Raw genomic sequence first — 115,343 nt, 5'->3', positions numbered from 1 at the left:
TAGAAACGGAAGAATTGTCTCTTGCAAGGTAGATAGTTCAAGCTCCTAATTTTCAAAGGGTGAAGGTTAACCTTCACCCTTTATTTTTTGCCTGTTTGGGATACTCACTGATGAAAAGTTTCCCTGCAGGCTGTGGATACAGATATCGTTTAAGCGAAAGGTTTTGATCGGTTTCAAGGTCTCCACAGCAATCGCTACAATATAGATCAGCACACCAAGGTTTAGCCATGTCACAAACGTTAGAACTTAATCCCGAAAACGTAGAAACAGTATTAGATGAGCTCCGTCCTTACCTAATGGCAGACGGTGGCAATGTTGAATTGGTTGAAGTCGAAGGTCCTGTGGTTAAGCTACGTCTGCAAGGAGCCTGTGGATCTTGCCCCAGTTCTGCCATGACTTTAAAGATGGGAATCGAGCGCAAACTCAGAGACACCATCCCTGAGATTTCTGAGGTTGAGCAGGTCTTTTAATGAACCGCTAACTTGAATAAAACCGGGGGCCTGTTGCATCAACAGGCCCCTTTTGATTAGGCGGCAGGTCCCACCGCTTCAATCGCAGCTTCTAATGCGATCGCAACGTGAGTCCAGTGAGTCCCTCCCTGACAGAAGACAATATAGGGTTCTCGCAACGGCCCATCCGCAGAGAGTTCTGAGGTACTGCCATCAATAAAAGTCCCCCCTGCCATGACTAAATTACTGTCATAACCCGGCATCGGGGCGGGCATCGGATCGAGATAAGACCCCACAGGGGAATATTGCTGAAAAGCCCGGCAAAAAGCCACCAATTTTTCCGCCGATCCTAGCTTTACCGCCTGGATCACATCTCGACGAGGCTCTTCAGGTAAGGGATTAACGGGATATCCCAGCTCTTGAAACACATGGGCTACCAAATGATTGCCTTTCATCGCTTCCCCTACCATTTGGGGTGCTAAAAACAACCCTTGAAACATCAGCCGAGTTTGATCCAAGGTCGCCCCACCAGCTGAGCCAATCCCCGGCGAGGTTAATCGGCAAGCTGCTGCTTCTACTAGATCACGACGCCCGGCAATATATCCTCCTGCTGTGACAATGGTGCCCCCCGGATTTTTGATCAGGGAACCCGCCATCAGATCAGCGCCTACAGCTGTAGGCTCCCGATCTTCAATAAATTCCCCATAGCAGTTGTCGACAAAACAAATGGTATTCGGGTTTTGAGCTTTGACCCGGTCCACGATTTTGCCAATCTCTTCAATGCTCAAACTGGGTCGCCAGCTATACCCACAGGATCGTTGAATGAGGACGAGACGAGTTTGGGGCTGAATACTGGTTTCTAAGGCCTGCCAATCGATGGTTCCGGTTGGCGTTAACTCAAGTTGCCGATACTCTACCCCAAAATCTTTTAGGGAGCCTTGTCCTTCTCCGCGGATGCCAATGACTTCTTCTAAGGTGTCGTAGGGTGCCCCTGCTACGGACAGCATTTGGTCTCCGGGGCGCAATACGCCAAACAGGGCAGTTGCGATCGCATGGGTGCCCGATACAAACTGAACCCGCACTAGGGCAGCTTCTGCGCCCATGACTTCTGCGTATACCTGATCCAGAACTTCCCGGCCTAAATCGTCATGACCGTAACCCGATACACTAGCAAAATGATGGGGACCCAAGCGGTAATTATGAAAAGATTTTAATATTTGTGTTAAGTTTTTCTTGACTTGAGTGTCAATCTTAGAAAAGATGAGAGACATTGCCTGTTCGGCTGCCTCTAGCTGTGTAAGGGGGTTTCATAGAGCAACTTTTTCTTTACAACGTACAGCCACTAAAGGTTTAATTTTTATCGTTGTGGACGTACAAAGCTGGTTTAGGCGGAGATTAGGCAAGTATAAGAATCCTATATAAGGTTTACCCTTGTTTTCTTGTCGAAATATTCATTTACAAAGAGACTAAATGACTATCGCAACAACACCGCCATCACAGCTTAAGCGTGATTGGACCTTTATTGTGGTCCTCGTCGCTATTCATGTAGGAGCACTGTTTGCCTTCGTACCCAGCAACTTCAGCTGGTCAGTCGTGGGATTTGCCGTATTTTTTCACTGGGTCACGGGTGGACTCGGTATCACCCTGGGTTGGCATCGAATGCTCACCCACCGCAGTTTTAAAACCCCGAAATGGTTGGAGTATTTTCTCGTCTTTTGTGGGTCCTTGGCCTGTGAAGGAGGCGTGATCTGGTGGGTTGGACTCCATCGTAATCACCATATGAACTCTGATACGGAGCTGGACCAGCACAACTCCCGTAATGGTTTCTGGTGGAGTCATATGGGCTGGATGATTCATGAAATCCCAGCAGAGGCAGAAATTGAAAAACTGACGAAAGACATCAACACTGATCCCTTTTATCGGTTTTTAGATGACTATTTCTTCCCCATGCAAATCGTCTTTGGAGTATTGCTGTACTTCGTTGGCGGTTGGCCTTTAGTGGTCTGGGGTATTTTTGTCCGCTTGGTATTGGTCTATCACTGCACTTGGTTTGTGAATAGCGCCACCCATAAGTTTGGCTATAAAACCTATGAGTCTGATGATCAATCTACCAACTGCTGGTGGGTTGCCCTCCTGACCTATGGTGAAGGCTGGCATAATAATCACCATGCCTTTCCTCAATCTGCTCGCCATGGCTTGCAATGGTGGGAAATTGACACCACTTGGATGATGGTCAGTCTGCTCAAGACTCTGGGCTTAGCGGATAAAGTCCGTCTTCCTAGTTCGCAACAGATTGCGGCCAATGATGGTGCCTAGACCCATTTAGGGACACCCATAAATTTGTAAAGAAACCCTGCCTGCTGGTGGGGTTTCTTTGCTTGAGGCCTAGGAAGCAACACGATAAGCTGAGGGCAGACGTTAGTTAGGGTTCGGGACAGCATGAAAGCTCAAGTCTTTCGAGGAGTCAATCAACTCAGTTACGAAGAAGTCCCTAAACCAGATATCGGTAAGGATGAGGTCCTGGTCCAAGTCAAAGTGGTGGGGCTTTGTCAGTCTGACATTAAAAAAATTCGCTATCCCCTCTACGAACCACCCCGTATCTTTGGTCATGAAACAGCGGGTGAGATTGCCGCAGTGGGCTCTGAAGTTAAGGGCTGGCACGTCGGTCAACGGGTAGTTGTGCTGCACCATATTCCCTGCATGCACTGTGAGTATTGTCTCAATGACAACTTTTCCATGTGCGAGGTGTATAAAAATATCACAACTACGGCAGGATTTAGCCCGAGCGGGGGTGGCTTTGCCGAATACGTGAAGGTTCCGGGGCATATCGTCACCCGTGGCGGCCTAGTCGAGATTCCCAAGGATATTTCTTTTGAGCAAGCCAGCTTTGTTGAACCCACCAACTGTTGTTTGAAGGCCGTCACCAAAGCAGGTATCAAGCCGGGGCAAACGGTTTTGATTACAGGTGCGGGTCCCATTGGCTTAATGTTTGTAATGCTGGTCAACTATGTCGGGGGCCGAGCCATTACAACTGACCTCTTGCCCACCCGAATTGAAAAAGCAAAGCAGGTGGGGGCGGCAGCGGCCTTTGACGCCCGCGATCCGGACCTAGCCACTAAGATTCAAGATCTGACGAATGGCATGGGAGTGGATGTTAGTTTGCTGGCAGTGCCCAGTGATAAGGCCTTTTTTCAAGCCCTCGACTGCACCCGCAAGGGAGGAAAAATTCTGTTTTTCGCCGAATTTCCAGATGAAGTCGAGATTCCCATTAATCCCAACGTCTTGTATCGCCGCGAAATCGATCTGATTGGCAGCTATAGCTCTTCTTTTCGATTACAAAAACAATCGGCGGACATTATTTTCAACAAGCGAATTGACGTCGATGCCCTAGTTAGCGATCGCTATCCGCTCCAGGACTTAGCGAATGCAGTAGAGCAAGCTGTTTCCCCTGGGCCTGAGACCTACAAGATTTTAATTTATCCCTAAGGAGCATTTAACTGGAGCAAAGGGACCACCAAGCGATACGATCAGGATTGCTGAATCACTGTACTCCCTTCTATGCCTTCTGCTCATATTATTGGTCTTGGCCGCTCCGGTATCGCGGCTGCTCGTCTGTTGCGCCGTGAAGGGTGGCAGGTTGATGTTAGTGATGCAGGCCAATCTGAAGGGTTAGTGAAAACTCAGCAGACTTTAGCTGCAGAAGATATCTCTGTCCATTTAAATCTGAAATTTTCCCTGGCTGCCTTGGCCGAACTGGATCTGGACCGCCCTGATCGAATTGTGGTCAGCCCCGGTGTACCTTGGCAACTTCCTGCTTTAGAGGAAGCGAGATCCCAAGGAATTGAAACGTTTGGAGAACTAGAACTTGCCTGGCGATACCTGCAGCAATATCCCTGGATTGGGATTACAGGGACCAACGGTAAAACAACCACAACTGCGATTGTCGAAGCGATTTTTAAGGCGGCGGGGCTGCGAGCACCCGCCTGCGGCAATATTGGCTATAGTGCCTGTGAGCTGGCCCTAGCGGGTGAGCCACTGGATTGGGTGATTGCGGAGGTCAGTAGTTACCAAATTGAATCTTCACCCACTCTAGCCCCCACCATTGGGGTGTGGACGACCTTCTCTCCCGATCATCTTGAGCGCCATGGCACGGTTGAGTGCTATCGCGAAATTAAGGCCCTACTCCTCAATCAGTCCAAACAAAAAATTCTCAACGGTGATGATCAGGGCTTGATCAAAGGATTGCCTTGGCGATGGTCCGATGCCTATTGGACAAGTAGCCACGGCCCAAGCCTACCCAATGGCTGTAATGGTCAACGCTGCCCCGTGCCCCATATTTTTATTGAGGAGGGATGGGTGAAGGTGGAAGGTAAGCCGATTGTTGCTGTTGAATCAATGCGAATGTTGGGGGCTCATAATCAGCAAAATCTATTGCTGGCGGTGGCGGTTGCTCATTTAGCTGGGATTGGGAAAGATGCGATCGCAACTGCCGTATCCACTTTTCCCGGTGTGGCCCATCGTCTAGAACATATCTGTACCTGGCAGGGTGTGGACTTTATCAATGACAGTAAGGCCACCAATTATGAAGCTGCCCAAACTGGACTGGCTGCGGTCAACTATCCTGCCATTCTGATCGCGGGTGGAGAAGCCAAGGTCGGTGACGATCAGGCGTGGCTGCAAACCATTCAGGCTCAAGCTGCCAAGGTGCTGTTGATTGGCAGTGCCGCCGATGACTTTAGCCAGCGTCTTAAGGCTATCGGATATGACGATTATGAAATTGTAGAAACGATGGACAAAGCGGTGACTAGATCTGCTGAATTGGCCCCTTCTTTGCAAGCAAAAAGTGTGCTCTTATCGCCTGCCTGTGCTAGCTTTGACCAATATCGAAATTTTGAGAAACGAGGCGATCATTTTCGTCAATTATGCCAAGATCTCTTGCAATAATCTCTGCTTTACAGGCCGTTCACTTCAAGTTTGCATATCGGCTTTCGTAATATGTAGTCCGCTTGGAAGACATCTGCATCCTAGCTATGCTTAGCCTGTCCAGGTTTCCTTGATTTAACATAAAAACTACCTCCATGCATATAATGTATGTATGGAGGCAGAATGGGACCCGAATAAGGCAGCTATCAATCAGCAAAAGCATGGTGTGCACTTTTCCGATGCTGAGGCCGTCTTGTTTGATCCAAATGCACTTTCGTTTGAAGATACAACGGCCCAAGGCGAGCAACGATTTGTTGTGATTGGCATGGATCATCTCTGGCGATTGTTGGTTGTCGTCTATACGCATCGCGGGAATCGTGTTCGCCTAATTTCTGCCCGCTCTGCTACGCGCTCTGAGAGAAAGAACTATGAAAGCGGAATATGATTTCAGTCAAGCTAAACGAGGGGCTGTTATTCCCCAAGGAGGCAAAACTCGCATCACAATTTATATTGATGACGATGTGTTAGCAACTTTTCGAGAACGGAGTGAAGCTGCTGGTAAAGGCTACCAAACTATCATGAATGAGGCTTTACGGCAGTATCTAGGCAAAGAGAAGCAGCCTTTAGATGAAGAAACGCTCCGCCGCGTGATTCAAGAAGAAATACGAGCAGCGAAATAGGCAAAGCTTGTCACATATGTTCTAATACCAAGCTGTGCCTGAAGATGTAACTCTCAAACTCGTGAAACCCAATACTGAGTTGGCTTAGCAAATAATCAAAATTACACTCTTAGGTGCTAATTGGTATAAGGCAATCTGGTTGTGTATATAGTGAACTGGCTATACAGGATGTAGGATGTTCAACTGCCGTATCCACTTTCCCTGGTGTGGCCCATCGCCTAGAGCATATCTGTACCTGGCAGGGTGTGGACTTTATCAATGACAGTAAGGCCACCAATTATGAAGCTGCCCAAACTGGACTGGCTGCGGTCAACTATCCTGCCATTCTGATCGCGGGTGGGGAAGCCAAGGTCGGTGACGATCAGCCGACATTCAGCAGTTACTAACCATCAAGGGATAATTTTGAGGTTGTCCCTCAACGCAAGTCCATGTATTCACCTCAAGAGATAGACGTTCAGGATATTGACCATCTCGGTATTATTGCCGGTATCGTCGATGAGATCGGCATTGTCGAAATAGTGGATCGATTATTAGGTACTCACGAGCAAGAGAATGTTAGTTGTGGTCAAGTTGTCAAAGCCCTGATTCTAAATGGTATGGGCTTTTTGAGTGCTCCATTGTACTTATTTAGTGAGTTTTTCGAAAGCAAAGCAACCGAGCACTTACTCGGTCAAGGTGTACTGCCAGAGCACCTCAACGATACCCGTATCGGTCGAGTCCTCGACAAGCTCTATGCCTATGGTGTGACCCAGATATTTATCCATGTGGCAATGGCAGTCGTTCAGAAATTCGATGTAGCTCTAAGGTGTGCGCATCTAGATGCGACAAGCCTTAGTGTTGAGGGGCAATACTTAGATAAACCACAGGTTGAGGCGTCAGACGAATCCCCCTCTGCACCTGAGTCCCCCTCCCCTGCACTGGCTGAGTCAGAGGAGCCGATACCCGTGAAAATCACCTACGGCTACTCACGGGACAATCGTCGTGATCTCAAGCAGTTTGTATTGAACCTACTGGTGAGTGGGGACGGGGGTATTCCTTTATTTTTACAAGTGGGCAACGGTAATGATGCGGACAAAAGTACGTTTGTGCCTATCATCCATGAATTTAAGCAACAGTGGAGTCAGCAACAGCCAGAGGTGATTGTTGCTGATAGTGCCCTCTACAGTGCCGACAATCTGCAAGCATTAGGAAGTACATCTTGGATTAGCCGAGTTCCAGCAAGTTCAACGGCAGCCCAAGACTTACTACAAGGGCTGCCGGGTTCACAGTTTCACCCTAGTGCTCTCAACGGCTATAGCTTTGTCGAAGTATGTAGTACCTATGGAGAGATTCAACAACGGTGGCTGGTGGTTGAAAGTAAAGCTCGCAGAGACTCTGGACTCAAACAAGTGCAAAAGCGGATTGATCAGGCGTTTAGCCAAAAAACTACTGCACTTAAAACCCTCTGCAAACAGACCTTCTTGTGCCCTGCAGATGCTTTAGCTGCAGCCCAAGATTTTGGCAAAATCCTCAGGTATCACACCCTTGACGATCTCAAAATCCATAAAAAACCTCATTATCCAAAGGCTGGACGACCGACAAAAGCAACGGTTGTGACTCACTACACCTATTCTATTGAGGCTACCTTAACCCTCAATGAGCCAGTCATCGAACGCTATCGGCGGCAAGCAGGTCGTTTCATCTTAGCCACCAATCTCTTGGAACAAGAGCAATGGAGCAATGATGATATTCTGCGCGAGTATAAGAACCAGCAGGCGTGTGAAGGAGGCTTTCGCTTTATCAAAGATCCACTCTTCTTTGCCTCTAGTGTTTTCCTGAAGACACCTCGGCGTATCGCTGCCTTAGCCATGATCATGGCCTTGTGTTTGATGGTCTACAGCTTAGGACAACGACAGTTAAGAAATGCACTAGAACAAGTACAAACAACTCTCCCTAATCAGAAGGGGAAACAAACTACGAAACCTACGTTACGTTGGATTCTCCAATGCTTTCAGGCCGTCCATTTAGTTTGGCTTGATGGTGCCAAGCATCTCATCAAGCTCAACAGCAGGCAGCAACTTATCTTGCCGTTCCTTGGGAAGGGCTGTAAAAAATATTATCTGCTCTGCTAGCTAGCCTGCTGAATGTAGGATCAGGCGTGGCTGCAAACTATTCAGGCTCAAGCTGCCAAGGTGCTGTTGATTGGCAGTGCCGCCGATGATTTTAGCCAGCGCCTTAAGGCTATCGGATATGGCGATTACGAAATTGTAGAAACGATGGACAAAGCGGTGACTAGATCTGCTGAATTGGCCCCTTCTTTGCAAGCAAAAAGTGTGCTCTTATCGCCTGCCTGTGCTAGCTTTGACCAATATCGAAATTTCGAGAAACGAGGCGATCATTCTCGTCAATTATGCCAAGATCTGCTGTACCAGTAACCACAACGGTTACGTGCAAGGAGTTGTGATATGGCAATGTTCGTGCACCTCGCATCTGAAAATGATATTGCATCGATTAAGCGTGTTGGTATCAAACCATGTCGCAGTACGGATGAGTATCCTGGCGGTGTCTTTGCGATGCCCGTGACACCAGAGTTCTACATTTCCCATCAATGGCTACGTGAGTTGAAACGGCGCGGGCATAGCACAATCTCAGGTGTGTACTTTCGGATTCCCGATGATGAATTAGTGCTTGTTGGTCACTACAGTCAACACCATGTTGAAGTTACTGCTGATAAAGCGATCGATATCATCATGCACGCGGAAAATTCGGAAGGATATCAGGTCTATATCCCTCGCAAAATTGAAAAGAACGAGATCCATCGGGTAAAGTCACTACCGCAAGTTGTGGGTTGGCGGTATCAGCCAGACTCCCATAAGAAATGGTACTGCGGTTGTCTTGTGTGTGTTCCAATTGGCTCAATCAAAGGAAAACGGAAGCGTGATGTGTGGGAATCATCTCAATCCTGATCTCAAAATTGTCGTATAGCCAGACGTGACTCCCGACCGGTAAATCATTGACGTCGTTTGAATCTTGAATGTTAGGCATCATAGGCGTTATACAATCAAGAACTAATTTTTAACTATGAGAATCGCATCTGCGCCTAATGTTGAAGTTCCGGCAATTCTCGCATTAGAGTCAATGGGGTTCATCGTTGCTTCGCGAATTGTGAACGCCGATCATAAGATGGTCTGGACAGCCACTGGCAAAGGTGATGAGTATGCCGCAGAGGACCCATTGTCACTACTTGGCCTCGTGAAATTACTCGAAGTCTGTGGAGACAATTGGCAGGCATCTGACAATGACATCGCTAAATACCTCTCGATGCTGGAAGGGGATGTCTAAAGAGCAGTTGTACTGGAGCCGTATAGCCTGCGGCTTATGTTGTTCAACCCTATTCATTGCGCCCCAGTGAACGAGGACGTTATTTTTCCATAGTTATGAGTTCTAACGATTTTGCGTTTGTTCATCTTGACAAAAATCCTGCCAGGATTTTCCCACTGTCATGGGATGAGGTAAAAAATGAAGAGTTAAACGGCAAGTTGCCTTGGAACGATTTTAGAAACTGGCTTCTTTTTCAAGGAGGGAGAGGTAATGACAGTGTAGTTGTCGTGGACTATGGTGAAAATGGTTCTATCTATTATCAACTAAGTGAAGAATGTATCTTTCTTGATAATCATGCAGCATTAATAGAAGTTCTGAAAGCGTATCGCTTCTTGCTGACAATTTATGAAAATGCATATGTATTCAGTTTTGAAGGGGGCACCTATGAAAATGAGAAATCTTTGACTGATTGGGTTGATGCTATTTAATTTCTAGTTTTTTGAAATGGGTTGAGGGACGCTCATTTCTGGCTTCATGTGGGGATATATCAATTTTTTCTTGTACTCTTGATGCCTCCTGTTAGGCTGCTACCACAAACGCACATTCACCAGTCCGACTTTCATAAACAAATGCCTTCACCAACATCTTGCGAATTCGTTCCGTATCTCAGCATCAACGACGCTCAAAAGGCGGTCGAATTCTACACTGACGTTTTTGGCGTTGCTCCGTACCTTTTACTCAACATGCCGGATGGTCATGTGATGCACTGCGAATTTCGCATTGGTAATGCTCGGTTTTTCCTGAGTGAAGAACTGCCAGAACATGGTGGAACGCCAAGTCCAAAAAGCCTTGGGGGGACAACCATGGCGATTCATTTATACGTCGATGATTGTGATGCAATGGTCAAAACTATGAGAAATAGTGGTTCAGAAGTTTTAATGGACCCCACTGATGTTTTCTGGGGCGAGCGGTTTGCCCGTGTTCGTGATCCATTCGGCCACGAATGGGGAATTACTACTCAACTCCGTGAAATGTCGCCCAAGGAAATCGAGGAAGCAGCTAAGCAAATGTTTGAGGGGATATCTGAGTAGTTGGCCAGATATCTTCTCAAACCAAACTTCGATGTAATTCACTAAAGATTGAACTAAGACTCAAGCACCCACAATATTTAGGTCATGCCACTGTCCATCGCAAATCAGGAGACATGAAGAATGCCTAGCTTTGAATATAAGACCATTAAGCTTGCGACCACGGGTGTCTTCAAACGCAACTTTGACGAGGTTAAACTGGATGAATATATGAACCAACTGGGTGCTGAAGGGTGGGAACTGGTAAGTGCCTTTGATATCAACAGGCACCAGGGCGGCTCCCAGGATGTTGTTGCCATATTCAAGCGACAGCAATGACACCGGTTGCAAGATTTTCCTTCCTTGCATTGCCGATGCATCGTAATTGGTTGCGTCAGTTGCTGAACTGATCGGTTGAGAATTGCTTGAAAATCAATGCAAGTTGCTCACAGAGCAGTGGCAATGATGCTTAGACAGAGATCAAGAAACAGAAAAACTTCGCATTACATGACGCCAGATCAAAAGAAACACGTGATTTATATCGATGTGGATGACACTCTCATCCGTACATTTGGCTCAAAACAGATCCCAATGCCCCTATCCATAGAATATGTACGTCGGATGTCGGGTGCTGGTCACGAACTATTTTGCTGGAGCCGTGGTGGTGGAGAATATGCTCGTAAGATTGCAATATCGCTAGGTATCGACGATTGCTTCACGGCGTTCTTACCCAAGCCAAGTGTCGTATTTGATGATCGTGGTAAGAAACTGTTGGACCATTGTGAATTCGTTTTACCAGGAAATGTCTCCAGCTATTAGCAGTGCTGTTTTAATACGGTTGCACATTGCTTAGATCGAGCCTTCAACGAAAGTCAGGGAGTGAGACCACAGATTTCTTAATCAGTGACTTCCAACGCCTCAGTGATGATTAACTTAATTGTGTTGTTCAATTGCTAAGAGTAAAGAGATTGCAATATTTATGACGAAGCTATGATCCCTGCTTTGTCCTTATTTTTAAGGTTTTACCTTAAGGATGGGTAGTAGTTTATTGCCCATCTATACATGGCTTTGTTATCGGGGCATTATGGTTTATCAATTGTGGGTTTCCCCTGCGTTTCATTTTCTGTTTGTGGGGATTGGCTTTTGTTTGGCCTGGGGGATTGTGGGGTTGGTACTTTGGAATATTGGATCTGCGATCGCATACAGTATCCGAGTCTCAAATCGGATGCATCAAATTCCCTGTAGTAACTGTCAATATTTCACAAACGAGTATCGTCTCAAATGTTCGGTCCATCCTGATACTGCTTTATCAGAGAAGGCGATTGATTGTAGAGACTTTGCTGCACCGCCTACTTTGACTCTAGATATCCAAGATATATAAGTACATGGCGAATGAGGATGGCACGATAATCGTTTCTTGGCCACACGAGTCCTATCCGAACTGGACTCAGGATGTGTGGATACAGCTTAGATCTGCTATCCCTATCCTGAAACAATATGGATTAACGCATAAAGCCACGAATTCAAGCACTTTTTTGCTGTGGGAAGGAAACAGGCAAAGTGCTGAAGCTCTTGCCGAGGTGCTTGAGCATGCTCATCCTCTTCTGAACGTTGAATTTGAGCTTGAATAGCCCTTGAAGTATTGAATGGTGTTTTCAATACCCCCGTTCGAATGGTTTGCTGAGTGGCGTTGTCACTTCTAGGCCAGCGCAGAAGAGCCTAAATCAGGAGGCACATCCTGCCAACGGCCAGGACCAACGGCCCGAAGGGCTTCAGACAAAGCGATATCTTCTGTATATAAGGCTTTACCCACAATTGCGCCCGTCACCCCGATAGCCTCTAAAGCCAGCAAATTTAGTAAGTCTGTAATTGAGCTGACGCCACCAGAGGCAATCACCGGAATCGTAATTGCCTCAGCCATTTCTCGCAGCATCGGAATATTGGGACCTTTCATCGTTCCATCCCGCTGAATATCCGTGTAAATAATTGCAGCCGCCCCCGCTGTTACCATGCGTTTGGCCAAATCTATCGCCAGAATCTCAGACGTCTCTAACCAGCCTCGGGTGGCTACTCGGCCTTCTCGGGCATCAATGCCCACCACAATCTGATCGGGGAATTCTTGGCATAGCTCCTGAACTAGATCAGGGTTCTCGATGGCTATCGTACCTAAAATACCTCTTTTTACACCTAAATTTAGAAGTTGGGTGACACGGTTGCGATCGCGCAAGCCTCCCCCCACTTGCACCGGAATCTCTAAAGCCTCCACCACCGCGGCAATGGTGTCTAAATTCACGGGCTGTCCCGTCTTGGCGCCATCCAAATCCACTAAATGCAGCCATTGGGCTCCTTGAGCTTCCCAAGCCTTGGCAACTTCAACTGGGTTTTCAGAAAAAACTTGGGATTGGTCATAGTCCCCTTGATACAGACGAACACATCGCCCCTTTAACAAGTCAATAGCAGGGATAACATCCATAAACCGTTTACCTTTCAGTTGCCAAATTTTAGTGAATCACTCTGTATCGATCCAATCCCAACGTCACTTCAAACCCTGAACTGCTGGCTTTAATTGGGTCTCAGATATGGTGCTACAAAGTCTATGAACCGAATTTTACCTCTTTCTATTGAAGCAGGTTTGAGAGCGTTTTTGCCTACTTCATAAAAGATCAAAGTCAAGCCAAAACCCTATTCCACTCTCGACTTGTTGGACCTCAAACTACAGATCTCTCAGGCTTCAGGAACTCCAGGATCACATTTTGGTCATGATAATTGGGTATTCTTAAGATTGGAAAGGTATAAATCCTAGAGTTATGAGTTCAATAACATCACAGACCAACAACAATGGATGGAGCTGTTTAATCGGAAGTTGTGCGGCTGTGCTGTTGAGCGCATTACCTTCTGGGGCTGCAGAACAGGTTGTATTTAAATATGGCCCCATTGCTCGCTCGATTCCCGTTAGTTCCCTACGCCAATTAGCGGATACAGGCCGTGCTCCTGCCGATCTAAAAGTATATTTAGAGCTAGCAGAACAAGAACCCGCAAAAGTAAGCGAGATTCTCACCCGCCCCTTTGCCGTCAGTTCTACTCAGCTCGATCAATTACTCAATACCCCCTTCGGTGATGCCATGCTGGATGAAGCAGGGGAAATCATGTCTCCTCCTTCAAAGCAAGCGAGTCGTCAGGCCATTCGCTCTGCATTGGTTCTAGACGCTAGCCGAGATGGAGAAATTACCATCCTAGATACCCTTGAGAGCTATCCCACTAGCACCGTTGAAGTAGATGGTGAGCGGTTGATGGCAGCCTACCAAAAATATGGCCCTATGATTGCCAAGGGTAAGCAATTTGCCCCGGCCATTGGAGCCGCTAGCCCCTTGTTAAAAGAAGCCGCTCCTCTATTAGAAGATGCAGGTCCCCTCTTAAAAGAAGCGGGTCCTATCTTAAAACAAGCTCAACCCTATATTCAGCAATCTGGAATCCTCGATATTCTCTCAGATACCATTCGCTCCTTCATGGAATAAGTTGAACCGTTATAGAAAGCGCTTTCATAACAGTCTTTCTCAGCGGTAATGATCGGCATTTGTGGCCCTCATGCAGGTTTTGGTTGGGCCGGAGACCCGTGGAGTAGGGGTCTCTACCCAACACCTGCACCGAAATATGTCAGAATGTAAACAAAGATCTGCCGAGTGAGCGACATCATTGCTAGCAGTACACCTATTTATTGGTTGTGTTCAATTTTTAAGTGTACATTCAACCTTGGTTTGCCCTCATCAAATTTACTAACTCTTTCTAAGGGTCTATTCAGATCTACTGCCTATAATCTGTTTGACAAGAGCGAGGGATATGCATGGTGCTTTCTAAAGGGTTCGAGGTAGAACTGTATACGGGAAAACCCTCAGGTGAGATTGTTGGTCTCTCCGATCGGATTGTTGCCGATTTAGATGGGTTTGTTCGAGAACCTGACAGTCGTAACGTGGAGTATACGACTGCCCCAGCTCATCATTACGATCCCCTTCTTTGTGATCTACTCAAACCCCGCCTCCAGCTTCGCCAATATTTGCAAAGCTTGGGCGACTACACTCTGATTCCGGGCAGTACCCTAGCCCTTGGAGATCATGAGAATTTTTACCGGTCTGATCCCAAGAACCCTTACCATTCCTATATTGAGCAGACCTACGGTACGAGCGTTGTGACCGCCAGTATTCATATCAATATTGGCATTCCCGACATCGAGCAGCTTTTCCGGGCTTGCCGCCTTGTTCGGATGGAAGCTCCGCTGTTTTTGGCCTTGAGTGCCTCTTCTCCCTTTTTAGGAAATCAAGTGACGGGACATCATTCTTCCCGTTGGGCGGTCTTCCCTAAAACCCCTGCTCAGGTGCCTCTATTTACCAGTCACCAGCATTTTATTGATTGGACCGAGTCACAATTGCTACAAGGCACGATGCAGAATGTACGTCATCTGTGGAGTTCTGTGCGCCCCAACGGTAATCGTCGTCCCTATGACTTGAATCGCCTGGAGATGAGAATTTGTGATCTCGTCACTCATCCCATTCATTTGTTAGCCATTACAGCGCTGCTAGAAGCTCGAATTCTCCAGCTGCTAGATGATCCCCAGCTTGATCCTTTAATCGGTAGCAACTTCAGGACAGATCCCGAACATCTATGTGCCCTGGCAGATGCCAATGAAATCGCTGCTGCAACCCATAGCTTGGATGCTGAATTGACCCATTGGCAAGATGGTCGCAAAATTCTGGCTCGGGACTGGATTGAAGAGCTGTATACCGAAGCTTGGCCGACGGCAAAACAATCGGGATTTAGCTGTTTCCTGACTCCAATTCGCGAAATTTTGGACCAGGGAAATGAGGCTCAACAGTGGTTGAGGCAGTATCACCAGGGGCAGTCGATTCAGTCTGTGATGCAGGATGCGATCGCAAATATGTCCCAAACAGAGATTGATCTGCGCAACAAATTATGTGAGCCTGTAGCGGTATAGCGAGTCCATCAGCAGACGTCTACAACATGCTCCGGGTTGTCCTTGTTTATCCTGAGATCCCTCCCAATACAGGCAATATTGCTCGCACTTGTGCTGCAACACAAACTGAGCTGCATTTAGTTGAGCCTCTAGGATTTGAAATATCAGATCGCTATCTGAAGCGGGCAGGACTAGACTATTGGCCCTTTGTGAACCTTCAAACCCACACTTCCTGGGACGCCTTTGAGCAGGTGCGGCAGCAACAAGGTGGGCGTTCCATTAGCTTCAGTAAATCTGGAACTCATAGCTACTTGCAATTTCAGTTTTGCGAGAATGATTGGCTGATCTTTGGCAGTGAATCCAGTGGTTTACCCCCAGATGTTTTGCAGGACAGCTTTGCCGTTCTTCGCATTCCTATGGCTAATCAACAGGTCAGAAGTTTGAATCTTTCGGTCAGTGCTGCTGTAGGGCTGTTTGAAGCTCGAAGACAGCTAGCGTTAATGACTTAACCTTGAGGCTTTAAAGTCAGTTTTGCGGTAGGCATAGGGCATGCCACCCTTGATTCTGGCAGATTCAAATAACTAGAGTAGGATAGACGAAATATTTTTTCCTCTAATCGACGAATAAGTATTTTTTAATACGTGAGTTTAATTTGGACAGATATCTGTATCTAGATTCAAAACTGAACGAATTTCAAACCGTTTGCTAGCTCCTCTATGTGTTTTTTACGGAGGTATTAGTCACCCTTCAATGAGTTTATATAAGAATTCAGTAGTATCACGCAGGATATACGGGTAGACTCCTGGGCAGATTAATGGAAGCCACTTTATCAGCTCATACCGTTGCTTTCTATTCACTCAGTCATTGTGAACAACGTGAGAGGCTTTTGCTGAACACTCTGAGCGAATGTATTTATTAATACTGTTTGCTGGCCATGGGCAAGGTTCTAATTCAAGCAGGTTAAGCATGCTCCTACTCAAAACTTGTCTATTTTTGAGAAGCAAGGTATTTTTACCTAATACGATTCTTCGCCCGTGACTCTCACTCGAACATTTAAGAACAATGTTATGAGATAATTAAGAGCTTATATTCCAACTCTCAAACGCAGTTCTACACACAGTTCCGTTTCTGCATTATCAGAGACACACTACGCATCTAGGAGGTCCTCATTGAAACGAGAAATTCCGCAGAAGATTGATATCACTTCGTCAGGGGTATCAACTCTCCTTCGTCGAACTCGTTCTGCCAGTGTTCTAGGTTTGATCACGGTCAGTGCCATCGGCGGACTAACAACTGAGCAGACAGCTGTAGCTGCTGTTTCTTCTGCTCATCAAAAAATATCCACCCATACGTCTGTGCAGTTGCCGGACCTGATCGGTTCTCCTCGATATAAGCTATCGGCTTATTCAAACCAGAACCTCTCCAAATCCTCCAGGCTATTTCAACAACGAACTTTGCAGCGTTCATCCTCAGCACTCATTGCATCTGAGCCAAACCTAGGGACTCGGCCCACGACATTGTTGACCCCTAAATCGGTGGGTTCCCTAGCACTTAAATCTGCGCCTCTGGAGTCTGAAGGATCCTCTAAATCATTGGTGTCTAAGGCAGGCGTCTCTTTCACCCAGAGTACCTTGGTCGGGGTTTCTCAGGAGTTGGCTGACGAGCTGATGGCTCCCTTGACCTCTAAAAATCTGTTAGAAGTCATAGATATTCTCGACCTTGACAATATTGAGGAGAGCTTAGAACTCAGCGCATCAGCCATCCTAGAGGTTGAGCCTCTACTGTTGGCTGAATTGCCCAGTCAATCCCTGCTTGATTTAGATGAGCTTCTGCCTTCATCAGATCAGTCTGATGTTGAGTTGAGCGCAGCCTCTATTGCCAACCCATTAGATTTGTCTTCTACCCTTGAGAGCAATACCCAAGCGATTGATTCGCTGGATTCCTCAACCCTGGCAAAAGATAGTACTGAGGAAACAACGGAGGCAGTAGACTCAACAACCGCTTTGGCAGTCCTCCCCGATATCGATTTATCTCAAACGATTATCCCGAACGAGCAAAATTCAGCTCTCATCGATTCGGGAGCGATTGTTCATCAAGTCAAGCCGGGAGAAACCTTAGACGATATCTCTCGTCTCTACCAGGTTTCAGCGACGGAAATTACTAAGGCGAACCGTATTAGTGATCCTGCCTCTATCGGCCCCAAAACTAAGCTACGCATTCCTGCCCATCAATCCCTTTCCTTATCGTTAACGACGGTTCAGGACATTGTTGCTCTCAATGATTCTGAGACAGAGAATAAGCCTAGTGATTTGTTGGGGGAAGGTGAGAAGGCAACAGTTGCAACGTCCAAAGAGCCTAAAGCAACCCAGGACGAAACCCCATCCCTCTCGACTAAAGCCTCTCCACCTGTAGCCATTTTACCGATTCAATCGACTCCAAGTCCGAAGTTGAAGAGTGATGCGACTCAAATTGCGACTCGTAACCTGTTGCCTCAGGTCCCTAGTTTAGAGTTACCCCCTTTATCTTCTGTCGATCGCTATTTACCTAGCCAGATGTTGCCGGGGCCCCAAAAATATTTGTGGCCTGCTAAAGGCGTTCTAACCTCTGGGTTTGGTTGGCGTTGGGGACGACCCCATCGTGGTATTGATATTGCTGCCCCTGTAGGGACACCTGTGATTGCTTCTGCACCGGGTATTGTGACCACTGCGGGCTGGAATCGCTGGGGATATGGCAATCTTGTTGAGATCCGTCACCCCGATGGTAGTTTGACGTTATATGCCCATAACCACCGCATTAAAACGCGCGTAGGACAATCTGTTTACCAAGGTCAACAGATTGCTGAGATGGGGAGCACTGGACTGAGTACTGGCCCTCATACTCATTTTGAACTGCATTCTGCTGGTAAAGGCGCGATTAACCCCGTCCCCTTCCTCAGAAAGCTATAGGTTCTAGAATTCATAAGACATCAAGAAGGCCGTAAGAGATCTCTTACGGCCTTCTTGATATCTTGATTAAGTTAGTCTTCGCTTTTACCTAGAGCGCTTCCCTATTAAGCAGACTAGCAATGCTGTAATGGGAATGCTTAAGAGCAATCTCAGGTGATGCAATTGCAACACCTGAGATTGCAGCTCTGGTTTAGGCAGTTACAGTTTTCTTGGTTGTAGCATCCAACTCACCCTTGGCATATTTGACAGCAAAAATGTCTAGGGGCTGTTGCTTAATCTTGCTGGCCTGTCCAGAAGTACCAAAAGACTCATAACGAGCTAAGCAAACTTGCTTCATGTACTTGATGGAAGGCTTCAGGAAATGACGGGGGTCAAAGTTGCTAGGATCTTTGAATGCGGCTTCCCGAATAGCTGCTGTAATGGCTAAACGATTGTCGGTGTCGATATTGACCTTACGAACACCGCTCTTGATTCCTTTTTGGATTTCCTCTACAGGAACACCATAGGTTTCAGGGATTTTGCCACCGTTTGCATTGATCATATCAATCCACTCTTGAGGCACAGAAGATGATCCGTGCATCACCAAGTGAGTGTTGGGCAAGCGGCTGTGAATTTCTTCAATGCGGCTAATGGCTAGGATTTCACCGGTGGGCTTACGAGAAAACTTATAAGCACCGTGGCTAGTGCCAATGGCAACGGCTAGGGCATCTACTTGAGTCTGCTCAACAAACTCAACGGCTTCGTCGGGGTCAGTGAGTAGCTGGTCGCGGCTGAGAGTTCCTTCAAAACCATGACCATCTTCCTTGTCGCCTTGACCGGTTTCCAAGGAACCTAAGCAACCCAGCTCACCTTCAACGCTGACGCCGATGGCATGAGCGACTTGCACAACGTTACGAGTAACATCAACGTTGTACTCAAAGCTGGCAGGGGTTTTAGCATCTGCTTCCAAGGAGCCATCCATCATGACGCTGGTAAACCCATTTTTCATGGCGGAATAGCATGTGGTAGGGCTATTACCATGGTCTTGGTGCATGGCGATAGGAATATGAGGGTAGGACTCAACCGCAGCTGTAATTAAGTGGCGGAGAAAGTGCTCACCCGCATAGCTACGAGCACCACGAGAAGCTTGCAAGATGACAGGGCTATCTGCCTCTTCTGCAGCTTGCATAATGGAGATGATTTGCTCCATGTTATTTACGTTGTATGCCGGAATGCCGTAGCCGTTTTCAGCGGCATGATCGAGCAAAAGACGCATTGGTACGAGCGCCATAGTTGATCCTCCTAAATGTTGGTCATCGATAAAAAGCGAAAACTGCGCCGAATTCTTACGCTAATCTTTAGATATCCTACCCTGTCTAGCGGGTTGTCCGGTAGCTTAATCTTAAGTCTGGGGTATCGAATTCATAAAAATGGGTCGCCCGGGATTCGAACCCGGAACTAATCGGTTAAAAGCCGAGTACTCTACCGTTGAGTTAGCGACCCCTCTGAGGCCCATGTATCCTAACACAGGAACCCACCCTAACATAACTTGGGACTAGATGTGCAGAGGGAGGCATATTGCAGTCTTTATCTATCACCTGCAGATAACATTTTAAGACTACATGGGCCTGCTAAATGGGGCAAAAGAGTGGGGCAATGGTCCCAAAACCAGCATTTCCTACAGTCGCTCTCACAATAGCGTAAACTAAGGGCTGGCAGTGTTTGAGTAGACCTACATTTTAGAACCTATACAGTAGGGGGTCACTTTTTCTGTGGCTGCCTAATGATTGGATTGCCAGCACTACAGGGCGTATATCTAAAGAGGATCGGGCTTGACTGAAAATGCTGATTCCAGATTACAAGTGGTTTCTCGCAGGGAATTGCGAGAGCTGGTGCGATCTCAACTTTTGATGCTGTTAGAGCAAGGGAATTTGCAAGGTGCTAAAGCTCTGCTCGTTCCGGTTCAGCCTGCAGACATTGCTGAAGCGATTGAAGAGTTACCCGAAGCCCAACAGGCTATTGCCTTTCGTCTTTTGTCCAAGAATGAAGCCATTGAGGTGTATGAGAACCTCAATTCCAATGTTCAGCAATCCCTAGTCGAAGAATTTAAGCGGCAAGACGTCTTAGACATTGTGGATAAGATGTCCCCAGATGATCGAGCCCGTCTGTTTGATGAGCTGCCAGCTAAGGTTGTGAGCCGTTTGCTGGGGCAGCTTAGCCCGATTGAACGGCAGGCTACCGCTTTTCTGTTGGGATATGAGGCAGGAACAGCGGGGCGGATTATGACGCCGGAGTATGTGTCCTTAAAAGAGAACTTAAATGTCTTTCAGGCATTGGAACGCATTCGGAGTCTAGCTCGGTTTACAGAAACGGTTTATTACCTGTATGTGGTGGATATTGCCCGCCACCTGACGGGAATTATTTCTTTGCGGGATTTGGTGACCGCCCAACCAGAGCAGACTATTGGTGAGATCATGACCCGAGATGTGGTGTCTGTGAGTACGGATACCGACCAGGAAGAGGTGGCCCGCACGATCCAACGCTATGATTTTCTAGCGATGCCGGTTGTAGATCGGGAAGAGCGCCTCGTCGGTATTGTCACCGTTGATGATGTTATCGATATTTTTGAAGAAGAAACTACTGAAGATATCTACCGGATGGGAGGGGTGCAATCTGGGGGAGATGATTATTTTCAGACGGATTTACTCACGGTTGCCCGTAGACGGGTGGTGTGGCTATTGGTTTTGCTGTTGACGAACACAGGCACAACTGCAGTGATTCATAGCCAGGAAGATATGCTCAAGAAGGTTGTGGCTCTGTCTAGTTTTATCCCATTGTTAATCGGGACTGGAGGCAATGTAGGTGCCCAGTCTTCAACGGTGGTTATTCGCAGTCTGAATGTGGATCAGCCCCAGGCCAATCATCCGCTATGGGTGATTCAGCGGGAGGCCTCGGCGGGTGCCATTTTAGGCCTAATGTTGGGGGCTATTGTGGTGATTTGGGCCTATTTTCTACAAGGGAGTTTAGCGGTTGCGATCGCAGTCGGTATCAGTCTGATCGCCATCTCGATTTTGGCCTCCGTTGCCGGATCAGCTTTGCCCTTTGTATTTAGGGCGATTGGGTTTGACCCGGCCTTGATGTCAGCACCGTTTATTACCACCGCAGTAGACGTGTTGGGTGTGTTTATCTACTTTGCGGTGGCTCGGTTTATTTTGGAGAGAACTTAAGTCATCCAGGGATGGCTTAACCTCTTTCAGGACGGTCGATTCTCTTAAGACCTAAAATCCAGAACATCCGCCGTTCTACCTCCATTAATTGGCCTGGAATGCTTATGCCAGCGTTGGTTTGGCCCCTTAGACTCTGATGGAGTTGGGCCAGAACTTCCAGCTCGCGAGCCATCACACTAATATCTGGTTCGTCTAAATATAAGCTTTCCAAAACATGATTGAGATCAGATTTCGCATCGGCAATAATCCCTGCTCCTTCAACAATAAAGGACTGTAGTTCACCAGAATAGGTCGCTAGCAGCTTGCGAATGTAATAACAGGTTGTTGTGGTTACATCATTACTGATGCGCTCAGTCGTCGTGGGAGTGGAATAGGTTGTAATCATGGTCATCATCCTTTTTTCAGTGCACGACACTAAGTTGATAACGTATCAACGGTCTGCCAAAAGAATTGAGCATCTAGCTCGGCTTGGGGGGCCATCAGAAACTGGCAACGTTTGCCCTTTGCTTGCCACCAATTCGGCTCAATGACCTCAAAATCACGGTTGACTAAGCCACTAAAAAAGCCAGCGATAATTCCTCCATAGAAGGCGCAATCAGGATGGCGTTCGTCCTGCTTGAGGGTGATGTGAGAGGTGCTCAGTACCTCTAGATAAATATAGGTATCGGATGATTGGGTAGCATCAATCAGTAATTGACCATAATGGGCCAAATAAGACTGGGACCACCAGTCACTTAATACGAGTAGTTGTTCTGGCAACAGATATCGTTGGGTGGGTAAGGCTAATGCGGCAAAATGCTGATGTTCTTGCTGGCCAAGTTCCGTTCCTAACTGATAGGCTTCTTTAGCGGTCAAACCACTTGGAATGACAACTCCCACAGCACTTTGAGCACAATGGTGCTGAGGGGCTTGCTGGAGCAGTTGATTCAGCTGACAGGCAAGACCATTTAACTCTAATAATTGATGGGCATAATCTTCCTGGGTTCCAGATGAGGAAAACAGGAAACTTTTGTTTAAGAGTGATACATATAAATCTGGTTGTGCAATCGAGACATTCGTCGAGTCTGATGCTTGAAAAGTAGCTAGTGTCATAATTCCCCCTATAAAGCCAGCAGATTGCTTTAATGTGCGTTGTCAAACGAAAAGTCACTTAGGTGTGACCTATTCCTAATATATTTGGGGAGAGTAAAGAGAAAAGGGAGAAAGCGGGAAGAAAGCGGGAAGATTTACTGAATCGGCTGCATCCGGTAGCCAACGCCCCGAATTGTTTCGATGAACGTCTTGGGTGCGCCAGCTTCGGTTAGTTTTTGCCGTAACCCTTTGATATGGGCTTTGACGGTTTCTTCGCCAGGGGGATCTTCTAAATCCCAAAGATGACTGATAATAATTTTGCGACTGAGTACCCGCAAGCCACTGCGCAAAAATAGTTCTAGCAGCGAAAATTCCGTGGGGGTTAACTTAACGGGTTGACTGGCATAGGTTACTTCATGGTTTAAGGGATGCAAACAAAGCTCGCCCCAATATAACAAGGGGGAAGGCGTTGCTTTTCCGCGCCTCAGGACGGCACGAATCCGAGCCAACAACTCTGGTAAATCAACGGGTTTAACGAGATAGTCGTCAGCTCCTGCGTCTAAACCCAAAACTTTATCGGTACTGGCATCTCGGGCTGTCATCATCAAGATAGGGATGGTGTAGCCATGGGCACGTAACCGCTGGCATAGCCCCAAGCCATCGAGTTTTGGCAGCATGCAATCGAGCAGGATAATGCCATATTCTGATTCCGTTGCTTGATACCAACCGGCTTCTCCATCATGGACGACATCGACGATATAGCCAGAATCTTCCAGGGCCTCGGCAAAAACGGCTGCCAATGGATAGTCATCTTCTACTAGTAAAAGTCTCATGTCCCCCCTACTATTACGGCTTAAGCTACGGTCTGTCTGAACAGTGGATCAGCTTGGTGCAGATTGGTATGGATCGGCAATCGTACTGTAAACGTGGTGCCAGAAGTCTTGCTTACAAATGAAAGATTACCGCCATGCAGATCAACACATTTTTTGACGATAGCTAATCCCAAGCCCGATCCTTCGATCTCACCGACATTATCACCCCGATGAAAGGCTTCAAATAATTGGGGTTGATTGGCTTTGGGAATACCAATGCCTTGATCGATGATGATTAATTCAATTTGGTCTAAATCTTGCCTTAATTTGACCTGCACCCACTGCTCTGGAGCTGAATACTTGAGAGCGTTTGCCAGCAAATTGTTCAGGATGGACTGGAACAGATCAGGATCTAGGGCGGTTTCAGCAGATAGCCCCGTATAGGCACATCGAATTCTGGGAAGTCCTCCATGGGAGGTTTGCTGAGTATCCAGGATGCGATCGCACATCGTTTTCACACAAACGGGTCGTGGATTGAACTCCCTATGTTGCGCTTCTAACCGGGCAATATCCAAGATATCCGCCAACATCTTTTTCAAATATTGAGCGCTCGTATGGATGCGCTCAATATTCCGTTGTTGCTTGGTGTCTAGGGTCTGGGATTCAGAACTTTCTAGAATCTGAGCTGCCATCAGAATCACACTCAAAGGCGTCCGAAATTCATGGGAAGCCATAGAAAAGAATCGGAGTTTAAGCTCACTTAACTCTTGTTCCTGTTCTAAAGCGCGTTGCATGGCTTCCATTTTCTGCCGCTCGGTCATGTCTCTGGCATTGACCACAATGCCAGAAAATCCGGTGGTATCAGAAAACTGCTGGGCGATCGCTTCTAAAGTACACCAGTGTCCCTCTTGATGTTGCCAACGGATTTCTAGAGGAACGGCAACTTTGCTTGGAGTTGCTAGTACCTCTGCTAATAATTGAGTCACATTAGACTGATCTTGTGGATGGAGTAAATTCACGAGGGATTGTCCATTCAAATCGGTGGGGAAGTATCCCAGATTCCTTTCTACAGAGGGGCTAGAGTAATGAACGATTCCCTGTGGATCGAGTAAAAGGATCAGATCAGACGCATTTTCAATCATGGCTCGAAAGCGACTTTCACTATGTCGCAATGCTTGTTCGGCGTTTTGGCGTTCCTGGATCTGCTTCTCTAACGTTACGGTAACGGCGGTCAGTTCGGCGGTCCGTTCTTGCACCCGTTGCTCCAAAGCGGCATTGAGGGATTCTATTTCTGCCTTGGCAAACTGAATTTCTAGCTGGTTGCGGATCCGGGCGCAGACCTCAGCCATCTCAAAGGGTTTAGAGACATAATCCACGCCACCCACTGCAAATGCTTTAACTTTATCCTCGGTGTCATTGAGAGAACTAATAAAGATCACTGGGATATCCCGAGTGGTCGGATGTTGTTTTAATTGGGTGCAAATATCATATCCAGTCATATCCGGCAAAATGATATCTAACAAAATTAGATCAGGGATCGATGCTTTTATCGCTCTGAGTGCAATTGCCCCATTAATGGCTCGTCGGACTTTATAGTTTTGTTCTGCCAACATTCCAGCTAAGACATTTAGGTTGTCCACGTTGTCATCAACAATCAAAATATTCGCAGTGCTATTTTTCATTGTTCGCGATTTAATCTATTGAAGTTTGTGTCTCCCATATTGTTGGCAATAATAGAGATACTTGCACGGCTAAAGGAACAAACCAGCTTGGATTCTTTCAAGGGTTAGCTAATGCTTTACTGATCTTAAAAAAAAATAGGTAGATATTCCTCCGTATCTTTACTAGAGTTCTCTCCCGTTAAGTGTGCTCCTTTCCCTATCTAGGGTAGAGACTAAAAAAGAAATAAAATATCTGGTTTTGTGAAATATTGCTGGTATAAGACGGTTCTGAATTTAGCTCTTGACGTGGATTTTGATAGGCCTAAATCTTTTGTTGGTAATTCTTTGCAAGTTTGATGTCGGTTATTCAGTCGGTAAGGAAAGATATTTTAAATGGACAAAATAGAGATAAGGATTGTTATAGATTTTCGGATCTGAACTGTATTGAAGATCGGACAAATGATATTAGTGATTTTTGATTTGAAGAGCTGCTTGAGCTAGGTTTACGATTTGATCGAACTGCAGATTTTGGAATAATTTCGTTAAATGTGTGGCTAAGTAAGGATAGTCAGATGTAATCTCTACAAACTGCTGACTCATTTGCTCTTCATCTAGTTCAATGGCTGCTTGGTGGAGTTTAACTAACCACTGTTTGGGGAGTTGGGATAATTGATACTCAATATTTCCCTGGTTCATATTCTGAGAACTAGAGGTATGTAAAGTATTGATATCTTGAGGGCATTCATCATATAGATATTGAATATTTAGATGCTGAGCGAGTACTTCAAAAAGAACACTTTGTTGGTAAGGCTTTCGCAGAAAATCATCACAGCCCGCTTCATAACATTCCTGTTTTGTATCTTCAAAAACACTGGCAGTGAGGGCAATGATAATCGTGTTGTTGAGGGGAGATTTTACCGATGAGCCGGTGATGGTATCTGGAGAGACCTCGGTATTGCTATCAGATACGGTTTGATGTTCTAAAGTGCGAATGGTTTGCGTTGCGTCATATCCATTCATAATGGGCATCTGCCAATCCATCAAAATGACATGGGGATGCCAAGTTTGCCAGCAGGCAACGGCTTGTTGACCATTTACCACTGATTGCACTTCAAACCCGACAGAGGTCATTAAATCAATCACAATCTGGGCATTTTCTGGATTGTCTTCTACGACGAGCATACGAATGTGAGGGTGTCCTGGCGCTAGACTCAGCACCATGGGGACATCTAAGTGATCCACCGATTTAGCCTGGGTTGCCATTACAGGCACCTGGATCTGGACCGTAGTTCCTTGTTCCTCCTTGCTATCAATGAGGATGTTGCCGCCCATCAGCTCAATACAATGTTGGCAAATGGCTAAGCCTAGCCCGGCTCCTTCTGAAGAATTTCGCCCAGCTGAAGCTTGGGTAAATGTTTCAAACAGATTGCCCATTTCAGATTCAGAAATACCGACCCCCGTATCTTCCACATCAATGCAGAGATAGATATTGGGTTGATTTTCTTCGGCCACGGGGGCATCGTCAAGGGTGGGAATTAAATCGGGGGATAGTAACTTTTGGGTATATACCTTAAGAGCAACACTCCCTTGTTCAGTGAACTTGAGGGCATTTGTTAATACATTGATCAAGACTTGCCGCAGTCGACTTTCATCGGTACGAATATAAGGTGGCAAATCCAGGGCTTTATCAACCATTAACGTCAACCCCTTCGATTCCACCTTGAGCAAAAACATTTCTTGGATAGAATCCAATAAATTCATCAAGTCACAGTTCTTGACGTTGAGTGAGACCCGCCCTGCCTCAATTTTGGACATTTCCAAAACATCGTTAATGAGATTCAATAAATGAGAACCACTGCGATTAATTGAGGTAAGGGTTTGTTTTTGCTTGGGAGTTAAATTTTGATCTCGATTGAGAAGCTGGCTAAATCCCAAGATGGCATTGAGGGGAGTCCGTAATTCATGACTCATATTGGCTAAAAAAGCACTTTTGGCCCGATTCGCTGATTCTGCCTTATCCTTGGACATTTGGAGTTGATGCATTAATTCTGCTTGTTGCAAGGCCACACCTAATTGATCGCCAACTCGTCGCAGAAGACTCTGTTCAATGTCGTCCCATTGGTGTGGCGTTTGCTGGCAAGTGACTAACAAGCCCCAAAATCGGTCACCAATAAAGACGGGAACGAGCATATATGCACGAATCTGGAATTGTGCAAGGAAGACTAAGTGTCCTTGGGCGTGGTGTTGCTGATCAATATCAGTCACTAAAGGGATACAGTCTCTGGCATTGTCTGGGGCTGCGTTTAAGTAGACGTCTAGCCAGAGGCTAGCCCCCTTGCCCTCGGCTAAGGGTGTTAGGTGAGCATTGGAAGATTCTAAAAATAATTCCCCCGTCTCTTCAGGGGAATAGGTGTAGACAGCAACGCGATCGCATTTTAGAAACTGCCGAATATCCCGGGTCGTAGCCTTGAAAATATCCTCAATATCGAGATTTTGGTGAATATTTTGAATAATTTGGGTGATGTTCCGCTCATACTGGGCTAACCATGCCTCGCGCTCTTTTTGAGCCTCCACTTGGTTCAGGGCACTTTGTAACTGCTTAGATTTTTCTAGGGCTTGCTCATGCAACTCCGCTTGTTTCAGGGCCACACTGAGCTGATCGGCTAACTTTTGGATGAAATCAATTTCTACAGATTTCCATACCCGAGGTCGTGAACATTGATGAATACATAACAGTCCCCATAGTTTATCTCCTTGGAGCAAAGGGACCACTAACGTCGCTCGGACCTGAAAGCGCTCATAAATCTGGATATGACAGTCACTCAGCCCGGCATCATAGACATCAGCTACTGCAAATACCCGCCCCAACTGATATTTGGTGGCATAATTTTCGCCAAAACTATCATCTTGAACCCGTGCAGCCACCGCAGAGTAATAGACAGGAATGACCTTCTCTGCGACAAAAACACCCTGTTTATAGTCTGTGGCCGGATCGAATTGAAAGATAGCGACTCGATCGACTTGTAGTAAGGTTTGAACTTTATCAACTGCAACTTGAAAAATTGTAGTTGTATCAAGACTTTGGCGAATCTCATGGGTGACCTCTGCCAACAAAATGGCTTGCTGTAATTGCATTTTGAGTTGGGTTGCAGTTGGAAGAGTAAGGTCACTATTTTCTACATTCAATGGTTCTATCGTGGTTTCTTTGGAAGAGTTAGGGATACGAGGAGGTTCAGTTTCAGGAATAATCATTCAAAATAACTCCACCTGCAAGATAATGCTAGACAGGTAATAGATCTCTATAGAAAATAGTGCCCAAAAAAATTTTGAGATACTTATCTCTATTCGAAAACAATATTTTCAAGCGAGGGTCTTATTGAGACCTTATATTGAAAGAAATTTATACTATCTCTAGAAAAAAATTCACTGGTTCTATCTCTGAAATTTCATTCATAAATGAAATTTCAAGTTCCCTAGAAATTGCGTCATGACTATTAAGAAATAGGGGAGCGAAACTCCCAAATAATCTAATCGAGCATGGTGCCATCGGGCATAATTACACGCTCTAGGGTAGCATTTTGCAAATTAACATCTGTTAGATCTGCATCGGTTAAGTTAGTGCCTCGCAAAACGGCCCAGCTTAAGTTGGCTCCCTGTAACTTGGCCCCTTGTAAATCAGTTCCCTGTAACTTAGCCCCTTGAAGATTGGCATTCGTTAAATCTGCATGGCGCAACTGGGCGCTCGTGAGGTTTGCATGGCTCAAACTCGATTTTCTGAGATTACACCATACAAAATTGGCTTCTTGTAAGTCTGCTAAGGTCAAATTAATCCCCGGCAACGCTTCATCCTTGAGGTTGATGCGAGCAAAGTTGCGCTCACCTGCTTCGTACTTTGCTGTTATATCAAGGGCGATTTCACTCGGTAACGGCGCTGCATCAGGTAAAGGAGTAACCGGATGGCTTGCCCCTTCACCACTGCTGTTAGTCGTGGGTTGAGACGTTATAGCTTGAGCATCTAGAATCAGCAAATCTAAAGCCACTTCTTCCATCCAAAACGGCAGCTCTTGACCGAGTTTCTGGCCATAAATAGTCACTGCAGTTAATTCAGGCAATCGTAATTGACTCAAATAATCTCGTAACAGTGGCACCACAATGGACTGCTCAGGGATCTCTGAAGACTCTATGCTGAGCTGTAGCAAATTATTTTTGAAATCAATTTCAGCGACCTTCACGGCCTGTTCAGCTAGCTTTTGATCAATGAGTGTGGTCAGAGCTTCAAGATCACGCTGTTGAGCCAGTTGCACTAATTGGTCTTGATAACTGAATTGAGGAGTTTGGGCCGTTTCTGCCGGCTCATAGTCTTTAGACGCCTGACTTTCATCTGATACTTGGTTTAAAGATTTGAGATTCATAAGGTCTGCACAATTGCACTCATTTTTCTGACTTGTGAAAATAAATCAGTCTGTTTATATAGACAAAATTTTCTCAACAAGAAAATAATGACATCATCAATCTTTGATGGATGTCCCGTGGTGAAACCAAGTTGGTTCAGTCAAACTACTCCCCTGGTTCTCTGAATGCTGAACTTGGCTGTGATTTTGGACAAGATAGCATGTTTTATTGTCTATCAAGCTTTTTGCGGTGCCTCAATACATCTATTCTGATCTTGAGTCACCATACTGAAAAAAGATAACCTGAAATTTAGTTGTCGTCTTCAAATTAGGTTTTGATCCAAAAAAACATGAGAAGTATGCCAGCACCTGCTATCTAGCTTGTTGATGGGGACCAATCACTATCCTTATTTACAATAAGAAAATTTATATTAAGCCCAATGTAAAGGACTCTATATTTTTGGATCACTTCTTACAAAAAAAGCTGCCTTTGTAGGCAGCTTTTTTTGTAAACTGTTCTGACTTCAGCCTAGAACTATTGTCTAGACATCGTAGTACAAGGACAACTCATAGGGATGAGGACGTAACCGCATGGGGTTGACCTCATTATCGAGTTTGTACTCAATCCAGTTCTCAATGAAGTCTTTGGTAAATACACCGGAATCGACCAGAAAGCTATGATCATTTTGCAATGCTTCTAAGGCTTCTAAAAGGGAACCCGGTGTAGAAGGAATCTTGGCTAGCTCTTCAGGACTGAGATCATAAATGTCTACATCTAAGGAGCTGCCTGGATCAATTTGGTTTTTAATCCCATCAATACCCGCACAAAGCATAGCAGCAAAGGCTAGGTATGGGTTACAAGTGGCATCTGGACAACGGAATTCTAGACGCTTTGCTTTGGGATTGGGACCCGAAAGCGGAATTCGGATGGATGCAGAGCGATTACCTTGAGAGTAGGCCAAGTTGACGGGAGCTTCAAATCCAGGAACCAATCGCTTATAGGAGTTGGTTGTGGGATTTGTCAGTGCTAATAATGCTGGTGCATGTTTGAGGATGCCACCGATGTAATGCAACGCCATCTGGCTCAGGTTGGCATAGCTATCTCCCCAGAATAGAGGCTGTCCTGATTTCCAAATAGACTGGTGGGTATGCATTCCAGACCCGTTGTCGTTGAACAAGGGCTTGGGCATGAAGGTGGCTGATTTGCCATATTTCTTGGCAACGTTCTTGACGCAATACTTATAGATCATCAAGCTGTCTCCCGACTCGATGATCGGTTGAAACTTGATGCCCAGTTCACATTGGCCGCCAGTGGCAACTTCGTGGTGGTGTTTTTCAATGGGCACCCCGCACTTGGCCATCGTCAAGAGCATTTCCGTCCGCATATCTTGCAGGGTATCGGTGGGAGCAACGGGGAAATAGCCTTCCTTATAGCGAGGCTTATAGCCTAAGTTGCCGCCTTCCTCAATGGCTCCAGAGTTCCAACGACCTTCTTTGGTATCTACATAGTAGTAAGCAGAATTTTCAGTTTGGTCAAAGCGAACATCTTCGAAGATGAAGAATTCAGCTTCAGGGCCAAAGAATGCGGTATCGCCAATTCCTGTGCTAGCTAGATAATCCAATGCTTTTTGAGCAATGGAGCGAGGACAGCGATCGTAAGGTTCTTTGGTACGAGGCTCTTGAATGCTACAAATCATGCTGAGCGTTGGCTCTTCCATGAACGGATCGATCCAAGCTGTATTCGGATCGGGCACCATAGCCATGTCCGATTCATTGATGGCTTTCCACCCCCGGATACTAGAACCATCAAAGGCAACACCGTCGGTGAAGCTACTTTCGTCAATTTGATCCTGATAAAGGGTCAGGTGTTGCCAAATACCTGGCATATCAATGAATTTGAGATCAACGACTTGGATATTGTCGTTTTTAATCCAATTCAGAATGTCCTGGGGGGATTGGGCCATGGATTACTCCTTAACAGTAAATAGCAAGCTCAAGGGCATTCCCTGGGGTAGAGATGTTACCAAGCTCATAAAAAGTGGTCAAACAAAAAATGCTCAGGGTGAGTCAAGCCAAGGATTTAGCCTAATATCCTAAAAGACTAGATCACAGGAATTTTGTATCAAAAAATACAGTTTTGTTTCTCCCTGCTTTTTGTTCAAGAAAGAAACTCCAGAATTGCCATTAACACAATGGATGAGCATTTCTAAAGTCTTGCTTTAATTTTTTTATGCCGTCAGGAAAATTAATTTTTACCGAGCCCACCAAAATCTGACCCGATCCAAATATATTGGGTGGGGTTCCATACGGGCTAGAGACATGTTGCTGCGAGGCTGAGCTTAAGGAGTCAGGTGCATACCCCGATTAGAGAACCTTATGGGTATGGGAATGCTGTTTGACATTGTCTTCGGTGCTGACTGCGCGATCTGCATTGAGCATTCGCTTCCGCTCTGTGGAGAAGTTGAAGTCTGTTTTCACAGCTCCTGGTGCTAGGTGTGCTTGGGCAACAGGGCGTGACCGATAGCTGCGGGCTGTTGCTTGGAGGCGAAAAGAAAACTCATCACAGAATTGGGCTTCAGCTGGAAATCCTGAAGGTGCATGAGGTGTTTCATTTGACCAAGCTGCTCCTACTGTGGTTGCTACTGCCATTTCGTAGGAGGTAGGAATTCCTTTGAGGATCGCTTCTAGGGCAGCGGAGGGAATCGGCTCTACAATTTTGACGGGATGCAGCTTATTGTCTTTTTTGACAAAGCAGGTCGCTAGACCGATGACAACATAATCATCAGCAGCAACTTCATTGGCAGAGGAAGTTTCAGTGGTCATAGAAAATCTTAAAAAATTGCGACAGAAATTTTACTAAGTAGCCTTATTTTATGGGCTTCTGGGTCGGAATCCATTGGATGTCATTGAACGTAATCAAGCCGGTCTCCTATCGCGCTGCCGACGAACCTCGTAGAGGAGAAGCGCTGCTGCGATCGCAGCATTTAAGGACTCCACCCCAGGAGCAATGGGGATATTGACCTGGTGATCGGCCAAATCCAAAACAGGCTGGGATAAGCCTGCTCCTTCATTCCCAATCAAGATCAAGGTCGGTCGTCGATAATCCACCTGCCAAAAGGTCTGGGATGCATCGGGAACGGTGGCAATGAGCTGGATGCCCTGCCGTTGATACTCTTGTAAGGCGGTGATGAAGGTATCCGTTGCCCACTTAGGAAGATGAAACCAGGCTCCGGCTGAGGCCCGCAATACTTTGGGACTTTCAAGAGCTGCACACTGTTGATTCAACAACAGCCCTTCCACCTGAGTCGCCACAGACGTTCGAATTAAAGTCCCCAAATTTCCAGGATCTTGAATGGTTTCTAGGGCTAATCCTAAGGTCTGAATGGGCAAAGATGTCGTTGCTGGCTTACTGACTACGGCCACCACTCCATCTGGATGTACAGTTGTCGCGGTGGCTTGCAATACCTCTGGACTAACCTGCTCTAATCGAGCCGCGTGGTCTTGAATCTGCTGCCATAATTGGGGATATTTGGCTTGCCATCTAGCCGTATAGCAGACAATCTCAAAAGACCAATGTTGCTCCCAGGCAGACTGGAGTAAATGGGTGCCTTCTAGCAGCAGCTTGCCCTGCTGGCGACGATGTTTAACTTGCTGCAACTTCCGCATTTGTTTAATCAGCGGATTTTGCAAGCTTGTAATCATGGTGTGTATCCAATGCGGAACCCGGGACTTGAACCCGGATGTCTTTGCAGACACTAGGACCTGAACCTAGCGCGTCTACCAATTCCGCCAGTTCCGCTGGCTGTGCATTAACTGCGATTCACTATCATTCAACACATTATGGCAATCCGTCAACTCTATTCCACGAAAACCTGAATAAAGCCTATTCAGTAGGTCTATAGTTTCAAATCCTTTGCTACCCGATGGGCACAGGCAAACCCCGAAAATGCAACGGCGTTTAAGCCCTGGCCTGGAAAGGTACTATCCCCGACGCAGTATAAGCCTGGAATGGCAGTGCGGTTAAAGGGCATGCCCACTAGCCCCCAGAGTTGACGGCTGGGGATGGGGCCATAGGTACCATCCTGACGGCCGAGAAAGCGACGGTGGGTGCGAGGTGTGCCCACTTCCATATGGTGAATGTGCTGGCCTAGATTGGGGATGATTTGCTGTAATCGGGTAATGAGTGTCTGAGCAGCCTCTTGTTTTTGGGTGTGGTATTGGGTTTGCGATCGCACCTGCCAAGCCTTGACCCAACTCGGTGTAAAGGCATGGACAATATGATGCCCAGGTGGAGCTAAAGAAGGGTCGAGCAGGGTGGGGATAGATACAAAGACCGTCGCTCCAGGTTCAGCCATCTCATCCCAGTTGTTCAACAAAATATGATGACAGTCTAGGTCTGCAGGGAGTGCCTCTGCTTTAACCCCCAAATGCAGACTCAAAAAGCTGGGAGATTTTGTGTAGCGTTGTCGCCACTTTTTTTCTGCTGGCGGAACTTCATCTAATAAATTGCCAAAGGTGTCCCAGCGGGTGGCGTTAGAAATAATCTGCTTGCCGCGATAGGTTTCTCCCGTGGCTAGCTGAACCCCAACGGCTGTTCCCTGCTCCAACACAATTTTATTGACCCGAGCCCGATAGCGAATCTGGCTCCCGGCTGCCTCTAACCCTTCAACCAACTTGAGGGCAATTTGACCCACGCCACCCTTGGGATAATTCACCCCGCCATAATGGCGATCGGAAAAGACCATGCCAGCATTGATCATCGGCGTTTGGGCTGCTGGTACTACTGACCAGCAATAACACTCCATATCAATAAAGTTGAGAAGAATAGGGTCTTTGATATACCGCCGAGCATAGTCTCCTACATTACGGGGTAAATACTGCAATAGCCGAAAGCAGCTGCCCGGATGGTGCCAAAAAGACCGGGCTAAGTAACCCAATTCTTCTAAAGACAGTAACTCCATACTGTTGAGACTATTAAAAATTTGCCAGCAGGTGTCGTAAAACTGACGAATGCCACGGCGCTCATGGGGGAAAAGTGAAATCAACTCTTGCAAATACTTCTCATAGTCTCGGTGCACCTTGAGATCTAAGTTTTGGGGGAGATGGTAGTGGATTTGGACGGGGGTCAGGAAGGGTCTCAAGGTGCTGATCAACGGCGGCTAAGGCCCTGGTTAACAAGTTGGTCGTACCGCGATCACCGAACCCAAAAATCATGGAAGCCCCAACATCAAACCGATAGCCATTACGCTCAAAGTAACCCGCACTTCCTCCTGGAATGAGGTAGCGTTCCAAAACCAATACCTTTGCCCCTTTAGCAGCTAATTGCGTAGCTGTTACTAAGCCTCCGATCCCTGAGCCAATAACAATGGCATCATAGGCCTGATTAGGAACGTTATTTAAGGAAGATGGCATGGGCAAAGGTCAGGAAAATATGGGGAGTTGTCTCTTTCATTATCCTGCCTGCAAGAGAAACTTATCTAGATTTTTATTGCTGTTGTAGACCCTCAAAAAAAATGGAACCAAGCTGCGCTAACGCCTTGGCCCCACCTGCCGAATCCTCTGAGAGGAGAACACATGAATAAATATAGAACAGTTAATCACTAATTGCAATTAATTCTCAATAAATTTTTGAAGGTCTGTGCTTCAGTACCTATTGCAACGGATTAAAAAGCGTATGATAGTTCAGGTTCGAGAACGAACTGCTTTGCTCCCAACCTGCTTTAGTAACCATATGGCGCTTCAACTTCGGGTATATGTTCCTCCTCATCCTTTAATTAAGCATTGGTTGGCGGTGGCCCGCGATCGTAATACACCTGGGGTGATGTTTCGGACCGCGATGACAGAGCTAGGGCGATGGCTAACTTATGAAGCCATGCGGGAATGGTTCCCTTTGATTGAAACGACTGTGGAGACGCCCCTAGGGCCTGCCGCCGCTGCTGTGATCAATCCTGAACTGCCAGTCGCTGTTGTTCCCATTCTTAGGGCCGGACTGACGTTATTGGATGGGGCACAAAGTGTTATCCCTAGAGCCGCTACTTATCACTTGGGGTTAGCTCGCGATGAAGAAACCCTCCAACCTCACTGTTATTTGAATAAACTTCCGGATCAGTTTCTGCCCCAGACTCGTATTTTGATCACAGAGCCGATGCTAGCCACGGGGGGGTCGATTATGACCACCATGCAGGAACTCACCCAGCGCCAAGCCGATCCAGAATTGGTTCGGATTATCTCCGTCGTGGCAGCCCCCCCAGCGCTTAAACAATTGGGTGAAAACTATCCGAGTTTACAAATCTATACTGCGACCATTGATGAAGGCTTGAACGAGCAAGGGTTCATTGTTCCTGGGTTAGGAGATGCGGGCGATCGCGCCTTTGAAACTGCTTAGGTGAATTTAGAGCATGTTGGGTATCCCCATGGTGGAGGATTGCCGTTCAAGAGGATCGGCAATCTCGCAATCTCACCGTATACCCTGACTACAAATCATCCGCTAAACTGATGGATATCAGTATCGATCTACTTGTACGGCTAACCCCACATATATCACCATGGCAGCAACCGAAATTACAGCATTAATTGCTAGCAGTCTCGCAACATTTTTACAAATTTACTTTGCTCTATTAATCATTCGGATTTTGCTAAGTTGGTTCCCCAATATTGATTGGAGTAGTGCACCCTTTTCGGTTTTGAGTCAGCTTACTGATCCCTATCTCAATATTTTTCGTTCCATCATTCCGCCTTTAGGTGGAATCGACTTTTCTCCGATCTTAGCAATCTTTCTATTGCAGTTCTTACAGCAAGCTATGACTGGGATTGCTTTGTAAAACAGCTTGATAAGCCTCCGTTCTTCTGGCAAGAGGAGGATGCTGTATCATGTTGAAAAATCTATAGGTCTACTAAATACCCTGAGTTCTAGATAAGGTGAACTCAGGGTATTTGAGTTAAAGTCTAAATCTCAACTAGCGGACTTTGGCGGTAAAACCGCTTGCCTTGAACTTCTCAAGTTTTAAGGGCGTTACTAGAGCATCGGGCACACTCACTCTGAGCTCAAATGTGCCTTCTCCAGGGTCAACAATATCAATGGCTCCCAGCCGTCCCCGGTTCTCCATGGCAGGGTTGTTGTTTGCATCAAAGATGCGGCCAAATACGTCTGCATCCATCACAGGTTTACCGGATTTGTTGACCGTTGTCCCTGAAATGATAAAACAGTTGGCCAATTGCATGATGGGACCGCCACTGGTTACCGTTCCCTTGCCAACATCAGGGGAACATTCAGCGTAGGTCAGATCCTTGAGCTCAATTTGGGTTACTGCAAGGGCAGGTGGGCTGATAAAACTGCTGATGAGCAATGCAAACGCCACACAGAAACAGGCAAACTTGACACGTAAAGACATAGTGGTTGATTTCATCTGATTAATCATTGAAAACGGTTTGGCTAACTATCTGTCCCAGTGCATTTGCTTGGCTCCCACTTGTGGTGGGCAATGGTGTTGGATCGAACGCTCGCAAAACAGCAAATAGAACAGAGGTAGACACATATAGTATCTACCTCCAGCATTCTATCGTTATCTGTAGTTGTAATTGAGTACAGCCCTAAGTAAGGCCAACAGGATAGAAGAGAGAGTTGATGTACTTACGACCCTGCACAGGGATCTGCCTTAGCGGCACAGGGATCTTCTTTTGCAGCACAGGGATCGCCTTTGGCAGCGCAGGGGTCATCTTTCGCAGCACAGGGATCGCCTGATTTCGCAGCACAAGGATCTGTTGTTTCAGTGGTTTCGGCGCCGTTCTTCTCTTTAGCAGCACAGGGATTAGCGCAACCGATCACCAGGCCACCAACACTTAGTAAAGAAACGGTGGCAACCATTGCCATATATTTAACTTTCATTGATACTCTCCATGATGGATTAATCTTCGGTGCAACTAAAATTGCCTAATTAATTGTTGCATTAAATGGAAATTTGGCTGAAATAGGACGTTCTTTTGGCGAACCTTTCATAAGATCCACATATACATTCTTGATTGAGACTGACCAATCTGAAATTTTGCTGAGAAAGAGATGGGGATTAGTTAAGAAAGTGATTTTTCAGGGATTGAAGTATTTTAAACAGTGACTTTAAGTTCTGTTTTGGCCGACGTTACTGGATTCTCAGGGAAAATTTATTGAGTGGTCAGGACGATATCATCTGTTCAACTTTAAACTTGAGATAGGGCTGTACGTTAGTTCCCTTGATGAGATGAAACCCTATGCAATTTAGACTCCTTCAGTATGGAAGTTTGTTGGCATTTGTGTTTGTGGCAGGCTGTAGTTCAACCTCCCAAACCAGTGAGGAAAATCAACCTGTAGAAGTCATTAAATTGACTCAAACGGGCTGTCAATTTTTGGAAACAGAATCTGAAGATTTTAAATTCAAAACAACACAGGCTGACGACTGTAAGAAGTTGAATGGTGAAACTTTAGAACAACGCCAATCCAGTTTTAAACCTTTGACCCTAAAGCCTGGGAAGTATGTGTTTGAAGTTACGAACCGAGATGTACCTTATGAACTGGGTTTCTATCTGCGAGGGGAAGGGATCAACCAAGTTACCCTGCCTAAAGTCAGTGGCGGTGACCTCAATCAAGGACAAACCCAAGCCTATGAGATTACGCTAAAACCGGGAAACTACGTTTTTAGTTGTCCTCTGAACCCTACGCCTGACTATCCAGTCATTGTTCAATAGCTTTGAATCCACTTTGTAGAACATCAAGATGGTAGATCAAGATTGGTTCGTAACGGATGATGGCCAAGTGCAACCTTGGTCCCATCAGTCCTTGCCACAGAAAAGAGCTCAAACTTACAGACTGTATCGATTTCTGACGGAAGTCGAAGATATCCTGGCGGCAATGGATCAGGATCAGGAGCGACTACAGGCTATCCATCCCCTTGTTCGGGAGCTGCTGACAGACTCGGCCTGGTTGCAGTTTGAAGTTCAGCCTCCTGACCCTGAACGAGGTTGGTCCGTCACCATGCTTTACGATGAACCGAATTTTCCGCTGACGGTACAAACGGTGGTTTGGTTGCCGGGGCAAATGTCGCCGATTCATAATCATGCTACTTGGGGGGTGGTGGCTTTGGTCAGTGGCCAAGAGAAAAATACGTTCTGGCAGCGTACCCCGTCCGATGGCCATCCCCACAAGATTGAGGCTGCAGGTGAGTTGATTTTGAACCCTGGCGATACGATTAGCGTCATGCCTGAGGCCATTCACTGCGTGGAAGCTTTAGGTGATGAACCGACGGTTACATTTAATCTTTACGGGCTGACGGATTATCAAACCCGGTACAACTTTGATCCGGTTTCCCATACCGCCAAGTTATTTTGAAGGACGGCTAGCGTGGGTGCATTTCCGATCAAATCTTCCCTTCGTAAGGGATGGCGAAACTTCTCTCCCCAGTTGCGCCAAGCTGTTAATCCTAAGTCACTCCAGTTTCGGCTGACGGCTAGTATTGCTGGCCTGATTGCTGTGGGACTGACCAGCGTTGCTTTATGGACTAGCTGGAAGATGCAGCGGATTTTGATTTCTAGCCACAAGCAAAAAATTGTTGATATTGGCGATCGGATCGCAGATGATGTGGTGCTCTATCAACAAGATGAAATGTTTACGGTGCAGAAGAGTATCGAAAAAGCGATTAACAATCGGTCTGGACGTAATTTATTGCTCTGGGTGAACGATGCTCAGGGAACCTTAGTGGCGACTTCCGACAATATGTCAGGTCCAGCGTGGCAACGGTTTGAAAGTCCTAGCACCTTGGCAACGGCTTTTCGAGACAGCATCGTACCGAAGGTCTACCACATCCAAGGGCGAGATTTTGTAGCTTGCCATAGCCCCTTAAGGGTGAGAAATCAGCCATTAGGAACGCTCTTTGTGGCCCAGGATATTACTGAGGATCAACGTAAGTTTGTTGCTAGTGTGCAGTCCCTGGCCCTGGCCAGTGTAGTTGCTATTGTCTTGATTACTCTAGCTTTAACTTGGTATGTGAATCGGTCGTTACGCCCCCTTTGCGAAATGGGCTTAATGACCAAAGCCATTTCACCCGATGATTTAGGGGGGACGAAGGTCGAAATTGACAATGCTCCCAGCGAAATCCAAGAACTAGCAGAGACCTTCAATATGATGTTGGATCGCTTGTCAGAGGCTTGGCAAGAGCAGCAGCACACTACAGAACGACAGCGGGAGTTTGTGAGCAATGTTTCCCATGAACTACGAACGCCCCTCACGATCGTCCGGGGCTATTTGCAAAGTATTCAACGCCGGGGCGATAACCTGACTGAAATGCAGCGGGAAGCGTTAGAAATCTCTACGGCTGAGGCTGACCTCACGATTCGGTTATTGCAAGATTTGCTCTGTTTAGCCCGAGCTGATGATGGGTATATGCCTTATCATCTGGAGACGTTGATTCTGAATGATGTGGCGGTAGAAGTCGTTAATATGGCAGAAAAGTTTAATCATCGTCAGATTGAGTTGGAGTCTGAGTCTCCTTTAATTCCCGTGTTTGCCGACGCGGATCGCCTCCAACAGGTATTGGTAAACTTGGTGGAAAATGCGATTAAATATTCAGCAACTACGGAACCTGTCACTGTGAAGCTAGAACAACGAGAGGATTCAGCTTTGATTCATGTGTGCGATCGCGGCGATGGTATCCCTCTCAAGCAGCAATCCCGCATTTTTGAACGTTTTTATCGATTAGATGAAGCCCGAGCCCGCTGTACAGGTGGTGTTGGTCTGGGCCTATCCTTAGTCAAGACCTTCACCGAAGGCATGGGAGGGCAAGTCAGTGTCCTTTCTGCAGAGGGTGAAGGCAGCACATTCACCGTGACGTTACCCATATCTCCTGAAGCAAAAATATGACAGCACATATTCTCCTGGTTGAAGACGAAACCAAATTGGCTCAATTTGTTGAGATGGAACTGACCCATGAGGGGTATCAGGTTACCGTAGCCAATGATGGGATTGGGGGACTCACGGCAGCTCGGGAGTCCCAACCGGATTTGATTCTCCTGGACTGGATGTTGCCAGGGTTCTCTGGCGTTGAAGTCTGCCGCCGTCTGCGGGCGACCGGGGATAAGGTGCCCGTTATTTTATTGACCGCCAAAGATGAAATTAGCGATCGGGTCGAAGGGTTGGATGCCGGGGCGGATGACTATATGGTGAAGCCCTTTAGCATTGAGGAGCTGTTAGCTAGAGTTCGTGCCCATTTGCGGCGAACCCAAGAAGAAGATCCAGATGTCCTAGAATTCTCGAACCTGTCCCTCAATCAGCGGACCCGTGAGATCTTTCGAGGGGAGCGGTCGATTGAATTAACCGCCAAAGAGTTTGATTTGCTGGTGTATTTGATGATGCATCCGCGCCAGGTATTGACCCGCGATCGCATCCTAGAACAGGTCTGGGGGTATGACTTTATGGGTGATTCCAATATCATCGAAGTTTATATTCGCTACCTTCGCCTTAAGCTCGAAGAGAACCAGGAAAAGCGGTTGATTCAGACGGTCCGGGGCGTTGGCTACGTGATGAGAGAGTGAGTCACTATTGCTCTTGTAAACGTAAAGTCCAATGAAGGGATATGCCCTTAACTTGATCCCGTGATTGCTCACCCCTTAGGATGAGGCTCAGTTATCGATCTTCTGGACTGGAGTATGATGCTGCAGTCTGATCCTTACCTTAAGCCGACAAATTCCTATGGGACTCTTTGATCAAATCCTTAGCGCTATTGATAACCCAGCGTTACAAGCTAATACCGGCCAATTGGGCAATATCCTGAATACAGTGCAGCAGCTCAGCCAGCAACCAGGCATGAACAATAGCTCCACTGAAGCAGTGATGTCTTTGCTAGGCAATCACGTCCGTTCTGCATTAAAGTCTCAATCTGCAGACCAAGCCCAAGCTCTCGTCAATCAATACGGCGGTACTAATGCCAACGGGGCTGCGGTCAATGCCCTGTTTTCTGGCGGACAACAACAGCAAATTGCCCAAGAAATTTCTCAGCGGACGGGTTTAAGTAGCAGCGTTATTCAAGGACTTTTGCCTGTACTCGTTCCCATCGTGTTGAATTTGCTTCATAGCGGTTCTTCCCAAGCTAATCCAAACCAGGGTTCTAATCCCGTCTTAAATCAGTTTTTAGACAGTGATGGGGACGGTGATGTCGATGTTGCCGATGCCCTGCGCTTAGCCGGAAACTTCTTAGGCCAGCGTTAGCCTTTTACAAAACCTCAATCTCCCTCTGCACTATGGCAAAACTTGAGATCAAACACCTCAATAAAACCTACAACCCCAAAGTTGTTCCCGTTAAGGACCTCAGCCTAGCTGTAGAGGATGGTGAGTTCTTGACATTGCTAGGCCCTTCTGGCTGTGGCAAATCTACTACTCTGCGCCTGATTGCGGGGTTGGAACAACCCACCCGAGGGGATGTGGTGATTGGACCTGATGTGGTTACTCATAAGAGTGCCGGGGACCGAGATATTGCCATGGTGTTTCAAAGCTATGCGCTCTATCCCCATATGAATGTCTACGACAATATTGCGTCAGGGTTGAAGCTGCGCAAAATGTCTAGCAATGATATTCAGCAGCGGGTGGCTGAAGCTAGCCGCGTCCTCAACCTCGATGACTTAATGCGGCGTAAACCCGGACAACTCTCGGGGGGACAACGACAGCGGGTGGCCCTAGGTCGCGCCTTAGTTCGCAATCCTGCAGTGTTTTTGTTAGATGAACCCTTAAGTAATCTGGATGCTCTGCTGCGAGAGCAGGTGCGGGCGGAACTCAAGCAGTTATTTGAGAAGCAAAAAGCCCCGGTTGTCTATGTCACCCATGATCAGACAGAAGCCATGACGCTTTCATCTAAGGTAGCGGTGCTCTACCAAGGAGATTTACAGCAGCTCGATCCACCTCAACAAATTTATTCTCGGCCTGCCAACCAGTTTGTGGCTGGGTTTATTGGTAGCCCCCAGATGAATCTGTTAACCCTCAGGTGTGAGAATCAATCAGCCATTTTGGGGGCTACTCGGATTCCTCTACCGAGTAGCGCTGGGAGTCCTCGGGAAATTGTCTTAGGGATTCGACCTGAACATACCCGACTAGCTACATCAGGGGATGCCACCACAGTTACAGGCCAAGTCTTCCTGGTAGAGAATTTGGGGATGAGTAATCTTTTGAGTATTAAAGTCCAGGGCGGTGAAGAGACGATACGGGCTTTGTTACCTACCGATCAAACCTGGTCAGGAGAAACTATTTCGGTGGCATTACCCACCAATCAACTGCATTGGTTTGATGTGCGATCGCAACTGCGATTGGAATAGCTATCAAGATTGGTTGAACGAGAGATTAGAGCAATAAAGAAGAGAGCATGTCGCTGGTTTAGAGAGAAGTAACATGCTCTCTTCTTTAAATTGCAGCTTGTAGAATCTATGCTTGAAAAACTAAATGGTTCAGTCTGTTTTACCCAAACATTTTTTTGATTGATAGACCCGTCAGTATATTTTTTGTTGACTGAAAATATGCGCCATCGAATAGAGGGATCAAAGGGGCTTTAACTTGAGTATGACTGTCCCCTCATAAAGCCCAATCATTGGATGGTAAAACTGTTCACCCATAACAACTATTATTTAGCCACTGGATGATAATAGAGCTAAATAGCCAGTCCTCGCCTTATTTGTTGGGGAGTTTGAACCCTAGAGTCCTTGAATGGGGACTTACAGCCTATTATGTCTATATAATAGAGACAATGAATGGTGAGGGGACATTCGATTGGCAACTGAACTAGATGTTGAAAGAAAAGCTGGCGACGAAGGTGAGCGTAAGTACTGCTGGCAATGCGACTTTGTGACACGAATGCACATGACAAAGTGCATTGTTTGTGGAGCGCCACTGTACGACAAGCCTAAACATAAACGTATTACTCAACCTCAAAATACTTTGCCATCTGACGACAAAACTAAGCGACCGAACAAGAAAACAACGGTTCTCCTGAGTTTTTTACTCTTTGCCGGGGCGGTAAGTGCTGCGATCGCATTGATCAGTCCTTGGAAGCGAGCAACTGAGCCAGTTGTCAGTCCTGGCCCTGCGAATATCGAGGTCTTAGGCGATACGTTCTTAGGCTACAGTACCCTTTGGGATCAGGACTTCCAGAAAAAGCTCAAAGATGCTGAAATTACCATCGGATATTCGGATGAGCTAGATCAGAAAACGCGAGCCCAAAAGCTCTCCAGCGGCGAAGTTGATTTTATGGTGACGACCATCAATCAACTGTTTGAGACCCCCAGTACGGGCAAAATCATTGCCATGTGGGATTGGACCCGTGGAGCTGATCGTCTTGTCCTCAATAACAAGCAATTTCCCCAAGTCACTACGATTCAAGGGTTGAATCGTGCGGCCACCCAAGCTGCACAGCAGGGAGAACTCCTATCTATTATTTTTGCGGGCAATACCCCTAGCGAATATCTCAGTATTCTGCTGGCGGATAAGTCTCCAGAGTTTGCGTTGGAAAAATTCAACATCATTCGTGTGGATGATTCATCGACGGCATGGCAGCGGTTTCAGAATCCTCAACCTGGAGAAAATATCGTCGCTGGAATTTTTTGGGAGCCTTATGTCACTCAGGCGAGTCGAGCTGGATATATTCCTTCTCTATCTTCTGCCCATGTTCAACGATCGATTGTTGATGTGGTGGTGGCGTCTCCCCAAGTCCTAGCGGATCACCCTGGTAAAGTTCAACAGTTTGTAAATGCCTACTACGAGCATATTTCGCGACGTTCTATTGATAAAACGGCTTGGCGACAGCAGTTTGAGAATTTAGGGGGATTGACTTCATCAGAATCCTTGAACTTTTTGCAAGGCGTATACTTTTTTGAGGTCAACTGTGCCAATCATTGGATGAATGGCCCGACGAAGTTGCTTCGTCAGCGTCTCAATTACACGAAACAGGTGCTATACGGCAGTGGTCGTCTGACTGCAACGCCAAATAGCGTGGATCAGCTTTATGATGGCCGCTTTGTGGCTGAACTCGCAACGTCAGATGCGGCTGCTAGCTGTCCCGCATCCCAAGCAACTGCTCCACCGATTGCACCTAAGCCTAACTCTGCACCCTCTGCTCCGGCTGAAAAGACCCAGGCAAAGGCAACGGCCACAACGCAAACAACCATTGCCATTCAGTTTGAAGTGGGGGCAGCTCAACTGAATGATCCAGCCAAAAAGGCATTGGATCAGGTTTTGGATACAGCCAATCCCAACGATACGGTGCGAATTAATGCCACCTTTGTGGATGCCAGTAGTGCTAGAGCTTTGGCTTTGTTGAAAAGTCGGGCAACTGCGGTGGAACAATATGTTGCGGATAGACTGCCTACGGCGAGTATTCAGACGACTTTGAATTCTGGTGGGACTGAAAGCCCAAATGTTAGGGTCTCGATTGGCAAAGGATTAACCCCTTAACCCGTTCTGGCGTTAGCATTTGAATGAGACAACCCTAAGGCCTTACTAGCAACAATGGCAGATTATGACGTCCTCGTGATTGGTAGCGGTATTGGGGGGCTGATTGCTGGCAGTTTGTTGGCCCGATACGGTAAACGGGTATTGATTTGTGAGAGCCATGCGATTCCGGGTGGGGCTGCCCATGGATTTCAACGCCAAGGCTTTCATTTTGATACTGGTCCTTCCTTTTATTGTGGCCTGAGTGACCCTCAGAGCTTGAATCCGGTGCGCCAAGTGTTGCAGGTTTTAGGCGAAACGGTAGATGCGATCGCATATGATCCTCTCGGCTACTATCACTTCCCCGAAGACGATCCGGCAGGGCATTTAGCAGATGGCTTCCCCATCTATGGCGATGCTCAAAAATACCGAGAAGCCATCGCTCAAATTACCCCTGATGGCGCCCGTCAACTCCAGAAACTGGAACAAAAATTTCTGGCCCTATTTGCGCCTCTCAAGCAAATTCCCCTCCTTACCCTACGCAGTAACTGGACCTTGATTCCCTGGCTGATTCGGCATCAGCCGATGGCCTTAGCCCAGTTATTGCCTCAGCTCCGCAATATCCAGAGTTCTGCTGGGGCAATGCTTAATCGAACCGTGAGCGATCCTTGGGTGCGTCGCTTGTTCGATTTGGAATGCTTTCTACTTTCAGGGCTTACAGCCCAAGACACCGTTGCTCCAGAAATGGCATTTATGTTTGGGGAACGGTCCGGTTCCACCATTGATTATCCCGTGGGCGGCAGTCCTGCGATTATCCAAGCCCTGATTCGAGGTCTCAAAAAGTGGGGAGGAGAACTTCGCCTGAAGACCCATGTGGACCAAATTTTAGTTCAAGGTGGAACCGTTCAGGGGATTCAGCTGAAGAATGGAGAACGCCTAACTGCCCCAATCGTTATTTCTAATGCCACGGTTTGGGACACCTTCAATCAGCTTCTCAAACCTGAGCATGTACCATCTGCCTATCGACGACAATCCTTGGCAACTCCTGCCGTTGATAGCTTTATGCATCTCCATGTGGGGATTCAGTCGGAGGGGCTAGCGGACCTTCCTGGACATCATGTGGTGATTCATAGCAATCAACAGCCCATCACTCATCCTGGCAATACCTGTATGGTGTCTATTCCTTCAGTTTGGGATGCATCCTTAGCGCCCCAAGGACATCATGTGATTCATACCTATACTCTGGAACCCTTTGCCCCTTGGGAACGGGTGGAGGATTATGATCGGCTCAAGCAGGAGCGGGCACAGTCCCTCTATCGAGCCTTAGAAATAGTGATACCGGATGTGCGATCGCGCATCACTCTAGAACTCATTGGCACCCCTCTTACCCATCGCCACTATCTCCGTCGCCATCAGGGCACCTATGGTCCTGCCATTCCCGCAGGCAAGGGAACCTTCCCCAGCTGCCATACACCCATATCAGGGCTGTATCGAGTCGGGGATTCAACCATGCCTGGGATTGGTGTTCCTGCAGTGGCGGCCTCCGGTATCCTCTGTGCCAATACTCTAGTTTCTCCACAGCAGATTCAGGATTTGCTAAAAACGGTTGCTTGAAGTGCTTGAAATGAAAAGCACCTAGAGTTAAGGACTAATAATGATACCGACAGGCAATAATTGTCAGATAGTGATCATCAATGGCATAGACTAATCGATGGGTCTCATCTATGCGTCGAGACCAAAATCCCGATAGATTTTCTCGTAAAGCCTCAGGTTTACCAATGCCTTTAAATGGCTGATTGTTCGTAGCCTGAATGAGCTTATTGATCCGCTTCAGCGTTTTTTTATCCTGTCCTTGCCAGTAGAGATAGTCGTTCCAGGCAGCATCTGTCCAGGCCAATTTGCGACTACTCATCCAAGAGGTCTTGCTCAGTCACTTGTCCCTGTCGATATTGGGCAATGGATTGTTCTAGGTGAGCTGCATTGGCGGGTGACTTTAACAAATGAACGGTTTCTAGCAAGCTATTAAAAGACTCCAGAGACATCAACACTGCATCATCAGCATCTCGTCGAGTGATGATCGTGTAGTCGGCATCATCAACGACTCGATCGAAGACAGCTTTCAGTTTGCTGCGGGCTTCACTGAAGGAAATGATGTTCATATTCTCTTGTACTACTTACTGTACAAGTATAGCCGATCAGACAAGTGAGGTTGTCATAGACTCTACTGGGCTTGGCCTTTGAGAATAACAGTCTGATCCTGAAAATTCAGATCCTTAATTTGGAGCTGTCCCAACTGGAGATTTACGGGGCTGTCTAAGAGATTGGTTGGAAGATTGATGCGATCGCGGATATCTCCATAGGAAAATCGAACATTGCCCACGACTAACCTGGCATCTTCTCCTAGGACCACTTTCCCCTGTTGGACCTGGGGCTTGCCCTCCACTCCCACATAGATTTCCTTATCTTGTAAAACCGGGAAACTTTGCAGTAATCCCTTGACCGTTGCCTGATACTCAGATGGCAACTGGTCTAGGGGAAGTGTCGATGTATCCACCACAATCCCGGTTTGGAGCTGGCCCGCTTCAATTTTGGTATTCATCGCTTTTACTGAGGTAATCACTTTAGGACTACGAGCCTGGGCTGGGAGTGATGTGACCACAAACTGATTGAATTCTTGGGCCGTTAATTGCACCTCAGGTGTTTGGGAGGCGGTGGTGCTGAGGACTCGATCTACTTTTTGGTGCAGGCCAAAGGCTAAGCTCTCTATTTCAGCAGGGTCATCGATTTGGGTGGGCAGTAATGTGGAGGGGGCTGTTTCCGGTGTTGATTCACGGGTATACCAATCGGGGAGATGGGTGACCTGTTGCCAGGTATAGGCCAACCAGCCGCCACCTCCTAGTAGCAACAAGAAGGCGACCAGTCCTATCTTTTTAAGCATGCAAACCTACTTCAAACCTGAGCCTAGCTGAACACTTGGCTCCCCCATTCCAAGACCAACGCTCTATGACGCTGAATGCCTCCTAAGAGTTTCAGTTAGATTTTTGACCATAGCAATATGAGACATATCTGCCTGGATAAAAGGTTCTCCCTGCCGTTCGAATCCAAATTGTTCGTAAAACGATGCCGACGGAGCTTGGGCATAAAGAATCGCCGTGGCAAATCCCTGTTGTTGGACATACTGCAGGACTGAGGTTGTAATCGCTTTGCCAATTCCCTGCTGACGAAATCCCTGCAATACCGCTACCCGTTCAATTTTAGCTTGGGTTCCATCTCCATAGGCTCTGACACGGGCAATGCCGACGGGTTGCTGTTGCCAATAGGCAATAAAGTGATCGGCGGTTGCATCTTCTCCATCCATATCCAGTTCAGGATCGATGTTTTGCTCAATGTGAAACACTTGCTGCCGAATTAGAAAGATATCGCCAGCATAGTCTGTATAAGGGGTCTGTCTAACCTCCAAATTAGAACCCAATGATGCATCGATAGTCATTGCCAATCCATAAATAGACCTTGGCTCTAACTATAATCTGCATATCACAGACTTGAACTAAAGCGTTTCCGCCAGTATTTTAACCGCGGGCTAATGAGCTGCATATCCATAGCCACCTGCTCCCATACATTGAACCAGCCCCGAGCCCCCTCTCGTTGCTTTTTGGCTAAGGATAGTTCAATGTAGGCGTCCATAAGGGCATCAAACTCTCCAATATGGAAGCTATCGCGGGACAAAAAAGAGTGCAACAGGACCTCGGCAGCTTCCACTTCGTGGTTCTGTAGATGTAGCTTAGCCATCGCCGCACTCGCAAACAGATAGTCTGGGTATCGATCGACAATTTCATAAATGAGAGCATTGGTTTCATCCTCACGATCTTGCTGGCTAAGAGCCATCGCCAGATTATTCATCAGATCAGGAGAGTCTGGCTCTATGGCTAACGCTTGCTTTAAGAGAGTTTCAGCCTCAATCGCTGGCTCTTTGCTATTTGCTCTTAGAAGATAGATAGCCTCTTCCAACAAATTTTTTACCCGCTTAGTATGTTTAACGAGGGGGTCAGTATGGAATTGATAAGCCAACAGCATTATTTCGCGCCATTCTCCTTCAATCCAAAGCGTTACTTTATCTTTAGGGATTAACTTGGCTTGAGCTGCTAAATTAGCAGCCCGATTACGCATTGCATCTGTACCGTTCTGACTAAGGGCAAACACCTTCACCATCTCCAGCAATTCTGGTGTTTTGACTTGTTCGGCTATCGTGAGTATGAATTCCTGCCCCTGGGGGCCTCCGCGCTCTAATACTCTGGGTAGAGTAGACATCACCTTTGGATGATGTTTTAGAAATCTCTCAAAATTAGCAACTAGCTTGTCCGCCTTTTTAGACTTTAATCCAGCGTCAAGGGTTTGCTGTAACTCGTGCATCTCTTGGGGATTGATCCACTGCTCCCATTGAAAGGGCCAAGCTCCATTACGCTGGCCAATGGGGTTACGAATATTGTCTAGATTCTCTTTAGCAATGTCATGATCGTCATAGTCATTCACTGCAATTTTCCATTGAGAAATCGCCTGCTCAACCTTACCTTTTCGAGCAAGGGCGACTGCTGATAGGTGATAGAACAACATACTAGAAGGCGACTCTTCCACTGTCGCAGCTTGAGCTTGTTCCCAAACTTCAACCACACCATCATCATCAGTGAGATAGGTCAGTCCTTCTACCTTTTTTGTCCATCCATCCCAAGCACTGGCAGAACTTGCTTTGAGTTGATCGCCATAGGATTTTGCAGTATCAAGCTTCCCAGCGATAACCAAAAAATGAATCAAATTAGAAAGGGCATGAACGTTGTTAGGCTCGAAGTCTAATACGCCTTGAGCAGTGGTAATGGCACCTTCGATATCTCTTTGCATCCAACTGATTAAACTGAGGTTATTTCTAGCAGAGATAAAAGTGGGATTCTTCTCTAGAACTTGCTCTTCAGCCTCACGCGCTTCTTCATAATCACCTTGTTCCATATAGGCTTGGCCTTGTTCGTGGAGCATGGCTACAGCCCAATCATCCTTAGACGTTAAGCCTATTTCTGCTAACAGATCTTGAAATTCTGGCTCTAATAGCTCAATGGTTTGTCTGGCTTGAGTGGCAAGTTCGTGATCAGGATCTAGTTCAAGTGCCTGATGAAAGGTATGTAATGCCATTAAAGGATGCTTGTTTTTTAGATATGCGCTTGCCAACATATAGGAATTGCTGGCACTAGGAGCAATGGTGTAGAGACCTTCGCAAGCTTTTTGAAAAATCTTCATTTCGCCTGTTTCTAAGCTGGCATCGACTAGAAGTTCCCACACCCATTTTTCTTGGGGGGATGATTGGCAAAGGGGATACAAAGTCCGACAGACTTCAGGCCACTCCTCTTTTCTGGCATGAGTTTTTGCTCGTTTTAGCGCACCGACCGGATTATTGGCACCAAACCCAAGATTTGCCGACTGTGATGTGGGCTTTTTGCGTTTAACCATGGTGTTATTGAGAACCTCGGCTATGAATCAGGGTTGCAGTCAGTTTATCCCAGGAATTTGGCTTTACTCAGTCGCTTTATCAAGCATTAATTAGAAACTGGGATGGAGAGATCGAGTAAGGAGTTTACTCGGGAAACCGATTATCTTGGGGCGGTTCTCCGCAACTATTCTGCACCAGACATCTTGATGAGGGTAGGATTTCTCTCCATACTGTATAGGGTTTTCAGGATTTTCGATCATGGGTTGGGTATTGCATATTGGATATAACGAACAAACAAAGCGGTTGTTTCCGCTTCACTGATAACAGCCAATGCGAGGTACAAAACTATGATGATTCGTTACTGGAACCCGATCGAAGAAGCTGATGCTATCCGTCACCAGCTTGATCGCCTTTTTGAAGAAATAGTGGATGCGGATACGTCCACCGTTAATTGGTCCCCTGCCATTGAAGTTTGGGATAAGGGCAATGCACTCATTCTCAAAGCCTTCTTGCCAGGTGTTAAGGCCGATGATTTGGATATTCAGGTGACTCGAAAATCCATCTCACTGTCCGGCCAGCGTCATGCCGAAGAGTTGCCAGACGGCACTAAACACCTCTATTCCGACATCCGGTATGGACAATTCCATCGAGCCACTAAGCTCCCGGTTGAGGTTCAAAATACTAAGGTTGAGGCCTCCTTTGACCAAGGTATTCTCACCCTCACCCTGCCAAAAGCCGAAGCCGAACAAAATAAAGTGGTGAAGGTCAACCTTGCGGGAGCGACTGAGTCACCGGCCATAGATACAGCTGACAACGTTTAATGACTTAACCGCCAGCTCTCTCTTGGGTCTAACGGGTTAACCCTGGACCGAATTCTGGTAATGCCTACTGTCCTTGAGGAGCATTGTTGCTCCTCAAGGATTTTTTTAGGAGCTGATTTCGCTGCAGTTCATTGGGGGGATGCCATGCCATCAGGTAAACATTCATGAGGAAGTGCTCCTGAGCTAGGTATAAATTCTCATTATCTGTTATGACTGACTTACGATCTGAACGTTCTTGTCATGTTTCTGGGAACCACAATAGAAACAACCGTTGTCCGAGTGGTTGATGGAGATACCATTCGGGTGCAGTTACCCCATCTTGAACAAGAGAAGTCCCTGCGTTTACTCAATCTGGAAACTGAAGAATCCAACTCGGGCAGCAATAAGATCATTACGCCCTGGGGGCAACAGGCCAAAGAACGAGCTGAGCAATTTTTTCAGCCTAATGATCGCGTAACTCTGGAATATCCTGGGACTGAATCGCCGGAGATTTGCCATCGACGCTATCAAGACAACTATGGCCGTCCCCTTTTGCTGATTCATAAACAGGGGGTGGATTATCAAGAAGTGATGATTCGAGAAGGATATAGCCCCTATTTCAATAAATATGGCAATGCTGTGTTTTCTGAATATCATCAGCGCTATCAGCAGGCAGAACGGGACGCTCAGGAGGCTAATTTGGGGGTTTGGGACCAATTAGCAGCTAATGGAGAGAATATTCATAATTATGCAGCTTTAGGCATTTGGTGGAGCCTCAGAGCTGAAATTGTTGATGGGTTTCGTCACTATAAAGCTCACCAGTCAGACTTACTCAACTCCCGGTTAGATTTTGAGGAGATTGTGGCTAGAGCCCAGTACCAGGAGAAGGTTGTGGTGTTTACGGAGTTGCGATCGCTAAGACGTATCACCGCCACAAGTGCCCGGATCGAGATTGGTTCGGTCAAACAGCCCTTCAGTTTATATCTCCCCAATACAGAATCTCCGGGAGGCAAAGCGGTGGTTAATCTGCTCAACAATCGATACTTCAGTACCGAGAATGCTCCCAAACGGAGTTATGCCTATGTGGCTGGACAACTGCGAATGTTCAACAAAAATCCCCAAATCACTATTAAATCAACGGCCCAGATTATGGATGAACCCGCTTTGTCTGCCATACCACTTCTGAAACAAGCGGATAAGTTAGCCTCTGCCTAATATGGGATCTGATAGGGATGGGTGAAACGTTACCCGTTGATGAGTTGGAAGCCTGAGATAGCAACATCTATGAACTCACTGATCCAGCGCCAGATTGCCTTTAATCTCAGCAGCAGCAATGCATGGGACGCCTTTGCAGATCATCGGAGTCAAGTAACGTCCCTGCTAAAGCATGGTTCGGACCTGTCTCGTCTGTGTATTTTAGGTGCTGGCAATTGTAATGACCTGGATTTGATGACCCTTATCCAATTCCACCAAGATATTCATCTAGTAGATATTGATATGGATGCCTTAGCACAGGGGGTAGCCAAACAAAATCTTGCGGATCATGCTCATATCCATCTGCACGGTGGTATTGATTTAACCGGGATGATCGAGCAGATGTCCTACTGGTCCCCCAACTCTGCTCTCACAGAGACAGATATTGTTGCTTGTATCGATGCTTCGGCTCACTGCCTTGCGCCACTTCCAGGCCCGTTTGAGGTAGTGGCCTCAACTTGCCTATTGAGTCAGTTGATCAAAATTGTTGTGGATACGATTGGCGAAAACCATCCCCAATTTGTGGAGGTGATTCAAGCGATTCGCTTGGGGCATTTGCGCTTGCTGATGCAACTTATAGTTCTCGGTGGTTTGGGGGTGCTGATTACAGATGTGGTTTCTTCTGATTCCTATCCACCATTGGCCTCTGTTCCCGCCCAAGATCTGAGCCAGGTGCTAGTGCAGCTAGTTCGATAGGGTAATTTCTTTCATGGTGTGAACCCTGCTGCAATCGTCAATCTCTTTCGTCAAGATCCCGTGTTAAGCCAGCAGGTGGCTAGCTTGGACCCTATTGGCCCTTGGCGCTGGAATTTCGGTCCACGTCACTATGCCGTCATTGCCGTGAAGATTCAAAAAAGATGATACTCACCCCTCTTCTGGAATGAGCCGATCATAAACATCTTCTTTGAGAAAGCACGCTGGTTGTCGAGGGATGGTGCAATGCCTCGGATAGCTTTAACCCAGTTCAGCCAAAGCTTGCTGGACGGTTTGCAGTGCTTTATCTACCTCTGCCCCACTCACCACTAGAGGAGGAACGAAGCGGATAACTTTAGGGCCTGCAGGAACGAGTAGTAAACCCGCTGCCATTGCGGCTTTAATCACCTCTATCGATGTGAGTTCAACCTCAGCTTTGAGAACTAGGCCATTAATCAGTCCCCAGCCGCGAACCTCAGCAATCAAGTTGGGATATTGAGACTTAAGCGTATGTAGTCCTGCCCGTAACTGTTCTCCTCGTTGGGCAGAATTTTCTAGCAGATTTTCAGTTTCTAACGTATCGAGAACGGCTAGGGCTGCAGCACATGCAAAGGGATTGCCGCCGAAGGTGCTGGCATGATCTCCTGGCTGTAAAACACTGCAAAATTCTTTGCTGAGCAGGGCACCAATCGGAATGCCACCTGCCAACCCTTTCGCTAGAGTAAAAACATCAGGTTCAATGCCCAAATTTTGATAACCCCAGAGTTTCCCTGTCCGGCCTACACCGACTTGCACCTCATCCAGAATGAGCAAGATGCCAGTTTCATCACAGATCTGGCGTACTCCTTGGAAGTACGCTTGTTGGCCGGGGCGCACACCCCCTTCCCCCTGCAAGGGCTCCAGGAGGATAGCTGCAACTTGGCGTTGGCCCTGATCTAGCGTTGCGATTTTATCCTTGAGGGCTGCTAAATCGTTAAAGGGTACATACTCAAATCCAGGTACCAGGGGATCAAAATTCTTTTGGTACTTCGGCTGTGCTGTTGCAGTAATCGTGGCTAGAGTCCGACCATGGAAACTCGCATCCGCCGTCAAAATCACGGGCTGCTCAATATTGAGAACCGTATGGGCATACTTCCGAGCCAGCTTAATCGCTCCTTCGTTGGCCTCTGCCCCTGAATTACAGAAAAAGGCACGATCAGCACAGGAATGTTGGGTGAGCCAGTGGGCTAGATCTCCCTGGGGGGGGATGTAATACAGATTAGAGACATGATGGAGGGTTTTGATTTGAGCTGTTACTGCTGCCACTAGGGCGGGATGAGCATGGCCCAAGGTGCAGGTGGCAATCCCGGCGACAAAATCTAGATACTCGCGTCCGTCTGTGTCCCAAACGTGACAGCCTTGTCCTCGCTCCAGGGCGATGGGGAAACGACCATAGGTGGTCATTACATCCTGATCAAAGTTGGCAGCACTAAAGGAATGGGCTGATACCGCAGATGGATCTTGAGCAAGGTTCGTGGGGCTCACAAGCACTCCTGCACGGACGAAAGGTTGACTTACATTGTAGAGGCAGACTTTTGTAAATTGCGATCCAATCCAGCTTTGACCCAATTAATGCAGGCTAATTCACTGGCAAAAATCTTAGGGGCGGCAATATTATTCAGCCGGGTGGGTGGGTAATGATCGTAAAAGAACTTGTCTGCGATCGCAGAAATGATCACAAGGTTTTGTTTGTAGATATAGCGCTGCTTGAAGTAGTCCATGGTGGGAATAGCGGACACCTCCGCCTCTAAATGTTCCCGGGCAATATCCAAAATGCCTTCTATGCGGCTGGAGTGAAGGCCCGCTGGATTATTGGTCCGATGCCATTCACTGCGGCTTCCCAGTTCAGACAACAAGCGATAGGCATAGATTGGGGTTTGGGCAATCTCACTATAGATATAAGGAATGATCAAATGTCCGCGATAGACCACGGACTGTTCATACATAAGGCGTCGAGGGGAAATCATCAGGGCGATTATTGGGTAAGGGCTTTCCAGAATTGCTGCATATTGTCCAATAAAGAAGGCTTACGGACATCTTCCGTAGCCATGAGAGGAGCTAGAATCTGACCAATCCGTTCTCCTGAAGGCCGATTCTCCTCTGATGCCAGAAGTTGGTACTCGCTACCTTCTTCTTCCCCCTCGGCCCACCAAACTTGCCAATCAGAGGGATAGGCGCGAATCACGGCCCCTCGTTCTAATGGCAAAAAAAGAATAACAAGAGTCAATATTATTTAGAAATCGCTCTCTTAGGCTCCGACCCGCCATGCCAATCCCGACAATTGAAACATCTTCTAGCTTGGGATTGAACAAAATGCAGACGCGATCTCCGGCCTGACTACAAATTTTCTCCACCTTGCCCACTTCTACGGGGGTAGGTGCAATAAAGACAAAGGCTTCATTCTCGGGTTGAACGGGCTCTAGTAATTCTTCAATCCCTCGCAACTCGTAGGTAATATCTTGCCATTGATGACGAGCTAAAGCGGCTGCCCCGGTATCGGAGAAAAAGACTTTGACGTTCTCCCCTAAATCGGGCAGTTGGCTGAGATATTGCTGGGCCACAGGTAAGGGCTTGAGTTCAGGGATGGCAATATCAATCTTTAGCAGGGTTTTGTGATCTGCGATCGCAGCCTTCGTTGCCTCAATGGCTTGGGATATTGACGTTTCCAAAGAATCGGGAAAGACCATTTGAACTTCTCACCGGAACAATAGACTCAGTTGATCTGAGGGCAATCCTCAAGGCCACAATGCGTCCCTAACTATTCTTACCTATAACTCCCCTCAAACCAAATCTGTCGAGTCAAGTATCGTTCGATTACTGAATCCTTGATATGTTCAGATCATGACCATAGCCTGTTCAAACTTGGCAGATTACCTGTGCAAATTTTAGTGACTGGTCTTCATCGTTCTGGTACTAGTGCGACTTCAAGACTGTTGGCTACCATGACTCATCTCAGCTTGCTGGACGATCCGCAATGGGCGATCTTCCAGCCGCAAATGGCGAAAGCCTATCGGCAGGTCAACCAATATCACCAAGAACTGACGCAATTTGACATCGTCAAATGTCCCCGGATGGGAGAGTGCCTAGATTGCATCCTGGAAGATTTCCCCCAAACTCAAGTTGTGTTCTTGGTTCGCGATCCGAGGGATGTTTACTGCTCCATTGCCGAAGCCCAAAGATCTTCAGACTCAACCGTGACGACGATGGCGGATAATCAGCGCTTTGGCCCCCATGAGTATCTATGGCAGGGTGTCGCCCTAGCCTTTCAAGCTTATGCTCAGCAAGCATTGCAGGCCCTCAACCGTGCCCCAGAACGGCTGACCCTCCTTAACTATGTCGAGATTTACCAGCATCCTCAACAAACCCTGCAAGGGCTTTGTCATCACCTTGGCCTGACGATCCACATACCTAACATCGCCTCCTTAGCGGGGCAACAATTAGGACCGACTCGAAATAAGCGTCAGAGCGATTTATCCATTAAAGGGTCGAATCGATGGCAGCAAGAACTCGATCCTGTAGAGGCAGATGATATTTTCGAGCTGTGTGGAGATGACTTTAAGACCCTGCTTACCCACTGCCGTAAATTCTCATCATGATCTTGGCCTCGACAACCTCAGATCAGGGCTAGCGGAACCTGCCACTCATACCAATTAGCATCTAAGAGTGTAATTCTAATTATTTGCTAAGCCAACTCAGTATTGGGTTTCACGAGTTTGAGAGTTACACCTTCAGGCACAGCTTGGTATCAGTGCAATTCTTGAATTGGGTATTTTCATGAACAAGGGGACAGTCCGAATGGGTTTCTTGCATCGTTTTGCATTTTCAGCCACCAGCATTGTGCTGTTGTCCTTAGGTAGCCCCACCCTTGCCCAATCTCAAGACTTCACCAAAGTTGAGATCAAGACGGTCCCTGTAGAAGAAGGGGTCTATATGTTGCTGGGAGAAGGTGGCAATATTGGGGTGTCTACCGGAGAAGATGGTGTCTTTCTGATCGACGATCAATTTGCCCCTTTAACCGCCAAGATTCAGGCCGCTCTTGATCAAATCACAGATAAACCGGTGCGATTCTTGCTGAATACCCACTGGCATTTTGATCACACAGGCGGTAACGAAAATTTCGGCAAAGCTGGGGTCGTTATTATTGCCCATAACCATGTCCGAGAACGCTTAAAAACCGATCAGTTTCTCAAGGTTTTTGACCGTAAGATTCCTGCTTCTCCCGCCGCTGCCCTTCCGATCATTACCTTTGGCGATACGGTGACTTTTCACCTTAATGGTCAGACGATTCATGCCTTTCATGTCGAACAGGCTCATACGGATGGTGATTCCGTGATTCACTTTCGAGAAGCTAATGTGATTCATGTCGGAGATGTCTATTTCAACGGTATCTATCCTTTTATCGATACGGAACATGGGGGATCTCTCGATGGCATGATTGAGGCCACTGAGCGTATTTTAGCGATCGCAGACCGCGATACCAAGATTATTCCAGGCCATGGTCCCCTCTCTAATCGGGCTGAATTGGTGACCTATCGGCGGATGCTACTGGATGTGCGATCGCGCACCCGTACTGCGATTCAAACAGGCATAACCTTAACCGACTTTATTGCCAGCAAACCCACCGCTGACTACGACAAAACCTGGGGGAAAGGATTTTTACCGCCCCAAAAATTCCTCACCATCGTTTATCAAGACTTAGCTGCAAGGTCGACCCCCTAGCTTGAGATTGACCTCGCAGTCTTTAGAGCCTATAACTCAGCGTAAGATCGTTCAATCAACCTTCGGGCTAAGGTTTGCACCCCTGTATGCTCGTAGTATTTGGCGGAAATATCCAGAAAAGCCCCTAGATAATCAAGCTTGCTTTGGGATCCCTCAATAAATCGAGATAGTCCATCCACAACCCCACCCTGGGTAATTCCCTTATCGGCTACAAACTTGTCCATCCAGCCTTTGCTGGACTCGAAACTCTCGGTCATAAAGGCCAGCTTGCCCTTAGAGTTATCCCCTGGAATGGCATCTTTAACCCCTTTAAAGGTGCGGTTGTTGTCTAAGTCCGATGGCCCCATGCCCTTAATGCTGGACAACACCTTGGTCGAAAATTCCGCTCCTAAAGGAATGACGCCATCAAAGGAAACCAAAGCCGCCATTCGCATGATCGATTCGCCACTATAGTCTCCCAAGGATTTGAGAAAATCCCCCAGACTATCCCCCGGAATACCATTGATATGGCAGAACGCCACAATCTCAGTCACTAATTTGACACTCAGATCAATGGTCTGGGCTTTTTCTGGCTTAGGAGTAATATTTTTCAAAAACCCTAAAAAATGTATCCTGCCCCAGTCGATTGGCGAGGGCAGCGGTTCCCAACATGCCTGATGCCGAGTCTACAGACTGGTACAACCATAGGGCTCGCTGATAGCCCTCTCCCTTGTCATTAAACAAAGTGATTGCCCGCTCACCAATGGCCTGAACCATCGCCGGATCCGTCTCTCCGGTGACGGCTTTGATGGTTTGATCAAAGCCCACTAAGTTGTCCCATTGCCCTGGCACAAACTTATCTAGGGACTTGAGGGCCATCACGGTGATTCCCCCTTTGGGCAGCTTATCCACTAATTCATAAATTTTCTTACTCATGACTGGCTCCTCAATATCTGCCAACACTATTTTGGATAAGGACTTGGTCTACTTTATGTAGTCAAGATGACTCTGGACGCCAACTTAAGCGGCTGGCTGCAGCACTGGGTTAAGTGCGGGGGGCACATTTAGCTTAGGAGCCTGCTTAGTATCAGAACTCTTATTGGCCGTCACTTCTAGTTCAGCTAATCCTTGCAGATCAAACTTCTGCAACCAGTCCACCCGATCTGCTTGGGAAAATGATGTATCTTTCGACAGGACTTTGACCTGGTAGCGACCATTAACTAGCAAGCCGGTCGTGGTTGTGCCCTGATTAACACTGGGATAACCCGCAATCTTGTCTGTCGCTGAGCTGTATTTGGTCACCGCTGCAGGCAAGCTGATGGTGTCATTAATACTGAGGGTGGCCAACGTGGCCCCATCTTTATTTAATTTGTAAGCAGCAAACCCCTTCTTTTCTTGGGCTGGAACAACATCAAAGTCTCCTTCACTCTTGGGAAAAAATTGATTGAATGTGCCACCTTTTTGAGCCTCTTTACTAACAGCTGCAGGCTTTCCAAAACCGGTCGTGTCTTTTTGGACTTGGTCATATTTATCAGGGGTAGATGAACAAGCAGTTACTAGAAATATCAAGCCGACAAGCATAGGAGCAAGTCGTCTCAACCACCGAGTGGGGAGCATTAGAGACCTCCATAAATAAGTAGTGTCGTTAGGATATCTGTTGCATTGTCCAGGAGAAGACCGACAACTTGCTAGGTTGTCTTACGAAAATTAATACCGTGAACAGCCACGAATCCTAGCTTTGAGCGGCTCTTAAGAGTCTTTTTTTCTTGATTTCTAGCTCTAAAGCTATAAAAAATAGGGATTTTAGCTTCTATCTCTTCAAGTAAAGGATGTAGGTTTGATTATTGTTTTGCAGAAATAAAATTATCTCTTATTTCTTTCCTTCGAATCTCATTTTTTGGGGAACAAATTTCCCTAAAAAATGCAACAATAATTATTCAAGCTAATTTTGTTTTAATATTTAGACAAATTAGTTTATAAAGTTTTGTAGAGGATCGATCTGATCCCTTACTTTCCAGCTTGGTCTTTTGATGATCATTGCTGTTCTCGTTCAGTAGCGTTTTGTGTGTCCTAATGAAAACCAAGTGTCTATCAATCGTTAGCCTATTTCTATTGGCTACTACTAGCATTGCTTCCGCTCAAACCAGTGGCTCTGAAGCTCCTGCTGAATTAAGCCCAGCAATCATGAAAGTCCTCTGTAAGCACTTTCCCCTTAACTCTCGGTGTACGGGTGAGGCTGCTCCTGCTGCCGTTGAGGAGACTGCCCCTGCTGAAGCAATGGATTCTGAAGCACCTAGTGCAGAAATGGAAGACTCCTCTGATGCCAGCGCGGCAGAAGGCACCATTGTTGAAGTTGCCAGTGCGAATGACTCCTTCAAAACGTTAGTCGCAGCCATCAAAGCTGCAGAATTAGCAGAAACTCTATCGGGCGAAGGGCCATTTACGGTTTTTGCACCGACTGAAGAAGCTTTTGCAGCTTTGCCTCCTGGAACAGTGGATACTCTACTGAAGCCAGAGAACAAAGAAACGCTGATTAAAATCTTGACTTATCACGTTGTACCGGCGAAGGCAGTCTCAACGGATTTAGAATCTGGAGATGTGACAACAGTTGCGGGTGATCCTGTGAAAGTAACGGTTGAATCCGGTGCAGTCACGGTTAACAACGCCAATGTTGTTCAGGCTGATGTGATGGGTAGCAATGGGGTTATCCACGTGATTGACAAGGTTTTGCTTCCTCCTGATCTCTAAGGTGAGTCCTAGGCTCAATCTCTAAATCTCGAATCAAGTCATTGATGATAAAAAGGCTGGGATCTTCACCCAGCCTTTTTGGTTGAAATTTTCCGGATTGCAAGGTCGAACTGGCGAATATCTGGATCACAATATTTCCCACATTTCCGAGGGTTAAAGTTTGAGTTCCAAAAACTCATAATAATTTTGTATTTGTATCTTTGTAGCTTGCTATAAGATTGTAGCCATAGATGTTTTAGACTGCCCGGAAAATACCTTGTCATTCTCAGCCGACGATTTTGCCAAAGCACTGTCCCAGCACGATTATTCTTTTGAAGTGGGACAAATAGTGCAGGGAAAAACTGTTAATTACGACAGTGATGGTGCCTATATAGATATCGGGGGTAAAGCCACTGCTTTTCTCCCTAGCCAAGAGGCCTCTCTTCGTAAACAATTCTCTCTGGAAGAAATAGTTCCCTTAGAGGAAGAGCGTGAGTTTTTGATCATCAAAGGCCAAGATGCCAATGGTCAAGTAACGTTGTCGATTCGTCGTTTGGAACTGAAGCATCTCTGGACAAAATTATTAGAGTTGCAATCTCAAGATCAAAGTATTCAGGTCACGATTACAGGGGTCAACAAAGGTGGTGTAACTGCTGATGTTGAAGGACTACGGGGATTTATCCCTCGGTCTCACCTGTTAGACCGAGATAATTTAGAGGGACAAATTGGTAGTCAATTGACGGTCACCTTTCTAGAAGTGGATTCCGAACGGAAAAAGCTGGTGTTGTCGAATCGGATGGCCGAACAATCCAGTCGTATTGGCGAATTGGAAATTGGGCAATTGGTTAGTGGTACGGTATCTGACCTCAAGCCGTTTGGTGCCTTTATTAAACTCCAAGGGCTGACCGGTTTACTGCACATCAAAGAAGTGAGTCAGAACTTTGTCCCTAATCTCAGTTCAGTTCTTAAGATTGGGGAACCGATCAAAGCCATTGTTTTGGATCTTGACCCAGGACGGGGGCGAGTGTCTCTATCTACGAAAGTGTTGGAAAATCGCCCAGGAGAAATAGTAGATAGCTTGGAAGAAGTGATGGCAGAGGCCGAAATTAGGGCTAATCGCTATCTTGAAAAAATGCGCCAGCAATAAATTTTCTGTCTGTTCTCCTTGGTCTGGCTGAAACTAGGGCATCCTAGCTAATGTCTTCAGTTGATGCCCCTTTAATCTATGGCTGAGAATATACCGAATGATGCTGGCGGAGCTGCCTATGGACAGGGCTTTACCAGCAGTCATCGCATCCACTCTGTGCTGACGGCTGGGAATGTCGTGACGGTCGCCATTCAGCTTTTTCGAGAAAAAAGCGATGATTACATCACAACCAGTTTACAGTCCTATCTCTGGCTTTTTTTGACAGGTTTGGGAGCCTCCTTCTGTGCAGGTATAGGGTCTGTTATTGGCCAAACGATTGGGTTGTCTAATTGGACAGAACTTGGGATTTTGTCACTACTGTTTACTCTGCCGCTGTTGGCTTTTGGCCGGGGTCGTAAGACGGCTATCGGTGGCGTCCTCTCCCAGCTTGTTTTCAATAAACTGGTCAGCCGTAGTGAAACGAAGGAAGACATTCAAAAAAGGCTCTTCCCCCGGATATGGACATTCTTTCGAGGAGAAGTGCTGTTCTGGTTGGCCTTGGCAGGAATATATTTTGTCTTGGCTTTTATTCTCGGGCTGATCCTGAGAGTCTTTTTTTCGTCTATCCGCGACCCGGATTTTTTTGATTTCTTCACCCTGTCGGAGCAAGATTTTTCTTCGGTTCTACTGACTCTGATTACGGTTATTGTTCTATTCTTATTACTCTATATTGGGCTCTTCTTATTTTTTTAGTTATTTTATCGCTCGGTTGTGGCTATTTGATGTTGTCATTGCCTTCGAAAATGTCTCTGCCCGAGAGGCGATTCGACGGAGCTGGCAACTGACCCAAAGGCAGGGGTGGCAATCTCTATCCGTCGTCATAATCTGTGGATTGCTATTAATCCCTCCTTTCTCGATGAGTATGTTCTTGTCTATTTTTAGTGTCTTCGCAATTTTATTTATTATGATTGCGGCTTTTCCGGTTTATCAAGCAATCAAAGCAGTCATTTATTACGATTTACGCAGTCGTAATGAGGGATTAACGTTTGATCTGGATATTACTGCGACGAATCCTCAGAACCATTTGCGGCGCGTTATGTTGCAAACCCCAGAAAGTATTGAGCTAGATTTAGCATTAGGAGGCATTGGTAGTCGAACCTTGGCCTGGGCCATTGATCAGCTATTGCTATGGGTGGGCATTTGCCTGTTTTGGTACTTTGGCTCGATTTTGTATCTCTCTATCTTGCTCCCCGTTCTGACCAATGCCAGTGCTGCATTTGATCAGGGTGAACTAAACCAATGGATTGAAGCCATTGCTACCTTTTTGACGTTTGCTTTATCCAATTGCTATTTCATCGCCTTTGAAACCTTATGGCAGGGACAAACGCCGGGCAAACGTATCGCCAAAATTCGAGTTGTGCGGGATACGGGGCAGCCGGTTGGTATCAAAGAAAGTAGTATTCGCAGTTTGTTGAATAGTATTGATGTTTTCTTTTTCTTTGTAGGTGTCATTCTGATTACGGTGACCCAATCAGAAAAACGCCTAGGAGATTTAGTGGCGGGTACTTTAGTGGTTCAGGATCAGCAACAGGGTGCTAATGAGACTCAACAACTCTTTGATTTCTCGCCCATTTCATCCCAGCTGGCTACAGAGTTGGTTACAAATCCTCAGCTCAAAACGATAACGCCTGATCAATTTCTGACGCTGCGAGATTTTCTAGGATATCGATCGCAACTGGTATCCCGGATGCGATCGCAAGTCACTACCAAACTTGCCGATCAAATTCGGACCCTTCTGGGGCAAAACAACCAGCCCCTCGCTTTAGGCCTCGATGATTTGGAATTAGTCGAAGCCACCTACTTGGCTTGTCAACAAGCCAACCAGTCCTAGGCGATTCCGCTGCGATCAACCTTAGAAGCCTTACTTTTTACCTTTGCCTCGTTTGACGATCTCTAACTCGGGTAGGCGAAACGTGACAATCTTGGTCCAGTTTCCCCCATCAAAAATAACGGCTGCCTGACCATCTGCAACCCGTTGGACCTGGCCTTCAAATCCAAAATAGGTATCACCCGTATTCACAACGCGAACTGCTGAACCGGGCAAAATCATGGCGCTCATTCGTTTTAGACCTTAACTGCATCACACTAGCTTTTTTATCATAATGGACTAATTCCCCTTCAAGTCGCAGAAGAGCCCGTTAAAATCTGCGTTTTTTCCGGTGATTGGCCACCGATTCTACTAAACCTATGGCAATAAAGTTTGTCAGTAGGGCTGAACGACCATAACTCAGCCAAGGCAAAGGAATCCCCGTCACAGGGGCCAGACCGATGGTCATACTAATGTTCACAAAGACTTGAAAAATAACCATCGACAGCACACCGATGGCGATTAAAGAACCAAAATCGTCTTCAGCATTCAAAGCCACAAAAATCAGGCGGATACATAACAGCCAAATGGCGGCTATCAGAGCTAAACTGCCGACAAAGCCAAATTGCTCCCCCACCGCCGAAAAAATGAAGTCGGTATGTTGCTCGGGGATAAAACTTAACCCCGTCTGCGTTCCTTGATCTAGCCCTCGCCCCCAAAGCTGTCCTGAGCCAATGGCAATCCGAGACTGAATCAGGTGATAGCCTCCCCCCAAGGGATCTTGTTCAGGATCTAGAAACAGAATGATCCGAGCTTTTTGATATTCCTGAAGAAACCCCCACGCGACTCGGCCCAACACGCCAGAGCCTAAATTAATCAACAAGGCGCCCATTCCCCCGATCATCCGGAAGGGAATACTGAGCCAACCGATAAACGCAATCGAAACCAACCAAATAGCCCAAATTATCCATAGCCAATGGGAGGTTGGGGGAATATTGAATAAAATTCCAGAGATTAGCGGTGAAAATAGGAGAACAATCCAACCCAAATTGGCATTGGCCCAATACATCATGCCTAGGGTAATGGCCGCAAACACCAAAGATGTTCCTAGGTCGGGCTGAACCAGTACTAACGCCCAAGGAATAAAAGTAATAGCCAGAATCTGGAGGACTGAAGATAGCTTAGTGGCGGGACGATGGTGGAGTAGGGCAGCTAAAGAGATAATGACTCCAATTTTGGCAAATTCAGACGGTTGAACATTAAAACCGGCCACGGAGATCCATCTTTGAGCTCCCAATTCGCTGGTTCCTATAGCGATAACGGCGACCAACGATAAATTTGTCACCGCATAAATGAGCCAGTGTAAACTCAATAGAATTTGATAGGGCCAAGTGGCAATCGTCATGGCAATAGCCACCCCAATGGCCCCAATCGTCCAATGCTGGAGCCAGTCTGTCCAACCTTGGGTTGCTTGGGTACTCCGAATCAAAATGCCGCCAAAAACCGTTAACCCAATCGCTAACAGCAGTAACCAACGGTCGATATTATCCCAAGGCTGAATCCAGGTTCGCCATGGAAACCATTTGCGCAGAGTTTTATTGATCAGCATGGAAGAATCGAAGCTTAAAGGCTGGATAAAAAAGAGTGGTCTAACAACTTAAGTCAAAGCTGCAACCGAAACCTTCGCCGCAACATCCGTTGCAATCTTCTTGAAAGCTAGGGCAGAGGCAGATGAGCCACTGAGGACAATCGGCTTTCCTTGATCTCCACCTTCGCGCACCGGAATCTCTAGGGGAACACAGCCAATTAAAGGAACACCTAATTCCTGCGCTATCTTTTCACCGCCCCCAGAGCCAAAAATATCGTATTGGGTTTCAGGCCGATCGGGAGGGATAAAGTAACTCATATTTTCTACGACTCCCAATATGGGCACACCCAACTGTTGAAACATTTTTAGTCCCTTGCGGGCATCGAGAAGGGCAACATTTTGGGGGGTACTGACAATCACCACCCCTGCCATTGGCACTGCTTGGGCTAGGGTGAGTTGAGCATCCCCTGTGCCGGGGGGTAAATCGATAATCAGATAGTCTAAGTTTCCCCAATCCACCTGATAGAGAAATTGGCGAATAATGCCGTTCAACATGGGACCCCGCCAAATGACGGGCTGATCTTTGTCGATCAAAAAACCCATGGAAACGAGTTTGATACCCTGTGCGATCGCAGGCTCCATCACATCACCATGAGCCTCTTTGCGGACCTCAACTACAGCATCTTCTAAGCCCAACATAGTAGGCACATTGGGACCATAAATATCGGCATCAATCATGCCAACACTCGCGCCTGACTGGGCCAAGGCCGCGGCAATATTCACGGCAACGGTGCTTTTGCCCACCCCACCTTTACCGCTAGAAACCGCAATAATATTTTTGACCCCAGGCACCCCTGTGCGATCAGGAACACTCTTTTGCTGGGGCGTTTCTGCTGTGACTTCAACTTCTACAGACTCAATGCCCGGTAATGTCTGCACGGCTTTCTTACAGTCGTCAACAATCATCTCGCGCAGTGGGCAAGCAGGAGTGGTCAGGACCAAGGTAAAGGTTGCGATGCCATTCTCAACTTTCACATTGCGGATCATATTCAGATCCACCAGGCTCTTTTGGAGTTCAGGATCTTGAACAGGTTGCAAGACCTCCAAAATTTTTGCGGCTGAAGGGGCTATCGTGTCGGGCATAGTGTTCTTTATCAGAGTGTCTTATCGGTTCTTACTGTATCAACTTTGGAGGAATACCTTCATCCTCAAGAGATGACTGCACCGTCAGTGGCCAGCCGCTAGCAACAGCGTTGCTTCCTCCTTCACCATCAGATTGAATCTGAGCTATGTCAGAAATTTAAGCTTAGAAACGGCTAGGACCCTAAAAGTCAAAGCAAGTATTCTTCCGAGCGGGTAGATAGCCAGAAACAGACTGCAACGTCTCATTCTCTGCTGCTTCTGCTAATCTTTGGGCCACTTTCTCTGCATGTCTCTGCATCATTGACCATACTAAGGGGGATAACCAGCCTCGCATCATCACTGAATAAGAGACACAGGTGCCACAAATGCTGGATTCTACCCGATACACCACTCGTTCCTCAACCCCTGGTAACGCAATAATGCGGAAACTAACGAGTTCCCCTGGATTGACCCGCTCAACAAAAATTCGAAACGGTAAGGGCACCATGCGACTCACCGCCTGATAGATCAAACCGGGCTTTGGCACTAAACCATAAGGAACATTGGTGCTGGTAATTAGAGGATGCCAAGATACATCTGCTAAATCAACCACTTTTCGCCAAATCGAGTCCACGGATGCCGAGCTAATGGTTTCGTAGCTTTTTACCAAGGACCAGCTGGGTTGGCGTCGCTTCCAGACGTTGAACTTAAGCAACCAGTGAGGAGTCAAAACAGCTCTCCTAGGGTGTTGATGAACATGGGATTGGGGGAGTTTTTATCAAAGCTCAATGACCTGAGTTGACCTGAAGACGACGACTCATTCGTCCTAAACTCATCCTATCGGGATCCGAGTTGAGATGCTAGTTCAGTCAATCTATCTAGTAAATGATTAGGAATTAGCTTATCCCCATCCTTATAAAGACAGTTGCGAATTTAACTATTTTCCAAAGAAAATTTAGTCTTTGGTTGAGCCAAAGCCCAGCTGCTCGGCTAGCTTTTGGCTCAATGATATTCCTAGACAATTTTCATTGAATGCTGCTAACGGCCGAAGTCGTGGCAGACAACTTCTCAAATGTTAGCCAAAAGGGGAAAATTTATTAATCGTAACAATCCTAGTTTTCTCTAGATCAGGATGAATTGAACTCCTGGCTGTTGATGGATTGGCAATAAATTGCTTGCCGCCCTAAGTCCTGCAATGTCTGAGTAATACTCTGAAGGCTCAATATTGAGTATTTTTTCTCAGGCCTTCCAAATCTGGTAGTGATTAATATGACTCAGCTTTAACACCGATCAGGATGGTGTTTACATGGCCCAGGTATCAATACCTAAGACAAACCTCAGTTCCTGCTCCAGCTTGAATAGTCAAGATGAAATGGTTATCTGGATATCCCGGATTTGAAGGCTAAATCTAAACCCTTAGCTTGATTGGTCTATGTCTATTGCATTGAGCTGAGCATTTAGCGCTTACTAAGAGTCGTTGACCTTAGCCCATATATATTGGGCCATCGAAGGTGCCATAGGGTTGAAATTTGGTTCGGTTCTGTAAACAAGATGGCGGTTTGAGTATTATTTGTCTGTTGTTCTTATTTTTATAAAAAAATATAAGCATATATAAATTTATTAGCTAAATAACTTCTGATGCCCTTCATAAGGTCTTTTATGTTTCTATAAATCTCAATAAAATCTAAAAAATAATCTTTTAATTGATTTTTTTGAGACTTTAGCGCCTTCCCAATTGTCTGGATATGCTCAATAATTCATACAGAGCTTCAGTTAATAAATTTGGCGTTTGCTACTGACTGGATAGAAAACATTCGGTGCTCGCTGCTTCAATCACAACCATAGGAGAATACCCACTGTGAAACTTGCAGTTTACGGAAAAGGCGGAATCGGTAAATCTACAACCAGTTGCAACATTTCGGTTGCCTTAGCCAAGCGAGGCAAGAAGGTTCTACAAATTGGCTGTGACCCTAAGCATGACAGCACCTTCACTTTGACTGGTTTCTTGATTCCGACAATCATTGACACACTGCAAGAGAAGGATTACCACTACGAAGATGTCTGGCCTGAGGATGTTATTTACAAAGGCTATGGTGGTGTCGACTGTGTAGAAGCAGGGGGTCCTCCAGCGGGCGCGGGCTGCGGCGGCTATGTCGTTGGAGAGACCGTCAAACTCCTCAAAGAACTCAATGCTTTTGATGAATATGATGTCATTCTGTTTGACGTCTTAGGTGACGTGGTTTGCGGCGGATTTGCTGCTCCCCTTAACTATGCGGACTACTGCATGATCGTCACTGACAATGGTTTTGATGCTTTATTCGCAGCTAACCGGATTGCAGCTTCTGTTCGTGAGAAGGCTCGCACTCATCCCCTTCGTCTTGCAGGACTGATCGGCAACCGCACCTCTAAGCGTGACCTAATCGACAAATATATCGATCATGTCCCCATGCCTGTGCTAGAAATCTTGCCTTTGATTGAGGACATTCGTGTATCTCGTGTTAAAGGTAAAACAATGTTTGAGATGGCAGAAAGCGATCCATCTCTCGCACCTGTTTGTGATTACTATCTCAATATTGCCGACCAAATCTTGGCTGGACCTGAAGGCGTTGTTCCTGAAGATGCCCCCGATCGCGAACTCTTTGCGCTGCTATCTGACTTCTATCTCAATCCTGCTGAACCTAATAAGAAGACTGAGGAAGAAGAGCTGGATCTGATGATGGTTTAATCTCCATCTAACTAATCACTGTGGGCTGTGATGGCTTGCAGTGATCTTGTTTCTCCCCTAAATAGCTGCCGAACTGAGAAAAGGATTTAATAACTATGACGCGTGCTGACACTCAACCACAAGCTCTCGATTTTGAGTGCGAAACTGGGAATTACCATACTTTTTGTCCCATTAGCTGCGTAGCCTGGCTCTATCAAAAAATTGAAGATAGCTTCTTCCTTGTGATTGGCACCAAAACCTGCGGCTATTTCTTGCAAAATGCCATGGGTGTGATGATTTTTGCTGAGCCTCGCTATGCTATGGCAGAGCTAGAAGAAGGGGATATTTCCGCCCAGCTCAATGACTATGAAGAACTGAAGCGGTTGTGCGTGCAGATTAAACGCGATCGTAATCCCAGCGTCATTGTTTGGATTGGCACCTGCACCACTGAGATCATCAAAATGGACCTCGAAGGTCTAGCACCTCGCCTGGAATCCGAAATTGATATTCCCATCGTGGTGGCTCGGGCTAATGGTCTGGACTATGCCTTTACCCAAGGGGAGGACACCGTCCTCGCTGCAATGGCCCATCGCTGTCCCAAGGGTAATGCAGTGGTCGAGGAATCAGAAAAACAAGAGCGTGGCAACGCTATTACCTCGCTGCTCAATTTCGGCAAGAAAAAAGAAGACGTTGTCGCCGAAGAATCGGAATACCATGACCATGCTCCGCTGGTTATGTTTGGCTCTCTTCCTGATCCAGTGGTGACCCAGCTGACTCTAGAGTTGAAGAAGCAAGGAATTAAAGTCAATGGCTGGCTACCCGCTAAGCGATTTACAGAATTGCCCGTCATTGATGAAGGTTACTATGTGGCAGGTGTTAATCCTTTCCTCAGTCGTACTGCGACAACCTTAATGCGACGACGCAAGTGTAAGCTCGTTGGTGCACCATTCCCCATTGGTCCTGATGGGACCCGTGCTTGGATTGAAAAAATATGCTCAGTGCTGGACGTTGAGCCTAAAGGTTTGGCGGAGCGCGAAGCTAAAATTTGGGCAAACCTAGAAGACTATCTTGAGATTATCCGTGGGAAATCTGTCTTTTTTATGGGAGATAACTTACTGGAAGTTTCCCTGGCCCGCTTTTTAATTCGCTGTGGCATGACCTGCCCCGAAATTGGCATCCCCTACATGGATAAGCGCTATCAAGCTGCAGAGCTGAAGTTCTTAGAAAAGACCTGTATTGACATGGGTGTGCCCATGCCCAAGATTGTCGAGAAGCCTGACAACTACAATCAGGTCCAGCGCATCTATGAACAGGATATTGATTTGGTGATTACCGGAATGGCCCATGCCAATCCACTGGAAGCTCGGGGCATTAATACCAAGTGGTCTGTTGAGTTTACCTTTGCTCAAATTCATGGGTTTACGAATGCCCGCGACATCCTAGAGCTAGTTACCCGTCCATTGCGTCGGAACAACTCTCTCAAGGATTTAGGGTGGGATAAGCTCGTTAAGGAAGAAGCTAAAGTTTAGAATCCTTCCCTTTACTGCCATAGCAAAAGCCCTCTGCAATTCTGCAGAGGGCTTTTGCTATGGCGACGAATACTTGACTGAGCTGAGATAAACAAGAAAAGAGCCAGATGCGTAGGTTCTTATCTAGCCATCGTAGATAAAAGGCGATCTGACAGATTAAACGTATATCTGCAAAGGGAGAAGACTAGGCAGCCTTCTCCTTGCTATTGGCTTAAAGTCTATACTGACTTGACATTCACAGCGCAAGGACCTTTCCGGCCTTCGCCTACTTCAAATTCAACCGTTTGGCCCTCTGCTAAAGATTCTTCACTTAGTGCTGAGTGGTGTACAAATAGATCCCCACCACTTTCTTGTTCGATAAAACCATATCCTTTTTGGGCGTCGAACCACTTCACTTTACCTTTTGCCATTATTTCCTCTTTAGTTACCCGATGTTGTATTTATCCCTTCTCAAGAAGTACGAATCTTCTTCAATATTGGCTATGGGGTTCGACACTGAGTCATTCCATAGGATCAGAGACTCAGCACATTATAGGAGAAAAAACTCGTACACAGTGGTATAGACGGAATAAATGTCTATGTTTATCAGTTCTTTCTTGATTTTTTTATGAATCGTCAGCGTTTTTTGATGTTGGTTGCAGCAATTATACTCATTGCAATCTCTTGGTTCGGAGTTTTTAAAGCCCGCTCAGGACTGGTGGTTCGTTCCTTGACGGCGAATGATATCCCCATGATTTTCATCGCGCCTAAAAATAGTGATCCGGTACCTGGCGTTTTAATTGCCCATGGCTTTGCCGGGTCTAAGCAACTGATGCTGGGGTATGGTTACACCTTTGCCCAAGCAGGCTATGGCAGTCTTTTGTGGGATTTTAGTGGACATGGTGCTAATCCTGCCCCGTTGAATATGGAGACCCTACAGCCGGATTTAGAGGTTGCCTATCAGGCCCTACTCGAACAGCCAGAAGTGGATCCAGAACGACTGGCGATTCTGGGACATTCCATGGGGAGTAGTGCGGTGATGACGGCCAGTATCGAACAACGCGATCGCTTCGACGCTACCATTGCCGTCTCACCCACCCGTGCAGGGGTGACTGCTGACAAACCCGCCAACTTACAGCTCCAAGTGGGGAGTGGAGAAGGTCAATTTGTCGAGAGTGCTCGCAAACTGCTGCAAACTGCCGGAGGAAACAATCAAAACCTAGTTGAGGGTAAGGGAAGAAAGCTGATTGTTGTACCTAAGGTTGAACACATCACCATCTTGTTTAGTGATATTAGCCACCAAAGTGCTCTGCAGTGGTTAAATCAAACCTTTAGCCAATTGAAGACCAGCAGCTATATGGACCGACGGATAGGCTGGTACGGCTTACACCTAATCGGCGGTTTGATGGCCCTTGCCGCCATTGTCCCTAGTGTTGCGGCTCCAGCAACTCCAATCACATCCCTTAAGCCTTGGCAAAACTGGGGAGGATTACTAGCTACGCCCCTAGCCGCTACTGCTGGCGTACGCTTTATCAGTCAGGGAGTAGAGTTGGAAAATTTGGTTGGACTAAAAGTAGGGGGAGCTTTAGGCATCTGGTTTTTGTTGGGTGGTTTGTTTTGGCTAGGGGTGCAAGGTCTATGGCCTGCTAGAACACGCTGGCACGGTCACTTTTCCCCATCTAAAACCGTAGGGATAGGATTGCTGGTGTTTATTCTCTTATGGTTTGCCTTTGGGGCAATGGCTCAAGTCGTCTGGGTGCAATGGTGGTTAATCCCTGCCCGCTTGCAGCTATGGCCGATATTGTCTCTGGCCTGTTTACCTTGGTTCTTGGCCTCAGGTATTGCCCAACAAGAGATTGGGATAGGCAAGCGTATTTTATGGTGGCTAGGCCAGACCATTGTGTTGATTGCAGGATTAGTGTGGACGATTAGCCTGGTTCCCCAATTGGGATTTGTTTTTTTGCTGTTACCTGTCTTCCCCATCTTTTTTGGCATCCTCTCTTTTGTGGCCGCTTACGTGAAGGATGCTTGGAGTTATGGAATTGGCAGTGCATTGTTTTTTGGCTGGTCTTTGGCAGCTGCGTTCCCGCTGGTTGCATAAGGTCCGCTGACTTTTGCTTAAATTCCTAGAGTTGTTTTGTGTAACGGGGCTGAGCGGAGCCGAAGCCCTCGATTGGTTCAAGATAATGTTGTTTTAAGGCTGTTTCTTCGCCTTTTACCCTAGGGCAACATCTAAATACATCATGACTACAAAACCTAGCATGATGCCGAGAGTCCCTTCCTGTTGAATGCCTTTGCGGCTGGTTTCAGGGATAATCTCATCGCTAATCACAAACAACATGGCTCCTGCCGCAAAGGCCATTGCCCAGGGTAAAAGGGGTTGGGCCAGACTGATAATACTGGCACCAACGATACCGCCTATAGGTTCAACTAGGCCTGTGAGAAATGCTACTCCTAGGGCGTAGAGAGATGAGTAGTTAAGCGACCGCAGAGCGATGGCCACCACGAGTCCTTCTGGCATATTTTGCAAGCCTATGCCAATGGCAAGGGCGATGCCGCTGGATAAGGAGCCTCCACTAAACCCCACTCCTACTGCCATTCCTTCTGGGAAATTGTGCAGGGTGATGGCGACCACAAATAGCCAGATGCGAGCCATGTTAGAGGTTGACGGGCCTTCCTGACCTTTGAAGAAGTGCTCGTGGGGGAAATTATTGTGGGCCAGCCACAGGAAGCCACCTCCCAGCAAAATGCCCAACACCATGATTAAAGCTGCCTGGGTTTCGGTATTGCCTTGGCCCACTGCTAGGTCTGTTCCCGGCACGATGAGGGAAAAGGCAGTGGCTGCTAACATGACGCCACCGCCAAAGCCGAGAAAAATACCTTGCAGGCGGTCTGTCAGAGTTTTAACGAATAATACGGGCAATGCACCGATACCTGTTGCCAGTCCAGCCACTAAGCTAGCGACTGACCCCACCACGATCAGATTCATTCAGCGTCAAGCTCCAAAGGTTATGGCATTCGGGATTACCCTTGGTACAATTCCATCACTTTAGAGATGGGCATTCGGGATAATGCAGCCAAGGTAAGAGGTGAGGTATGGCCTCGAGCTAAATGTTCCGCACCTGCACAAGCGATCATAGCGGCATTGTCTGTACAAAGAGATAGGGGCGGAAACAGGACTTGTAAGCTTTTGTCTTCGGCAGCTGCTAATAAATGTTGCCGTAGGGCACTATTGGCGGCCACGCCACCGCCCACTGTAATGGTTGATAAACCATGGTCTACGGCACATTTGATGGTTCGTCGAGTCAGCCCTTGAGCAACGGTCTGTTGAAAGCTGGCTGCAATATTCGCAACGGGCACGTCTTCCCCTTCCTGCCGCAAGGATTCTACTAAGCGCAGAACGGCTGTTTTTAAGCCGCTAAAGCTGGAGTCATAGGGATGAAAGCCCCCTTCTGGTAGCGAAATTTTTCCTTCAGGTAGGGCAAAAGCTTTAGGATTGCCTGACTTGGAAATGTGATCAATGGCAGGTCCACCGGGATATCCCAGACCCAGCAGGCGAGCCACTTTATCAAAGGCTTCTCCAGCTGCGTCATCTCGGGTTTGACCTAGGGTATGGTACTGGCCACAGTCTTCCACCTTAATCAAGCTGGTATGGCCACCAGATACTAGTAGGCAAAGAAAAGGAGGGACTAAATCAGGATTCTGAAGATAGGACGCATGAATGTGCCCTTCTAAATGGTGAATCCCAATGAGGGGTTTATGGTGCAGTAGGACCAAGGTTTTGGCTGCGGTTAATCCAACTAGCAGAGCTCCCACCAGCCCAGGGGCACAAGTGACAGCGATACCATCAATGTCTAGCCAATCTATATTGGCTTGGGACAAGGCTTTGCTAACGACATCATTGATGGATTCCACATGGTGGCGGGAGGCGACCTCTGGTACTACACCGCCATAGGGCCGATGAATTTCGATTTGGGACGCAACAATATTACTTAAAATGTGACGTTTTTTTACAACTGCAGCGGCAGTTTCATCACAACTCGTTTCAATTGCTAAAACTGTTGCCATAAACTGGTAACTTTTTGATGGTGTATGCGTGTATTTAGGGGCTTCAATGCTTTACCAAGACCCTACTCAAAGAGTATGATGGCTTCTTAAGTCTATGCGTCTACGCTGGCAAAAAGTTAATGCTTTTTGTTACGTAAAAATTCTTGTTTCGTTATAAGGGAAACAATTTCTATGCGTCGATTGTTTGCTGTCCTTGTCGTTTTGACACTCTGGCTTGGTGTTGTCCCTCCAGCCTCTGCGGATATTGGTGGACTCGTTCCCTGTAGTGAGTCCCCCCAATTCCAAGAGCGGGCCGCTAAAGCTCGTAATACTACTGGTGATCCTGAATCTGGCCGGAAGCGTTTTGAAATGTATAGCAGCGCTTTGTGCGGTGCTGATGATGGTCTGCCCCGAATTATTGCAGGCGGACCTTGGAGCCGTGCCGGTGATTTTCTGATCCCTGGTCTGCTTTTCATCTATATCGCTGGTGGTATCGGTAATGCTAGCCGCAATTACCAAATTGCTAACCGCAAGAAGAATCCTAAGAACCCAGCAATGGGCGAAATCATTATTGATGTGCCTTTGGCTCTTTCTTCTACCATTGCCGCGTTAGCTTGGCCCCTCAAAGCTCTTGGGGAAGTCACTTCTGGTAAGTTGACTGTTCCAGATTCTGATGTTACGGTCTCACCGCGCTAAATGCATGGGTTTATGACCCACCCCAAATTGATTCGGAGAAAGGTTTTATGAAGTTTTTTAGTACGGCTCCTGTGATTGCTTTTGTCTTTTTTACCCTTACAGCAGGGTTCTTGGTTGAGCTTAATCGCTTTTTCCCAGATATCTTGTTTTTCCCTTACTAAGGTGAAGCAATTAGGTTGGAATTTATGTTAGGCGTGAGTCTAACTAGCTCAAATGTGAGTTGCTCAACCTCTCTCGTTCGCATAATTGGATTTGATGCAGTGTTTCATATCCTGACGGGAGATGCAGGCTAAAAATTTAGAACAACACATGAGCGAGCGTCATCGTCAGATTCAAGAAGCTGTGGTGACTGCTCAGCAGATGCGAGAAATTGAATCACGCATCTTTAAGGCGGGAATGCCTGTTCCCGCTCTTATGGAGAAAGTGGGGGGTCTGATTGCACGACGCATTCAGGCCCTTTATCCATATGGAGACGTACAAAGACTTGGGATTTTAGTCGGTCCTGGGCATAATGGTGGCGATGCCTTAGTGGTAGCCCGTGAGCTGTATTTTCAGGGGTATCAAGTTCAGGTCTGTCGTCCCCTGCCTCGGGCAAAAGATCTAACTGAACAGCATGCACAGTATGTTGCCTCCCTGGGGGTGGAGATTGGCCAGGGAGTAGAAGCTTTACAACAGTGTGATGTGATTGTAGATGGATTGTTTGGGTTTGGCCTGGAACGAGTCATTGAAGGTGCGATCGCAGATCTAATACACCAACTCAATGCCTGGCCGCAACCGATTGTCAGCATTGATTTACCCTCGGGGCTGCACACCGATACCGGAGCCATTCTGGGGACGGCAATTCAAGCGACCCACACCCTCTGTCTGGGGTTGTGGAAGCTAGGGCTCTTGCAAGATCAAAGCTTGCCCTACAGTGGCCAGCTGCATCTGATTGATTTTGATATTCCTGTGGCGGATATTAAGGCCGTCTTGGGCTCTCAGTCAGAGGTGTACAGAATTACCTCGGTGGTTGCCCGAGCCGGACTGCCCACCCAGCGCCATCCCAATACCCATAAATATCGGCAAGGGCATTGCTTGTTGATTGGCGGTTCACAAAAATATGCTGGCAGCATTCTCCTTGCTGCTCTGGGAGCACGGGCAACGGGGGTAGGAATGATGACCATTGCTGTGCCTGCCTCTTTGAAGCTCCTGGTATTGCAATCTGTTCCAGAGGCTTTGGTGATGGGTTGTCCTGAGACGAAACGGGGTGCGATCGCAAGTCTGTCTCCAGAACTATTCTTAGACTCATTTGATGCCATTGCCTATGGCCCTGGCGTGACAACAGAAACAGATGCTGTCTTGAGGGAGGTGTTGACCTGTGCCTGCCCTCTCGTCATCGATGCTGATGGGCTTAACCTTTTAGCGCAGCATCGCCCGGAGAGCCTTCAATCTAGGTCAGCTCCCACTATCTTGACGCCCCATCCAGGGGAATTTAAGCGCTTGTTTCCGCATGAGCAATCCCAGGATGTGCTGTCGATGGTGAGGCACGTTGCCCAGTCTAGTAACACTTACATTGCTTATAAAGGGGCAAGGGTGATGCTAGCTCCTCCCCAAGGTTCGATATGGATTAACCCTGACAGCACTCCCGCTTTAGCGCGTGGAGGCAGTGGAGATGTGCTCACGGGCATTTTGGCAGGACTGTTGAGCCAGCAACGAGATCAGCAGTCACTCTGTCAGAGCTTGTGTAGCGGTATTTGGTGGCATGCTCAGGCAGGATTATTTGCTGCTCACCAGCGCACAGAATTAGGGGTTGATCCCCTAACTCTATGTCAATCTTTGATTCCTACTATTACCAGTTCATAAGAGAACCCCTCTTTGCTTCTGCAGAGAGGGGTTCTCTTAGCTACTCAAATCTCTAATCTTGGGAATCAGGGATTGACAGCGATCGTTGAGTGAATAGATTCTTATCCAGCAAATATGGCAATCGCATAGGAAAGAACGCCAGCGATAACCGCACCGCCGCAGCCGCCGATGAGGAAGCCACTACCAATTGCACTCCAACCTTCTTTAGTGCCAAAGTCGCTGCCAGGGTCTGCCGTGGTTACGGATGGGCGGGGCTTGGGTACAGAGAGACTGGAATAGAGCTGCATTGCCACGGTCAAGACGATAATGACGCAGCTTGCGGATAGTACACCCGATACAAGCGCCATTGTGGTGCCTCGAACAGGGCCTGAAGTGGCAAAGGGACCGTAGAGGTAATAGCCATGGGCCATCCCAATTTCTAAACCCCGAGCATTGGCAGACATGCCTTTGCGGTAAGCCGGTAGGTTATTGATCCAGGCTTTTACAATCCCAGAACTATTCACAGGTGTAGCGAGATCCCCAACAAAGGGGTCGCCACCATGTTTGACCATTTCCATTGTCATTGATATAAATCTCCTCTCAAATCTTAGGGTCCCCTGTAAATGGCTGGAAGCTAGGGGTAATAGAATAAATGAAAAGATAATGCTGGCAATCATCATCTCATAGAACAGAATTGTTTCGGCTAATCGCCACGAATAAAGGTTTGCCAGTAGAGAGTTGCGTTAAATTTCTTAGTAAAAAGAAATCTTTTTTTGTATTTTTCAATAACCTGTAAACAACGCTAATGATTTAGCCCTCCTTTTTCACTGAAATAATAAAATCAAGCTTGCCCAAGGAATAACGGATAAACGCCACGATGTCTGAGACCTTACAGGACTGTCAACGCCGAAATGGAGCAGTATGGGCTGAGGATAAGAGCTCCATCCTCAGTTTTGATAATGATGAATTCGCTTTAAAGGCGATTCAAGATGGGGTAGCCCTCTGTGATCGCACCCATTGGGGTCGTCTGCAGTTCACCGAGCAGGATCGGCTGGCTTTTCTCCATAACCAGACCACCAATGTCTTCAAAACTCTTAAACCCGGTGAAGGCTGTGAGAGCGTGTTTGTCACTTCTACGGCTCGTACGATTGATCTAGTTAACGCATACGTGACAGACGATTCTGTGTTGCTATTGGTCTCACCGACTCGCCGAGAACAATTAATGAGCTGGTGCGATCGTTATATCTTCTTTGGAGATAAGGTCAAGATTGAAGATATTACGGCCCAAACCATTACCTTTAGTCTCTTGGGGCCTGAAAGTTCATTAGTCCTGCAAAAAATGGGTATTTCAGCACTCCCTGAATCCACTCATCACCACATCACGACTCAAATCAAAGGTCATACTGTTCGTGTTGCCTCAGGTAGTGGTTTGACAACACCGGGTTATACCCTGTTTGCCGATGCTGAATGGGGAGCTGAGTTATGGCAAGCCCTAACGGAACAAGGGTCTTGTCCCTGTGGTGATACGGTTTGGGAGCAGTTAAGAGTCATTGAAGGGCGACCCAAGCCGGATGCTGAGTTGACAGAAGACTTTAACCCTTTAGAAGCGGGGCTCTGGCAGACCATTTCCTTTGATAAAGGCTGCTACATTGGCCAAGAAACAATTGCTCGCCTCAACACCTATCAGGGGGTCAAACAGCGACTCTGGGGAATTCAACTCAGTGAACCTGTCTCTGCGAATACGCCCATTACAGTCGGGGATAAAAAGGTAGGTGTGCTGACCAGTCTGGTGGAAACCTCTGATGGTCCTTTGGGATTGGGTTATGTCAAAACAAAAGCGGGGGATGCAGGGGCTAATGTTTCAGTGGGATCTGGCACTGGAACGTTACTGGAAGTTCCTTTTTTGACCTATCCTCAACCCACCCCTAATTCAACCCCTTAGACCGGGTATGAGTACTGTTTTTCCTAGTCTGTTGGTGCTCTGGATCAGGTACATTCAAAAGGAACGCTATGCATGTGGGAATCGTGACACAAACCTATCAGGCCAAAATCTATGTGACCTTGAGGCCATCGGTCTTAGACCCTGCGGGTACAGCGGTCCAAACGGGGTTTAAGCAATTGGGATATGACAATGTGGGTCCCACTCGGATTGGTAAATATGTTGAGCTAACGGTCACCGCAGATGATGAGACCGCTGCTAGTCAGCAGATTGATCGCATGTGTGATCAGCTCCTTGCCAATCCAGTGATTGAGAATTACCGCTTTGATCTGCAAGTAGTCCCCACAGCAGGAGCAGCAAAATGAAGTTCGGTGTGCTGGTATTCCCGGGATCAAATTGCGATCGCGATGTCGTATTGGTGACGCGTGATCTGCTCAAACAACCCACTCGTATGGTCTGGCATCAGGAAACAGATATTAGCGATCTAGATGTGGTGATTATTCCTGGTGGATTTAGCTATGGGGACTACTTGCGCTGTGGAGCCATTTCTCGGTTTTCTCCTGCCATGCAGGCCACCATTGCCCATGCTGAGCAGGGCAAGCTGGTCTTGGGTATCTGTAATGGCTTTCAAGTGTTGACGGAATCAGGGTTACTGCCAGGGGCCTTAGTGCGGAATCGAGATCTGCATTTTATTTGCGATCGCGTTCCTGTTTGCGTGGAGAGAACTGACCTACCCTGGACCCAAGCCTATCAGCCAGGCCAAGTGATTACCCTGCCCATCGCCCATGGCGAAGGCTGTTACTACGCCGATCCAGACACCCTCAATCAGCTCCAAGCCCATCAGCAAATTCTGTTTCGATATTGCACCCCCAGTGGCGAGGTGGGCGCAGAGGCCAATCCTAACGGCTCGGTGGAGAACATTGCGGGTATTTGTAACCGTCAGGGAAATGTTGTTGGGATGATGCCTCATCCAGAGCGCGCTTCCGATCCGACATTGGGCTATACCGATGGTCTCTTACTTTTCCAAGGGCTATTGAATAGCCTAACTTTGCAAGGTGTTACCGCCTGACTCAACGAAATGAAGCAGCGTTTATCCAACACTCTCCTGCCTGTATCGATCTTTGAACGACGATTTGTTTCTTAAATCTATTAGATCAATGCCTGCTTGCTTCTATAGGGATGACTTACAGTTAGAGGTAAGGAGATAGGCCTTCGAATGGGGCTGCTGTATCTTTCTCCTGCGTTGTTATTTGCACCTCTAAATCATGAGTTCTGAGCCTTCCGTAACTGACGAAACCAGCACTAACCCTGTCGAAGTGGCAAGTGCCGAGCCTACACCTGCAAATGACGCCGCTCCGACCCGCCCCCCCGGAGGGACTTACACCAAAATGGCGATGCGAAATATGGTGCGCCAGCCTAAACGGTCGCTCCTAGAATTTGGATTAACCACGGTGGGTTTATTAGCATTGCTGATTGGGCTATCCTATTTGACTCGTTAGCGAGTCGTCTTAGGCAATATGCAAGTCGACGTTCATATTCAATGGGATCTTGACGGAGTAGTTCAATCCTCTACTCCGTTAGCTGAGGATGTGCTTAGACAAGCCCATCAAATTACAGCTGTAGCCTGGCAGTCTTGGTTTCAGCAATGGTTTGAGTGCTTGCAGCCCTCTATCTCTCCGATCCAAACCTATGAGTTGAGCCTGTTGCTAACGGATGATGTGGCCATCCAAAATTTGAATGCAACCTATCGGCTCTTAGATCACCCCACGGATGTACTGGCCTTTGCCACCCTTGACTTAACCGATCAACCTACGAATCTATGGTCGGAGATGCCCGTAGAACTGGGCGACATCATTATTTCTGTAGAGACCGCAGCGCGGCAAGCCCAGGAGCAACAACATACCCTACAGCAGGAGCTAGCTTGGTTAGCGACCCATGGCTTGTTGCATCTACTGGGGTGGGATCACCCTACCCCTGAACGACTCCAGCAAATGTTGGCGCGGCAGCAATCATTAATCAATGTCATAAATGTGTCGCCTGTAACTGGCTAGACCTAGAAGAGTTTGCTAGAACTGTGGGTAACCTAAGCCATAGCAGGTGAAAATTACTTCTCTGATTGAGGAATAGACAATTTAATAGTTGATTCAGGCCTATCGCTTTCAGATTGATTGCAGCAATGTGCTTTGCGGTCATAGTGTAGAATCGTTAAAAAGATTAAATTTATGTCAAATAAATCTATAATCTCTTCACAAAGTAGTACTGAGCCTGAACCTGCGCGGCTTAAGCGTGAGTTGTCATTCAAAGTCGCTCATAATCTATTCGTAAGTTTTAAATACGCCTGGGCCGGATTGAGTTATACCTTCCAAACCCAACGGAACTTTCGTATCCATACCGTTATCGGTAGTGTGGCCTTAAGTATGGGGCTGTCCCTCCAGCTTGACCCCGTAGAGTTGGCGGTTATTGCTTTGACCAGTGGTTTAGTGCTGGTGATGGAGCTACTGAATACAGCCTTGGAAGCAGTCGTAGATCTGACCGTAGAGCGGACTTACCACGAGTTGGCCAAGATAGCCAAAGACTGCGCAGCCGCAGCTGTTTTGGTATCGGCAATGGCAGCAGTCGTGATTGCCGCGTTCCTCATTATTCCGCCTTTTCTAGTTCTCTTGCAGGCTTAAAAAGAGCTTGGATAGCATGGCAGTGCTGTTTGCAGTTGGGTTTGTAGCTGCAAAGTAGGATAAACACGCTAAGTTGGAGAGATAACTTTCTCTTGGGACAGGAGCGAAAGCCTTGCTACTGGTTGTTGATAATTACGACAGCTTTACTTACAACCTGGTTCAGTATTTGGGAGAACTCGCCACTGAATTTGAAGTGGCCCAAGATATTCAGGTTTTTCGCAATGATCAGATTACCCTAGCCGAAATTGAGAAGCTCCAGCCGGATGCGATCGTCATTTCTCCGGGGCCAGGACGGCCTCAAGATGCCGGCATTTCGCTAGAGCTGATTGAGCAGTTGGGGGCAAATGTGCCTATCTTGGGGGTTTGTCTAGGCCACCAGAGTATTGGCCAGGTGTTTGGGGGCGATATTGTGTCCGCACCCGTGCTCATGCACGGTAAAACATCCCCCATCAGTCATAAATCCACGGGGGTTTTCTCAGGGTTAGACAATCCTTTTACCGCAACTCGGTATCATAGTCTGGTGATAAAGAAGGAAACCTGTCCACAGGTCCTGGAGATTACGGCTTGGACTGAGGACGGCACGATCATGGGGGTGCGTCATCGGAACTATCCTCACATTGAAGGCGTCCAGTTTCACCCAGAGAGTATTTTGACAACATCTGGGAAACAGCTGCTCAAAAATTTCTTGAGCCACCTTCCCATTGATGACTAATACTGATCGGGTTTCACAGGACACACATTCAGGGATACATCACAGAGAACTATGAATCGTCGCCGCTTCATGCACTATGTGCAAGCAGGATTGATTACCAGCTTGGGAGCTGGTCTTGCCACCCAATGGCAGCCTTCTCCCGCCCAAGCCGCAGGCTCTTTGAGCATCCGTTGGCTAGGCCATACTTGTTTTTTGTTCTCCGGTAGCGGTATTCAGGTATTGGTCAATCCTTTCCGCCCTTCAGGCTGTACGGCTAAGTATCCGTCACCCCAAACGTCGGCCAATATTGTCTTGATCAGTAGCCGATTGCTAGATGAAGGGGTGGTTGAAGGTTTACCTGGAAGACCAAAGCTCTTGTTTGAACCTGGGGCCTATAAAACCAATGGTTTGCAGTTTCAAGGCATACGGACGCTCCATGATCGGGTGAATGGGTATCGGTTTGGTACTAATGTGGCCTGGAAGTGGATTCAAGGTGGCGTGAATGTGGTTCATTTAGGGGGAATTGCCTCTCCCATTAGTGTGGACCAGAAGATCCTGATGGGGCGGCCTGATGTGCTGTTGATTCCTGTGGGTGGGAGTGCGAAGGCCTATACCCCGGAAGAAGCCAAGGCAGCGGTCCAAACCCTCAACCCTAAAATGGTGATTCCGACCCATTACAAAACGGCTGCTGCTGACGAAAGTGTCTGCGATCTTCAGTCGGTGGATGCGTTTCTTTCCCTGATGCAAGGGTCTACCATTCGACGATCAGGTGGGAGCGGTCTCACGGTCAGTTCAGGTAACCTCCCTAGTTCAGGTCCTGTTATCCAAGTGTTGAACTATTGAAGCCAGCTCGATGGCCTTTAGTAGACCCCAGCACTAGTTGCTAAAAGCTTTATGAGTAGAGGGTGAACACTATCTTCCTTTGTGGGTGGATAGTGTTCATCTCATCAGTGGATGTTCTGGACAGCACTAGAAGAGGGACCGTCTTCTCCCAAGACGGCTGGCTGGCGTACCTGTGCATATCGTTAAAATGGTGACTAGAGATTCCTTGTGTTACGGGATTATTAGTCTGTTTTTTTGTGGGTTCTAGCGTTGCTGGGAGTTTGGCAAGGCGTTATTATTCAGTTTTATTCTCTGACTTTATAATTTTTTTCTAACTTGCGTTTCTATTGGAATCACGTATGGTGGGCACAGAGATAGTTCTATTGCTCAATCAGATTGGTATGATATCTCCCCTATCGACGGTACTTCTGAATTCTTCTCCTTGATTTTTTATGTCTGCTATTCCCGACTTTTTAAGTCATCTCAATCCTTCCCAGCGGCAAGCGGTGGAACACTTTTGTGGTCCGCTGCTGGTGGTAGCGGGTGCTGGATCCGGCAAAACTCGAGCCTTGACCTATCGCATTTCCAATTTAGTGATGCGTCATCAGGTCAATCCAGAAAATATTCTGGCCGTGACTTTTACGAATAAAGCGGCTCGAGAGATGAAGGAGCGGATTGAGAAATTATTTGCGGAGCAGTTGGCCCAGCAGAATCATGGTAAAGCCTTAGAGTTATTAGCGCCTCAGCAGCAGACGAAGTTGCGATCGCAAGTCTATAAAACCATTACTAAACCTCTCTGGATTGGTACCTTTCATAGTCTATGTGCCCGTCTGTTGCGGATCGAAATTGAGAAATACCAGGATGAGAAGGGGCGTAAGTGGCAGCGTAACTTCTCTATCTTTGATGAATCAGATGTGCAGAGTCTGATTAAAGATATTGTCGTCAATCAGCTCAATCTTGACGACCGCAAATTTCAGCCCCGTTCCGTTCGCTTTGCTATTAGCAATGCTAAAAACCAAGGCTGGAACCCCCAAGAGCTAGAAGCGAATCAGCAAGACTTTCGAGGTCGCGTAGTTGCCCAAGTCTATAGCAAATATCAAGATGCCCTAGCAGCCAATAATGGCCTTGATTTTGATGATCTGATTCGGGTGCTGGTGCAATTGCTGAAGCAGAACGGCCAAGTTCTAGGCTATTGGCACAAACAGTTTCGCCATATGCTCGTGGACGAATATCAAGATACTAACCGTACCCAATATGATTTGCTGCGGTTGCTGGCAACCAATGGCACGGACACTCAAAATTTTAAGGATTGGGATCATCGCTCTGTATTTGTGGTGGGTGATGCTGACCAGTCCATTTACTCCTTTCGGGCAGCAGACTTTAAAATCTTGATGGGGTTTCAGCAGGACTTTGGGGATGGTCTGCCGGATGATGATACCCGGACAATGGTAAAGCTAGAGGAGAATTATCGCTCCACGGAAAACATTCTCCAGGTTGCCAATGAGCTAATCGACAACAATACCGAACGTATCGATAAGATCCTCAAGCCGACTCGGGGGGCTGGAGAACCCATCTACTGTTATCGGGCGGATGATGAACTGCACGAATCCGATTTTGTGGTGCAGCAGATTCGGACCCTAGAGCAATCCCACCCCGAGCTTAGCTGGGGCGACTTTGCCATTCTTTACCGGACCAATGCCCAATCTCGGGCGTTTGAAGAAGGCTTAGTTCGCTGGAGTATTCCCTATACCGTGGTTGGGGGCCTGAAGTTCTACGATCGCCGAGAAATCAAAGATGTTCTGGCCTATTTGCGCCTGATCGTTAATCCAGCTGATACCGTCAGCCTCAAGCGGGTGATCAACACGCCTCGACGGGGAATTGGCAAAACTACCTTGGATCGAGTCACGAATGCGGCTCAGGAACTAGGAGTGCCCCTATGGGAAATGCTGACGGAAGAAACGGCGGTCAAGACTTTAGCTGCCCGCAGTGCGAAGCCTATTTTGCAGTTTGTGGAAATGATGCGGCATTGGCAAGAACAGGTTGAAACTCAATCTGCAGCCCATATTATCCAGGGGATTTTAGAAGATTCTGGTTATGTTCGGGACTTGAAAAATCAGGGGACCGATGAAGCGGATGATCGGATTGGTAATGTCCAGGAGCTGCAAAACGCGGCTTTACAATATGCGGACGAGAATACTGATGAGTCTCTCCCTTCTTTCCTAGCCAATACTGCTCTGGCATCTGATTTAGATGATCTAGATGAAAAAACGACAGTGTCACTGATGACACTGCATTCAGCTAAGGGGCTAGAATTTCCTATCGTCTTTTTGGTCGGCCTAGAACAGGGCTTGTTCCCTAATTTCCGCTCTTTAGAAGATCCTGCTGCCATCGAAGAAGAACGTCGTCTTTGCTACGTTGGTGTTACGCGGGCGCAGGAACGACTCTTTATCTCCCATGCACGGGAGCGACGATTGTATGGCTCAAGGGAGCCAGCGATGCCTTCTCTATTCCTATCAGAACTGCCTCGAGATCTCTTGCAAACCAATTCTTTGTCGGCCATTCCATCTGAGCCACCCCATTCTGCGATGAGTCCAGGGGCTAAAAAGAAAAAGATGCCTAATACCCATGCTATGGATTGGGCGGTAGGTGATCGGCTCGTTCATCGTGGTTTTGGCCTTGGAGAAGTGACCCATATTTTTGGGGGTGGAAATAAAATCTGCTTGGCAGTTAAATTCTCAGGGATTGGCAAAAAGATTATTGACCCAAATATCACGGTGTTGGATCGGGTGGAATAATGTTGGAGTTCACTGTTACTCAAGTTATGGGGATACGAACATAACGAAGTATGCGCTTGATCGTTTTTGATTTTGATGGCACCCTTGCCGATTCCCTTGGCATATTTATCGAAGCTACCAATCGCCTAGCTGAAGATTTTCGATATGAACCTCTTTCCCCAGCTCAAATTGAGCTATTACGAAAGTTAGGGATTCAAGAAATTGCTCAAGAATTGGGGATTCCCAAATGGAGATCCCTTTGCTATTTGCAGCGTTTTCGGCAAGAGCTGACTCGTAGTATTGACGATTTAGCATTAGTCGAGGGCATCGAAACTGCCCTCCATAATTTAAAGGCTGAAGGCTATCGGTTAGGGATTGTTACTGCGAATTCTCGACGGAATGTTGAGTATGTTCTACAGAAATATGCCATCGATCATCTCTTTGAATTTATCTATGGTGGTCAGATTTTATCGGGGAAGAGACGGACCCTAAAAAAATTGGCTAGACTCAAGGCCATCGACCCCAAAGAATTAGCTTATGTTGGCGATGAAATTAATGATGTGAAGGCAGCGCAACAGGTTGGTTTGATCAGTATTGCCGTTAGTTGGGGGTTTAATGACCGAACAGTACTTGCAGAAAAAACCCCTAACTTTTTACTGGAGCACCCTGATCAGATTCTGCAAAGCTTGAGTCAAGGGTATCTATCGTTTGGTTCTGCCTAGGGAAGGGGCTGCCGACGTTCTCATACTTAATCAGTGGATTTAAAAGGACAGATGGGTATGCTGGGAATGCAGCCTTACCTTCCTTCACTATGAGCAATCCTGTCGAAACCGCTAGCTTCCTGGAAGATTTAGATCGAATTTCTCAGATCCGTCAGGAAATTGCCTCTCACCTATCCAGCATTGCTGAAACCTTAGAAGATGCGGAACGGGCAGGGCAGTCTGCCTCAGGATCATTGCAGCTTCAACAAGAAATTGAAGACGTTAGCGTTGTCTGCCGCAATTTAAAGCAGGGTGTATTTCGGTTGATGGTTCTGGGAGATATGAAGCGGGGAAAAAGTACCTTTCTCAACGCTCTTATCGGTGAAAACTTGCTGCCTAGCGATGTCAATCCCTGTACAGCGTTACTGACTATTCTAAGATACGGGCCAGATAAAACTGTGACCGTCCATTTCAATGATGGTAAATCCCCCGAACAAATTGACTTTGATAGCTTCAAAGACCGCTACACAATCGATCCAGAAGAAGCAAAGCAGCTAGAAGAACAAAAGCAAGTTGCCTTCCCAGATGTAAGCCATGCTGTTGTTGAATATCCTCTCCCTTTACTAGAAAAAGGTGTCGAGATTGTCGATAGCCCAGGCTTGAATGATACGGAAGCGAGAAACGATCTCTCCTTGGGATTTATTCAAAACTGTCATGCCATTCTCTTTGTATTGCGTGCCACCCAGCCTTGTACCCTAGCCGAACGTCGCTACCTAGAAAACTACATTAAGGATCGGGGACTGTCGATCTTCTTCTTGATTAATGCTTGGGATCAAATCAAGGAAAGCCTGATTGACCCCGATGATCCAGAAGAATTAGAAGATGCGACCCGTAAACTCCATAAAGTCTTCCATGCCAATCTCGCGGAATACTGCCAAATCGATGGCTATGACCTTTATGAAGAGCGAGTATTTCCCGTCTCAGCCCTACAGGCTCTGCGGAAGCGAGTCAAAGATACCGATGCTAACTTAGATGGCACGGGTTTTCCTGACTTTTTATCTGCCCTCAACACCTTCCTTACCCAAGAGCGTGCTATTTCTGAATTGCGGCAAGCTCGAACTTTAGCCCGTCAAGCGCTGAATCGAGTCCAGGATGCCACGACTCGACGAATTCCGCTTCTAGATCAGAGTGTTCAGGAACTAGAGCAACGCATTGAGTCCGTAGAACCTGAATTTGAGGACTTGAAAGAGATTGGCGAGAATTTTAGAGAAGATATTCATCGGATGCGAGATCAGCGATCACGTTCCGTTGCCGATTCATTTCGTACCTATATATTCGATTTAGAAATCACCTTCGATCAAGACTTCCTCAAATATCAACCCCCCGATTTAGAACTGCTAGATCTGTTTAGCCAAGGACGTCGTGAATCTTTTAATGCTTCGTTCCAACAAGCTTTTCAGCAGTATGTGAATGATAAGTTTTTTGCTTGGAGCATCCGAGCTGAGCGCGATATCAAAGGTGCCTTCGAAGAATTGTCCAGAAGTGCTGAGCAATACGGTAACTCCTACGCCCGAATTACCGATCGAATCACCGAAAAATTGACGGGCCAAAATGTCAATGCTCGGGGGCCGAAGCGCCAATCGAATGATAATGTTCCTGGATGGGCCAAATGGGCGATGGGCTTGTTCTCCTTAGCCTCTGGCAATATTGGTGGAGCTGCCATGGCTGTTACGGGGTTCGATTTCCAAAGCATTATGCTCAATTTCTTTACCTCTGCTGGTATTGCCCTGATTGCCTCATCGGTCTTTGGCATTATGTTGGGGCCAATCACCTTTGCTCTGGTGGGATTAGGGATCGGGGCTTTGCAAGCTGATCATGCTCGCAAACAGTTGACCAAGGCGACGAAAGAAGAATTCGTGAAATGTCTACCCCAAATTGCCCAGGAAAAATACCAGCCCATTTATAACTCTGTTCAAGACTGTTTTGATGCCTACAACCAAGAGGTGATGCAGCGCTTGCAAGAGGATATCCAATCTCGCAAACAGGAATTAGATAACCTATTAGAGCAGAAAAACTCCCGCGAAATTGATCGCCAAACTGAAGTGGCTCGTCTAGAAAATTTAGAGCAAGCCGTTTCTACTGACTGTGCGTTGATTGAAACGGCGTATCAAAATTTACTGGCTACCGCTTGATGTACACAGCCCCTATTCTCAAGGGCTAATCTTTTTTGGGTGCGTCTGATTACTTTCAATATTTCTGAATCCAGAAAAGGCTAGTGTTCTATCGCACCTAAAGTCTTGAGCGTTTGCCGTTCTACTGCCGTTAATCCAGTAGCCCCTGAAATATTCATACCTTCATACAGTCTGAGAGGTTGCAATGTGTGTATGCACTCACCAGTGTTCACATCCCAGACTCGGACGGTTTCATCGACTCCACCACTGACAATGGTGTTGCCCTCGGGTGCGAAAGAGACTGAGAAAACCCCGTCAGAGTGACCTTCCAGCACTTGGATACATTTACCGGTCCGTCGATTCCAAATGCGAACCGTTCGATCAAAGCTTCCACTCGCAATGAGCTGACCATCGCTACTAAATATTACAGACAAGATAAGTGCACCATGATCTTGCATGGGACAGATGCATTGGCCTTGATTGAGATCCCAGAGTTTGACGCTACCGTCATTCCCGCCCGTCACCAACAAGGGCTCTTGAGGATGGAAGGCAACGGACCAGACCCACTCTTCATCCCTCAGGGTTTGAATGCACTGTCCTGAATCCAGATCCCAAATTTGCACAATATTCATTCTGGAAGTAACCAGAAATTTTCCTGTAGGACTGAAGGCTAACCCCAATGCATAATGTTTTTCACCTACTAGGGTATTTAGTAATTCGCCTGTAGGAACATGCCATAGATGAATACTGTTGTCTCCACTAGAGATAGCCAGGGTTTCTCCGTCTGGACTTAAAGCGATATCCCAGCACCATTCTCCTGGCATTTGGAAGGTATTGAGGCAAATTCCTTTTGTAGGATCCCAAACTTTAATCTCATAGGAATAGGTTGCACTCACCAGAAGGTTGCCATCGGCACTATAAGCTACTGATCTAACTCGACCAACATGGCCTTCCAATGCTCGCAAACATTGACCCGATTGAGTATCCCAGAGTCTTAACCCCCGATCATTACTCCCACTGGCAACGACTGCTTGAGTGGGGCTATGGGCCACTGACCAGACATAATCGCTATATCCATTCAGACGCTTGAGTAATTGCCCTGTTGGCACATCCCAAACCTGCACCGTTGAGTCTTCACCGCCACTCGCAAGGCATAGATTGTCTGGATGAAAGGCGACGACAGATACCCTTGATGTATGACCTTGCAGACATTTGAGACACTGTCCTGTATGTGGATCCCAAATTCTGACGGTGTTATCGCCAGAACTACTGGCTAACATTTGTCCATCGGTGCTGTAGGCCACCGAGAAAATTTGAGTGGTATGGCCTTGGAGAATCCTGATTAATTGCCCTGGCTGCACATCCCACAGATAAATCTGTCCGTCACTGTAGCCCACTGCTAAGGTTTTATCATCAGGACTAAATGCCAAGGGTGACTCTTGACTGTTGATCTCTGAGGGCAGCCATTGCTGCTGATTGGACTGTAAGTTCACAAGACTGACCTGGCCATCAAGATAACCGATTGCTAAGGTATCACCACTGGAATTGAACGTAACTGTTCGAACGGACTGTTCTGTATTCTCCAGGGTGTGAATACAGTCTTGAGTGCTAATATTCCACAATTTGACACTGCCATCTTGGCTGGTGCTAGCCAGAATATAGTCTGGTCCAACTCCTTTTTGGGGCTGAAATGCCACAGACAGCACGGCCCCTGTATGGCCCTTCAGGATTTGGATACAACTCCCTGATTTAAGATTCCAAACTTTAATAGTGTGATCAATACTGCCGCTAGCTAGCAGACAGCCATCATCACTAAAGGCAATCGTCCAGATCAGTACTTTATGGCCAGGTAAGGTGAATTGATGTCGGTAATGGGGGAAATCATAGAGTTTTATCTCTCCATTATTGGCAACGGCTAAACGACTACCATCTGGACTATAGGCAAGGCCAAAAATACTGCCTAACGTTTCTGAGAATAAGGTTGTTTCTAAATTGGCATAGGAGACATTGACGTGATGTAGCTTGATCTCTCGCAGATCTGCTTGCCGAATGGTCAGATGAGATAAATCTAAATGAGTAAAATTGGCCTGGCAGAGTCGTAAAAGATTCAGAATATTCCCCGCTGCATAGGTGGGCTGATTTTGGATATGGAGCTCATTCAACCGTTGTTTGAGATGTTGCTCTAGTGAGGTGAAATCTTGATAGGTTGCCAATAGGTACCGAAAAACTGGCTTAAGAATCAGCCGAATTTGGGCTTCTCGTAAGTAATCTTTGGCCTGCACCAAGACCAGGGGATATTGATGTAGATAGGTCAATTGATCTCCCATCATTTCTTGACTGATGTGAGAGATCAATCGATCGGTCATATATTCCATGACCACTGGCTGCAAGGTGAAACTAGCCGGGCGAGTCTCATCAGGCAAGACTTTTTCGATTAGCGAGCGGCGACCCAGGAATTCTAGGGCTTCGAGCAAGGTGGCAAAGGATGGGAGATTTATGACATCATTGGCCAGCTGTTGAATCGTGGCGGGTTCACGATGAATTGCCAACCAGGTCATCACCTGCAGTTCAAACTTAGATAACCGCTTCACCTGTTGATCCAGCAATCGCCGAATCCCGTTGAATGCAATGGTGCCATGGTGAACAAACTCTGCTACATTCCCTGCAAATACATCCTGAATGGATGTTGCTGCAATCTTGAGTGCTAGAGGATTGCCTTGATAGCAATGAATCAGGGATGTGGTTTCGGGCGTGGAGCTTGATAGTCCTTTACTGGTGAGAATTTCTCGGGCTGCAATGGCGTCTAATCCCTCTACTTTGAATACCCGAACGGGTAAGCGAGTTCCAGTCTGAATGGCAACTTCTTCAGGCAACTCTCGACTGGTCAGGATCAAGCAACTATGATGAGCAACTGCACCGACCCGATTGAAGAATTCGCCATACTCTTCATAAGTAGGTTGATAACGCCCAAACTTTTGCCCACTTTGTAATAAACTTTCAGCATTATCCAGAATAATCAGACAGCGATGTTGCCGCAAATATTGGATGAAAACCGAGATTCGCTGAGAAGGGGTATTGGGTAATTTCGGTAAGCTTTGATTGGATAAGCAGAGGATTAAGTCTGCCAGTAACTCCATAAGGGGAGGCATATTCTTGAGGCTCCGCCAGAGCACATAGGCAAACTGGTCTTGGAGTTGCTGGGCTATCTTTACGGAGAGTGCAGTCTTACCCACTCCCCCTATTCCCAACAGGGTAATCAAGCTACATTTATCAGCGAGTATCCACTCATGAAGTGTGGCTAATTCTATTGACCGCCCCCAAAAGGAAGAGACATTGATCGCTTCCCCCCAATCTTGATAGACACTTGTATGGTCAATGGTTTTAGCTGTCAGAACAGTGTCAGGTAGAGGATGTTGCTCAACATACTCCCTGAGCGCAACTTTGAAGTTGTTTTTTGATACTTTTGTGCTTAGAACTTTAGATAGATTTTGCCACAGGTGGGAACCGACCTTTTTGATATAGCCCACCTCATAGCCAACGCTATCCGCAATTTGACGATAAGACTGACCTTCCCAACATAGGGAAAAAACTTGAATTTGAATATCACTCAGACCATCACTGGTGTTGACATTTTGTTGGATGAAATGGAGGGCGCGAACAGCCTCCTCTGAGTTAAAAAGCACGATAATTTTTTAAGCAGGGAAAATAACTTGCACTCTTAATCTTTCCCATGGTCTGTGAATATTTCTGGAGAGTCAAATTATTGACCAAGATTTCTGTGTGCGAAATAGCAGTGGTAACCAGATACGGGCTTTTTTAAAAGTTGAGATGTTTTAGCGGTTGAAATCACACTCATAAAATCTACACCAAACCTAAGTTCAAGTGAGTTAAACCCTCTAAGTGGGAAAGCTAGAGTAGATAATCTCTAGCTATTCATTCGCTAAGATCAGGGATGAGTTCTTCTCGCTGCAGGCCAACTTAGAATCGAAGGGTAAGGATCCGTATTCTCAACAAACCGTTCTGGGGTTAGTTGAAGAAAGCTATTGGTCTAGATCGATGTTGGGTCTTTTGCTGACTTTATTGGTGCTTTAATTTTTTGCCATGGCTCAACAGGATACCTACCGCAATCTGATTCAGATCCTACAAATGACAGTAGGGGTGTTGGAGCTTCAAGAGACGGATGAATTGCGGCGGGAGGTGATTGCAGTTTCTGATTGTGTTCAGAAGACAGCTCTCAGAATTGCTATCTTTGGTCCTTTTAACTATGGGAAATCTACACTGCTCAATGCTGTATTAGGGGAGAAAGCTCTCCCGATCGATCTGATTCCGGCAACGGGGGCAGCCATTCGGGTTTGCTATGGTCCTCAACTCCAAACTCGAATTCGTTTGGTTAGCAGTCAAGAGATTGTGGAATCTGGTACCGATATCCTGAAGCAATACGCCATTTTGGATGATAACCGGCGGATGCGGGAAGATGTGGTGTCTGTGGAAGTGAGTTGTCCTCATCCCCTCTTGCAAACGGGGGTGGAGTTGCTAGATTTGCCAGGAACCAATGACCGTGAAGCTCAGGATGCTTTGGCTAAGGAGCAATTGCTGACAGCAGATGTAGTCATTCAGATGCTGGATGGCCGTAAGTTAATGACTTTGGGCGAACGAGAACATCTCCGGGACTGGCTGCTGGATCGAGGGATTGAAAGTGTAGTGTTTGTCGTTAACTTTTTGAACCTGTTGGACCCCGATGAACAAAAACAGGTGATGAACCGAATGCGGTTTGTGGCAGAAAGCTTTCGGTCCCAACTCCCCTCAGGAATTAGCAATCTTTACCGTGTGGATGCCTTACCCGCGTTGAGAGCCCGCCTTAAAGGAGATATGGCTGCTGCCCAAATCACAGGGCTACCTATGCTAGAAACGGCTTTGCAGAGTATTGTCCAGACTTATCAAACTGAGGGAATTCCACTACAGTCGAAGCGTGCGATCGCACTCGCGAAACAACTCCAACTCGCCCTTCAAGAAAAAATTGCCTTTACCCAATCTCAGGTCCAGACTGACGTTCAAGACCGGGCTCAGCAGCGCTTAGAGATTAAAGAGCGTGCCCAGAAACTGATCATCAAAGGGTTTCGAGAGAGTGTAGCCGATACCAAAAACTGGCTCGATTTACCCACCTTGCTCCGGAATCATGAAGCAGGAGCCCAGATTGCCCTGCAACAAGAGCGTTTTCCGGCCTGGCTCACCGATACCTTAAAACCCACTTGGCTAAAACATCAGCGTGAAGTGGTGGGTTGGGTGCATAAAGCTTGCGGCTTCTTTAACCAACCCCGCCCTGCAGAATTATGGTTTGCTTTCCCCAGTGGCCCTGCGCCCCAGTCGCAACCTCAGCAGTCCGCATCATCCACTGCTAAATCAAAAGAAGAAGAAATTGCCCCCGTGGCAATCGCCACCGGATTAGGTTGGCTGATGGGTGGCCCTTTAGGAGCTGCTATTTTTGGCGGTACTGGCTATGTCGTTAATAAATTGGAGAATATCGCTGTCTCAACGGCAGATTTACCTGAGTTTGAGAAGAATGAGGAAAGCTATCGGCAAGCAGCTCATTACTATCTCACCCAGTTTCGGGCAGCGGCCTTAACCGCGCTGCAGGAGTATGAGCGCATCGCTGAGCAGATTATCTTAACCCCGATTGTGGAACAGAACGCAGAACCTAAGCGCTATCAAAATCAGCACCAACTCACCCTCCTGAAAAATACCCTGACTTCTTTAGAAGATGTGATTGAAGCAATGTAAAAGAGGATTGATCTCAAAAACGCTATGGAAATCCTTATTAGCCTTTCCCTCGGGATTACCCTCAGTGCAGCTAGCGGTTTACGAGTCTTTATTCCACCGCTGATTATGTGTATGGCGGCCCTATTTGGTGATCTGCCCTTGGCTTCCAACTTGCAGTGGATTGGTACTTATCCCACCCTGATTGTGCTGAGCACTGCTGTAGTGGTTGAGGTATTGGCCTATTACATCCCCGGGGTCAATAACCTGTTGGATTTGATTGAGATACCCACTGCGATCGCAGTCGGTTCCGTTCTTACCGCAGCCACATTAGGTGATCTCAATCCTGTCTTGCAATGGACCTTAGCCATACTGGCCGGAGGCAGTGCCGCTGGAATTGTGGAAACAACCACCTCCGTTACCCGTGTTGCAGCAACCACTATGACAGGAGGGCTTGGTAATCCCGTTCTCTCCACGGCTGAAGCTGTGTTATCTGTTGTCCTAACGTTGCTGGGGCTGGCTATTCCTTTGCTTGCCGCTGGCATTGTCTTATTAGTGATCATCTGGCTCATACGTAAAACCAAAGCCATCTTGGTTGAACGGCGGCTTCGTCGGCAGGGTAACCGAACGATAGAAAGCAAGTATAGAAGCCAAGCTCGTTATCGCTTGAGATAGACAGTCAGACACCTCGCCCTCTAGCAATCTATATATAGGCTGCTACAAGGCTCTTGTGGCGCAACAAACCCTAGAATTACACCTCTAATTCACCAGCTCTGAAGGGATGCCAAAATCAACTTATATGAAGCTAATTTGGCCAATAAAAAAAAAGTGTTGACACACCAATGCAGTGTTGTTATATTGGTCAAGCGCTCGAAACGAGGTTCGCCTCCGAAAAGCGCCCCGAACCTAGACAAATCAATAGTTTGAAAGATTTTAAGACAATCATCCTCGTCGGAGTTTTTGAACGAAAGGAAGCTTGCTTCTCACTAGTTTATCAACTTCAACTTTAATATAATTTCAGTACAAATTCTCACATGGAGAGTTTGATCCTGGCTCAGAACGAACGCTGGCGGCATGCCTAACACATGCAAGTCGAACGGCAGCATGAGGAGCTTGCTCCTTGATGGCGAGTGGCGGACGGGTGAGTAACGCGTGAGAATCTGCCTTCAGGTTCGGGACAACAGTTGGAAACGACTGCTAATACCGAATGTGCCGAAAGGTGAAAGTTTTTTCGCCTGAAGATGAGCTCGCGTCTGATTAGTTAGTTGGTGGGGTAACGGCCTACCAAGACATCGATCAGTAGCTGGTCTGAGAGGACGATCAGCCACACTGGGACTGAGACACGGCCCAGACTCCTACGGGAGGCAGCAGTGGGGAATTTTCCGCAATGGGCGAAAGCCTGACGGAGCAATACCGCGTGCGGGAGGAAGGCCCTTGGGTCGTAAACCGCTTTTAACAGGGAAGAAGATCTGACGGTACCTGTTGAATAAGCTCCGGCTAACTCCGTGCCAGCAGCCGCGGTAATACGGAGGGAGCTAGCGTTGTTCGGAATTACTGGGCGTAAAGCGTCCGCAGGTGGCCTATCAAGTCTGTTGTTAAAGCCCAGGGCTCAACTCTGGATCAGCAATGGAAACTGAAAGGCTAGAGTACGGTAGGGGTAGAGGGAATTCCGAGTGTAGAGGTGAAATTCGTAGATATTCGGAAGAACACCAGTGGCGAAGGCGCTCTGCTGGGCCGTAACTGACACTCATGGACGAAAGCTAGGGGAGCGAAAGGGATTAGATACCCCTGTAGTCCTAGCTGTAAACGATGAACACTAGGTGTTGGCCGTATCGACCCGGTCAGTGCCGTAGCCAACGCGTTAAGTTATCCGCCTGGGGAGTACGGTCGCAAGATTAAAACTCAAAGGAATTGACGGGGGCCTGCACAAGCGGTGGAGCATGTGGTTTAATTCGACGCAACGCGCAGAACCTTACCAGGGCTTGACATGTCGCGAATCCGAGTGAAAGCTTGGAGTGCCTTCGGGAGCGCGAACACAGGTGCTGCATGGCTGTCGTCAGCTCGTGTCGTGAGATGTTGGGTTAAGTCCCGCAACGAGCGCAACCCCTATCTTTAGTTGCTACCATTTAGTTGGGCACTCTAAAGAGACCGCCGGTGATAAGCCGGAGGAAGGTGGGGATGACGTCAAGTCCTCATGGCCCTTACACGCTGGGCTACACACGTGCTACAATGGTTAGGACAAAGAGCTGCCAACTCGCGAGAGTGCGCTAATCTCATAAACCTAGCCTCAGTTCGGATTGTTCTCTGCAACTCGAGAGCATGAAGGCGGAATCGCTAGTAATCGCAGATCAGCATGCTGCGGTGAATACGTTCCCAGGCCTTGTACACACCGCCCGTCACACCATGGAAGCTGGCCACGCCCGAAGTCGTTACCCCAACCCTTGTGGAGGGGGACGCCGAAGGTAGGGCTGGTGACTGGGGTGAAGTCGTAACAAGGTAGCCGTAGGGGAACCTGCGGCTGGATCACCTCCTTTTAGGGAGACCTACTTGCTAACGGCCAGACTCACGTATATCGGCTGTTTAGACAAGTCATCCCAAGGTCGGTCGAGGAGTCTTAACTTTCAAACTATTCTAGGTTTGGTGAAAACTCTAGATTCAGGTTCAAGAGTCTTGTACTTTTGAATCTGGTTTCGAGTTAAACACCACGGGCTATTAGCTCAGGTGGTTAGAGCGCACCCCTGATAAGGGTGAGGTCCCTGGTTCGAGTCCAGGATGGCCCACTCATTTTTTATTTGGGGGTATAGCTCAGTTGGTAGAGCGCTGCCTTTGCAAGGCAGATGTCAGCGGTTCGAGTCCGCTTACCTCCACCAAGACAAATTTTACAACTCGATATGGATAATTGCCTCTTGCAAGCTGTCTTGTGTGAACATGACAACCTGCTGGATGCGAGTCCAGCTAGAACCTTGAAAACTGCATAGCATTATAAATTCTGTCAGGTAGGTCAGTTGATTGCCTAGTGCGATGAACTGATATTTACAGACACCAATGAAAAACTTTTTGTGGTCAAGCTACAAAGGGCTAACGGTGGATACCTAGGCACACAGAGGCGATGAAGGACGTGGTTACCGACGATACGCTTCGGGGAGCTGGAAACAAGCATTGATCCGGAGGTTTCCGAATGGGGCAACCCTTAAAACGGCTGACTGAATACATAGGTCAGCACGAGCGAACCCAGTGAACTGAAACATCTTAGTAACTGGAGGAAGAGAAAGCAACAGCGATTCCCTTAGTAGCGGCGAGCGAAGCGGGAACAGCCTAAACCAAGGGTTTTTACTCTTGGGGTCGTGGGACAGCGACATGGACTCTAGCGGTTAGACGAAGCAGCTGAATACTGCACCAGAGAAGGTGAAAGTCCTGTAGTCAAAAAACTTAAAGATACTAGCTGAATCCCGAGTAGCATGGGGCACGTGAAATCCCGTGTGAATCTGCGAAGACCACTTCGTAAGGCTAAATACTCCTGTGTGACCGATAGTGAACCAGTACCGCGAGGGAAAGGTGAAAAGAACCCCGGGAGGGGAGTGAAATAGAATATGAAACCGTTAGCTTACAAGCAATGGGAGGCCGATTTAACGGCTGACCGTGTGCCTGTTGAAGAATGAGCCGGCGACTTATAAGTACTGGCAGGTTAAGACGGAAATGTCGAAGCCAAAGGGAAACCGAGTCTGATAAGGGCGTTAGTCAGTATTTATAGACCCGAACCTGGGTGATCTAACCATGGCCAGGATGAAGCTTGGGTAACACCAAGTGGAGGTCCGAACCGACTTCTGTTGAAAAAGGAGCGGATGAGCTGTGGTTAGGGGTGAAATGCCAATCGAACCCAGAGCTAGCTGGTTCTCCCCGAAATGTGTTTAGGCGCAGCGGTTGAGATTATAGCGGGGGGGGGGTAGAGCACTGAATCGGTGCGGGCTGCGAGAGCGGTACCAAATCGAATCAAACTCCGAATACCCCGTGTACACTCAACTAGTAAGACGGTGGGGGATAAGCTTCATCGTCGAGAGGGAAACAGCCCAGATCACCAGCTAAGGCCCCTAAATTGTTACTAAGTGGCAAAGGAGGTGGGATTGCAGAGACAACCAGGAGGTTTGCCTAGAAGCAGCCATCCTTGAAAGAGTGCGTAATAGCTCACTGGTCAAGCGATCCTGCGCCGAAAATGAACGGGACTAAGTAACATGCCGAAGCTGTGAACTTGTACTTGTACAAGTGGTAGGGGAGCGTTCTACGTTAGGTTGAAGCATTAGCGTGAGCAGGTGTGGACGAAGTAGAAGTGAGAATGTCGGCTTGAGTAGCGAAAACATTGGTGAGAATCCAATGCCCCGAAACCCTAAGGGTTCCTCCGGAAGGCTCGTCCGCGGAGGGTTAGTCAGGACCTAAGGCGAGGCTGAAAAGCGTAGTCGATGGACAACGGGTTAATATTCCCGTACTGATTTTGGATTGTGCAGAGGGACGGAGTAGGCTAAGCCAGCCGGATGTTGGTTACCGGTTGAAGCGTTCGAGGTTATGAGGGACGGCGAAAACGTCCTGAGCTGAGGCGCGAGTACGAGGAGATACGTCTCCGAAGTGGCTGATGTCATGCTTCCAAGAAAAGCTCTAAACACGTTAATCCAAGATTACCTGTACCCGAAACCGACACAGGTAGGGAGGTAGAGAATACCAAGGGGCGCGAGATAACTCTCTCTAAGGAACTCGGCAAAATTGCCCCGTAACTTCGGGAGAAGGGGTGCCACCGCAAGGTGGTCGCAGTGAATAGATCCAGGCGACTGTTTACCAAAAACACAGGTCTCTGCTAAGTCGCAAGACGACGTATAGGGTCTGACGCCTGCCCGGTGCCGGAAGGTTAAGGAAGTTGGTTAGCTTCGGCGAAGCTAGCGACCGAAGCCCCGGTGAACGGCGGCCGTAACTATAACGGTCCTAAGGTAGCGAAATTCCTTGTCGGGTAAGTTCCGACCTGCACGAATGGCGTAACGATCTGGATACTGTCTCGGAGAGAGGCTCGGCGAAATAGGATTGTCTGTGAAGATACGGACTACCTGCACCCGGACAGAAAGACCCTATGAAGCTTTACTATAGCTTGGAATTGGGTTCGGGCTTTGATTGCGCAGGATAGGTGGGAGATGTTGAGACATTGCTTGTGGGCAGTGTGGAGTCACTGGTGAGATACCACTCTATCAAGGCTAGAATTCTAACCTTTACCCGTTATCCGGGAGAGGAACAGTTTCAGGTGGGTAGTTTGACTGGGGCGGTCGCCTCCTAAAGAGTAACGGAGGCGCGCGAAGGTTGGCTCAGGCTGGTCGGAAATCAGCCGAAGAGTGCAATGGCATAAGCCAGCCTGACTGCGAGACTGACAAGTCGAGCAGAGACGAAAGTCGGTCATAGTGATCCGGTGGTCCCGCGTGGAAGGGCCATCGCTCAACGGATAAAAGGTACGCCGGGGATAACAGGCTGATCTCCCAAGAGTCCATATCGACGGGATTGTTTGGCACCTCGATGTCGGCTCATCACATCCTGGGGCTGGAGCAGGTCCCAAGGGTTTGGCTGTTCGCCAATTAAAGTGGTACGTGAGCTGGGTTCAGAACGTCGTGAGACAGTTCGGTCCCTATCTGCCGTGGGTGTAGGAGAATTGAGAGGATCTGTCCCTAGTACGAGAGGACCGGGATGGACGTACCTCTGGTGTACCAGTTATCGTGCCAACGGTAAACGCTGGGTAGCCAAGTGCGGAGTGGATAACCGCTGAAAGCATCTAAGCGGGAAGCCCACCTCAAGATGAGTGCTCTCATGGCATAAGCCAGTAAGGTCACGGGAAGACCACCCGTTAATAGGCGGTAGATGGAAGTGTGGTAACACATGCAGTCGAGCCGTACTAATAGACCGAGGGCTTGACCTCATTATTCATTGAATGTTTGACAGAATTTAGCTATGCAGTCTTGAGGGTTTTAACCCTAACAGTCTTCCTGGTGCTTATTGCACAGTGGACCCACTCCGACCCATCCCGAACTCGGTTGTGAAACGCTGTAGCGGCGAAGATACTTGGGGGGTAGCCCCCTGGGAAAATAGCTCAGTGCCAGGTTAATATTTAGAGTAGGCCTTCTCATTAGAGAGGGTCTACTTTTTTAGTTGGATGCTATTGGAAGGATTATCATGCTTTTCCTCGGAATCCATAGATTGATAGGGAATATCATCCATGAATGACTCCTCGACCCAGAATATTGCTTAATGTATGTGGATTATGGCCTAAGATGCCAGTTCGTATCAGATATTTAAAAAAGCTTTCTACAAATTGCTCTTTACAAGAGATTTCATAAAGTGGTACGCCAGTAATAAGCGTAAATATTACCCGTAGAAAGGAAGGGTATTATGACTGCAAATTATTGGTTGTTCCCAGCTCTAATTTTGGCGATAGTTGTAATCTTGTTTTTACTGCGACGCGTTATTCTCACAGATCGTGCTGAAGGACAAGTTCTGAATGAAGCCAAAAGCAAGATTTCATCTTTGACCACTCAGCAAGAGGAATGGTTAGCGAATATCCAAAAGACCCAAGAGAAATTGGTGATGATGTTTCTGGCTTTGGAAGAAACGAAGAAAGAAGCGGGACTACAATCTGTGAGTGTCTCAGATAAGCTAAGGAGGGCTTCTTCTGCTGAAAAATTACTTAAAAATATTTGAAACAGGTCAAGTTCTATACATTTACTCCTTGACAACTTTTTTTCTAGTGAATAAGGATGGGTTTTTGCAGGCTGTTTGAGGTTTGAGGCTGGTTAGATACAGTTGTTCCAATTATTGAACTGTGTGTATATCCCATGTCATTTAAATCCTCTAGACATTTATCAGCGTGTTCTTTGGGAACTGTAGCTAGCAAACCTCCTGAGGTTTGGGGGTCAAATAGTAGTGGCCATAGGAGGTGCGTTTGGGCTTGAGATTGATTGGCAACCCAATTCCCAGCTGTTAAGTTTTGGGGGTATAGGGAGCTGTGAATATTTTGGGAGATGATTTCGGCTACCCCTGACATAGCTGGGATTGAGGCTAGTTCTAGTTGGACTTGTATGGGGGAAGAATGCAGCATTTCGGATAAGTGGCCAATCAGTCCAAAGCCGGTGATGTCTGTGCAGGCGGTAGCTTGATGTTTCAGGAAGCACTGGGCAGCCACTTGGTTGGATTGCAACATGGATTGCAGAGCTGAATCGAGCCAAATATCACGGGCTTGCTGGCGCATGGCCGCAGCAAAAATCAAACCTGTGCCTAGCGGTTTGGTTAGAATTAGAACCTGATTAGGCTGAATACCTTGCTTGGAGAGGATGAGGTTGTGATGTACTAATCCATTGCATGCCAAACCAAATGCTAGCTCTGCTCCCTCGGTTGTGTGACCCCCGACTAGTTCTGCGCCGGCCTGTTGCAAAACTTTTGTTGCGCCGGCAAGCAGGTGATAGAGGGTTTCTGTGAGGGCTTTATCTGTACCATAAGATAGGGTTGCCATGGCCAAGGCTGACTGCGGTGTTGCCCCCATTGCAAATAGATCGCTGAGACTATGGTGAGCAGCAATCTGACCAAAAATAAACGGGTCATTGATAAGGCTGCGAAAATAATCAAGGGTATGGACCATCACTTGGCCAGGAGGCACTTCGACTACAGCAGCATCATCTGCTCCTGCTAATCCCACCAAGATGTCTTGGCGATAGGGAGGATAGTCTTGGCGTAACCGAGATAAGGTTTGTTCGAGAACTGAACTACCAACTTTCGATCCACAGCCTGCACACTGCATTGGGAGTAACGGTTCTGAAGAGGAATTGGCTCCCATTATGGGCAGCTCTCGAAATTGGTCCATAAACTTGCGATCGATGGTATCTTTCCAGCGCCATAACCAGGCGGATTCATTACCTAATGGCAATGCTCCCCAAGACATAATTGCTTTGCGATCGCCCGTACTAATCAAGCTCAAAAACTTCGATTGGGGCTTGTAGATTTGTAGTGATTCACCTTGCAATAACCGTCGTAGATTTTCGGCTAACGGCTTACCCTGACGGACGGCAAACACGCCAGCCTTGGGGCGGGGAGACTCTACCATGGCTGCAATATCCCCTGCTGCAAAAATGTGAGGATGGGAGACTGACTGTAAGGTCGGACGTACCTGAATAAACCCTCGATTGTCGGTGGCGATACCAGATTGTTGGGGCCAAATAGGTGCAGAAGCCCGGGTGACCCAAAAAATGGTGTCGCATTCTACCTGAAACCCTGACTCACAAAGAACTTTCCCTCTTTGCACCTGTAATACCGTTTTTTTTAGGTGTAAGTTAATGCCTTGCTGAATCAAGATCTGCTGAAAGCGATTGCGAATCCGGGCATTATGGCCTGTCATTACCCGTGCTCCGCGGTGGAACAAATGCATGGTCAGATTGGAAACGGGTTGTCCTGCTGCTTGCAAAATCTGCTGTAGCTGATGCTGGATTGTCAGTACTAGCTCCACTCCACCAGCACCGCCTCCCACTACCCCAATGCTGATCGGCTGATCGGGATGTTGGGTGACGTGCTCAATGACCTGCTGCCATTGCTGTAAGAAAAATCGCCAGGGTTTGACAGGTACGCTGTAGTCCAGGAGGCCAGGAATATCTGGCAGTTCTGGTGTGCTGCCAATATCAATGGATAAAGTATCAAAGTGAACGGGGGGATGCACTGCACAGAGCACTTGATTCTGGTCTAAGTTGAGACCGATTGCCTGATCGACATAAAGTTGGGCTTGGGCCGCAGTTGCTAGCTGTCGTAAGTCAATATGGCACTCTTCGTAGGTGTAATATCCTGCTACATGGCCTGGCAGCATGCCTGAATAGGGGGTATTGGACTGTTCACTGATGAGGGTGATGCGGACTCCGGGCAAGGGATTCATGGCAAAGTTGCGGAGTGCGATCGCATGACTATGTCCCCCTCCAATCAGCACTAATTCTTTTTCAATGGGTTGTTGACGCTCCACAAAAACTCTGGTCCTAGAATCGCTGTGTTGATGGTACTCTCTTCAACCTCAAGTTGCCTGAGACCAACCTAAAAAAACTTTAAGTTCACTGAAAACACGGTATTGATGTATTTTCAGTAAATTTCCTCATGGCAGAAGAAAATTTTATACAGACAATGGTAGATACTCCTAACCTTGCAAGCTCGGCCTATTAATAACTATTCAGGCCTAAAAGCCCCCTTTTTTAGATCGTCAACTCTCATCTGAGACAAGAATGAATTCCCACAGCATGGCTACTCACTCACCTTGTTTATCCCCAGGAACTGAGGCCTTGGAATTAGACATATCACAATCTGCATTGAGTGATTTAGGTATTGCCATCATTTCTGCCAGTGGACATTTTCAGCAAGTCAATGCCACCTTCTGTAAAATTATCAATATTTCTGTCTGTGAATTGATTGGCAGCCATTACCAAGATATTTCCCAACTTGCACTGTTCACAGAGTTTGGCACCCAATTACAGCAGTTACTTCAAGGTGATCTGGAAGTCTTTCATTTTGAAGCTACCCATCAAAATGCTAAGGCTCAAAAGTTACCTTGCTTATATACAGTAACGTCCGTGCATGGCAGCAATCCAGAAGACAAAAGTTTTTGTCTTAAGCTCCAATACATCCATCCTGACCAGGACTTGCAAAAGGCAACACTATATCTGAGAGCCTTAGCTGCAGAAACAGCCAATGATGGCATTGTCATTGCAGACGCCACTGTTCCTGGATTTCCCGTGATTTTTGCGAGCCCTAGTTTCTATCAGTTCACCGGATACACGCCCGATGAAGTGATTGGAAATAGCTGTCGTTTTCTCCAAGGTCCTAAAACAGATGCCAATACAGTCGAGGGGATTCGCCAGGCCCTCAACAATGATCAGACCTTCGAAGGGGAAATTCTTAACTACCGAAAAACGGGGCAACCTTTTTGGAATTTATTACGGATCAAACCCCTAACGAATGCTCAAGGTGAGGTGCATTTTTTAGTCGGAATTCAGACGGATATTACCCAACAAAAAGAAACTGAGGAACGGCTCCGCCAGTACGAAACTATTTTTAACTCTGCTGGTAGTTATATGGCACTAGTCGATACCTGCTATGCATACTTGGCCGCGAACCCCCAGTACACTGAAAAATTTCATAAGGCGACAACGGATATATCGGGTCAGCACATTGCAGATATTCATGGCCAGCATTTCTTTCAAGAAATTATTAAGCCAGATCTAGATCGATGTTTTGCTGGGGAAAAAGTGCGGCGGCAGCATTGGTTTCCCTCTCTTGATGAAACACGGTATTTCGATATTGAATATGTTCCATTTCGCAATCAACAAGAGCAAATTATTGGTGCGGCAATTTCTTCTCGCGATATCACCGTCCTCAAAGATACAGAAGAGGCTCTGCGTGAAAGCCAACAACGGTTCCATGACTTTGCTGCTATTGGAGCAGACTTATTTTGGGAAACGGATGCAGAATTAAGATTTACCTATTTATCAGAGCAGCATTGTTCTTTGACGGGATCTCCCATCGAAGTGTGGATCGGGAAATCTTGCTTGGATTTCTATGCTGTGTTTCAACCCACGGCCTGGGATCAGCTTAACCAAACTCTAGATTTATTAGAGCCTTTCGATGTTGAAATAGAGTGTCAGCATCTGAATGGGAATGCTCGAATTCTGAGAATGATTGGCAGACCTGTCTTGAGCCCTCAAGGTGTCTTCTGTGGTTATCGAGGGATTGGTCAGGATATTACAGAAGCGCATTCATTATCACAACAGTTATCGCACCAGGCTACCCATGATTCTCTGACTGGGCTGGTTAATCGTCGAGAGTTTGAGCATCAGCTCAATCAGATTATCGAGCAGAAACAGTCTAGTCAAATTCACCATGCGCTTTGTTATCTAGACTTAGATCAGTTCAAGATTGTCAATGATACCGTGGGCCACCTGGCAGGGGATACTCTCTTAAAACAGGTCGCGGATTTGTTGCAGGCTCATATTCGTCAGACCGATATTCTTAGCCGTTTGGGGGGAGATGAATTTGGCTTATTGCTGAAGAACTGCTCCTTAGACAAAGCTCGAATTGTCACAGAAAACCTCATCTCTGAACTCTCTCAATTTCGCTTTATCTGGGAAGGCCAACTCTTTAAGATTGGTGCCAGTATTGGGATCGTGCCGATTACTGCAGATACCGACAATCTAACCCTGCTATTCGCAAAAGCGGATGTTGCTTGCTACGCAGCTAAAGATCGGGGTCGTAATCGTGTTCATATTTACTATGCTCAGGCCCAAGGGGTAACGGAACAACACAGCGAATTGATGCAGGTGGCGACTATTCGTAAAGCTTTAGAAGAAAGCCGATTTCGCCTCTATTATCAGCCCATTGTTCCTCTAGATACAGAGACTAAGATTCCAGTTTGTTATGAAATCTTGCTCCGCTTGCAAGATCCAGACGGCAAAATTCTTCTGCCAGGCAGTTTTCTCCCTGCTGCGGAACGATATGGGTTGATGTTAGAGATTGATAAATGGGTGATCGAAAATGTTTTGGTCAAGTATGGCGCTTACTTTCAGAGCCAGGAGAATACTCGCATTTCTATCAATCTGTCGGGCAGCTCTCTCAACGATGACGCTTTGCTGGATTTTGTCCAAAAGCAACTGCATAAAACTCAGCTTGAACCCCACAAGATTTGCTTTGAAATCACAGAAACTGTAGCAATTAGCAACTTTAAGCAAGCGATTCAATTTATCGAGAAAATGAAAGAGTTTGGCTGTCACTTTGCGCTGGATGATTTTGGTAGTGGATTCTCATCCTTTTCCTATCTCAAACGTTTTCCCATTGATTATTTAAAAATTGATGGCAGCTTAGTGAGAGATATGGTGGAAGATACAACCCATCAAGTGATGGTGTCAGCCATTAATCAGATTTGTCGAGCGATGCAAATCAAGACTATCGCTGAGTTTGTAGAGAATGGAGACACAATTGTTGCGCTTGAAAAAATCGGTGTTGACTATCTACAAGGGTATGCCATGGGTAAACCCCAGCCCCTGCCCACAAAATAAGTCTGGAGGCTATCTCTGTGCAAACTGGGGCGCGATTTGAATTTGGAGTGACTCAGAGCAAAAAAAAGAATTTTAGGATGTTTCAGTATCTAGGTATCGAAACATACAGTTTCGGGATATCAAGTTGCCAGTAAGATACCACCAGGCTTTATAGCGTCTATGGGGCAGCTCTTTGCGATTTGATACTTATGACCCTGAGCATTTCTATGATGAGCTTTTCCAGAGTGGACAAACTCCTCGTCCCCAAGGACAAGTTCTGGTAGACAAAATTCATGGTTTGCCTGAGGGAGAACTATTACAACGTCAACGGGCTGCTCAGGAGGCGTTGTTCAAGCTAGGGGCAACATTCAATGTCTATGGTGAAACGGAAGGAACTGAGCGGATTTTCCCGTTTGATGTGATTCCGAGGGTCATTTCTGCTCAAGATTGGACGTTCTTAGAGCAGGGCCTAAAGCAGCGTATTCATGCTCTCAATTTGTTTATTGATGATATTTACAACGACCAGAAGATTCTGAAGGATAAGGTCATTCCTGAGGAGCTGATCCTGTCTGCCAAGGGATATTTGTCGCCTTGCATCGGTCTAAAACCGGCCAAGGACGTTTGGTGCCATATTACGGGCACTGACTTGGTCCGAGACAATGATGGTCAATGGTACGTGCTGGAAGATAACTTGCGCTGCCCATCTGGAATTTCCTATGTCCTCGAAAATCGGCAGGTGATGAAAAGTACCTTCCCTCAAATTTTCAAAGAAATTCCAATTCAGCCAGTGGATGAGTACCCTAGCCGCTTATTGGCGACTTTGATCCATTTGTCACCGAACACCATTAGCAGCCCAACCGTCGTCGTCCTCACGCCTGGTATTTATAACTCTGCTTACTTTGAACATTCCTATCTTGCTCAGCAGATGGGGATTGAGCTGGTGGAAGGGCGCGATTTAGTTGTGGTGGATGGCTATCTGCAAATGCAGACGACCAAGGGGTTACAGCAGGTAGACGTTATTTATCGTCGCCTGGATGATGATTTTATGGACCCCACTGCCTTTCGGCCTGATTCTCACTTGGGGATACCGGGATTGATGGAGGTGTATCGGGCGGGACGAGTTGCGATCGCAAATGCCCCTGGAACCGGTATTGCTGATGATAAAGTCATCTATGCCTACGTCCCGGACATGATCAAATACTATTTAGGTGAAGATCCAATTCTGGCCAATGTCCCCACCTACTTATGCTGGGAGGACCAACAGCTCAAGCATGTTCTCGCTAACCTCGATCAGCTAGTGGTCAAGGCTGCGAATGAATCTGGGGGATATGGCATGCTGATTGGCACCCAATCCACCGAGGCAGAACGCCAGGAGTTTGCCCAGCGTATTCGTGCCAATCCTCGCAACTACATTGCGCAACCAACCCTTTGTCTTTCCAGAGTCCCGACCATCTTGGGAGAGGAATTTTCTGGATGTCATGTTGATTTGCGCCCCTATATCCTCTACGGTCAGGACATTTATGTCCATCCAGGAGGATTAACAAGAGTGGCCTTGAAGAAAGGATCACTCGTCGTGAATTCGTCACAAGGTGGGGGCTCTAAAGATACATGGGTACTATGCCCGGAGGAAAATGCTTAGTCGTGTTGCCGATTCTATCTTTTGGCTCAATCGCTACATTGAGAGAGCCGAAAATGTTGCTCGTTTCCTAGAGGTCAATCTCAACTTAATTTTGGATCTGCCGACCCGGGTGCAGCAGCAGTGGCAGCCCCTCGTTGCCACCACCGGAGATAAAGATTTCTTTGAGCAGCACTATGGGGAAGCCAACGCTGAAAACGTCATTAAGTTCCTCACCTTTGACCATGAATATCCCAATTCCTTGATTTCTTGTTTACAGAAAGCTAGGGAAAATGCTCGATCGGTGCGAGAAGTGATCTCCACAGAAATGTGGCAGCATGTTAATGCCTTTTATTTGCTGGTTGCCAATACGGCAGACGATTTAGCCTTGGCCGATCTGAACCAATTTTTGGAAGAAGTGAGGCAGGCCAGTCACCTTTTTGCCGGGATTATGGACGCGACCATTTCTCATAACGAGGGCTGGCATTTTGGTCAAATGGGACGTTTATTAGAACGGGCAGATAAAACTTCCCGTATCCTGGATGTCAAATACTTTATGCTCTTGCCGTCCCTTCAGCATATGGGAACTCCGATTGATGAATTAGGCTGGATTGCCCTGTTAAAATCCACCAGTGCCTATGAAATGTATCGTAAACGCAGCAATCGGCACTTAATTACCCCCGCAGAGGTGGCAGATTTTCTGATCCTTGATCCAGATTTTCCCCGTTCTATTCGATTTTGTGCGGTTCAGGTCGAACGGTCTTTGCATTTAGTCTCCGGCAGTCCTTTAGGATCCTGGTGCAACCCTGCGGAACGGTCCATTGGCCGTTTGCGCTCCGAATTAGAGTTTCTAACGGTTGAAGAAATTATTGAGGGAGGAATGCATCAATTTTTGGATCGATTGCAACAGCAGATGAATCAAGTGGATCAGGAAATCTTTAAAACCTTTTTGGATCGCCGTCCTGTCCACACCCATCTACAAATTCAATCTCAGTCTTAAACTTGTGCATTTTACGATTGTTCATGCCACGATCTATACCTATCCTCAGGCCGCCGAATTGGGGCCACATCTTTTGCGGCTTCGTCCTCGGAGTATGGGGGAGCAGCAGGTCTCCAATTTTGATCTGCAGATTGTGCCTGAGCCGATGGGGTTAAACCAGGCTTTAGATGCGGAAGGGAATACGGTGATGCGTTGCTGGTGGCCAGAAACCCCATTGACCACGCTGCAAGTGACCGCAACATCCGAGGTGATAACGACTTGCACCAACCCCTTTAACTATTTATTGGACCCCTGGGCAACGCACTTTCCCGTTGACTATCCCAGTTCCCTTAAGGCCATTCTGTATCCCTATCTCTACTCTGATTTAGATGCGGTTGCTACCCAGCTTGCTCAGGAGATTGCAATGGCGGTAGATAGCAATGTGATCAACTTCCTGACCCAACTCAATGTACAAATTAATCAATCTTGCCAATACCAAATCCGAGAAACGGGGCAACCCCAGCCCCCTTGGCTGACTTGGCAGCAAAAACAGGGAACGTGCCGAGACTTTGTCTGGCTATTTATGGCTGCTTGTCGCGGCATGGGGTTAGCGACCCGCTTTGTCAGTGGTTATGAGGCGGGGGAGCCAAGTCAAGAGCAAACCCTTCATGCTTGGGCCGAAGTCTATTTACCAGGAGCAGGCTGGCGAGGCTACGATCCCACTATGGGTTTAGTCGTTTGTGATCGCCATGTTGCGGTGATGGTGAGTGCTTGGCCCCAGCAAACCCAACCCATCTCAGGCAGTCTGCGGGGCGGGAACAGTAGTCCTATCCCTACCTATAGGGTCTCTGTCCATAGCCAATGAAGTGCCCTGGTAGAGAATGATCCCTCGTGAACTCTTCCACCCACGAAATCTGTATTCATCACTGGCATCTGTCAGGATGCTAGGCAAACTGGTCATACTGAGTAACGACGAGCTTGTGCTCAAAACTTTGGGAGATTTTTGTACATGAGAAATAAGGGAACGTCCTTTACTGCCCTTTCCATCTTGGGTGGAATGACTGCTTTGACGATTAGCGCTTGCAGTTCTGCAGCTTGGAAGGACTACTCTTCTACGCAAGGGAAATATTCGGTTTCGATGCCAGGTACTCCTAAAGAAGAAACGAAAGCCATTCCTGCTCCTGGCGGAGAAAAGCTGAATATGGAAATTGCGCAACTTGATTTAGGGAAAGAGGCTTTTGTGGTGGCCTTTATGGAATTTCCCGGCGATGCCAAACCCCCTATCCCCATCCAGCAATTGATGTCTACTGCCATCAAAGGTGCAGTTGCATCCAGTATTAATGGCAAGGTTAGTAATGAGAAAGAAACAGAGGTGAATGGCGTTCCTTGTCGGGACTTTCAGGCAACGGGTAAGTATAAGTCTAAGGATGCCTCCATGGCTGGTAAATTCTGCTTCTCCGGCAACCGACTCTATCAAGTGCTAGCCATGGGCGAAAATACCGGCAAGGCATTTGACGATAAGGCGACCAAGTTCCTCACTTCGTTTAAAATTACCGACAAATCCTAATGTTTGATCAAGAGGAATCCTAAGGCAAGATATCCGTCATCACCAGATGATTATCTTGGTCTTGGTCTTCGTTGTCATGCCAAGCTAAGTCTGGCAGTTTCTTGAAGGCTTGCCGGAGAGAGGTTTCCCAAGATTTCCGTAAGCGCAATAAATAGGGGTCACCCCGTTCCAATTTGAGCCGATATCCGACTTTCAGGGTATCGGCTTCATACATGGCCATATTGATGGGGGGGCCTACAGAAATATTGGACTTCATCGTCGAATCTAGGGAGAGCAGGGTGCATTTAGCGGCGGCATCTAGGGAGGTCTCGTCATAATTAATGATGCGATCGAGTATCGGTTTCCCATACTTGATTTCACCAATTTGTAAAAAAGGCGAGTTGCGTGTAGCGCGCAGAAAATTGCCTTGGCTGTAGACCATATAAAGTTCTGGCAATTCGCCTTTAATCTGGCCCCCCACTAAAAAACTACAGTTGGCACTAATGTTGTCTTTTTGCAGCCAATCTTGGTGTTGATCGAGGACTTGGCGCGTTTTTTCGCCGAAATAATGGGCAACGTCGTACATGGTGGTGAGTTCGTTAATATTGCCCTGAACGTCTGCTTTGCGATCGCGCCGAATTAACGTCAGTACACTTTGGGTCATAGACAAATTTCCCGCAGTACAGACGAGTATCACTCGCTCTCCAGGAAGAGAGAGATCAAATAATTTTTGGGCTGTCGAAACATAATCAACCCCTGCATTGGTGCGGGAATCAGCTGCCATAATCAGCCCATAGCGGGTGATGACGCCTAAACAGTAGGTCATGCGGTGCTCGCCTTGATGTGAGGAAGAGTATGCCTTCAGTCTAGGGCTGATTCTTCAGCTTGGACAGGCATGATTTTAATTGTCCCCTGACAAAGAATGGCTGCTTCTGTAATTTGTAAGAGGGTGAGTTGGACATCGGTCCCTAGATCAAACCTAAAGTCATGCAGTTGGGTCAATGGAATGGGCTGATTGGCGGGTGGATAGAACCCCTGAGGCTGCTCTAGACGCAACTCATGGGGGTTGACGAGGACTAACCCTGTGTCCAAGATAATAGCTTGCAGTTTTTCGGTTATGGGATGTTGGACTTGAGCCTGTATCTGGATGCGATGGTTTCCAACCGGCCATCGGCCATCGCAACTCAGTTCCATCCGCACGGCTGATAATTGAATCTCGGGTGTAGCCCCAGGCTGCCAGCTAGGGAAGGGCCAGTCAGACACCCCACTCAGCTGTTGTTCAATCAGAGGCACCAACCCCAACTTCATCGCTTTTTGGAAGAGTTCCGAGTCGGTCGATGCCGCTAGATCTGCAGAGGTCAGGGCCGCATCAAGTTGAATGGATAGGGGTTCTAAGAGCCGAATCGCTTTGCCTCGTAGGACCTGCCGGAAGTTAGTACTGATATTTTCAGCAATGACTTGGGCGCGGCTGAGGTGAATGCCTTGATATACGGCTTGGGCTGCTGATAGAAATACTTTCGGGATTGAGCCTGATAGCAGTTCACGATTGCCGCTGTCGATTTGAAGTTGGAGATCATCGATGTGATCAAGTTGCGATCGCAACCACAATTTGATCGCTGGGGTGAGAACCCGTGAAATCAGGCGACCCTTCCGTTGGGGGGCAAGTTGTTCTTCTGTCTCCACTTCGATCTCCAGTCCTAGACCTGCTGCCAATAGTTCAGAGCAGCATTGGCCATCGTCATTACCCCTGTGACAATAGCAGATTCTTGGGCTTCAAACTGGGGGTGATGGAGGGGAGGATTGGCCTGGTCGGCCTTCCCCACCCCTAGGCGGAACATGGCGCCGGGGGCATGCTCCAAATAAAGGGAGAAATCTTCTGCCCCCAGAGAGGGCTCCGTGAGGACTCGTACATTGTGGCTACCGCAAACGTCTTGGGCGGCCGTTTCGATTAACTGGGTCAAGCTAGCCGTATTATGCACTGACGGCACCCCCGCTTGATAATCCACATGGTAGCGGGCACCGTAGGGACGGCAGACGCTGGCGACAATATCTTCAATCCACTGGGGGAGTTGTGCTCGGGTTTCTGGATGCAGGGATCTCACTGTTCCCTGCATTTGGACCTGATCCGCAATCACATTTGGAGCCCGTCCTCCCTTCATTTGACCAATGGTTAATACGACCGGACGTAAAGGATTCTGGGTGCGGCTAATGGCCTGTTGTAGGGTTGTGATCACCTGGGCCGCAATCCAGATTGCATCCACTGCTTCATGGGGGCGGGCTCCGTGGCCTGCTTCTCCCATAATCGTAATCTCTAAGTTATCTGCTGCTGCTGTTAGGGCCCCATATCTTACTGCGACCGATCCAGCCGGAACACTCGGAAATACATGCACTGACAAAATCGCATCAACGTTTTCCATCGCCCCATCTGCCACCATCCATCTAGCCCCTTGGGCAATTTCTTCTGCGGGTTGGAACAGAAAGCGGAGCTTGCCCGGAATCTGATCCTGCATGGCCGACAACACCATGGCGGTGCCCAAGCCAATGGTGGTGTGAATATCATGGCCACAGGCATGCATCACCCCTGGCTTGCGAGAGGAAAACTCTAGCTGAGTCATTTCTTGGATGGGCAGGGCATCCATATCCGTGCGAATGGCGAGCTGCCGAGAATCGTCTCCTTCTCCTTTTAATTCACCGATCACCCCTGTTTTGCCCACTCCCTCCCGAACATGCAACCCATAGGAAGATAGAATGCCGGCGATATAAGCAGACGTTTGATATTCCTGACCACTTAACTCTGGGTAACTGTGCAGATGACGCCGAATCTCAATCAGTCGAGGAGAGAGTGTTTCAGCAAGCTGTTTGATTCGAGTCGACATGCAAACCCTTTGATTTCGATATCCATACTTTATGCTAGCGATTGATACTTATTCCTGTAGATTATGTTCAATGCTGTTATCAATCTCTCAGTATTTCTGACTCGATTCTTCTGTTTTCAAAAGTGCTGAATTTGGGCAATCTAAGGAAAGCAGGTAGATTGCATTCTCAAGGCTATTGTTGGCCCCAAAGCCATTGTTCAAGCCCATTAATTTTTAGCTTATCCTCACTATTGTTATGACTTCGAATCAAAATCCAGAAGAAGATTTACGACGTCGGGAACAAGAACTTAAAGAACGAGAAATGAGTGTCCGGTTGCGAGAACTGGAATCAGAAGTCTATGGCAAGCCTGAAGGGGCTCCTTCAGCGGCCCGTGAAGTAGAAGTGGTGACGGATGTTCCCCCCACCAAATCATCCTTTAAACGTACCCTCCGCAAAATGGTCAATGTCGGTAAATTCCTTGCTGTTGTTGTGGCAGTCGTGGTGGCGGTAAAAATTGCGATGTGGCTGGCGATGGCCATTATGATCGGCTCGATTGCCTATATTTCTTATGAACTATTTCTCAAGAACGATCGCTCTTCTCCCTAAGCTGTTGGAAAACGTAGCCTGTAAGACACCTGTCATCCTCCTGGGATTATTCTCACTTGGTAGAATTAAACTGTAGAGATTCCGAACGACTCGCGATATTCTAAGGTAACCTCATGGTCTAAAGTCAAAAACTATATTCACCCAGTTATCCTTGACCTAGATTGAAATTATATTGATATTGAATACGAGAACTCTTTTTTCTTCACTTATCTTTCTTGACAGCAACCTAGGTCCACCAGTGACTGATTTTTTAAGGAGACTCCGCAAGATATTGCCCAACAACCCACCGCCTGCTGACGGTAACCCAGCAGTTGAAGGGGGTTCTTTGGCTAAAATATATGGTGAGAATCTTCATAATCCTGATGCCCTGATTAATCGAGCCAATAAACGGGCTACGAACGGAGATCTGGATGGGGCTTTGGGAGACTTTGACGAAGCAATTGCCCTCAATCCAGCCAAGGCCACAGCCTATTTTAATCGGGGATTTCTGTTCAATTCTCTCGGGAAATTTGAAGCTGCCATTCATGATTTTTCCGAGGCGATTGAGCTACTGCCAGATTACGATGAAGCCTATTTTCAACGGGGCAATAGTTATCGTCAGCAAGGTGAATTTCAGCGAGCAGTTCAGGATTATAGTCAAGCGATTCGCATTAATCCCTATTGCATCAAAGCCTACTATAAACGGGCTGATAGTCGAGCTGAGCTAGGGGATCATCCCGGTGCTCTTACAGACTATAGTCAAGTCATCCTGCGGTTACCCAAAGATGCGAATGCCTATTGTCAGCGGGGAATTTTTCTTAGCCAGAGCGGTGAGTTAGGGAAAGCGATTGAAGACTTTACATCGGCTATTGAACATAACCCTCGATTGGCAGATGCGTACTTTCATCGCGGCTATTGCTTAGCCCAAATGGGAGAGGCTGAGAAAGCCTCTAAAGACTTTAGTGAAGCCTTGCTACATGATCCGAATCATCAGGCTGCTTATACGCGCGCTTATGCATTAGGGATGTTAAAAGAGGCGCCTGTTGATATTTCTTCTCCCAGTTCAACGGCAACGGATTACCCCCTTTCTCTGCTGGAAGAAA

104 protein-coding genes, 4 tRNA genes, 3 rRNA genes and 5 pseudogenes (2 of these 116 running past the window's edge) are annotated in these 115,343 nt (G+C 47.2%); 75 read left to right on the top strand and 41 right to left on the bottom strand.

All coding sequences use genetic code 11. The features are described from left to right. Together HRE53_RS05860 and HRE53_RS05855 are read left to right on the top strand one after the other, a co-directional pair. Positions 1-32: the final stretch of a DUF3155 domain-containing protein gene (locus tag HRE53_RS05860; RefSeq protein ID WP_212662619.1), read on the top strand. 268 nt of this gene lie to the left of the window's left edge; 32 of the gene's 300 nt are visible here — the last part of the coding sequence; the start codon falls outside the window, past its left edge; the stop codon is at positions 30-32. Between the two features lie 195 nt (positions 33-227). Next, positions 228-470: a NifU family protein gene (locus HRE53_RS05855; protein ID WP_212662618.1), complete on the top strand. Its 243-nt coding sequence runs from the start codon at positions 228-230 to the stop codon at positions 468-470. Between the two features lie 56 nt (positions 471-526). On the opposite strand, the pseudogene HRE53_RS05850 reads toward HRE53_RS05855, so the two are convergent. After that, positions 527-1,750: pseudogene (locus tag HRE53_RS05850) on the bottom strand (aminotransferase class I/II-fold pyridoxal phosphate-dependent enzyme); the annotation flags it as partial. A gap of 169 nt (positions 1,751-1,919) precedes the next feature. On the opposite strand from HRE53_RS05850, the gene HRE53_RS05845 reads away from it, so the two are divergent. The 16 genes and pseudogenes from HRE53_RS05845 to HRE53_RS05770 all read left to right on the top strand — a co-directional run bounded on the left by HRE53_RS05845 (position 1,920) and on the right by HRE53_RS05770 (position 12,050). Further along, positions 1,920-2,765 carry an acyl-CoA desaturase gene (locus HRE53_RS05845; protein WP_212662616.1) on the top strand — a complete coding sequence of 282 codons (846 nt, stop codon included), beginning with the start codon at positions 1,920-1,922 and terminating at the stop codon, positions 2,763-2,765. A 123-nt stretch (positions 2,766-2,888) separates the two neighbouring features. Beyond that, a complete protein-coding gene (locus HRE53_RS05840) occupies positions 2,889-3,935 on the top strand; it encodes a zinc-dependent dehydrogenase (protein WP_235109446.1) in 1,047 nt (348 codons plus the stop codon). A gap of 72 nt (positions 3,936-4,007) precedes the next feature. Next, positions 4,008-5,393 carry a UDP-N-acetylmuramoyl-L-alanine--D-glutamate ligase gene (murD, locus tag HRE53_RS05835; RefSeq protein WP_235109445.1) on the top strand — a complete coding sequence of 462 codons (1,386 nt, stop codon included), beginning with the start codon at positions 4,008-4,010 and terminating at the stop codon, positions 5,391-5,393. A gap of 151 nt (positions 5,394-5,544) precedes the next feature. Then, a complete protein-coding gene (locus tag HRE53_RS05830; protein ID WP_235109442.1) occupies positions 5,545-5,817 on the top strand; it encodes a BrnT family toxin in 273 nt (90 codons plus the stop codon). Next, complete coding sequence (locus HRE53_RS05825; protein WP_235109440.1) at positions 5,801-6,052, top strand: BrnA antitoxin family protein; 252 nt, start codon at positions 5,801-5,803, stop codon at positions 6,050-6,052. Before HRE53_RS05830 ends, HRE53_RS05825 begins: the two co-directional genes overlap by 17 nt. Before the next feature lie 179 nt (positions 6,053-6,231). Next, positions 6,232-6,414 (top strand): annotated as a pseudogene (murD, locus tag HRE53_RS05820) (UDP-N-acetylmuramoyl-L-alanine--D-glutamate ligase); the annotation flags it as partial. 66 nt (positions 6,415-6,480) lie between these two features. Further along, positions 6,481-8,163: an IS1634 family transposase gene (locus HRE53_RS05815; RefSeq protein WP_235109438.1), complete on the top strand. Its 1,683-nt coding sequence runs from the start codon at positions 6,481-6,483 to the stop codon at positions 8,161-8,163. An 18-nt stretch (positions 8,164-8,181) separates the two neighbouring features. After that, positions 8,182-8,466 (top strand): annotated as a pseudogene (gene murD / locus HRE53_RS05810) (UDP-N-acetylmuramoyl-L-alanine--D-glutamate ligase); the annotation flags it as partial. Between the two features lie 30 nt (positions 8,467-8,496). Next, a complete protein-coding gene (locus HRE53_RS05805) occupies positions 8,497-8,997 on the top strand; it encodes a hypothetical protein (RefSeq protein ID WP_235109436.1) in 501 nt (166 codons plus the stop codon). A 115-nt stretch (positions 8,998-9,112) separates the two neighbouring features. Continuing rightward, positions 9,113-9,373: a hypothetical protein gene (locus HRE53_RS05800; RefSeq protein ID WP_235109434.1), complete on the top strand. Its 261-nt coding sequence runs from the start codon at positions 9,113-9,115 to the stop codon at positions 9,371-9,373. A gap of 95 nt (positions 9,374-9,468) precedes the next feature. After that, complete coding sequence (locus tag HRE53_RS05795) at positions 9,469-9,840, top strand: hypothetical protein (protein ID WP_235109432.1); 372 nt, start codon at positions 9,469-9,471, stop codon at positions 9,838-9,840. Positions 9,841-9,981: 141 nt separating this feature from the next. Next, positions 9,982-10,443: a glyoxalase/bleomycin resistance/extradiol dioxygenase family protein gene (locus tag HRE53_RS05790; RefSeq protein WP_212662612.1), complete on the top strand. Its 462-nt coding sequence runs from the start codon at positions 9,982-9,984 to the stop codon at positions 10,441-10,443. A gap of 120 nt (positions 10,444-10,563) precedes the next feature. Continuing rightward, the gene (locus HRE53_RS05785) at positions 10,564-10,758 is read left to right on the top strand and encodes a DUF4177 domain-containing protein (protein ID WP_212662611.1); all 195 of its coding nucleotides are present in this window, start codon (positions 10,564-10,566) and stop codon (positions 10,756-10,758) included. Between the two features lie 168 nt (positions 10,759-10,926). Further along, complete coding sequence (locus tag HRE53_RS05780; protein WP_235109429.1) at positions 10,927-11,238, top strand: hypothetical protein; 312 nt, start codon at positions 10,927-10,929, stop codon at positions 11,236-11,238. Positions 11,239-11,503: 265 nt separating this feature from the next. Beyond that, entirely contained in the window at positions 11,504-11,800 is a 297-nt protein-coding gene (locus HRE53_RS05775) for a hypothetical protein (protein WP_235109427.1), read from the top strand. 4 nt (positions 11,801-11,804) lie between these two features. Beyond that, positions 11,805-12,050 (top strand): hypothetical protein, encoded by a 246-nt coding sequence (locus HRE53_RS05770; protein WP_235109425.1) that lies wholly within the window; start codon positions 11,805-11,807, stop codon positions 12,048-12,050. A 68-nt stretch (positions 12,051-12,118) separates the two neighbouring features. Here HRE53_RS05770 and hisA read toward each other — a convergent pair whose 3' ends face one another. Next, a complete protein-coding gene (gene hisA, locus HRE53_RS05765) occupies positions 12,119-12,892 on the bottom strand; it encodes a 1-(5-phosphoribosyl)-5-[(5-phosphoribosylamino)methylideneamino]imidazole-4-carboxamide isomerase (RefSeq protein ID WP_235109423.1) in 774 nt (257 codons plus the stop codon). Between the two features lie 334 nt (positions 12,893-13,226). Here hisA and HRE53_RS05760 point away from each other — a divergent pair, with 334 nt between their 5' ends. The 4 genes from HRE53_RS05760 (at position 13,227) to HRE53_RS05745 (ending at position 18,330) form a co-directional block, all read left to right on the top strand. Further along, positions 13,227-13,934: an alpha/beta hydrolase gene (locus HRE53_RS05760; protein ID WP_235109422.1), complete on the top strand. Its 708-nt coding sequence runs from the start codon at positions 13,227-13,229 to the stop codon at positions 13,932-13,934. A gap of 326 nt (positions 13,935-14,260) precedes the next feature. Then, positions 14,261-15,406 (top strand): glutamate--cysteine ligase, encoded by a 1,146-nt coding sequence (gene gshA, locus HRE53_RS05755; RefSeq protein WP_235109420.1) that lies wholly within the window; start codon positions 14,261-14,263, stop codon positions 15,404-15,406. Between the two features lie 26 nt (positions 15,407-15,432). After that, the gene (locus tag HRE53_RS05750) at positions 15,433-15,894 is read left to right on the top strand and encodes a tRNA (cytidine(34)-2'-O)-methyltransferase (protein ID WP_212662606.1); all 462 of its coding nucleotides are present in this window, start codon (positions 15,433-15,435) and stop codon (positions 15,892-15,894) included. 660 nt (positions 15,895-16,554) lie between these two features. Then, positions 16,555-18,330, top strand: a complete 1,776-nt coding sequence (locus HRE53_RS05745) for a M23 family metallopeptidase (RefSeq protein ID WP_235109418.1) — start codon at positions 16,555-16,557, stop codon at positions 18,328-18,330. A 190-nt stretch (positions 18,331-18,520) separates the two neighbouring features. On the opposite strand, the gene fba is transcribed toward HRE53_RS05745, so the two are convergent. Next, the gene (gene fba / locus HRE53_RS05740) at positions 18,521-19,600 is read right to left on the bottom strand and encodes a class II fructose-bisphosphate aldolase (protein ID WP_212662605.1); all 1,080 of its coding nucleotides are present in this window, start codon (positions 19,598-19,600) and stop codon (positions 18,521-18,523) included. 140 nt (positions 19,601-19,740) lie between these two features. Beyond that, positions 19,741-19,812 (bottom strand) — tRNA-Lys (locus HRE53_RS05735). 329 nt (positions 19,813-20,141) lie between these two features. On the opposite strand from HRE53_RS05735, the gene mgtE reads away from it, so the two are divergent. Continuing rightward, on the top strand, positions 20,142-21,536 hold the full coding sequence (mgtE, locus tag HRE53_RS05730; RefSeq protein ID WP_212662604.1) for a magnesium transporter: 1,395 nt from the start codon (positions 20,142-20,144) through the stop codon (positions 21,534-21,536). Between the two features lie 16 nt (positions 21,537-21,552). Here mgtE and HRE53_RS05725 read toward each other — a convergent pair whose 3' ends face one another. From HRE53_RS05725 to crtH, 11 genes and pseudogenes are all read right to left on the bottom strand, one after another. After that, on the bottom strand, positions 21,553-21,921 hold the full coding sequence (locus HRE53_RS05725) for a hypothetical protein (protein WP_212662603.1): 369 nt from the start codon (positions 21,919-21,921) through the stop codon (positions 21,553-21,555). 29 nt (positions 21,922-21,950) lie between these two features. After that, the gene (locus tag HRE53_RS05720; RefSeq protein ID WP_212662602.1) at positions 21,951-22,628 is read right to left on the bottom strand and encodes a hypothetical protein; all 678 of its coding nucleotides are present in this window, start codon (positions 22,626-22,628) and stop codon (positions 21,951-21,953) included. Positions 22,629-22,762: 134 nt separating this feature from the next. After that, on the bottom strand, positions 22,763-23,440 hold the full coding sequence (locus HRE53_RS05715; RefSeq protein ID WP_212662601.1) for a response regulator transcription factor: 678 nt from the start codon (positions 23,438-23,440) through the stop codon (positions 22,763-22,765). Between the two features lie 20 nt (positions 23,441-23,460). Then, entirely contained in the window at positions 23,461-25,101 is a 1,641-nt protein-coding gene (locus tag HRE53_RS05710) for an ATP-binding protein (protein ID WP_212662600.1), read from the bottom strand. A gap of 444 nt (positions 25,102-25,545) precedes the next feature. Next, entirely contained in the window at positions 25,546-28,332 is a 2,787-nt protein-coding gene (locus HRE53_RS05705) for a GAF domain-containing protein (RefSeq protein WP_235109416.1), read from the bottom strand. A gap of 275 nt (positions 28,333-28,607) precedes the next feature. Further along, positions 28,608-29,492, bottom strand: coding sequence for a pentapeptide repeat-containing protein (locus HRE53_RS05700; RefSeq protein ID WP_235109414.1), 885 nt, complete (start codon positions 29,490-29,492; stop codon positions 28,608-28,610). Between the two features lie 521 nt (positions 29,493-30,013). Continuing rightward, entirely contained in the window at positions 30,014-31,435 is a 1,422-nt protein-coding gene (gene glnA / locus HRE53_RS05695; RefSeq protein WP_212662597.1) for a type I glutamate--ammonia ligase, read from the bottom strand. 400 nt (positions 31,436-31,835) lie between these two features. After that, entirely contained in the window at positions 31,836-32,294 is a 459-nt protein-coding gene (locus tag HRE53_RS05690) for a hypothetical protein (protein ID WP_212662596.1), read from the bottom strand. Positions 32,295-32,387: 93 nt separating this feature from the next. Beyond that, a complete protein-coding gene (locus tag HRE53_RS05685) occupies positions 32,388-33,173 on the bottom strand; it encodes an RNA methyltransferase (protein ID WP_235109412.1) in 786 nt (261 codons plus the stop codon). Positions 33,174-33,186: 13 nt separating this feature from the next. Further along, a tRNA-Leu gene (locus HRE53_RS05680) sits at positions 33,187-33,270 on the bottom strand. Positions 33,271-33,367: 97 nt separating this feature from the next. After that, a pseudogene (gene crtH / locus HRE53_RS05675) lies at positions 33,368-34,883 on the bottom strand (carotenoid isomerase). A 319-nt stretch (positions 34,884-35,202) separates the two neighbouring features. Here crtH and upp point away from each other — a divergent pair. Together upp and HRE53_RS05665 are read left to right on the top strand one after the other, a co-directional pair. Further along, positions 35,203-35,856 (top strand): uracil phosphoribosyltransferase, encoded by a 654-nt coding sequence (gene upp / locus HRE53_RS05670; RefSeq protein ID WP_212662593.1) that lies wholly within the window; start codon positions 35,203-35,205, stop codon positions 35,854-35,856. A gap of 160 nt (positions 35,857-36,016) precedes the next feature. Then, the gene (locus HRE53_RS05665; protein WP_235109410.1) at positions 36,017-36,292 is read left to right on the top strand and encodes a YggT family protein; all 276 of its coding nucleotides are present in this window, start codon (positions 36,017-36,019) and stop codon (positions 36,290-36,292) included. 135 nt (positions 36,293-36,427) lie between these two features. Here HRE53_RS05665 and HRE53_RS05660 read toward each other — a convergent pair whose 3' ends face one another. Together HRE53_RS05660 and HRE53_RS05655 are read right to left on the bottom strand one after the other, a co-directional pair. Continuing rightward, positions 36,428-36,889: a hypothetical protein gene (locus tag HRE53_RS05660; protein WP_212662591.1), complete on the bottom strand. Its 462-nt coding sequence runs from the start codon at positions 36,887-36,889 to the stop codon at positions 36,428-36,430. Between the two features lie 212 nt (positions 36,890-37,101). Then, complete coding sequence (locus tag HRE53_RS05655; RefSeq protein ID WP_212662590.1) at positions 37,102-37,356, bottom strand: hypothetical protein; 255 nt, start codon at positions 37,354-37,356, stop codon at positions 37,102-37,104. 359 nt (positions 37,357-37,715) lie between these two features. Between HRE53_RS05655 and HRE53_RS05650 the strand changes: the two genes are divergently transcribed. From HRE53_RS05650 to HRE53_RS05615, 8 genes are all read left to right on the top strand, one after another. Continuing rightward, positions 37,716-38,189, top strand: coding sequence for a hypothetical protein (locus HRE53_RS05650; RefSeq protein WP_235109407.1), 474 nt, complete (start codon positions 37,716-37,718; stop codon positions 38,187-38,189). A gap of 28 nt (positions 38,190-38,217) precedes the next feature. Further along, positions 38,218-38,829: a cupin gene (locus HRE53_RS05645; protein WP_235109405.1), complete on the top strand. Its 612-nt coding sequence runs from the start codon at positions 38,218-38,220 to the stop codon at positions 38,827-38,829. A 12-nt stretch (positions 38,830-38,841) separates the two neighbouring features. Continuing rightward, entirely contained in the window at positions 38,842-40,356 is a 1,515-nt protein-coding gene (locus tag HRE53_RS05640; RefSeq protein WP_235109404.1) for a cell wall metabolism sensor histidine kinase WalK, read from the top strand. Beyond that, the gene (locus HRE53_RS05635; protein WP_212662587.1) at positions 40,353-41,027 is read left to right on the top strand and encodes a response regulator transcription factor; all 675 of its coding nucleotides are present in this window, start codon (positions 40,353-40,355) and stop codon (positions 41,025-41,027) included. The genes HRE53_RS05640 and HRE53_RS05635 overlap by 4 nt, the downstream gene beginning before the upstream one ends. Before the next feature lie 157 nt (positions 41,028-41,184). Next, positions 41,185-41,700: a DUF937 domain-containing protein gene (locus HRE53_RS05630; protein ID WP_235109402.1), complete on the top strand. Its 516-nt coding sequence runs from the start codon at positions 41,185-41,187 to the stop codon at positions 41,698-41,700. Between the two features lie 32 nt (positions 41,701-41,732). Then, a complete protein-coding gene (locus tag HRE53_RS05625; protein ID WP_235109400.1) occupies positions 41,733-42,797 on the top strand; it encodes an ABC transporter ATP-binding protein in 1,065 nt (354 codons plus the stop codon). 448 nt (positions 42,798-43,245) lie between these two features. Continuing rightward, on the top strand, positions 43,246-44,925 hold the full coding sequence (locus HRE53_RS05620; protein WP_235109399.1) for a nitrate ABC transporter substrate-binding protein: 1,680 nt from the start codon (positions 43,246-43,248) through the stop codon (positions 44,923-44,925). A gap of 54 nt (positions 44,926-44,979) precedes the next feature. Continuing rightward, complete coding sequence (locus HRE53_RS05615) at positions 44,980-46,515, top strand: NAD(P)/FAD-dependent oxidoreductase (protein WP_235109397.1); 1,536 nt, start codon at positions 44,980-44,982, stop codon at positions 46,513-46,515. Between the two features lie 34 nt (positions 46,516-46,549). Here HRE53_RS05615 and HRE53_RS05610 read toward each other — a convergent pair whose 3' ends face one another. The 5 genes from HRE53_RS05610 to HRE53_RS05590 form a co-directional block, all read right to left on the bottom strand. Then, positions 46,550-46,813: a Txe/YoeB family addiction module toxin gene (locus HRE53_RS05610; protein WP_235109395.1), complete on the bottom strand. Its 264-nt coding sequence runs from the start codon at positions 46,811-46,813 to the stop codon at positions 46,550-46,552. After that, entirely contained in the window at positions 46,806-47,060 is a 255-nt protein-coding gene (locus HRE53_RS05605; protein WP_212662579.1) for a type II toxin-antitoxin system Phd/YefM family antitoxin, read from the bottom strand. The genes HRE53_RS05610 and HRE53_RS05605 overlap by 8 nt, the downstream gene beginning before the upstream one ends. A 62-nt stretch (positions 47,061-47,122) precedes the next feature. After that, entirely contained in the window at positions 47,123-47,839 is a 717-nt protein-coding gene (locus HRE53_RS05600) for a hypothetical protein (RefSeq protein WP_235109393.1), read from the bottom strand. Positions 47,840-47,902: 63 nt separating this feature from the next. Further along, positions 47,903-48,391, bottom strand: a complete 489-nt coding sequence (locus tag HRE53_RS05595; protein WP_212662577.1) for a GNAT family N-acetyltransferase — start codon at positions 48,389-48,391, stop codon at positions 47,903-47,905. Between the two features lie 44 nt (positions 48,392-48,435). Continuing rightward, positions 48,436-50,394 carry a tetratricopeptide repeat protein gene (locus HRE53_RS05590; protein ID WP_235109391.1) on the bottom strand — a complete coding sequence of 653 codons (1,959 nt, stop codon included), beginning with the start codon at positions 50,392-50,394 and terminating at the stop codon, positions 48,436-48,438. A 327-nt stretch (positions 50,395-50,721) separates the two neighbouring features. Here HRE53_RS05590 and HRE53_RS05585 point away from each other — a divergent pair, with 327 nt between their 5' ends. The 4 genes from HRE53_RS05585 to HRE53_RS05570 all read left to right on the top strand — a co-directional run bounded on the left by HRE53_RS05585 (position 50,722) and on the right by HRE53_RS05570 (position 53,289). Further along, positions 50,722-51,195 (top strand): Hsp20/alpha crystallin family protein, encoded by a 474-nt coding sequence (locus HRE53_RS05585; protein WP_212662575.1) that lies wholly within the window; start codon positions 50,722-50,724, stop codon positions 51,193-51,195. 240 nt (positions 51,196-51,435) lie between these two features. Continuing rightward, the gene (locus HRE53_RS05580) at positions 51,436-52,389 is read left to right on the top strand and encodes a thermonuclease family protein (protein WP_235109389.1); all 954 of its coding nucleotides are present in this window, start codon (positions 51,436-51,438) and stop codon (positions 52,387-52,389) included. 69 nt (positions 52,390-52,458) lie between these two features. Continuing rightward, on the top strand, positions 52,459-53,124 hold the full coding sequence (locus HRE53_RS05575) for a hypothetical protein (RefSeq protein WP_235109388.1): 666 nt from the start codon (positions 52,459-52,461) through the stop codon (positions 53,122-53,124). An 18-nt stretch (positions 53,125-53,142) separates the two neighbouring features. After that, positions 53,143-53,289, top strand: coding sequence for a hypothetical protein (locus tag HRE53_RS05570; protein WP_235109387.1), 147 nt, complete (start codon positions 53,143-53,145; stop codon positions 53,287-53,289). A 93-nt stretch (positions 53,290-53,382) separates the two neighbouring features. Here the strand turns inward: HRE53_RS05570 and HRE53_RS05565 are convergent, their stop codons facing one another. The 4 genes from HRE53_RS05565 to HRE53_RS05555 are packed head-to-tail and all read right to left on the bottom strand — an operon-like array spanning position 53,383 to position 55,847. Beyond that, positions 53,383-54,645, bottom strand: coding sequence for an acetylornithine transaminase (locus tag HRE53_RS05565; RefSeq protein WP_255801231.1), 1,263 nt, complete (start codon positions 54,643-54,645; stop codon positions 53,383-53,385). A 29-nt stretch (positions 54,646-54,674) separates the two neighbouring features. Next, complete coding sequence (locus HRE53_RS05560) at positions 54,675-55,127, bottom strand: hypothetical protein (RefSeq protein WP_235109385.1); 453 nt, start codon at positions 55,125-55,127, stop codon at positions 54,675-54,677. A gap of 8 nt (positions 55,128-55,135) precedes the next feature. Beyond that, positions 55,136-55,345: a DUF1995 family protein gene (locus tag HRE53_RS34275; RefSeq protein ID WP_255801229.1), complete on the bottom strand. Its 210-nt coding sequence runs from the start codon at positions 55,343-55,345 to the stop codon at positions 55,136-55,138. After that, the gene (locus tag HRE53_RS05555; protein ID WP_255801228.1) at positions 55,323-55,847 is read right to left on the bottom strand and encodes a DUF1995 family protein; all 525 of its coding nucleotides are present in this window, start codon (positions 55,845-55,847) and stop codon (positions 55,323-55,325) included. The genes HRE53_RS34275 and HRE53_RS05555 overlap by 23 nt, the downstream gene beginning before the upstream one ends. 201 nt (positions 55,848-56,048) lie before the next feature. Between HRE53_RS05555 and HRE53_RS05550 the strand changes: the two genes are divergently transcribed. Beyond that, positions 56,049-56,756, top strand: a complete 708-nt coding sequence (locus tag HRE53_RS05550; RefSeq protein ID WP_235109384.1) for a sulfotransferase — start codon at positions 56,049-56,051, stop codon at positions 56,754-56,756. Between the two features lie 199 nt (positions 56,757-56,955). Further along, positions 56,956-57,879: an MBL fold metallo-hydrolase gene (locus HRE53_RS05545; protein WP_235109383.1), complete on the top strand. Its 924-nt coding sequence runs from the start codon at positions 56,956-56,958 to the stop codon at positions 57,877-57,879. Positions 57,880-57,908: 29 nt separating this feature from the next. Here HRE53_RS05545 and HRE53_RS05540 read toward each other — a convergent pair. Then, positions 57,909-58,794: pseudogene (locus tag HRE53_RS05540) on the bottom strand (hypothetical protein). Between the two features lie 84 nt (positions 58,795-58,878). Next, the gene (locus HRE53_RS05535; protein WP_235109381.1) at positions 58,879-59,475 is read right to left on the bottom strand and encodes a hypothetical protein; all 597 of its coding nucleotides are present in this window, start codon (positions 59,473-59,475) and stop codon (positions 58,879-58,881) included. Positions 59,476-59,970: 495 nt separating this feature from the next. Between HRE53_RS05535 and HRE53_RS05530 the strand changes: the two genes are divergently transcribed. The 4 genes from HRE53_RS05530 (at position 59,971) to HRE53_RS05515 (ending at position 63,602) form a co-directional block, all read left to right on the top strand. Next, positions 59,971-60,606, top strand: a complete 636-nt coding sequence (locus HRE53_RS05530) for a fasciclin domain-containing protein (protein WP_396124522.1) — start codon at positions 59,971-59,973, stop codon at positions 60,604-60,606. 256 nt (positions 60,607-60,862) lie between these two features. After that, on the top strand, positions 60,863-61,732 hold the full coding sequence (locus HRE53_RS05525; RefSeq protein ID WP_235109380.1) for a S1 RNA-binding domain-containing protein: 870 nt from the start codon (positions 60,863-60,865) through the stop codon (positions 61,730-61,732). Between the two features lie 78 nt (positions 61,733-61,810). Next, a complete protein-coding gene (locus HRE53_RS05520) occupies positions 61,811-62,464 on the top strand; it encodes a hypothetical protein (protein ID WP_235109378.1) in 654 nt (217 codons plus the stop codon). A 16-nt stretch (positions 62,465-62,480) separates the two neighbouring features. Continuing rightward, positions 62,481-63,602, top strand: coding sequence for an RDD family protein (locus HRE53_RS05515; protein WP_235109376.1), 1,122 nt, complete (start codon positions 62,481-62,483; stop codon positions 63,600-63,602). 30 nt (positions 63,603-63,632) lie between these two features. Here the strand turns inward: HRE53_RS05515 and HRE53_RS05510 are convergent, their stop codons facing one another. From HRE53_RS05510 to HRE53_RS05495, 4 genes are all read right to left on the bottom strand, one after another. Further along, positions 63,633-63,821: an NAD(P)H dehydrogenase subunit NdhS gene (locus tag HRE53_RS05510; RefSeq protein WP_212666344.1), complete on the bottom strand. Its 189-nt coding sequence runs from the start codon at positions 63,819-63,821 to the stop codon at positions 63,633-63,635. Between the two features lie 88 nt (positions 63,822-63,909). Further along, the gene (gene rodA, locus HRE53_RS05505; RefSeq protein WP_212662562.1) at positions 63,910-65,187 is read right to left on the bottom strand and encodes a rod shape-determining protein RodA; all 1,278 of its coding nucleotides are present in this window, start codon (positions 65,185-65,187) and stop codon (positions 63,910-63,912) included. A 48-nt stretch (positions 65,188-65,235) separates the two neighbouring features. Further along, entirely contained in the window at positions 65,236-66,309 is a 1,074-nt protein-coding gene (locus HRE53_RS05500; RefSeq protein WP_212662561.1) for an Mrp/NBP35 family ATP-binding protein, read from the bottom strand. Between the two features lie 181 nt (positions 66,310-66,490). Then, positions 66,491-67,018: an SRPBCC family protein gene (locus HRE53_RS05495; RefSeq protein ID WP_235109375.1), complete on the bottom strand. Its 528-nt coding sequence runs from the start codon at positions 67,016-67,018 to the stop codon at positions 66,491-66,493. 1,128 nt (positions 67,019-68,146) lie between these two features. On the opposite strand from HRE53_RS05495, the gene bchL reads away from it, so the two are divergent. Together bchL and HRE53_RS05485 are read left to right on the top strand one after the other, a co-directional pair. Next, the gene (bchL, locus tag HRE53_RS05490; RefSeq protein WP_212662559.1) at positions 68,147-69,013 is read left to right on the top strand and encodes a ferredoxin:protochlorophyllide reductase (ATP-dependent) iron-sulfur ATP-binding protein; all 867 of its coding nucleotides are present in this window, start codon (positions 68,147-68,149) and stop codon (positions 69,011-69,013) included. Between the two features lie 95 nt (positions 69,014-69,108). Further along, complete coding sequence (locus HRE53_RS05485) at positions 69,109-70,521, top strand: ferredoxin:protochlorophyllide reductase (ATP-dependent) subunit N (RefSeq protein ID WP_212662558.1); 1,413 nt, start codon at positions 69,109-69,111, stop codon at positions 70,519-70,521. Positions 70,522-70,739: 218 nt separating this feature from the next. On the opposite strand, the gene HRE53_RS05480 is transcribed toward HRE53_RS05485, so the two are convergent. Further along, a complete protein-coding gene (locus tag HRE53_RS05480; RefSeq protein WP_212662557.1) occupies positions 70,740-70,931 on the bottom strand; it encodes a cold-shock protein in 192 nt (63 codons plus the stop codon). Positions 70,932-71,128: 197 nt separating this feature from the next. On the opposite strand from HRE53_RS05480, the gene HRE53_RS05475 reads away from it, so the two are divergent. Continuing rightward, positions 71,129-72,601, top strand: a complete 1,473-nt coding sequence (locus tag HRE53_RS05475; protein WP_235109373.1) for an alpha/beta hydrolase — start codon at positions 71,129-71,131, stop codon at positions 72,599-72,601. A 114-nt stretch (positions 72,602-72,715) separates the two neighbouring features. On the opposite strand, the gene HRE53_RS05470 is transcribed toward HRE53_RS05475, so the two are convergent. Together HRE53_RS05470 and tsaD are read right to left on the bottom strand one after the other, a co-directional pair. Continuing rightward, entirely contained in the window at positions 72,716-73,489 is a 774-nt protein-coding gene (locus tag HRE53_RS05470) for a ZIP family metal transporter (RefSeq protein ID WP_235109372.1), read from the bottom strand. Between the two features lie 35 nt (positions 73,490-73,524). Then, positions 73,525-74,568, bottom strand: a complete 1,044-nt coding sequence (gene tsaD / locus HRE53_RS05465; RefSeq protein WP_235109370.1) for a tRNA (adenosine(37)-N6)-threonylcarbamoyltransferase complex transferase subunit TsaD — start codon at positions 74,566-74,568, stop codon at positions 73,525-73,527. Between the two features lie 171 nt (positions 74,569-74,739). Between tsaD and HRE53_RS05460 the strand changes: the two genes are divergently transcribed. From HRE53_RS05460 to HRE53_RS05450, 3 genes are all read left to right on the top strand, one after another. Next, complete coding sequence (locus HRE53_RS05460; RefSeq protein WP_212662553.1) at positions 74,740-75,243, top strand: Photosystem I reaction center subunit III; 504 nt, start codon at positions 74,740-74,742, stop codon at positions 75,241-75,243. A gap of 47 nt (positions 75,244-75,290) precedes the next feature. Then, complete coding sequence (locus HRE53_RS05455; RefSeq protein ID WP_212662552.1) at positions 75,291-75,404, top strand: Photosystem I reaction center subunit IX; 114 nt, start codon at positions 75,291-75,293, stop codon at positions 75,402-75,404. 121 nt (positions 75,405-75,525) lie between these two features. Further along, positions 75,526-77,085: an NAD(P)H-hydrate dehydratase gene (locus HRE53_RS05450; RefSeq protein WP_235109369.1), complete on the top strand. Its 1,560-nt coding sequence runs from the start codon at positions 75,526-75,528 to the stop codon at positions 77,083-77,085. A gap of 101 nt (positions 77,086-77,186) precedes the next feature. Here HRE53_RS05450 and HRE53_RS05445 read toward each other — a convergent pair whose 3' ends face one another. Next, on the bottom strand, positions 77,187-77,648 hold the full coding sequence (locus HRE53_RS05445; protein WP_212662550.1) for a photosystem I reaction center subunit XI: 462 nt from the start codon (positions 77,646-77,648) through the stop codon (positions 77,187-77,189). A 293-nt stretch (positions 77,649-77,941) separates the two neighbouring features. Here HRE53_RS05445 and HRE53_RS05440 point away from each other — a divergent pair, with 293 nt between their 5' ends. The 11 genes from HRE53_RS05440 to HRE53_RS05390 all read left to right on the top strand — a co-directional run bounded on the left by HRE53_RS05440 (position 77,942) and on the right by HRE53_RS05390 (position 88,855). Continuing rightward, the gene (locus tag HRE53_RS05440; protein WP_235109368.1) at positions 77,942-79,006 is read left to right on the top strand and encodes a folate-binding protein YgfZ; all 1,065 of its coding nucleotides are present in this window, start codon (positions 77,942-77,944) and stop codon (positions 79,004-79,006) included. A 68-nt stretch (positions 79,007-79,074) separates the two neighbouring features. Continuing rightward, complete coding sequence (gene purS, locus HRE53_RS05435; RefSeq protein ID WP_235109367.1) at positions 79,075-79,368, top strand: phosphoribosylformylglycinamidine synthase subunit PurS; 294 nt, start codon at positions 79,075-79,077, stop codon at positions 79,366-79,368. Further along, positions 79,365-80,072 carry a phosphoribosylformylglycinamidine synthase subunit PurQ gene (gene purQ / locus HRE53_RS05430; protein ID WP_212662547.1) on the top strand — a complete coding sequence of 236 codons (708 nt, stop codon included), beginning with the start codon at positions 79,365-79,367 and terminating at the stop codon, positions 80,070-80,072. Before purS ends, purQ begins: the two co-directional genes overlap by 4 nt. A gap of 196 nt (positions 80,073-80,268) precedes the next feature. Beyond that, a complete protein-coding gene (locus tag HRE53_RS05425) occupies positions 80,269-80,502 on the top strand; it encodes a DUF3285 domain-containing protein (protein ID WP_235109366.1) in 234 nt (77 codons plus the stop codon). An 18-nt stretch (positions 80,503-80,520) separates the two neighbouring features. Continuing rightward, on the top strand, positions 80,521-81,054 hold the full coding sequence (gene ybeY, locus HRE53_RS05420) for an rRNA maturation RNase YbeY (protein WP_235109365.1): 534 nt from the start codon (positions 80,521-80,523) through the stop codon (positions 81,052-81,054). Between the two features lie 171 nt (positions 81,055-81,225). Continuing rightward, positions 81,226-81,675 carry a diacylglycerol kinase gene (locus HRE53_RS05415; protein WP_235109363.1) on the top strand — a complete coding sequence of 150 codons (450 nt, stop codon included), beginning with the start codon at positions 81,226-81,228 and terminating at the stop codon, positions 81,673-81,675. Positions 81,676-81,787: 112 nt separating this feature from the next. Then, positions 81,788-82,387 carry an aminodeoxychorismate/anthranilate synthase component II gene (locus tag HRE53_RS05410; protein ID WP_235109361.1) on the top strand — a complete coding sequence of 200 codons (600 nt, stop codon included), beginning with the start codon at positions 81,788-81,790 and terminating at the stop codon, positions 82,385-82,387. A gap of 51 nt (positions 82,388-82,438) precedes the next feature. Further along, positions 82,439-83,209 carry an MBL fold metallo-hydrolase gene (locus HRE53_RS05405; protein ID WP_212662542.1) on the top strand — a complete coding sequence of 257 codons (771 nt, stop codon included), beginning with the start codon at positions 82,439-82,441 and terminating at the stop codon, positions 83,207-83,209. 431 nt (positions 83,210-83,640) lie between these two features. Then, positions 83,641-85,983 carry a DNA helicase PcrA gene (gene pcrA / locus HRE53_RS05400; protein WP_212662541.1) on the top strand — a complete coding sequence of 781 codons (2,343 nt, stop codon included), beginning with the start codon at positions 83,641-83,643 and terminating at the stop codon, positions 85,981-85,983. Between the two features lie 50 nt (positions 85,984-86,033). Beyond that, entirely contained in the window at positions 86,034-86,684 is a 651-nt protein-coding gene (locus tag HRE53_RS05395; RefSeq protein WP_235109359.1) for an HAD-IA family hydrolase, read from the top strand. 89 nt (positions 86,685-86,773) lie between these two features. Continuing rightward, entirely contained in the window at positions 86,774-88,855 is a 2,082-nt protein-coding gene (locus HRE53_RS05390; RefSeq protein ID WP_235109358.1) for a dynamin family protein, read from the top strand. Between the two features lie 80 nt (positions 88,856-88,935). On the opposite strand, the gene HRE53_RS05385 is transcribed toward HRE53_RS05390, so the two are convergent. Next, on the bottom strand, positions 88,936-92,517 hold the full coding sequence (locus HRE53_RS05385; protein ID WP_235109357.1) for an NB-ARC domain-containing protein: 3,582 nt from the start codon (positions 92,515-92,517) through the stop codon (positions 88,936-88,938). 418 nt (positions 92,518-92,935) lie between these two features. Here HRE53_RS05385 and HRE53_RS05380 point away from each other — a divergent pair, with 418 nt between their 5' ends. The 8 genes from HRE53_RS05380 (at position 92,936) to HRE53_RS05345 (ending at position 101,308) form a co-directional block, all read left to right on the top strand. Continuing rightward, entirely contained in the window at positions 92,936-94,612 is a 1,677-nt protein-coding gene (locus HRE53_RS05380) for a dynamin family protein (protein ID WP_235109356.1), read from the top strand. 24 nt (positions 94,613-94,636) lie between these two features. Then, positions 94,637-95,263 (top strand): DUF4126 domain-containing protein, encoded by a 627-nt coding sequence (locus HRE53_RS05375; RefSeq protein WP_235109355.1) that lies wholly within the window; start codon positions 94,637-94,639, stop codon positions 95,261-95,263. A 356-nt stretch (positions 95,264-95,619) separates the two neighbouring features. Next, a 16S ribosomal RNA gene (locus HRE53_RS05370) occupies positions 95,620-97,122 on the top strand. Positions 97,123-97,294: 172 nt separating this feature from the next. After that, positions 97,295-97,368 (top strand) — tRNA-Ile (locus tag HRE53_RS05365). Between the two features lie 14 nt (positions 97,369-97,382). After that, a tRNA-Ala gene (locus HRE53_RS05360) sits at positions 97,383-97,458 on the top strand. Positions 97,459-97,649: 191 nt separating this feature from the next. Then, a 23S ribosomal RNA gene (locus tag HRE53_RS05355) occupies positions 97,650-100,529 on the top strand. 66 nt (positions 100,530-100,595) lie between these two features. Next, positions 100,596-100,712: ribosomal RNA gene (gene rrf, locus HRE53_RS05350) — 5S ribosomal RNA — on the top strand. Together the 16S, 23S and 5S rRNA genes with 2 tRNA genes alongside form the textbook arrangement of a ribosomal RNA operon. A 287-nt stretch (positions 100,713-100,999) precedes the next feature. Beyond that, positions 101,000-101,308: a hypothetical protein gene (locus HRE53_RS05345; protein WP_212662535.1), complete on the top strand. Its 309-nt coding sequence runs from the start codon at positions 101,000-101,002 to the stop codon at positions 101,306-101,308. Positions 101,309-101,351: 43 nt separating this feature from the next. On the opposite strand, the gene selD is transcribed toward HRE53_RS05345, so the two are convergent. Further along, positions 101,352-103,604, bottom strand: coding sequence for a selenide, water dikinase SelD (gene selD / locus HRE53_RS05340; protein WP_235109354.1), 2,253 nt, complete (start codon positions 103,602-103,604; stop codon positions 101,352-101,354). A 310-nt stretch (positions 103,605-103,914) separates the two neighbouring features. On the opposite strand from selD, the gene HRE53_RS05335 reads away from it, so the two are divergent. From HRE53_RS05335 to HRE53_RS05315, 5 genes are all read left to right on the top strand, one after another. Next, positions 103,915-106,680, top strand: a complete 2,766-nt coding sequence (locus HRE53_RS05335; RefSeq protein ID WP_235109353.1) for a bifunctional diguanylate cyclase/phosphodiesterase — start codon at positions 103,915-103,917, stop codon at positions 106,678-106,680. Positions 106,681-106,852: 172 nt separating this feature from the next. Next, entirely contained in the window at positions 106,853-108,298 is a 1,446-nt protein-coding gene (locus HRE53_RS05330) for a circularly permuted type 2 ATP-grasp protein (RefSeq protein ID WP_212662533.1), read from the top strand. After that, positions 108,291-109,274 (top strand): alpha-E domain-containing protein, encoded by a 984-nt coding sequence (locus HRE53_RS05325; protein ID WP_235109352.1) that lies wholly within the window; start codon positions 108,291-108,293, stop codon positions 109,272-109,274. The genes HRE53_RS05330 and HRE53_RS05325 overlap by 8 nt, the downstream gene beginning before the upstream one ends. 4 nt (positions 109,275-109,278) lie before the next feature. Next, on the top strand, positions 109,279-110,118 hold the full coding sequence (locus HRE53_RS05320) for a transglutaminase family protein (RefSeq protein ID WP_235109351.1): 840 nt from the start codon (positions 109,279-109,281) through the stop codon (positions 110,116-110,118). A gap of 144 nt (positions 110,119-110,262) precedes the next feature. After that, positions 110,263-110,820: a hypothetical protein gene (locus HRE53_RS05315; protein WP_212662530.1), complete on the top strand. Its 558-nt coding sequence runs from the start codon at positions 110,263-110,265 to the stop codon at positions 110,818-110,820. Between the two features lie 19 nt (positions 110,821-110,839). Here the strand turns inward: HRE53_RS05315 and HRE53_RS05310 are convergent, their stop codons facing one another. From HRE53_RS05310 to HRE53_RS05300, 3 genes are read right to left on the bottom strand one after another with little or no spacing between them, the layout of a single operon-like run. Beyond that, positions 110,840-111,625 carry a peptidase gene (locus HRE53_RS05310; RefSeq protein WP_235109350.1) on the bottom strand — a complete coding sequence of 262 codons (786 nt, stop codon included), beginning with the start codon at positions 111,623-111,625 and terminating at the stop codon, positions 110,840-110,842. 35 nt (positions 111,626-111,660) lie between these two features. Then, the gene (locus HRE53_RS05305) at positions 111,661-112,512 is read right to left on the bottom strand and encodes a DUF2993 domain-containing protein (protein WP_235109348.1); all 852 of its coding nucleotides are present in this window, start codon (positions 112,510-112,512) and stop codon (positions 111,661-111,663) included. Further along, on the bottom strand, positions 112,497-113,675 hold the full coding sequence (locus tag HRE53_RS05300) for a M20 family metallopeptidase (RefSeq protein ID WP_235109347.1): 1,179 nt from the start codon (positions 113,673-113,675) through the stop codon (positions 112,497-112,499). The genes HRE53_RS05305 and HRE53_RS05300 overlap by 16 nt, the downstream gene beginning before the upstream one ends. A 235-nt stretch (positions 113,676-113,910) precedes the next feature. Here HRE53_RS05300 and HRE53_RS05295 point away from each other — a divergent pair, with 235 nt between their 5' ends. Further along, entirely contained in the window at positions 113,911-114,261 is a 351-nt protein-coding gene (locus HRE53_RS05295) for a hypothetical protein (protein WP_212662527.1), read from the top strand. A 238-nt stretch (positions 114,262-114,499) separates the two neighbouring features. Continuing rightward, positions 114,500-115,343 carry the 5' end (the start) of a tetratricopeptide repeat protein gene (locus HRE53_RS05290; RefSeq protein WP_235109346.1) on the top strand. It continues 1,550 nt past the right edge of the window, so 844 of the gene's 2,394 nt are visible here — the first part of the coding sequence; the start codon lies at positions 114,500-114,502; its stop codon lies beyond the right edge, outside the window.

Source organism: Acaryochloris sp. 'Moss Beach', from assembly GCF_021497025.1.
Lineage (GTDB): Bacteria > Cyanobacteriota > Cyanobacteriia > Thermosynechococcales > Thermosynechococcaceae > Acaryochloris > Acaryochloris marina_A.
The sequence above is the reverse complement of the archived record's forward strand: the minus strand, read 5'-3'. Positions and strand labels throughout refer to the sequence as shown.

What these genes read in the sequence shown, in the direction of transcription:
- HRE53_RS05665 (WP_235109410.1), top strand. Translation starts at nt 36,017, where the DNA reads ATGGCAGCAACCGAAATTACAGCATTAATTGCTAGCAGTCTCGCAACA.
- HRE53_RS05310 (WP_235109350.1), bottom strand. Translation starts at nt 111,625, where the DNA reads ATGACCTACTGTTTAGGCGTCATCACCCGCTATGGGCTGATTATGGCA.
- HRE53_RS05375 (WP_235109355.1), top strand. Translation starts at nt 94,637, where the DNA reads ATGGAAATCCTTATTAGCCTTTCCCTCGGGATTACCCTCAGTGCAGCT.
- gshA (WP_235109420.1), top strand. Translation starts at nt 14,261, where the DNA reads ATGGTGCTTTCTAAAGGGTTCGAGGTAGAACTGTATACGGGAAAACCC.
- HRE53_RS05510 (WP_212666344.1), bottom strand. Translation starts at nt 63,821, where the DNA reads ATGATTTTGCCCGGTTCAGCAGTTCGCGTTGTGAATACGGGTGATACC.
- HRE53_RS05575 (WP_235109388.1), top strand. Translation starts at nt 52,459, where the DNA reads ATGAACTCACTGATCCAGCGCCAGATTGCCTTTAATCTCAGCAGCAGC.
- ybeY (WP_235109365.1), top strand. Translation starts at nt 80,521, where the DNA reads ATGCAAGTCGACGTTCATATTCAATGGGATCTTGACGGAGTAGTTCAA.
- HRE53_RS05440 (WP_235109368.1), top strand. Translation starts at nt 77,942, where the DNA reads ATGTCTGAGACCTTACAGGACTGTCAACGCCGAAATGGAGCAGTATGG.
- HRE53_RS05660 (WP_212662591.1), bottom strand. Translation starts at nt 36,889, where the DNA reads ATGATTAATCAGATGAAATCAACCACTATGTCTTTACGTGTCAAGTTT.
- HRE53_RS05770 (WP_235109425.1), top strand. Translation starts at nt 11,805, where the DNA reads ATGGCGAATGAGGATGGCACGATAATCGTTTCTTGGCCACACGAGTCC.
- HRE53_RS05345 (WP_212662535.1), top strand. Translation starts at nt 101,000, where the DNA reads ATGACTGCAAATTATTGGTTGTTCCCAGCTCTAATTTTGGCGATAGTT.
- HRE53_RS05460 (WP_212662553.1), top strand. Translation starts at nt 74,740, where the DNA reads ATGCGTCGATTGTTTGCTGTCCTTGTCGTTTTGACACTCTGGCTTGGT.
- HRE53_RS05725 (WP_212662603.1), bottom strand. Translation starts at nt 21,921, where the DNA reads ATGATTACAACCTATTCCACTCCCACGACGACTGAGCGCATCAGTAAT.
- HRE53_RS05605 (WP_212662579.1), bottom strand. Translation starts at nt 47,060, where the DNA reads ATGAACATCATTTCCTTCAGTGAAGCCCGCAGCAAACTGAAAGCTGTC.
- HRE53_RS05840 (WP_235109446.1), top strand. Translation starts at nt 2,889, where the DNA reads ATGAAAGCTCAAGTCTTTCGAGGAGTCAATCAACTCAGTTACGAAGAA.
- HRE53_RS05405 (WP_212662542.1), top strand. Translation starts at nt 82,439, where the DNA reads ATGAATCGTCGCCGCTTCATGCACTATGTGCAAGCAGGATTGATTACC.
- HRE53_RS05300 (WP_235109347.1), bottom strand. Translation starts at nt 113,675, where the DNA reads ATGTCGACTCGAATCAAACAGCTTGCTGAAACACTCTCTCCTCGACTG.
- HRE53_RS05830 (WP_235109442.1), top strand. Translation starts at nt 5,545, where the DNA reads ATGGAGGCAGAATGGGACCCGAATAAGGCAGCTATCAATCAGCAAAAG.
- tsaD (WP_235109370.1), bottom strand. Translation starts at nt 74,568, where the DNA reads ATGGCAACAGTTTTAGCAATTGAAACGAGTTGTGATGAAACTGCCGCT.
- HRE53_RS05545 (WP_235109383.1), top strand. Translation starts at nt 56,956, where the DNA reads ATGGGTTTCTTGCATCGTTTTGCATTTTCAGCCACCAGCATTGTGCTG.
- glnA (WP_212662597.1), bottom strand. Translation starts at nt 31,435, where the DNA reads ATGGCCCAATCCCCCCAGGACATTCTGAATTGGATTAAAAACGACAAT.
- rodA (WP_212662562.1), bottom strand. Translation starts at nt 65,187, where the DNA reads ATGCTGATCAATAAAACTCTGCGCAAATGGTTTCCATGGCGAACCTGG.
- HRE53_RS05520 (WP_235109378.1), top strand. Translation starts at nt 61,811, where the DNA reads ATGGCTGAGAATATACCGAATGATGCTGGCGGAGCTGCCTATGGACAG.
- purQ (WP_212662547.1), top strand. Translation starts at nt 79,365, where the DNA reads ATGAAGTTCGGTGTGCTGGTATTCCCGGGATCAAATTGCGATCGCGAT.
- HRE53_RS05585 (WP_212662575.1), top strand. Translation starts at nt 50,722, where the DNA reads ATGATGATTCGTTACTGGAACCCGATCGAAGAAGCTGATGCTATCCGT.
- HRE53_RS05645 (WP_235109405.1), top strand. Translation starts at nt 38,218, where the DNA reads ATGGTAGATCAAGATTGGTTCGTAACGGATGATGGCCAAGTGCAACCT.
- pcrA (WP_212662541.1), top strand. Translation starts at nt 83,641, where the DNA reads ATGTCTGCTATTCCCGACTTTTTAAGTCATCTCAATCCTTCCCAGCGG.
- hisA (WP_235109423.1), bottom strand. Translation starts at nt 12,892, where the DNA reads ATGGATGTTATCCCTGCTATTGACTTGTTAAAGGGGCGATGTGTTCGT.
- HRE53_RS05760 (WP_235109422.1), top strand. Translation starts at nt 13,227, where the DNA reads ATGAGTTCAATAACATCACAGACCAACAACAATGGATGGAGCTGTTTA.
- HRE53_RS05615 (WP_235109397.1), top strand. Translation starts at nt 44,980, where the DNA reads ATGGCAGATTATGACGTCCTCGTGATTGGTAGCGGTATTGGGGGGCTG.
- HRE53_RS05780 (WP_235109429.1), top strand. Translation starts at nt 10,927, where the DNA reads ATGACGCCAGATCAAAAGAAACACGTGATTTATATCGATGTGGATGAC.
- HRE53_RS05595 (WP_212662577.1), bottom strand. Translation starts at nt 48,391, where the DNA reads ATGACTATCGATGCATCATTGGGTTCTAATTTGGAGGTTAGACAGACC.
- HRE53_RS05380 (WP_235109356.1), top strand. Translation starts at nt 92,936, where the DNA reads ATGGCTCAACAGGATACCTACCGCAATCTGATTCAGATCCTACAAATG.
- HRE53_RS05425 (WP_235109366.1), top strand. Translation starts at nt 80,269, where the DNA reads ATGAGTTCTGAGCCTTCCGTAACTGACGAAACCAGCACTAACCCTGTC.
- HRE53_RS05650 (WP_235109407.1), top strand. Translation starts at nt 37,716, where the DNA reads ATGCAATTTAGACTCCTTCAGTATGGAAGTTTGTTGGCATTTGTGTTT.
- HRE53_RS05690 (WP_212662596.1), bottom strand. Translation starts at nt 32,294, where the DNA reads ATGACCACTGAAACTTCCTCTGCCAATGAAGTTGCTGCTGATGATTAT.
- HRE53_RS05855 (WP_212662618.1), top strand. Translation starts at nt 228, where the DNA reads ATGTCACAAACGTTAGAACTTAATCCCGAAAACGTAGAAACAGTATTA.
- HRE53_RS05415 (WP_235109363.1), top strand. Translation starts at nt 81,226, where the DNA reads ATGTCAAATAAATCTATAATCTCTTCACAAAGTAGTACTGAGCCTGAA.
- HRE53_RS05475 (WP_235109373.1), top strand. Translation starts at nt 71,129, where the DNA reads ATGAATCGTCAGCGTTTTTTGATGTTGGTTGCAGCAATTATACTCATT.
- HRE53_RS05785 (WP_212662611.1), top strand. Translation starts at nt 10,564, where the DNA reads ATGCCTAGCTTTGAATATAAGACCATTAAGCTTGCGACCACGGGTGTC.
- HRE53_RS05710 (WP_212662600.1), bottom strand. Translation starts at nt 25,101, where the DNA reads ATGAAAAATAGCACTGCGAATATTTTGATTGTTGATGACAACGTGGAC.
- HRE53_RS05635 (WP_212662587.1), top strand. Translation starts at nt 40,353, where the DNA reads ATGACAGCACATATTCTCCTGGTTGAAGACGAAACCAAATTGGCTCAA.
- HRE53_RS05700 (WP_235109414.1), bottom strand. Translation starts at nt 29,492, where the DNA reads ATGAATCTCAAATCTTTAAACCAAGTATCAGATGAAAGTCAGGCGTCT.
- HRE53_RS05815 (WP_235109438.1), top strand. Translation starts at nt 6,481, where the DNA reads ATGTATTCACCTCAAGAGATAGACGTTCAGGATATTGACCATCTCGGT.
- HRE53_RS05315 (WP_212662530.1), top strand. Translation starts at nt 110,263, where the DNA reads ATGAGAAATAAGGGAACGTCCTTTACTGCCCTTTCCATCTTGGGTGGA.
- HRE53_RS05485 (WP_212662558.1), top strand. Translation starts at nt 69,109, where the DNA reads ATGACGCGTGCTGACACTCAACCACAAGCTCTCGATTTTGAGTGCGAA.
- HRE53_RS05500 (WP_212662561.1), bottom strand. Translation starts at nt 66,309, where the DNA reads ATGCCCGACACGATAGCCCCTTCAGCCGCAAAAATTTTGGAGGTCTTG.
- murD (WP_235109445.1), top strand. Translation starts at nt 4,008, where the DNA reads ATGCCTTCTGCTCATATTATTGGTCTTGGCCGCTCCGGTATCGCGGCT.
- HRE53_RS05705 (WP_235109416.1), bottom strand. Translation starts at nt 28,332, where the DNA reads ATGATTATTCCTGAAACTGAACCTCCTCGTATCCCTAACTCTTCCAAA.
- HRE53_RS05655 (WP_212662590.1), bottom strand. Translation starts at nt 37,356, where the DNA reads ATGAAAGTTAAATATATGGCAATGGTTGCCACCGTTTCTTTACTAAGT.
- HRE53_RS05750 (WP_212662606.1), top strand. Translation starts at nt 15,433, where the DNA reads ATGCTCCGGGTTGTCCTTGTTTATCCTGAGATCCCTCCCAATACAGGC.
- HRE53_RS05715 (WP_212662601.1), bottom strand. Translation starts at nt 23,440, where the DNA reads ATGAGACTTTTACTAGTAGAAGATGACTATCCATTGGCAGCCGTTTTT.
- HRE53_RS05845 (WP_212662616.1), top strand. Translation starts at nt 1,920, where the DNA reads ATGACTATCGCAACAACACCGCCATCACAGCTTAAGCGTGATTGGACC.
- HRE53_RS05630 (WP_235109402.1), top strand. Translation starts at nt 41,185, where the DNA reads ATGGGACTCTTTGATCAAATCCTTAGCGCTATTGATAACCCAGCGTTA.
- HRE53_RS05825 (WP_235109440.1), top strand. Translation starts at nt 5,801, where the DNA reads ATGAAAGCGGAATATGATTTCAGTCAAGCTAAACGAGGGGCTGTTATT.
- HRE53_RS05445 (WP_212662550.1), bottom strand. Translation starts at nt 77,648, where the DNA reads ATGACAATGGAAATGGTCAAACATGGTGGCGACCCCTTTGTTGGGGAT.
- HRE53_RS05295 (WP_212662527.1), top strand. Translation starts at nt 113,911, where the DNA reads ATGACTTCGAATCAAAATCCAGAAGAAGATTTACGACGTCGGGAACAA.
- HRE53_RS05590 (WP_235109391.1), bottom strand. Translation starts at nt 50,394, where the DNA reads ATGGTTAAACGCAAAAAGCCCACATCACAGTCGGCAAATCTTGGGTTT.
- fba (WP_212662605.1), bottom strand. Translation starts at nt 19,600, where the DNA reads ATGGCGCTCGTACCAATGCGTCTTTTGCTCGATCATGCCGCTGAAAAC.
- HRE53_RS05805 (WP_235109436.1), top strand. Translation starts at nt 8,497, where the DNA reads ATGGCAATGTTCGTGCACCTCGCATCTGAAAATGATATTGCATCGATT.
- HRE53_RS05685 (WP_235109412.1), bottom strand. Translation starts at nt 33,173, where the DNA reads ATGATTACAAGCTTGCAAAATCCGCTGATTAAACAAATGCGGAAGTTG.
- HRE53_RS05450 (WP_235109369.1), top strand. Translation starts at nt 75,526, where the DNA reads ATGCAGGCTAAAAATTTAGAACAACACATGAGCGAGCGTCATCGTCAG.
- HRE53_RS05600 (WP_235109393.1), bottom strand. Translation starts at nt 47,839, where the DNA reads ATGCTTAAAAAGATAGGACTGGTCGCCTTCTTGTTGCTACTAGGAGGT.
- HRE53_RS05775 (WP_235109427.1), top strand. Translation starts at nt 11,504, where the DNA reads ATGGTTTATCAATTGTGGGTTTCCCCTGCGTTTCATTTTCTGTTTGTG.
- HRE53_RS05800 (WP_235109434.1), top strand. Translation starts at nt 9,113, where the DNA reads ATGAGAATCGCATCTGCGCCTAATGTTGAAGTTCCGGCAATTCTCGCA.
- HRE53_RS05795 (WP_235109432.1), top strand. Translation starts at nt 9,469, where the DNA reads ATGAGTTCTAACGATTTTGCGTTTGTTCATCTTGACAAAAATCCTGCC.
- HRE53_RS05555 (WP_255801228.1), bottom strand. Translation starts at nt 55,847, where the DNA reads ATGGTCTTTCCCGATTCTTTGGAAACGTCAATATCCCAAGCCATTGAG.
- HRE53_RS05720 (WP_212662602.1), bottom strand. Translation starts at nt 22,628, where the DNA reads ATGACACTAGCTACTTTTCAAGCATCAGACTCGACGAATGTCTCGATT.
- upp (WP_212662593.1), top strand. Translation starts at nt 35,203, where the DNA reads ATGGCGCTTCAACTTCGGGTATATGTTCCTCCTCATCCTTTAATTAAG.
- HRE53_RS05470 (WP_235109372.1), bottom strand. Translation starts at nt 73,489, where the DNA reads ATGAATCTGATCGTGGTGGGGTCAGTCGCTAGCTTAGTGGCTGGACTG.
- HRE53_RS05790 (WP_212662612.1), top strand. Translation starts at nt 9,982, where the DNA reads ATGCCTTCACCAACATCTTGCGAATTCGTTCCGTATCTCAGCATCAAC.
- HRE53_RS05455 (WP_212662552.1), top strand. Translation starts at nt 75,291, where the DNA reads ATGAAGTTTTTTAGTACGGCTCCTGTGATTGCTTTTGTCTTTTTTACC.
- HRE53_RS05560 (WP_235109385.1), bottom strand. Translation starts at nt 55,127, where the DNA reads ATGATTTCCCCTCGACGCCTTATGTATGAACAGTCCGTGGTCTATCGC.
- HRE53_RS05390 (WP_235109358.1), top strand. Translation starts at nt 86,774, where the DNA reads ATGAGCAATCCTGTCGAAACCGCTAGCTTCCTGGAAGATTTAGATCGA.
- HRE53_RS05535 (WP_235109381.1), bottom strand. Translation starts at nt 59,475, where the DNA reads ATGCTCCCCACTCGGTGGTTGAGACGACTTGCTCCTATGCTTGTCGGC.
- HRE53_RS05610 (WP_235109395.1), bottom strand. Translation starts at nt 46,813, where the DNA reads ATGAGTAGTCGCAAATTGGCCTGGACAGATGCTGCCTGGAACGACTAT.
- HRE53_RS05625 (WP_235109400.1), top strand. Translation starts at nt 41,733, where the DNA reads ATGGCAAAACTTGAGATCAAACACCTCAATAAAACCTACAACCCCAAA.
- purS (WP_235109367.1), top strand. Translation starts at nt 79,075, where the DNA reads ATGCATGTGGGAATCGTGACACAAACCTATCAGGCCAAAATCTATGTG.
- HRE53_RS05480 (WP_212662557.1), bottom strand. Translation starts at nt 70,931, where the DNA reads ATGGCAAAAGGTAAAGTGAAGTGGTTCGACGCCCAAAAAGGATATGGT.
- HRE53_RS05325 (WP_235109352.1), top strand. Translation starts at nt 108,291, where the DNA reads ATGCTTAGTCGTGTTGCCGATTCTATCTTTTGGCTCAATCGCTACATT.
- HRE53_RS05580 (WP_235109389.1), top strand. Translation starts at nt 51,436, where the DNA reads ATGTTTCTGGGAACCACAATAGAAACAACCGTTGTCCGAGTGGTTGAT.
- HRE53_RS05395 (WP_235109359.1), top strand. Translation starts at nt 86,034, where the DNA reads ATGCGCTTGATCGTTTTTGATTTTGATGGCACCCTTGCCGATTCCCTT.